General features: G+C 30.5%; 110 protein-coding genes, 1 pseudogene and 3 CRISPR repeat arrays (2 of these 114 cut by a window edge). Of the genes and pseudogenes, 80 read left to right on the forward strand and 31 right to left on the reverse strand.

The annotated features are described in order from the left end of the window. The 3 genes from alsB to GC105_RS17675 all read left to right on the forward strand — a co-directional run. On the forward strand, positions 1-289 hold the 3' portion of the coding sequence (alsB, locus tag GC105_RS01290; protein ID WP_152800897.1) for a D-allose transporter substrate-binding protein. Its footprint begins 671 nt before the window's first position; the window shows 289 of its 960 coding nt (coding positions 672-960); the start codon falls outside the window, past its left edge; it ends in the stop codon at positions 287-289. Between the two features lie 52 nt (positions 290-341). Then, positions 342-797: a ribose 5-phosphate isomerase B gene (rpiB, locus tag GC105_RS01295; RefSeq protein ID WP_152800899.1), complete on the forward strand. Its 456-nt coding sequence runs from the start codon at positions 342-344 to the stop codon at positions 795-797. A gap of 135 nt (positions 798-932) precedes the next feature. Next, positions 933-1241 (forward strand): ROK family protein, encoded by a 309-nt coding sequence (locus GC105_RS17675; RefSeq protein ID WP_425481509.1) that lies wholly within the window; start codon positions 933-935, stop codon positions 1239-1241. A 112-nt stretch (positions 1242-1353) separates the two neighbouring features. On the opposite strand, the gene GC105_RS01305 is transcribed toward GC105_RS17675, so the two are convergent. The 3 genes from GC105_RS01305 to GC105_RS01315 all read right to left on the reverse strand — a co-directional run bounded on the left by GC105_RS01305 (position 1354) and on the right by GC105_RS01315 (position 2741). Further along, positions 1354-1602 carry a DUF3243 domain-containing protein gene (locus GC105_RS01305; RefSeq protein WP_152800901.1) on the reverse strand — a complete coding sequence of 83 codons (249 nt, stop codon included), beginning with the start codon at positions 1600-1602 and terminating at the stop codon, positions 1354-1356. Between the two features lie 327 nt (positions 1603-1929). After that, positions 1930-2445 (reverse strand): DUF3231 family protein, encoded by a 516-nt coding sequence (locus tag GC105_RS01310; RefSeq protein WP_152800903.1) that lies wholly within the window; start codon positions 2443-2445, stop codon positions 1930-1932. 116 nt (positions 2446-2561) lie between these two features. Continuing rightward, a complete protein-coding gene (locus tag GC105_RS01315) occupies positions 2562-2741 on the reverse strand; it encodes a small acid-soluble spore protein H (RefSeq protein WP_343029922.1) in 180 nt (59 codons plus the stop codon). A 163-nt stretch (positions 2742-2904) separates the two neighbouring features. Between GC105_RS01315 and GC105_RS01320 the strand changes: the two genes are divergently transcribed. Beyond that, on the forward strand, positions 2905-3177 hold the full coding sequence (locus GC105_RS01320) for a hypothetical protein (protein ID WP_152800905.1): 273 nt from the start codon (positions 2905-2907) through the stop codon (positions 3175-3177). A 27-nt stretch (positions 3178-3204) separates the two neighbouring features. Next, entirely contained in the window at positions 3205-3354 is a 150-nt protein-coding gene (locus tag GC105_RS01325) for a lmo0937 family membrane protein (protein WP_152800907.1), read from the forward strand. A gap of 215 nt (positions 3355-3569) precedes the next feature. Here GC105_RS01325 and GC105_RS01330 read toward each other — a convergent pair whose 3' ends face one another. Continuing rightward, positions 3570-4256 (reverse strand): TetR/AcrR family transcriptional regulator, encoded by a 687-nt coding sequence (locus tag GC105_RS01330; RefSeq protein ID WP_152800909.1) that lies wholly within the window; start codon positions 4254-4256, stop codon positions 3570-3572. A 288-nt stretch (positions 4257-4544) separates the two neighbouring features. Here GC105_RS01330 and GC105_RS01335 point away from each other — a divergent pair, with 288 nt between their 5' ends. Then, positions 4545-5915, forward strand: a complete 1371-nt coding sequence (locus tag GC105_RS01335) for an MFS transporter (protein ID WP_152800911.1) — start codon at positions 4545-4547, stop codon at positions 5913-5915. Positions 5916-6020: 105 nt separating this feature from the next. On the opposite strand, the gene GC105_RS01340 is transcribed toward GC105_RS01335, so the two are convergent. The 3 genes from GC105_RS01340 to GC105_RS01350 form a co-directional block, all read right to left on the reverse strand. Then, positions 6021-6572: a DUF5698 domain-containing protein gene (locus GC105_RS01340; RefSeq protein WP_207706921.1), complete on the reverse strand. Its 552-nt coding sequence runs from the start codon at positions 6570-6572 to the stop codon at positions 6021-6023. Positions 6573-6933: 361 nt separating this feature from the next. Further along, a complete protein-coding gene (locus GC105_RS01345) occupies positions 6934-7791 on the reverse strand; it encodes an amidohydrolase family protein (RefSeq protein WP_152800913.1) in 858 nt (285 codons plus the stop codon). A 165-nt stretch (positions 7792-7956) separates the two neighbouring features. Then, a complete protein-coding gene (locus tag GC105_RS01350; protein ID WP_152800915.1) occupies positions 7957-8343 on the reverse strand; it encodes a DUF3887 domain-containing protein in 387 nt (128 codons plus the stop codon). A gap of 293 nt (positions 8344-8636) precedes the next feature. Between GC105_RS01350 and GC105_RS01355 the strand changes: the two genes are divergently transcribed. The 8 genes from GC105_RS01355 (at position 8637) to GC105_RS01390 (ending at position 17580) form a co-directional block, all read left to right on the forward strand. Then, positions 8637-10940 (forward strand): glycoside hydrolase family 65 protein, encoded by a 2304-nt coding sequence (locus GC105_RS01355; RefSeq protein ID WP_152800917.1) that lies wholly within the window; start codon positions 8637-8639, stop codon positions 10938-10940. Beyond that, positions 10941-11579, forward strand: coding sequence for a beta-phosphoglucomutase (gene pgmB / locus GC105_RS01360; RefSeq protein ID WP_152800919.1), 639 nt, complete (start codon positions 10941-10943; stop codon positions 11577-11579). A gap of 45 nt (positions 11580-11624) precedes the next feature. After that, entirely contained in the window at positions 11625-13838 is a 2214-nt protein-coding gene (locus GC105_RS01365; RefSeq protein ID WP_343029923.1) for a bifunctional alpha,alpha-trehalose-phosphate synthase (UDP-forming)/trehalose-phosphatase, read from the forward strand. A 113-nt stretch (positions 13839-13951) separates the two neighbouring features. Then, positions 13952-14587 (forward strand): cobalamin B12-binding domain-containing protein, encoded by a 636-nt coding sequence (locus GC105_RS01370; protein ID WP_152800921.1) that lies wholly within the window; start codon positions 13952-13954, stop codon positions 14585-14587. A 526-nt stretch (positions 14588-15113) separates the two neighbouring features. Next, positions 15114-15644 carry a thioredoxin family protein gene (locus GC105_RS01375; protein ID WP_152800923.1) on the forward strand — a complete coding sequence of 177 codons (531 nt, stop codon included), beginning with the start codon at positions 15114-15116 and terminating at the stop codon, positions 15642-15644. Next, positions 15641-16333 (forward strand): cytochrome c biogenesis protein CcdA, encoded by a 693-nt coding sequence (locus GC105_RS01380; protein WP_152800925.1) that lies wholly within the window; start codon positions 15641-15643, stop codon positions 16331-16333. Before GC105_RS01375 ends, GC105_RS01380 begins: the two co-directional genes overlap by 4 nt. Positions 16334-16564: 231 nt before the next feature. After that, the gene (locus GC105_RS01385) at positions 16565-17050 is read left to right on the forward strand and encodes a permease (RefSeq protein ID WP_152800927.1); all 486 of its coding nucleotides are present in this window, start codon (positions 16565-16567) and stop codon (positions 17048-17050) included. After that, the gene (locus tag GC105_RS01390; protein WP_152800929.1) at positions 17047-17580 is read left to right on the forward strand and encodes a permease; all 534 of its coding nucleotides are present in this window, start codon (positions 17047-17049) and stop codon (positions 17578-17580) included. Before GC105_RS01385 ends, GC105_RS01390 begins: the two co-directional genes overlap by 4 nt. 235 nt (positions 17581-17815) lie before the next feature. Here GC105_RS01390 and GC105_RS01395 read toward each other — a convergent pair whose 3' ends face one another. The 3 genes from GC105_RS01395 to modA are packed head-to-tail and all read right to left on the reverse strand — an operon-like array spanning position 17816 to position 20388. Then, on the reverse strand, positions 17816-18889 hold the full coding sequence (locus GC105_RS01395) for a sulfate/molybdate ABC transporter ATP-binding protein (protein WP_152800931.1): 1074 nt from the start codon (positions 18887-18889) through the stop codon (positions 17816-17818). Between the two features lie 4 nt (positions 18890-18893). Beyond that, positions 18894-19565, reverse strand: coding sequence for a molybdate ABC transporter permease subunit (gene modB, locus GC105_RS01400; protein ID WP_152800940.1), 672 nt, complete (start codon positions 19563-19565; stop codon positions 18894-18896). Positions 19566-19569: 4 nt separating this feature from the next. Continuing rightward, a complete protein-coding gene (gene modA / locus GC105_RS01405) occupies positions 19570-20388 on the reverse strand; it encodes a molybdate ABC transporter substrate-binding protein (RefSeq protein WP_152800941.1) in 819 nt (272 codons plus the stop codon). Positions 20389-20591: 203 nt separating this feature from the next. Between modA and GC105_RS01410 the strand changes: the two genes are divergently transcribed. Further along, positions 20592-21548 carry a substrate-binding domain-containing protein gene (locus GC105_RS01410; protein ID WP_152800942.1) on the forward strand — a complete coding sequence of 319 codons (957 nt, stop codon included), beginning with the start codon at positions 20592-20594 and terminating at the stop codon, positions 21546-21548. A gap of 135 nt (positions 21549-21683) precedes the next feature. Here GC105_RS01410 and GC105_RS01415 read toward each other — a convergent pair whose 3' ends face one another. Continuing rightward, positions 21684-22007 carry a rhodanese-like domain-containing protein gene (locus GC105_RS01415; protein ID WP_152800943.1) on the reverse strand — a complete coding sequence of 108 codons (324 nt, stop codon included), beginning with the start codon at positions 22005-22007 and terminating at the stop codon, positions 21684-21686. Positions 22008-22421: 414 nt separating this feature from the next. Between GC105_RS01415 and GC105_RS01420 the strand changes: the two genes are divergently transcribed. The 15 genes from GC105_RS01420 to GC105_RS16730 all read left to right on the forward strand — a co-directional run bounded on the left by GC105_RS01420 (position 22422) and on the right by GC105_RS16730 (position 38504). Further along, complete coding sequence (locus tag GC105_RS01420; protein ID WP_152800944.1) at positions 22422-24893, forward strand: heavy metal translocating P-type ATPase; 2472 nt, start codon at positions 22422-22424, stop codon at positions 24891-24893. Positions 24894-25188: 295 nt separating this feature from the next. Next, positions 25189-25320, forward strand: coding sequence for an LDCC motif putative metal-binding protein (locus GC105_RS17410; protein WP_281350051.1), 132 nt, complete (start codon positions 25189-25191; stop codon positions 25318-25320). Positions 25321-25424: 104 nt separating this feature from the next. Further along, entirely contained in the window at positions 25425-26117 is a 693-nt protein-coding gene (locus GC105_RS01425; protein WP_152800945.1) for a response regulator transcription factor, read from the forward strand. Beyond that, complete coding sequence (locus GC105_RS01430; protein ID WP_152800946.1) at positions 26114-27478, forward strand: sensor histidine kinase; 1365 nt, start codon at positions 26114-26116, stop codon at positions 27476-27478. The genes GC105_RS01425 and GC105_RS01430 overlap by 4 nt, the downstream gene beginning before the upstream one ends. Before the next feature lie 195 nt (positions 27479-27673). Further along, entirely contained in the window at positions 27674-28051 is a 378-nt protein-coding gene (locus tag GC105_RS01435) for a hypothetical protein (RefSeq protein WP_152800948.1), read from the forward strand. 139 nt (positions 28052-28190) lie between these two features. After that, positions 28191-28463 (forward strand): hypothetical protein, encoded by a 273-nt coding sequence (locus GC105_RS01440; RefSeq protein ID WP_152800950.1) that lies wholly within the window; start codon positions 28191-28193, stop codon positions 28461-28463. A 360-nt stretch (positions 28464-28823) separates the two neighbouring features. Then, the gene (locus tag GC105_RS01445; RefSeq protein WP_152800953.1) at positions 28824-29576 is read left to right on the forward strand and encodes an NYN domain-containing protein; all 753 of its coding nucleotides are present in this window, start codon (positions 28824-28826) and stop codon (positions 29574-29576) included. Between the two features lie 330 nt (positions 29577-29906). Further along, a complete protein-coding gene (locus GC105_RS01450; RefSeq protein ID WP_152800955.1) occupies positions 29907-30827 on the forward strand; it encodes an AraC family transcriptional regulator in 921 nt (306 codons plus the stop codon). A 259-nt stretch (positions 30828-31086) separates the two neighbouring features. Further along, the gene (locus GC105_RS01455; protein WP_152800957.1) at positions 31087-31956 is read left to right on the forward strand and encodes a 3-hydroxyacyl-CoA dehydrogenase family protein; all 870 of its coding nucleotides are present in this window, start codon (positions 31087-31089) and stop codon (positions 31954-31956) included. Then, positions 31953-33170: a thiolase family protein gene (locus tag GC105_RS01460; protein WP_152800959.1), complete on the forward strand. Its 1218-nt coding sequence runs from the start codon at positions 31953-31955 to the stop codon at positions 33168-33170. The genes GC105_RS01455 and GC105_RS01460 overlap by 4 nt, the downstream gene beginning before the upstream one ends. Before the next feature lie 45 nt (positions 33171-33215). Further along, positions 33216-34775 (forward strand): acyl CoA:acetate/3-ketoacid CoA transferase, encoded by a 1560-nt coding sequence (locus GC105_RS01465; protein WP_152800961.1) that lies wholly within the window; start codon positions 33216-33218, stop codon positions 34773-34775. Positions 34776-34843: 68 nt separating this feature from the next. Next, positions 34844-35584 (forward strand): 3-oxoacyl-ACP reductase FabG, encoded by a 741-nt coding sequence (gene fabG, locus GC105_RS01470; protein WP_343029924.1) that lies wholly within the window; start codon positions 34844-34846, stop codon positions 35582-35584. A 153-nt stretch (positions 35585-35737) separates the two neighbouring features. Beyond that, positions 35738-37129, forward strand: a complete 1392-nt coding sequence (locus GC105_RS01475) for an MFS transporter (protein WP_152800963.1) — start codon at positions 35738-35740, stop codon at positions 37127-37129. 45 nt (positions 37130-37174) lie between these two features. Further along, complete coding sequence (locus GC105_RS01480) at positions 37175-38338, forward strand: uroporphyrinogen decarboxylase family protein (protein WP_152800965.1); 1164 nt, start codon at positions 37175-37177, stop codon at positions 38336-38338. Positions 38339-38348: 10 nt separating this feature from the next. Further along, positions 38349-38504 carry a hypothetical protein gene (locus GC105_RS16730; protein ID WP_193708228.1) on the forward strand — a complete coding sequence of 52 codons (156 nt, stop codon included), beginning with the start codon at positions 38349-38351 and terminating at the stop codon, positions 38502-38504. Between the two features lie 107 nt (positions 38505-38611). Here the strand turns inward: GC105_RS16730 and GC105_RS01485 are convergent, their stop codons facing one another. Together GC105_RS01485 and GC105_RS01490 are read right to left on the reverse strand one after the other, a co-directional pair. Beyond that, positions 38612-39085, reverse strand: coding sequence for a cupin domain-containing protein (locus tag GC105_RS01485; RefSeq protein WP_152800967.1), 474 nt, complete (start codon positions 39083-39085; stop codon positions 38612-38614). Positions 39086-39201: 116 nt separating this feature from the next. Beyond that, positions 39202-39639 carry an OsmC family protein gene (locus tag GC105_RS01490; protein WP_246169656.1) on the reverse strand — a complete coding sequence of 146 codons (438 nt, stop codon included), beginning with the start codon at positions 39637-39639 and terminating at the stop codon, positions 39202-39204. Between the two features lie 335 nt (positions 39640-39974). Here GC105_RS01490 and GC105_RS01495 point away from each other — a divergent pair, with 335 nt between their 5' ends. Then, positions 39975-40406: a MarR family winged helix-turn-helix transcriptional regulator gene (locus GC105_RS01495; protein WP_152800969.1), complete on the forward strand. Its 432-nt coding sequence runs from the start codon at positions 39975-39977 to the stop codon at positions 40404-40406. A 232-nt stretch (positions 40407-40638) separates the two neighbouring features. Here the strand turns inward: GC105_RS01495 and GC105_RS01500 are convergent, their stop codons facing one another. Beyond that, complete coding sequence (locus GC105_RS01500) at positions 40639-42198, reverse strand: PucR family transcriptional regulator (RefSeq protein ID WP_152800971.1); 1560 nt, start codon at positions 42196-42198, stop codon at positions 40639-40641. Positions 42199-42677: 479 nt separating this feature from the next. On the opposite strand from GC105_RS01500, the gene GC105_RS17680 reads away from it, so the two are divergent. Both GC105_RS17680 and GC105_RS01510 read left to right on the forward strand, forming a co-directional pair. Beyond that, positions 42678-42734 (forward strand): hypothetical protein, encoded by a 57-nt coding sequence (locus GC105_RS17680; protein WP_425481510.1) that lies wholly within the window; start codon positions 42678-42680, stop codon positions 42732-42734. Positions 42735-42753: 19 nt separating this feature from the next. Further along, positions 42754-44217, forward strand: a complete 1464-nt coding sequence (locus GC105_RS01510; RefSeq protein ID WP_152800972.1) for an FAD-dependent oxidoreductase — start codon at positions 42754-42756, stop codon at positions 44215-44217. A gap of 239 nt (positions 44218-44456) precedes the next feature. Here GC105_RS01510 and GC105_RS01515 read toward each other — a convergent pair whose 3' ends face one another. After that, positions 44457-45035 (reverse strand): TetR/AcrR family transcriptional regulator, encoded by a 579-nt coding sequence (locus GC105_RS01515; protein ID WP_152800974.1) that lies wholly within the window; start codon positions 45033-45035, stop codon positions 44457-44459. Between the two features lie 430 nt (positions 45036-45465). Between GC105_RS01515 and GC105_RS01520 the strand changes: the two genes are divergently transcribed. From GC105_RS01520 to GC105_RS01535, 4 genes are all read left to right on the forward strand, one after another. Beyond that, on the forward strand, positions 45466-46104 hold the full coding sequence (locus GC105_RS01520; RefSeq protein WP_152800976.1) for a cobalamin B12-binding domain-containing protein: 639 nt from the start codon (positions 45466-45468) through the stop codon (positions 46102-46104). Positions 46105-46637: 533 nt separating this feature from the next. After that, positions 46638-46817 carry a hypothetical protein gene (locus tag GC105_RS01525; RefSeq protein WP_152800978.1) on the forward strand — a complete coding sequence of 60 codons (180 nt, stop codon included), beginning with the start codon at positions 46638-46640 and terminating at the stop codon, positions 46815-46817. A 131-nt stretch (positions 46818-46948) separates the two neighbouring features. Then, entirely contained in the window at positions 46949-47821 is an 873-nt protein-coding gene (locus GC105_RS01530) for an FUSC family protein (protein ID WP_152800980.1), read from the forward strand. A gap of 191 nt (positions 47822-48012) precedes the next feature. After that, positions 48013-49461, forward strand: a complete 1449-nt coding sequence (locus GC105_RS01535; RefSeq protein WP_152800982.1) for a DEAD/DEAH box helicase — start codon at positions 48013-48015, stop codon at positions 49459-49461. Positions 49462-49545: 84 nt separating this feature from the next. Here the strand turns inward: GC105_RS01535 and GC105_RS01540 are convergent, their stop codons facing one another. Then, positions 49546-51288, reverse strand: a complete 1743-nt coding sequence (locus GC105_RS01540) for a DUF4153 domain-containing protein (protein WP_152800984.1) — start codon at positions 51286-51288, stop codon at positions 49546-49548. A gap of 295 nt (positions 51289-51583) precedes the next feature. Between GC105_RS01540 and GC105_RS01545 the strand changes: the two genes are divergently transcribed. From GC105_RS01545 to GC105_RS01570, 6 genes are all read left to right on the forward strand, one after another. Next, entirely contained in the window at positions 51584-52492 is a 909-nt protein-coding gene (locus GC105_RS01545; RefSeq protein ID WP_152800986.1) for an ABC transporter ATP-binding protein, read from the forward strand. Position 52493: 1 nt separating this feature from the next. Continuing rightward, positions 52494-53717, forward strand: a complete 1224-nt coding sequence (locus tag GC105_RS01550) for an ABC transporter permease subunit (protein ID WP_152800988.1) — start codon at positions 52494-52496, stop codon at positions 53715-53717. Positions 53718-53911: 194 nt separating this feature from the next. Next, positions 53912-55264, forward strand: a complete 1353-nt coding sequence (locus GC105_RS01555) for a sodium-dependent transporter (RefSeq protein ID WP_152800990.1) — start codon at positions 53912-53914, stop codon at positions 55262-55264. Between the two features lie 141 nt (positions 55265-55405). After that, complete coding sequence (gene trkA, locus GC105_RS01560; protein WP_152800992.1) at positions 55406-56743, forward strand: Trk system potassium transporter TrkA; 1338 nt, start codon at positions 55406-55408, stop codon at positions 56741-56743. Further along, positions 56743-58194 (forward strand): TrkH family potassium uptake protein, encoded by a 1452-nt coding sequence (locus GC105_RS01565; RefSeq protein ID WP_152800995.1) that lies wholly within the window; start codon positions 56743-56745, stop codon positions 58192-58194. Before trkA ends, GC105_RS01565 begins: the two co-directional genes overlap by 1 nt. A gap of 32 nt (positions 58195-58226) precedes the next feature. Then, on the forward strand, positions 58227-58952 hold the full coding sequence (locus GC105_RS01570) for a class I SAM-dependent methyltransferase (RefSeq protein WP_152800997.1): 726 nt from the start codon (positions 58227-58229) through the stop codon (positions 58950-58952). A gap of 94 nt (positions 58953-59046) precedes the next feature. Here GC105_RS01570 and GC105_RS01575 read toward each other — a convergent pair whose 3' ends face one another. Together GC105_RS01575 and truA are read right to left on the reverse strand one after the other, a co-directional pair. After that, complete coding sequence (locus GC105_RS01575) at positions 59047-59499, reverse strand: ferritin family protein (RefSeq protein ID WP_193708229.1); 453 nt, start codon at positions 59497-59499, stop codon at positions 59047-59049. A gap of 125 nt (positions 59500-59624) precedes the next feature. Then, on the reverse strand, positions 59625-60365 hold the full coding sequence (truA, locus tag GC105_RS01580; protein ID WP_152801001.1) for a tRNA pseudouridine(38-40) synthase TruA: 741 nt from the start codon (positions 60363-60365) through the stop codon (positions 59625-59627). A 299-nt stretch (positions 60366-60664) separates the two neighbouring features. Between truA and GC105_RS01585 the strand changes: the two genes are divergently transcribed. Both GC105_RS01585 and GC105_RS01590 read left to right on the forward strand, forming a co-directional pair. After that, the gene (locus GC105_RS01585; RefSeq protein ID WP_152801003.1) at positions 60665-62569 is read left to right on the forward strand and encodes a YgiQ family radical SAM protein; all 1905 of its coding nucleotides are present in this window, start codon (positions 60665-60667) and stop codon (positions 62567-62569) included. Between the two features lie 87 nt (positions 62570-62656). After that, positions 62657-62836, forward strand: a complete 180-nt coding sequence (locus tag GC105_RS01590) for a hypothetical protein (protein ID WP_152801005.1) — start codon at positions 62657-62659, stop codon at positions 62834-62836. Between the two features lie 207 nt (positions 62837-63043). On the opposite strand, the gene GC105_RS01595 is transcribed toward GC105_RS01590, so the two are convergent. Beyond that, on the reverse strand, positions 63044-63772 hold the full coding sequence (locus GC105_RS01595; RefSeq protein WP_152801007.1) for a 3'-5' exonuclease: 729 nt from the start codon (positions 63770-63772) through the stop codon (positions 63044-63046). Between the two features lie 238 nt (positions 63773-64010). Here GC105_RS01595 and GC105_RS01600 point away from each other — a divergent pair, with 238 nt between their 5' ends. Then, entirely contained in the window at positions 64011-64808 is a 798-nt protein-coding gene (locus GC105_RS01600; protein ID WP_152801009.1) for a Cof-type HAD-IIB family hydrolase, read from the forward strand. 87 nt (positions 64809-64895) lie between these two features. Here the strand turns inward: GC105_RS01600 and GC105_RS01605 are convergent, their stop codons facing one another. Further along, entirely contained in the window at positions 64896-65465 is a 570-nt protein-coding gene (locus GC105_RS01605) for a hypothetical protein (protein WP_152801012.1), read from the reverse strand. A gap of 245 nt (positions 65466-65710) precedes the next feature. On the opposite strand from GC105_RS01605, the gene GC105_RS01610 reads away from it, so the two are divergent. The 4 genes from GC105_RS01610 to GC105_RS01625 all read left to right on the forward strand — a co-directional run bounded on the left by GC105_RS01610 (position 65711) and on the right by GC105_RS01625 (position 68659). After that, positions 65711-66697 carry a biotin--[acetyl-CoA-carboxylase] ligase gene (locus tag GC105_RS01610; RefSeq protein WP_152801014.1) on the forward strand — a complete coding sequence of 329 codons (987 nt, stop codon included), beginning with the start codon at positions 65711-65713 and terminating at the stop codon, positions 66695-66697. A gap of 72 nt (positions 66698-66769) precedes the next feature. Further along, on the forward strand, positions 66770-67297 hold the full coding sequence (locus tag GC105_RS01615; RefSeq protein WP_246169657.1) for a biotin transporter BioY: 528 nt from the start codon (positions 66770-66772) through the stop codon (positions 67295-67297). Between the two features lie 44 nt (positions 67298-67341). Then, on the forward strand, positions 67342-67806 hold the full coding sequence (locus GC105_RS01620; RefSeq protein ID WP_152801018.1) for a redoxin domain-containing protein: 465 nt from the start codon (positions 67342-67344) through the stop codon (positions 67804-67806). A 352-nt stretch (positions 67807-68158) separates the two neighbouring features. Further along, complete coding sequence (locus GC105_RS01625; protein WP_152801020.1) at positions 68159-68659, forward strand: hypothetical protein; 501 nt, start codon at positions 68159-68161, stop codon at positions 68657-68659. A gap of 162 nt (positions 68660-68821) precedes the next feature. Here the strand turns inward: GC105_RS01625 and ytvI are convergent, their stop codons facing one another. Continuing rightward, positions 68822-69895: a sporulation integral membrane protein YtvI gene (gene ytvI, locus GC105_RS01630; RefSeq protein ID WP_193708230.1), complete on the reverse strand. Its 1074-nt coding sequence runs from the start codon at positions 69893-69895 to the stop codon at positions 68822-68824. Between the two features lie 493 nt (positions 69896-70388). On the opposite strand from ytvI, the gene GC105_RS01635 reads away from it, so the two are divergent. Further along, entirely contained in the window at positions 70389-71927 is a 1539-nt protein-coding gene (locus GC105_RS01635; RefSeq protein ID WP_152801025.1) for a methylenetetrahydrofolate reductase C-terminal domain-containing protein, read from the forward strand. Between the two features lie 77 nt (positions 71928-72004). Here the strand turns inward: GC105_RS01635 and GC105_RS16735 are convergent, their stop codons facing one another. From GC105_RS16735 to GC105_RS01645, 3 genes are all read right to left on the reverse strand, one after another. After that, entirely contained in the window at positions 72005-72166 is a 162-nt protein-coding gene (locus GC105_RS16735) for a hypothetical protein (RefSeq protein WP_193708231.1), read from the reverse strand. Positions 72167-72252: 86 nt separating this feature from the next. After that, positions 72253-72507 (reverse strand): TIGR03905 family TSCPD domain-containing protein, encoded by a 255-nt coding sequence (locus tag GC105_RS01640; protein ID WP_152801027.1) that lies wholly within the window; start codon positions 72505-72507, stop codon positions 72253-72255. 19 nt (positions 72508-72526) lie between these two features. Then, the gene (locus GC105_RS01645; RefSeq protein ID WP_152801029.1) at positions 72527-73540 is read right to left on the reverse strand and encodes a calcium/sodium antiporter; all 1014 of its coding nucleotides are present in this window, start codon (positions 73538-73540) and stop codon (positions 72527-72529) included. A gap of 342 nt (positions 73541-73882) precedes the next feature. Between GC105_RS01645 and GC105_RS01650 the strand changes: the two genes are divergently transcribed. Continuing rightward, positions 73883-74593, forward strand: coding sequence for a M48 family metallopeptidase (locus tag GC105_RS01650; protein WP_152801031.1), 711 nt, complete (start codon positions 73883-73885; stop codon positions 74591-74593). Positions 74594-74699: 106 nt separating this feature from the next. Here GC105_RS01650 and GC105_RS01655 read toward each other — a convergent pair whose 3' ends face one another. Continuing rightward, positions 74700-75431, reverse strand: a complete 732-nt coding sequence (locus GC105_RS01655) for a VCBS repeat-containing protein (protein WP_152801033.1) — start codon at positions 75429-75431, stop codon at positions 74700-74702. A gap of 175 nt (positions 75432-75606) precedes the next feature. On the opposite strand from GC105_RS01655, the gene GC105_RS01660 reads away from it, so the two are divergent. Then, on the forward strand, positions 75607-77238 hold the full coding sequence (locus GC105_RS01660) for a putative manganese-dependent inorganic diphosphatase (RefSeq protein ID WP_152801034.1): 1632 nt from the start codon (positions 75607-75609) through the stop codon (positions 77236-77238). Between the two features lie 122 nt (positions 77239-77360). On the opposite strand, the gene ndk is transcribed toward GC105_RS01660, so the two are convergent. After that, complete coding sequence (gene ndk / locus GC105_RS01665) at positions 77361-77765, reverse strand: nucleoside-diphosphate kinase (protein ID WP_343029925.1); 405 nt, start codon at positions 77763-77765, stop codon at positions 77361-77363. 243 nt (positions 77766-78008) lie between these two features. On the opposite strand from ndk, the gene GC105_RS01670 reads away from it, so the two are divergent. The 16 genes and pseudogenes from GC105_RS01670 (at position 78009) to GC105_RS01745 (ending at position 99026) form a co-directional block, all read left to right on the forward strand. Continuing rightward, entirely contained in the window at positions 78009-78758 is a 750-nt protein-coding gene (locus GC105_RS01670; protein WP_152801038.1) for a GGDEF domain-containing protein, read from the forward strand. A 175-nt stretch (positions 78759-78933) separates the two neighbouring features. Further along, the gene (locus tag GC105_RS01675) at positions 78934-80205 is read left to right on the forward strand and encodes a M14 family metallopeptidase (protein WP_152801041.1); all 1272 of its coding nucleotides are present in this window, start codon (positions 78934-78936) and stop codon (positions 80203-80205) included. Between the two features lie 257 nt (positions 80206-80462). Next, positions 80463-81440, forward strand: coding sequence for a helix-turn-helix transcriptional regulator (locus tag GC105_RS01680; protein WP_152801043.1), 978 nt, complete (start codon positions 80463-80465; stop codon positions 81438-81440). Positions 81441-81535: 95 nt separating this feature from the next. After that, a complete protein-coding gene (gene cas6, locus GC105_RS01685; RefSeq protein ID WP_152801045.1) occupies positions 81536-82264 on the forward strand; it encodes a CRISPR-associated endoribonuclease Cas6 in 729 nt (242 codons plus the stop codon). 15 nt (positions 82265-82279) lie between these two features. Continuing rightward, complete coding sequence (gene cas8a1, locus GC105_RS01690; protein WP_343029926.1) at positions 82280-83956, forward strand: type I-B CRISPR-associated protein Cas8b1/Cst1; 1677 nt, start codon at positions 82280-82282, stop codon at positions 83954-83956. Between the two features lie 4 nt (positions 83957-83960). Then, positions 83961-84833, forward strand: a complete 873-nt coding sequence (gene cas7i / locus GC105_RS01695) for a type I-B CRISPR-associated protein Cas7/Cst2/DevR (protein ID WP_484476965.1) — start codon at positions 83961-83963, stop codon at positions 84831-84833. Continuing rightward, positions 84820-85569: a type I-B CRISPR-associated protein Cas5b gene (cas5b, locus tag GC105_RS01700; protein WP_152801049.1), complete on the forward strand. Its 750-nt coding sequence runs from the start codon at positions 84820-84822 to the stop codon at positions 85567-85569. Before cas7i ends, cas5b begins: the two co-directional genes overlap by 14 nt. A gap of 19 nt (positions 85570-85588) precedes the next feature. Next, entirely contained in the window at positions 85589-87835 is a 2247-nt protein-coding gene (gene cas3, locus GC105_RS01705; RefSeq protein ID WP_152801051.1) for a CRISPR-associated helicase Cas3', read from the forward strand. Between the two features lie 30 nt (positions 87836-87865). After that, complete coding sequence (locus GC105_RS01710; protein WP_343029929.1) at positions 87866-88336, forward strand: CRISPR-associated protein Cas4; 471 nt, start codon at positions 87866-87868, stop codon at positions 88334-88336. 9 nt (positions 88337-88345) lie between these two features. Further along, complete coding sequence (gene cas1b, locus GC105_RS01715; protein WP_152801056.1) at positions 88346-89338, forward strand: type I-B CRISPR-associated endonuclease Cas1b; 993 nt, start codon at positions 88346-88348, stop codon at positions 89336-89338. A gap of 6 nt (positions 89339-89344) precedes the next feature. Next, a complete protein-coding gene (gene cas2 / locus GC105_RS01720; protein WP_152801058.1) occupies positions 89345-89623 on the forward strand; it encodes a CRISPR-associated endonuclease Cas2 in 279 nt (92 codons plus the stop codon). Positions 89624-89809: 186 nt separating this feature from the next. After that, positions 89810-91630: a CRISPR direct-repeat array (repeat unit 30 nt; unit sequence CCTTTAATAGAACTACAGTAGAATGTAAAT). A 100-nt stretch (positions 91631-91730) separates the two neighbouring features. Continuing rightward, a CRISPR array of direct repeats spans positions 91731-94345; the repeat unit is 30 nt; unit sequence CCTTTAATAGAACTACAGTAGAATGTAAAT. A 106-nt stretch (positions 94346-94451) separates the two neighbouring features. Continuing rightward, positions 94452-95571: pseudogene (locus GC105_RS01725) on the forward strand (IS3 family transposase). Positions 95572-95589: 18 nt separating this feature from the next. Further along, positions 95590-96015: a CRISPR direct-repeat array (repeat unit 30 nt; unit sequence CCTTTAATAGAACTACAGTAGAATGTAAAT). 79 nt (positions 96016-96094) lie between these two features. Further along, positions 96095-96340, forward strand: coding sequence for a hypothetical protein (locus GC105_RS01730; protein ID WP_152801060.1), 246 nt, complete (start codon positions 96095-96097; stop codon positions 96338-96340). A 180-nt stretch (positions 96341-96520) separates the two neighbouring features. Then, the gene (locus GC105_RS17685) at positions 96521-96706 is read left to right on the forward strand and encodes an ATP-binding protein (RefSeq protein ID WP_425481511.1); all 186 of its coding nucleotides are present in this window, start codon (positions 96521-96523) and stop codon (positions 96704-96706) included. A gap of 676 nt (positions 96707-97382) precedes the next feature. After that, the gene (locus GC105_RS01740) at positions 97383-97694 is read left to right on the forward strand and encodes a PadR family transcriptional regulator (protein WP_152801062.1); all 312 of its coding nucleotides are present in this window, start codon (positions 97383-97385) and stop codon (positions 97692-97694) included. A 3-nt stretch (positions 97695-97697) separates the two neighbouring features. Then, entirely contained in the window at positions 97698-99026 is a 1329-nt protein-coding gene (locus GC105_RS01745) for a DUF2812 domain-containing protein (RefSeq protein WP_152801064.1), read from the forward strand. Positions 99027-99094: 68 nt separating this feature from the next. Here the strand turns inward: GC105_RS01745 and GC105_RS01750 are convergent, their stop codons facing one another. Continuing rightward, on the reverse strand, positions 99095-99460 hold the full coding sequence (locus tag GC105_RS01750; protein ID WP_152801066.1) for a cation transporter dimerization domain-containing protein: 366 nt from the start codon (positions 99458-99460) through the stop codon (positions 99095-99097). 476 nt (positions 99461-99936) lie between these two features. Between GC105_RS01750 and GC105_RS01755 the strand changes: the two genes are divergently transcribed. Both GC105_RS01755 and GC105_RS01760 read left to right on the forward strand, forming a co-directional pair. Beyond that, a complete protein-coding gene (locus GC105_RS01755) occupies positions 99937-100644 on the forward strand; it encodes a LytR/AlgR family response regulator transcription factor (protein WP_152801068.1) in 708 nt (235 codons plus the stop codon). Next, positions 100641-101879 carry a sensor histidine kinase gene (locus GC105_RS01760; protein ID WP_152801070.1) on the forward strand — a complete coding sequence of 413 codons (1239 nt, stop codon included), beginning with the start codon at positions 100641-100643 and terminating at the stop codon, positions 101877-101879. The genes GC105_RS01755 and GC105_RS01760 overlap by 4 nt, the downstream gene beginning before the upstream one ends. Positions 101880-101885: 6 nt before the next feature. On the opposite strand, the gene GC105_RS01765 is transcribed toward GC105_RS01760, so the two are convergent. Together GC105_RS01765 and GC105_RS01770 are read right to left on the reverse strand one after the other, a co-directional pair. Next, the gene (locus GC105_RS01765; protein WP_152801072.1) at positions 101886-102035 is read right to left on the reverse strand and encodes an AgrD family cyclic lactone autoinducer peptide; all 150 of its coding nucleotides are present in this window, start codon (positions 102033-102035) and stop codon (positions 101886-101888) included. Further along, the gene (locus tag GC105_RS01770; protein ID WP_152801074.1) at positions 102010-102594 is read right to left on the reverse strand and encodes an accessory gene regulator ArgB-like protein; all 585 of its coding nucleotides are present in this window, start codon (positions 102592-102594) and stop codon (positions 102010-102012) included. Before GC105_RS01770 ends, GC105_RS01765 begins: the two co-directional genes overlap by 26 nt. A 297-nt stretch (positions 102595-102891) precedes the next feature. On the opposite strand from GC105_RS01770, the gene GC105_RS01775 reads away from it, so the two are divergent. The 5 genes from GC105_RS01775 to GC105_RS01795 all read left to right on the forward strand — a co-directional run bounded on the left by GC105_RS01775 (position 102892) and on the right by GC105_RS01795 (position 109543). Beyond that, the gene (locus GC105_RS01775) at positions 102892-103452 is read left to right on the forward strand and encodes a hypothetical protein (RefSeq protein WP_152801076.1); all 561 of its coding nucleotides are present in this window, start codon (positions 102892-102894) and stop codon (positions 103450-103452) included. Between the two features lie 366 nt (positions 103453-103818). Then, a complete protein-coding gene (locus GC105_RS01780) occupies positions 103819-105225 on the forward strand; it encodes a hypothetical protein (protein ID WP_207706922.1) in 1407 nt (468 codons plus the stop codon). Between the two features lie 19 nt (positions 105226-105244). Beyond that, positions 105245-106645 carry a hypothetical protein gene (locus tag GC105_RS01785; RefSeq protein ID WP_152801080.1) on the forward strand — a complete coding sequence of 467 codons (1401 nt, stop codon included), beginning with the start codon at positions 105245-105247 and terminating at the stop codon, positions 106643-106645. Positions 106646-106662: 17 nt separating this feature from the next. Beyond that, complete coding sequence (locus GC105_RS01790) at positions 106663-107436, forward strand: ABC transporter ATP-binding protein (protein ID WP_152801082.1); 774 nt, start codon at positions 106663-106665, stop codon at positions 107434-107436. Further along, the gene (locus GC105_RS01795) at positions 107414-109543 is read left to right on the forward strand and encodes a hypothetical protein (protein WP_152801084.1); all 2130 of its coding nucleotides are present in this window, start codon (positions 107414-107416) and stop codon (positions 109541-109543) included. Before GC105_RS01790 ends, GC105_RS01795 begins: the two co-directional genes overlap by 23 nt. An 874-nt stretch (positions 109544-110417) precedes the next feature. Here the strand turns inward: GC105_RS01795 and GC105_RS01800 are convergent. Continuing rightward, positions 110418-111281, reverse strand: a complete 864-nt coding sequence (locus GC105_RS01800; protein WP_152801087.1) for a cation diffusion facilitator family transporter — start codon at positions 111279-111281, stop codon at positions 110418-110420. 399 nt (positions 111282-111680) lie between these two features. On the opposite strand from GC105_RS01800, the gene GC105_RS01805 reads away from it, so the two are divergent. Further along, a complete protein-coding gene (locus tag GC105_RS01805) occupies positions 111681-112268 on the forward strand; it encodes a DUF4878 domain-containing protein (protein WP_193708232.1) in 588 nt (195 codons plus the stop codon). 175 nt (positions 112269-112443) lie between these two features. On the opposite strand, the gene GC105_RS01810 is transcribed toward GC105_RS01805, so the two are convergent. After that, positions 112444-113076 carry a corrinoid protein gene (locus GC105_RS01810; protein ID WP_152801091.1) on the reverse strand — a complete coding sequence of 211 codons (633 nt, stop codon included), beginning with the start codon at positions 113074-113076 and terminating at the stop codon, positions 112444-112446. 757 nt (positions 113077-113833) lie between these two features. Between GC105_RS01810 and GC105_RS16740 the strand changes: the two genes are divergently transcribed. From GC105_RS16740 to hydE, 3 genes are all read left to right on the forward strand, one after another. After that, entirely contained in the window at positions 113834-114010 is a 177-nt protein-coding gene (locus GC105_RS16740) for a hypothetical protein (protein ID WP_193708233.1), read from the forward strand. A 396-nt stretch (positions 114011-114406) separates the two neighbouring features. Then, positions 114407-114670, forward strand: coding sequence for a TM1266 family iron-only hydrogenase system putative regulator (locus GC105_RS01815; protein ID WP_152801092.1), 264 nt, complete (start codon positions 114407-114409; stop codon positions 114668-114670). A gap of 15 nt (positions 114671-114685) precedes the next feature. Continuing rightward, positions 114686-115343, forward strand: the 5' portion of a protein-coding gene (hydE, locus tag GC105_RS01820; protein WP_152801094.1) for a [FeFe] hydrogenase H-cluster radical SAM maturase HydE. 383 nt of this gene lie beyond the right edge of the window; 658 of the gene's 1041 nt are visible here — the first part of the coding sequence; its start codon is at positions 114686-114688; its stop codon lies beyond the right edge, outside the window.

Raw genomic sequence — 115343 nt, forward strand, 5'->3', positions numbered from 1 at the left:
AAAAGGTATTTATGCTTGTAACGATACAATGGCATTAGGTGCACTTCAAGCTGTAATCAATGCAGGGAAACTTGGAGAAATTTTTGTAGTAGGAACTGATGGTGATATAGAGGCAAGGGAGTCTGTACAAGAAGGCATGTTAGCAGCTACAGTAGCTCAAGACCCAGCATCAATAGGAGCATTCTCGTTAGAAGCTATGGTTAATGCTGTGAAGAATAAAAAGCAGATTGATCCTAATATTGAACCAGAAATGATACCAATAGATTCAGAATTGATTATAAAAGAATAAATGTAAGGGCAGAATCTAAATTTAGATTCTGCCTATTTTAAGGAGGACAATTATGAAAATTGGTTTTGGTTGTGATCATGTTTCAATGACGCTTAAAAATATACTTATTTCACATTTAGAAAGTAGAGAAATTGAGTGTATAGACTATGGACCGTATACTTCTACTTCTAAAGTAAATTATCCAGAATATGGTTTAAAGGTTGCAGAAGCAATTATTGCTGGTGAGTGTGATAGAGGTGTTTTGGTATGTGGGACAGGTGTAGGTATATCTCTAGCTGCTAATAAAGTTCCTGGAATTCGCGCAGTTGTTTGTAGCGAGCCATACACTGCCAAGTTATCAAAGGAACATAATAACTCTAATATTCTTTCAATGGGTGAGCGAGTAGTTGGTGCTGAGTTAGCTAAAATGATTTTAGATTCGTGGATTGAGGCTGAATTTGAGGGAGGTAGGCACCAAGATAGGGTTAATATGATAGCCGATATTGAGAGGAAATATGGTGCTATATAATAAATTATGAAAACTTACATAGGTGTTGAAATAGGAGGTACAAATCAACAAATAGGCAATACTATTATTCCCGACTGGCGAGAAAAAAACTTGGAGCCTATACTAAATTAGAAAATATATGTTCTGGAAAAAAATATAGAAGCGAGACTACGTCAAAGTGATTATATTCCAATAAATTCAATCTTATATGAATTAGCAGAATTTTCTTTCTCTATTGCGAATTTTTTAGCCATTGCATCAACTGACACAGTTTGTATTGGAGGTGGTGTAGCTAAATTAAGTGATATATTATTTGAGCGAATTAAAGAATATACAGAGGAACTAGTTTTCATTGCTAATAAGTATAATTACAAAATAGTTAGAAGTTACTTTATAGATGAAGCAGTACTAGTAGGAGCTATTTTATTAGCAGCAGATAATATTATGGATGACTCCATTTTCTAACCTCCAAACATATAATTTGTTTGGAGGTTAAATTAATCATATAAGTTATTTTATTTAAAGTTATCAAGTGAATCCTATAAAGTATAAATAAAATCCCAATTCAAAATATTAGTTAGTTATTAATCATTTTTATTAAGACACTTGTCATAGTTTCCTTTTCATTGTTATTTGCAACGGACCACATTTCCTTTAGCAAACGCTGTTCTTCGTTTTCAGGTTCTACACTTTTAGCTAAAAAAGTACCAATAGAACTACCTACATTTGACATAGTTTCTTGAGTTAATCCAGCTTTATCTCCTAAGTTAATTGCAGCCTTCAAAGTATTCTTCCAATTATCCCAATTATCTAAAGAATTGCTCAAATATATTGCCTCCTTTAATATTATATGCCATTATTTTTCTCTGTTTTATCGATAATATTCAAATATAATTTTGTTAATGTGGGTTACCGGGCTTCTAGCTGGTCTTTCAGAAAAGTATTGGATTGATTGGATAAGTGACAGTATGGAAAAGATTTCTCAAAGCAGATATGGTAAGTAAAGGGGAATGGTGAATAAAGAGGATAGCAGTAATAGTATCCTCTTATGTTATTATCGCGAAGTAATGAGCCAAGTGGCTGCTTGCAGACATTAGGCGACTACCGCGTAACCGCGAGAAACTCCCAAAGCGTGATTCTTGTGGTTGTACAATTAATCTTGGTGACTACCAGAGTTATATAAAGGAGGTACAATGATCCAACCCTTATTCTTTAATAACTTTAGTATCATACCACCATATTTAGTCTTTTTAGTATGAAATTGACTGAACATAGTGGCAATATCTTCTCTAGTCGAAGATCCCATAATTGTACTACACGCTATTAGACCTGCTGTAATAAGATGTGCACGTGCATTTGCGATTTCTGGATCCATAAACCTAGCTCCAACTGGGATATCCTCTAAATTTGCATTTGCTCTATCTGGAGGAGCAGGTGGTAATGCAATACCATTTTTCTTTAATAATTCACTTAATTCTTTAATTTCTGGAACAAGCACATTAACATTATAATCTTCTAAAAATTTTCTTAAATCCTTATCACCTGAATGATTAACCATCACCTGGTTTTCTACAAATGCAGATTGAGCTGCTAAAAGGTAACTCCAAATACCATATACCTCGCCATAGTGCATAGGCTCGTTCTTTTGATTTCCGTCTAATATACCCAAAATTTTCCTCCTATGGTTATTTAGTTTAATTCTTGTACATAGTATAACCTTTGGGTAATTAAGTATGTAATATATTAACGATTAAAACCAACCCATTTAAAAGCGGTTGGCTTGTTTTAATGTTCTTCTAGATTATCTAAAGGTACTTCTTCATTGTTTTCAGGTCGATTAAGTGGATGTATATTTGCAGTTCCCTTATTATTATCGACATTTTCAATGTATACTGATTGGCCGTTGTAAGTTACATTTGCCATTACTGGGGAAGCGGCAATTTCATTAGCTCTTTGTTTTTTCACTGAATAACCTCCTATTATGACTTGTATTTATTATTCTCAATATAATTTAAAATATTATTTTATTAGTTAAATTAATGTCTTATATATTGAAATGTTTGTTTGCAAGTTATATTGGGTACTTATACAATAACAATAATTATCTTAAATAAGAAAGGGTGGTATCGTGAAATTACAAAAGAGGCTAGATTATATTATAAAAAAAATTAATAAAAATAAAAAGGAAAGTATTATAGGCTTATCTATAATTGGTGCTATAGTAGGCATAGTTTCCACTACAATATTAGTATTTAAGAAAACAAATAATAGCACAATTAATCAAACTAATAAAACGTTAAATGATACTTTAAAGCAGGATAATAAGGGTGAAAGTATTAAAGCTAAACTAAAAATTGTAGAGAAAAGATTGATAGAAGCGAAAGAAGCTTTATTAGATTAAAAGAACAAATACAGGGGAGGAATTATTATGGGATTTCTAAGATGGTTAGGTGGAATAGTAGTATTGTTTTGGATTTTAGGGTTTTTATTTAAATTTGCTGGAAATCTAATTCATTTATTGTTAGTTGTTGCAGTGATAGTATTTATAGCTGATTTTATTACTGGTAAATCCAGATGATAATTATAATATTTAAATACCAAAAGGGTTGAATTAAATAATTCAACCCTTTATCTTGCATTAAGGGTACTAAGACTATAAAGAAAACTTCCTACTGAATAAAGTTTTGCTTTATCTTTTTATAGATAGGTAAGTTCGACTAGATCCCTGAGGTTCAAATTTTACTATCTTACTTGAAACTCATCGAAGACGCTTTTATGTAGATAAAAAGTACATTAGGTTAAATTTACATCTAAACTTAACTCAAAATAATCTAAAAGTTTGATATTTATTTTGTTATAAATATTATTTGATACCTCTACAATATCGTCAATTTCATCTTCTTTCAATTTCAATAGACGATACATATTACGAATTTTATATTCGGATAGTTCATCTATAGTCATATCAAAATAATTTTCTACGTATTTTTGTATCAAGCCCATATTTAATGCAGCGCCTGATACACGGATTAGTTTTATTTCATTAGCACTAATATTTAAATTATAAGTATTAACGTGCAATTTATAAAAATATTCAAGAATCTTAGTATTTTCATCTACTAATAAATTTTCCTTGCATATTTCGTAGTAGAATATTTTATACCGGTTATCACCTAATAACAAACCATAAAATATCCAATGTTCAAGAGCAGTTGCATATTTCAGTTCATAATTATGTAGTTCTTCTGTCATGTATCTTTTCACCAGTTCTTTTACCTCTACAAGAAAATATGCATAAATGATAGATGCAATATTTTTTTTACTTTTATAATGATAGTGGATTAAACCTAAATTAACATCTGCTTCTTCACAAATCATTTTACAAGAAGTTTTGACATATCCATTATCTACAAACAGTTTTTTTGATACTTGTAAAATTTTATGTTTTGTATCCATTCCTTTTTTGTATTGTGCCAACATTAAAACCTCCTCACTCAAAAAAGTATAACATATTTTATATCAATACAAAAATAATTTTTTTAGAATAAAATACAGCTTTACAAAATTGGATTGATATAATATTATATATATATAATATTAAAAACATTAATGATTTTATAATGTTATTGATTATTATTTTTTAAAGAAGTATTAAAATAATAATATAAGAACATAAATTATATATTTGAAATGTTCTTATAATATTAAGTCTACAACATTATATATTACACTTATATATATGTAGAAATAAAATCTCAAGGAGGAAATATGGAAAAAGAAACTAAACAATTAAGTAAAGCAGTCATCAATTCGTATGGTTTACCATCATTTGGATTTCAAATGTTTGTAAACATGGAAGTGTTTTTTTTCGCGGCATTCTTAACGGATTTTGCTATGATTCCTGTAGCAATAGCAGGAACAGTTATGATGATCACTAGTATATTTGACATTTTATGGGTACCTACTGCAGGTGTTATACTAGAGAAAAGTAATTTTAAATTTGGTGGTAAGTACAGATCATGGCTATTAGTTGGACCACCATTTGCTGCACTATTCTTTATTCTTCAATTTAGTAAAATAGGCTCAGTAACTGTGAATGCCGTAATTATTACAATAGGATTTATTGTCAGTCACTTAATATGGAATGTTTTTTATGCAGCACATATTGCTATGAATAATTCCATGACAACAATTAGGGAAGAAAGAATTTCCATGGCTTCAAATAGAGGTATGTTCAATGCATTAGGAGCAATAGTATTTGCTTTCACTGGTATTAAGATAGCAACTTCAATTGGTACAAGTGTTGGTAATCCTGCTATGGGATTCACTTTAACAGTTGTTATTACTGGTGCTCTTATGATTTTAAGTAACTTGATTTTATACAGCATGACAAAACCATATGCTAATCATGGTGTTTCTACAAAAGTAGTTAGTAAAGAAGATAAAATGAAAATAGGAGAAATGTTGAAGCAAATAGTTGTTAACCCACCACTTATCGGACTTATGATGGCGGAATTAGGAAGATATTTAGGACGATTTGTTATTTTTGGTTTAGCATTTTATTACTTTAAATATGTTGTAGAAAATGTATTAGTCGTTGCAACATTTATGACTGGATTGAATGTTGTTTGTTTCTTCGGTGCTATGATTACTGCACCTCTTGCTAAGAAATTTGGAGAAAAAAATACATACATCTTATCTCTATGTATATTTATTATTGGTCTAATGACAGTATGGTTATTACCAATGAACTATGTATCCTTTATGGTAGTTATGTTTATCGCTTACTTAGGTTATGGTATGCCAGATGCATTAGGCGTAGCTATGTATTCAGCTACAGTTGATTATGGTGAATGGAAAACAGGGAAAAATGCTAGAGGATTTATTATGTCTCTAATAAGTTTGCCAATTAAGACAGCTATATTTGTTAGGAGTATTATTATCACTGCTGTATTAGTTTCCGCAAATTATATACCTGATATGGAAGCAACACCTGAGTTAATTCAAGGGCTTAAAAACGGAATAGCTTTAGTTCCATCAATCTTTATTGGTTTAGGATTAATAATCATTGTAGTATTATATAAAATAACTCCAGAAACACAAATTAAAATGCAAGAAGAAATTGCAGCTCGTAAATAATTTTATAATACTACTATTAAATAAGGCGGAGCACTGTAACGCCTTATTTTTTTACGTAAATTAGTGTAAAATGGAAGAACATATATGTAAATAACTACTTGGTATTTATTTACATTCGTTACCTCGATTTTTTCGCATCTTTTTCATAGAAGTTAGGAGATACCCACCTTTAAACCTTTTAGCTTCATAGCATATTATAAAAGCACGAGGTTCAAATTCTTCTATTATATGCATGAGTTCTTCTTCTCTACATCTTTTAGTAAGTATATCTAAGCGATATCTCTTACTGTCTCTACCTTCTCCTTCATAAACAGTTACACCGTAACCTTCATTTCTTAAATGATTTATCAGTTGTTCATTTTTCTCCATTAGATTAACTACTAAATTGTTATATCCTATTGCAAGCTTATTTTCAATAGCACCTCCAATTAGTATTCCAACACCAAATCCAACTGCGTACACTAACATTGCAATAACTCCAGTATTTTCACTAAGTACTAACGACAATGCGAATACATATATTAATGCCTCCATAAATCCAAGGAGAGATGCAAGGAGAGTCATATGTTTTACGAGAAACATTGTTCTAAGAGTAAAAATTGGTACATATATCAGTTGGACTAATATAATTAGAAAAATTTCATTAATATTAATCACTCCTTTGTAAACTAATTTTATTGGTACTTATAAAAACTATTATAATAGTTTAAGTCTAATATACGATATAGTTTCTAATCATAATAATAGTAAATTAAGTATGAACGACAAGAATTACGCATTGCTAGCTTCTAGTTACGCTGACAGTTACCAAAGGCATGTAATTAGCCGCTTATTCCTCTTCAAAAACCAAGAGAAACGTTCTTCAACAGTTTCTCTTGGTTTTAAATCTTCATATATAGAGTATCATGTTACTTTTTATCTTTAAATAATAATTTTAATAAAAACATATAAAAACATAGTTGTTTGATATAAAGAAAATAAAATTTTTAAGTAATCTAATTTAATTACCTAATATCATTCATAGCACTATTTTATTAAACACTGTAATTGCATTCGTATAGAATACAGCTTGGTGGTGTTTTGTTGGAATTAGCTCTTTAATCCATTTTATATATGTTTGATGGGGGACTAGTGGCCAATCTGATCCGAAAAGTAATTTGTCATAAGAGTTAGCATACTCTATAGCCATTTTGATATGGTCTTTAAATAATTTACTTTCTCCTCGTTCATTAATCACTTCTGTGCTCCCAATGATTAACCCTGAAAGGTCAGAATAAATATTACTACTGTTTGATATTATCGCTGCAGTATCCATTACCCATGGATCTCCTAAATGTGCAATAACAAATTTTATATTAGGATACTTAAGCGCTATTCTATCAACTATTAATGGATGAGATTCACTTAAATAACCTTTAACCGAATAAGTTTTTCCACAGTGAATAACTATTGGAACACTATAGGTGTTTGCTAGACTATATATTACTCTATAGATTGGATTATCTATAGGTATAGGGTAGTAACCAGGATATAATTTTATGCCAACAACATTATCTTCTTGTAGTTTTTTTTCAATATTATGTAGCTCATAGACAAGATTGTCTTTTAAAGTATATGGATTTATTCCGATACAATAACGTAAACACGAAGGTACCGTGTCAAGAAGATTTATGATCATTGGATTGTGCTGCTTATGATCTGGAAAAGATTTTTCTTCAGTTTCTTGTAAACCCATTCCTATACCACAAACAATTTTATTGTTTTTAAATTCATTGGTTAATCCTTCTAAATCGTAATCGACTTTAGATATTGACATTGCACAATTTCTAAATCTTTTAATGTCAGAAAAATGTAAATGAGCATCAATTATTTTCATAAAAACTCCTTAAGATCACTATATAAATAATATTTTAGTATATCTATTATCTCCATCTTTATACAATATAAGAAACAATTGTTTCTATTCTATGATTATAAACAAATCTAAAGTAGAGACAATTAACGTAGGTATCTTGAAAGAAGTATACACTATCCTAAAATTCTATTTCAGATAAAATCCAACTAGTTCCATTTCAGTGTTATAAGAAATTGTGTATTGGATATCTCTATTAGAGTATTTTGCTAATGCAATTACTGTAGCTATATTATCTTTCTCTTGAAATACCATTTTAGAGATAGAATCATATTCGCCTATATCATCAAAATTTGACCATGCTTCTTGTAGAACTTCTACTGTTAACTGATTTTTTAAATTTTCTTGGGTACGATCTACGATTGCTTCAAAATTTTCATTATTTAAATAAGAAATTATTTCTTCAGTAGACTCTTTTAAAACTTGTTCACTATATTTATCACTTAATTGAGAAGAACCACATCCTCCTAAAAACATAATAATTGATAATATTAAAATCACTGATAAATTTTTCAATTAAATTCATCTCCACTCTAATTTTTATAGTAGTTATTTTCTAAATATATTATATTTAACAACGTATATAAATGCAAACAATAAACGCACATTAGCTTTTGTAAATAATAGGTATATATTATATAATATTACTATAATTAATATATATAATATATACAAAGAATAGTGATACATTTGAGTTTAATATAAACTAAAAGATTAAATGTATTAAGATATGGGTATTAAATAAAATACAAGTTTTTTTTAGGACTAACGTCTATATTATATTTTGATATCATTTGAAAGGAGTTTCTATGCAAAATAAATATACCACTTATATTCTCAACGAACAGAAATTAGATAATTATAATTTATTATTAAATGAAACATTATTTCATAATGCAAACGGTTATATTGGAGTGCGTTCTGTTTTTGAAGAAGGTTATCCAGATGGTTTCGAATCTATACGAGGCCAATATATCAATGGATTTTATGATTTTTCTCAGATGAAACAGGCTGAAAATTTATATGGGTTAACACAAGAGAAGCAAACTATGCTAAATATAGCGGATACTCAATCTATTATATTACATCTAGAAGATGAAAAATTTAGTATGTTTGAAGGCAAAGTACTAGATAGTATTAGGTGGGTTGATATGGAAAAAGGTGTTACTGGAAGGTATGTACAGTGGCGTTCACCAAAGGGTAAGGAAATAGAATTAACTATTATACGAATGACATCTTTTCATCAATTAACCCTATTTACTACTTCTTACGAGGTAAAACCATTAAACTTTTCTGGTGAAATTACGATTGAGTCAAGTCATGATGGTAATGTTTTAAATTATACTGATTGCAATGATCCACGTGTTGCAGATGATGGAATTCGATACTTAACTCCTATTAGTTGTGAAATAAAAAAAGGTGCATCTTATATAACTTCTAAAACAACTAAATCAAATTGTACTATTACAAGTTGTGTCAAAAATATTTTACTACAAGATCATGAGCGTCAATTCACTATTGATAACAACAATGCTATATGTCAAATGACAACAGAAGCAAATCTAGGTGGAACTATAAAACTAATTAAATATGCTGTTTTTTGCGATTCTATTCGTTATGAAGATTGTAGAGAGCAAGCTGGGGTAGAACTTGAAAAGGCACTTTCTACGTCTTTAGAGTCTTTATATAAAAAACAAGAGGATTATCTAAGCGTATATTGGAATAATTGTGATGTAAAAATAGAAGGGGACGATGAATTAAGTCGAGCAATGCATTATAACTTATATCAATTAATTCAATCTGTCGGTAAGGACGAACATAGTAATATTGCACCAAAAGGATTAAGCGGGGAAGGATATGAGGGACATTATTTCTGGGACACTGAAATGTATATTGAACCTTTTTTTACTGTAACTAATCCTTCTATTACTAAAAATCTTATAAACTATAGATTCTCAATTTTAGAAATGGCAAAAGAAAATGCAAGAATTTTAGGACATAGTAAAGGTGCACTTTACCCATGGAGAACAATTATGGGTAAAGAATGTTCAGGTTATTTTCCTGCAGGTTCTGCACAATACCATATTAACGGTGATATAGCATATTCTATTATTGCTTATTATTTGGCGACAAAAGATTTATCCCTTCTAAAAGAAAAAGGAGGTGAAATTATCTTTGAAACTGCACGTTTGTGGATGGATACAGGAAATTTCCATAATGATATTTTTTATATAAACGACATAACTGGGCCAGATGAATATACATGTATTGTTAATAATAATTACTATACCAATGTTATAGCACAATACCACCTTAATTGGGCAGTAAAAGTATATGACCTATTAAAAAATACAGAAATATTTGATGAGCTTGTGAATAAAATAGACTTGAAATTTGAAGAAATAGAAGATTTCCATGCTGCAGCCGATGCAATGTATCTAGCATACGATTCAAAATTAAAGATAAATCCACAAGACGATTCTTTCCTTCAAAAAAGAAGATTAGATTTACAAAAGATACCAAAAGATAAATTTCCCTTACTTTTATATTACCACCCTCTGCATCTATATAGGCATCAAGTCTGTAAGCAACCTGATACTATAATGGCACATTTTATTATTGAGGATGTTCAGAGTCTAGAAACCATGCGCAATTCATATGATTATTATGAAGAGATTACAACTCATGATTCATCTTTATCAGATTGTATATTTGGCATAATGGCAGCAAAATTGGGAATGGAAGAAAAATCATTTGATTATTTTTGTCATTCAGCAAAGTTAGACTTAAAAGATAAACATAAAAATACTAAACACGGAATTCATACTGCCAATATGGGTGGTAATTATATGGCAATTGTTTATGGCTTTGGAGGATTTCGTCTAAAAGAAGAAGGGATATTTTTTGCTCCAATACTTCCTGTGAAATGGGTTAGTTACCAATTCAAAATTTCTTACGAAGATAGCAGGATTATTATTATTGTTAAAGAAGATATCTGTTGTTTTAGATTAGAACACGGGAGTGCCAAAACTATACACGTGTATGATAAGATATATCATTTGAAAGATATGCTTATTATTAATAGAAGATACAACAAAGAAGAGAGGTCTTAGATGCGATATCAAGCAGTAATATTTGATTTAGATGGAGTTCTTTGTCATACTGATCACTATCATTATTTAGCATGGAAAAAAGTAGCAAATGAATTAAATGTATATTTTGATGAAAAAATTAATAATCGTCTAAGAGGGATTAGTCGGATGGAAAGTCTAGAAATAGTTTTAGAACTTTATCCTAAGCAACTTTCTGAAGTAGAGAAGAATCATTACGCGCAAATGAAAAACGATTATTACCTTGAACTACTGCAATCTATGTCACCAGAGACGGTTACAGAAGATGTAACAAATACATTAAATGAAATAAAAAATAAGGATACTATTATGGCAATAGGTTCTTCTAGTAAAAATGCAAAATTTATTTTAAAGCGTATTGGTTTAATAGATTATTTCGCTGCCATATCTGATGGTAACAATATAATACACTCTAAACCACATCCTGAAGTATTTCTAAAAGCTAGCGAATATATAGGAGTCAAACCTAATAATTGTTTAGTAGTTGAAGACGCTAGTGCTGGAATTGAAGCAGCTATATCTGCAAAGATGGATTGTGCTGCCATAGGTGATGGCAAAAGTAATTTGAGTGCTACATACAAACTAAACTGTCTATCAGAGTTATTAGAAATTCTATACTAGAACTAAAATGCTACATAAATTTTAATAAGGAAAGAGGCGTGAAAAGTGAGTAAAATTATATTTGTATCAAATCGATTACCGGTTACTGTAAGTAAAAATCAAGATGAAATTACATATAACAAAAGTATTGGTGGACTCGCTACAGGTTTGAAAAGTTATCATGAAAAATCTGATAGTTTATGGGTAGGGTGGCCAGGGATTTCGAATGAAGAAATTAACGTTACTGAAACTCAAAATATAGAAAATAAGCTTATGAACGATTATAAGTGTCTTCCTGTTTTATTGTCAAATAAGGATATTGAGGAATACTATTTTGGATTTTGCAATAATACTATTTGGCCATTGTTCCATTATTTCACAAATAAGACAGAGTATGAATTTAGTACTTGGGAGACTTATCAGAAAGTCAATAAAATATTTTTCGATGCTGTTGATTCAATAATTGAAGAGGATGATACTATATGGATACATGATTATCAATTGATGTTATTACCTAAAATGATTAAAGAAAAATATCCAAATACTAAAATAGGATTTTTTCTTCACATTCCATTTCCATCATATGAAATATTTCGATTGCTAGTATGGAGAGAAGAAATAATACTCGGTATATTAGGAGCAGATTTAATTGGATTTCATACTTACGAATATGTAAGACATTTTTTAAGTTGCACTAGAAGGCTTATAGGGTTAGAACACAATCTAAATCAGATAACATATGAAGATCGTTATGTACAAGTAGATGCTTTTCCTATGGGTATAGATTATGATTTTTTTTCTAAGGATTATGATGATAATCAATTTCAAATTGAAGCTAAAGAAATAGTAGATAACATTAAAGGTACTGCCATGATTCTATCTATTGATCGGCTTGATTACACTAAGGGTATACCAGAGCGTATTAAAGCTTTTTCATATTTTCTACAGAAATATCCAGAATATATAGGGAAGGTTAGATTAAACTTGATTGTTGCACCTTCTAGGGTAGAAGTAGAATCATATGAGTTGCTAAGAAGAGAAATTACTGAATTAGTTAGTGAAATAAATGGTAAGTTTGGAACTTTTAGTTGGATGCCTATATGGTTTTTCTTCCAATCATTTACACAAGAAAGCCTGATTGCATTTTATAGGCATTCACAAGTTTTACTTGTGACGCCTCTACGCGATGGCATGAACCTGGTAGCTAAGGAATACATTGCTTCAAGAAATGACTATGATGGTATGGTAGTTATTAGTGAAACGGCAGGAGCAGCTAGTGAATTAGGAGAAGCGGTAATAGTAAACGTAAATGATTATGATGCTATCTCTTTGGGAATTAAAACAGCGTTAGAAATGCCACATGAAGAAAAAATTTCTAGAAACAAAATTATGCATACACGTTTAAAAAGATATAATGTGGAATTTTGGGCTAGTGAGTTTTTAAATACACTTGAAAGGACTGCAGAGGAGTCGCGACTTGTAATTGCCCAACGAAGTATTGAGCGAGATAGTAATATTATCGAACAAGACTATAAATCAGCACAAAAAAGAGTTCTTTTTTTAGATTATGATGGTACTTTAGTTGGATTTAAACCTAGACCTGAGCAAGCTAAACCAGATTTAGAACTTAGAGAACTATTGACTGATTTGACAAAAGACCCTAAAAACACGGTTGTAATCATATCAGGGAGAGATAGACATACCTTAGATGATTGGCTGGGTGATCTTAATTTACACTTTATAGCATCTCATGGTTTATGGCTTCGTCCTCCTAATGAAGATTGGACAATGAGCATTTCTCTAACAAATGATTGGAAAGATTCAGTTCGGCATTTACTAGAAATGTATACTGATCGCATGCCTGGTTCTTTAATCGAAGAAAAAGAATTTTCAATTGCATGGCATTATAGGCAATGTGAACCTGATATGGCTGCAGTTAAACTAAGCGAAGTTAGGGAAGCACTAATGTATATGACCGCTTCAATGAATTTAGGGCTACAAGAGGGAAATAAAGTTCTAGAAATAAAAGATAATAGGGTTAATAAGGGTTTTGCATCTTCATCATATATTCATAGTGAAGAATTCGACTTTATTCTAGGGGTAGGAGATGACTTTACTGATGAAGACTTATTTTTGTCATTGCCAGAAGATGCCTTTACAATAAAAATCGGATTAGGTAACACGAATGCTAAATATCATCTTAAATCATGGAAATCTATGAGGGCGCTACTAAAAAAATTGATTAATACTAATGAAAAGCAATTATCAAACTATAGGTAATAATTTATATTTAAAATCAAATGTATCAATTACCTTGACTTGTAATTAAGCTCTTGTTAAAATTAAGTAGACTTAAGTAATATAATTATTATCTTATTTTAGGAGGTATTTCAATGGATTTGAAAGTATTAACACAAACAATCGGAGATCTAGAAGAAGATAAAGTTATTGAAATAATAGATGATTTTATTTCAACAAACCCTTCAGAAGAAGAAGCAGCTAAGGTTGTTAATGCATGTCAAGAAGGAATGGCAATAGTAGGAGAATTATTTCAAAAGGGTGAATATTTTGTAGGAGATCTAATATTTGCTGGAGAATTATTGAGTGATACAATCGACATGTTGAAACCTGTTATTGGTAGAAGTACTGCTACTATAAAAGGAAAGATAGTTTTAGGCACTGTACATGGAGATCTGCATGATATTGGAAAAAATATATTCAGGAGTATGAGTGAAGCAGCTGGCTTTGAAGTTTATGATATAGGTATTGACCAAAGCGTAAATGCATTTGTAGAAAAGGTAAATGAGATAAAACCCGATATTGTTGGTATGAGTGGAGTGCTTACATTAGCATTAGAATCAATGAAAGATACTGTAGATGGTCTTAAACAAGCTGGTCTTAGAGATAGTATAAAAATAATCATAGGTGGCAATCCTGTCAATAAAAATGCTTCAAAATATATCGGAGCAGATGCATACACTACAAATGCTGCAGAAGGTGTAAAAATTGCACAAGGATGGGTGAAATAAATAGAAAAAAGGTATCACACAAATAATTTTTAAAGAAGGTTCACTGTTATTTAAATATATATATACATTTACCATTATCCTATAAAGCGATAATGGTTTTTTGTTATAGTAAAAAAGTTATTAAATTAAATTACCCATCCAATAAAAATGTCAGTTAAATTGCACAAGGATACTATTTTAGCAAACCAATTTCTGCATTTGAAATAGAATCGAGTTTCAAACAAAAATCATAATTTTTATTATTTAGAATATATAATTTTATATGAAGTATTTAAGAATAGTGAAATAATTAGAAAATAGAATTTTGAAATGGTATAATACATAGAAGGGTTTAGTGATAAAATTATAATGATTTAAAGTAAAATAAAAAATTCAAGGTAAGGTGAGAAAGGTTATGAATATAAGGAAATCTAAATTTGTAAGAGTAATTGCAATTGTTATAACAGTAATATTTGGACTGTCTTTTCTTTTAGTAGGTGCTATGCCTTTGTTTTTAAACTAGAATATGTTAGGAGTTAAGTTAGATATGGATAATAATAGAATGAAAGTTTTTAAAATAGTTATACCAATCTTTATCGTAATTGCAGTTGTTGGAATATATTTTGCGAAAAACATAGACAATTCTACTACTATAACAAAGGATAATCCTGATTTCGAACTTCATGTCACAGATGAGATTGATCTTGAGCATCTAAAATCATATGGATTGCCAATTATGATCGACTTTGGAGCAGATGAGTGTGCACCGTGTAAAGCTATGGCGCCTGTTTTAGAAAAGCTAAATAGTGATCTACAAGGAAAAGCAATTATTGTATTTGTAGATGTTTGGAAATACCCAGAATTTGCACAAGGCTATCCAGTTACTCTAATACCTACGCAGATATTTTTTGACAATGAAGGTAATCCCTATAAGCCAGAAAAAAATAATTTACTTGAACAACAGATGAAATTATATACTTCTAAAGATACCAACCAACATACATTTACTGTGCATGAGGGAGGTATGACAGAAGAGATGATTCTAGATGTACTGAAAAACATGGGGTTAAAAGAATGATTAATCAGTTTCTTGAGACTTTGGCGATATTTATATCAGAAAGTTTGTGGTTCGCACCTTTTTTTGCATTACTAGCAGGAATATTAACATCTGTCATGCCCTGTTCATTATCAAGTGTTCCTCTCGTAATAGGATATGTTGGTGGAACTAGTAACAATGATCCTAAGAAAGCTTTTAGATTATCAGTAACATTTGCATTGGGAATGGCTGTAACATTTACAATACTAGGTACAGTTGCAACTGTGTTAGGTAATCTTATGGGGACTTCTAATAAGCTATGGTATATTGGATTAGGAATTTTAATGGTACTCATGGCACTTCAAATATGGGATGTGTATCAATTTATTCCATCTACTTATCTGACAAGTAAATCCACAAAAAGAGGATATATAGGCGCGATTTTAGCAGGGATGCTAGGAGGAGTATTCTCATCACCCTGTTCAACACCTGTATTAATTGTATTATTAGGGATTGTAACCACAAGTGGCAATATAATATGGAGTATGTTGCTTTTACTCTTATATTCGATTGGTCACAGTGTCATAGTAATATTTGCAGGAACGTCAATTGGATTGGTTAACAATATAATTTCTAATGAAAAATACGGTGTATTTAGTAAGTACTTAAAATATGTAATGGGTGGAATAATATTATTTATAGCTTTTTACATGTTTTATTTAGGATTTTAGATATTTAAATACCATTATGAGAAATGTATAGAGAAGGAATATACGCAATAATGATATTCACATAGTTATAGCAGAGTAGTGATAATATTAATTGACATAAATAGATTATTAGAATAAAGTGCTTATATACCCACATGGGAATATAAGCACTGATAGGTTTAAAGGTTTGTTACCTTTCGAGGTCTATTAATAAATAGAAAATACTATTTAAATGCTCAAAGGAGGTAAATGATGAATAATTTCATTTTATACACATTAACTATATTTTTATTATTGTTTTCTTACTATAAAAATAAAAAGAAGACAAAAATGGCATTAGTAAAGGCGTGGAAATCTTTTGAAAACATTTTACCTGAATTTTTGGGGGTTATAATGTTGGTAGGAGTCTTATTAGCTATTCTAAACCCCAGAGTTATTTCAAGTTTTATAGGTAATAACTCTGGTTGGGTTGGTGTTGTTATTGCGGCGATAGTTGGATCTATAACATTGATTCCAGGATTTGTTGCTTTTCCTACTGCAGCAATGATTCTTCAAAATGGAGCAGGTATAATGCAAATCGCTGCTTTTGTTTCTTCTTTAATGATGGTAGGAGTAGTTACATTACCTATAGAAATAAAATACTTTAATAAAAAAATGGCTATTTTAAGAAATGTTTTTGGATTTATATTTACTTTTATAGTTGCACTTATAATAGGGAAGGTGTTGAATCAAATATGAAGCAAATAATACAAAGATATCGTTTTTTTATTGGTACTACAATAATTGTTGGAGTAATTACTCTTATTAATCATGATATTGGATTAAAATCATTTGCAAATGCAGGAAATAGTATTAAGGAAATGATACTTATTCTACCTGCAGTTTTTATTTTATTAGGATTATTAGATGTATGGGTTCCTAGAGAAATAATGATTAAATATATGGGAGAAGGTTCAGGGATAAAAGGAATTGTGTTATCATTTTTACTTGGGTCTGCAGCAGCAGGACCATTGTACGGAGCATTTCCAGTTGCTGCAGTATTTATGAAGAAAGGTGTAAAATTTATTAATGTTTTAATTTTTATCGGTGCATGGTCTACTACTAAAATACCTATGCTATTATTTGAAATTTCTGCATTAGGCAGCGACTTTGCCTTGACAAGATTATTAATTAATGTTCCGGGAATTATTATAATTGCATATATTATATCTTTACTTACTATACAAGAAGAAGTAGGAGAAATATACAAAAAAGCTGAAAATTTATAAGTACAGAGTATAGTATTTAAATCTTAATTCTGAATTGCTTCGTATTTCAAATATACATTACTCATGCTGAAGCTACACCTGTATATGAGGCATGAGATTATAAAAAGACTTAAGCGTGCAGGGATGTTTAGCAAATGTTGGGTAACTAACACTTTCTTTATCAAACAGGAACAACGAATGAATAGCCTCATATACATTGGAAATTAATATTATTAATCTTAAGTATAGATGTAATTCAATTATTGTTTTTTTCTACTAGAACAACATGTTCTGGAGGAATGTGTAGTTTTAGGTTATTGCTTCTTTGTGTTAATTCATAAGCAGGTGAAGATTTTGAAACTTCAATTTCTAGTATGCAACTTTTGCAATTAAGAACTAGTGTAGTAGAGAATAAACTATCTGTTATTTCTAAAATATTGCAATCAAAAGCATTGTCAACATTAGTTTCAATTGGCAAAAGATTTAGATGATGAGCTCGGATGCAAGCAATCATATTTTTAGAGCAATGCTGTTTTACTATTGCGGACTTAAATATTAGATCATTTGACTTTAATAAAAGAAATTCACTGTTTTCTTCTAAGACAGTTACGTCGAGGAAATTTTTACACCCTGTAATTCTAGCAGCAGTTACACTTGATGGAGATTGGATAATTTCTTCTTTTGTGCCAAATTGAATTTTTTGTCCAGAGTCCATAATCATGATTTGGTCACAAAGACGATAACACTCTTCTACATTGTGTGTGACGAGAAGAACAATCCCATTAAAATTATTCTTTATAATAGTAATTAGTTCCTTTTCAAGTAAGCTTTTAATATGACTATCAATGGCTGAAAAAGGCTCATCTAGCAATAATAAATTTGGTCTCTTAATTAAGGTCCTTGCGAGAGCAGTTCTTTGTTGTTGACCACCTGAAAGTTGAGAAGGGTAATTGTTTTCTAGGCCTAGAAGCTCCATCCGAGAGATCATTTCAGAAACCATTTTGTCACGTAAATTATGTTCGTAATCTTTAATGCCATACGCGATATTTTGAATTACAGTTAAATGTGGAAATAAAGCGTAGTTTTGAAAAACATATCCAATATTTCTTTTATGGGGTTGAACATTTATTTTTTGATTGTCGGAAAACAATGTGTTACCGTTTAGATTAATGTATCCACTATCTGGGTTATAAAGGCCGGAAAGACATTTAAGGGTCATGCTTTTACCACAACCAGAAGAGCCTAGAATACCTAATACCCCTTTTTGCACTTTGAAAGAAGACTGGAGTTTAAATTTTCCCATGGATTTTTCTATTGATACTTCTAGCATGATTTCATCCTTTCTTCATCTTTCGTTCAAGTATGTTGACAATAAATAATATGATAATTGCTATACTAGTCATAATAATGACAAGTAAATTAGCTAGTAAGTTGTTTCCACTTTGTAAAGCGTCATATATGGCAATAGGCATAGTCATGGTTCTATTAGGTATACTTCCAGAAACCATTAATGTTGTACCGAAATCTCCTAATGCTCTAACAAAAGATAAAGTAATACCAGCTGCAATCCCACGCCATGCAATAGGGATTACTATCGTAATAAAAACATTGAATTCACTTCGACCTAAGAGTCTAGCCGCATGCAGGTAATCTTCGTTTATTTCGAGAAAAGCAGTTTTTGATGATTTAATTAAATAGGGAATAGAAACAACTGTCGCTGCTATAATTGCACCAGTTGTTGTAAAAACAATCATAGTGCCAAAGACTTCTTCGAAAAAACTACCGATAGGTGATTGTCTACCTAGTAAAACTAGTAAATAGTAACCTAATACAGTAGGTGGTAGTACAATTGGTAGCGCAGTTAAGGTGTCTATAAAATCAACTATTTTACCACGTCCTTTACACAAAAAATAGGCTATTGGCAGGCCTATTACAAAGCTAATTAAGGTAGAAGTAAAAGCTACTCGAAAGGATAAAAAAAGAGGAAATAAGTTGATTTCGTTCATAATTCTATTCCTCCGGTGGTATAAAACCGTATTTTGACATGATAGCTTGTCCATCGGAACTATTTACATAATTAATGAATTCTCGAGCGAGATCTTGCTTATTTGATGCTTTTACAACTGCAATAGCTTGATTTAACGGATTATGCATATTTGAATCAATTATATTGAAGTTTAATATACTATCATCTTTTAGAGATAAAGCAATAAAGCCAGCGTCTGCATTACCTGTTGTTATAAAAGTCATGGCTTCAGAAATGTTTTTTCCATATACTATTTTAGGTTCTAATTTATCCCATAGCCCCGCACTTACTATAGCTTGTTTTGATGCAAGTCCATAAGGTGCATGATCAGGGTTTGCCATTGCAATTATCTTAATATCGGGATTTAACAAATCGTCTAGAGTGCTTGTTTCAAAGGAACTGTCTTTTAGAGTTGCGATTCCTATACGTCCTAAACCATAAAGTGATTTTGTGTCAGAAACAATAAAACCTTTTGTATCTAGATCATTTATAATGCTTTCATTTGCTGCTGCAAATACATCAAAGGGCGCTCCGTTAGCAATCTGTTCAGATAAGTTGCCAGTTGAACCGAAGGAAAATGTTATACTACTATTATGGGCTTTATCAAAGGCTATACCAATTTCAGTAAAAGCCTTTGTTAAATCTGAAGCAGCTGCAACAGTAAGTTCCTGCTTTGACGTGGCTAAGGTGGTATTATTATCTAAATTATTCTCGTTCATTGTTGTACAACCTATGAATACTAGAGATAAGATAGAGGAAAGTATAAGTATAATAAGTTTTTTGTAGTTTGTTATGTTAATCATAGTGTCTCCTTTTTATTAGTGTCAACGTGATGAATAGTGTTAAAACGCAGTGAAACAGTGTGAAAATCTGCTAGTACAATACGATACACATATTATATGAAGAAATATGATGAAAGTCAAGTGTGAAACGTGATAGAAATTGAATATAGAAATGAAACATGATATACTGTATCAAAATAAATATACTAATGGAGAATATAATTATGGAAAACAATACTGCTCTTACAGCACAAGATGTAGCAGACATTCTTAAAATTGCCAAAAATACAGTATATGAACTGATCAAACGTGGAGAACTCAATTCATATAAAGTTGGTAGAAAAGTTAGATTTACTATGAATGATGTTCAAGATTACATTGAAAATTCTAAAAGAATAAAACCTGTGAAAGTAGAATCAGTGGTTGAAAACATATTAGAAAGTCCTGATTTAGTAGCTACTAATAGATATAATTCCAGCGGATTTGTAATTTGTGGACAAGATATTATGCTAGACGTATTGTCAAATTATATTGAACAAAATACTAAAGGTGGAAAGGCTTTGCGTGCTTATATTGGCAGTTATAATAGTCTGATTTCTTTATATCGAGGAGATGTTCAAGTTGCTTCTGCACATCTTTGGGATGGAGATACAGGTCAATATAATATTCCCTACGTAAAGAGATTATTACCTGGAATTCCAGCAGTTATTATACATCTTGCATGTCGTATGCAAGGCTTTTATGTTGCAAAAGGTAATCCAAAGAATATCCTAACTTGGAATGATTTAAAACGATCAGATATAACTATGATTAATAGAGAAAAAGGTGCTGGCTCTCGTGTGCTGGTGGATGAACATTTGCGTATTTTGGGTGTTTATGGCAGTGAAATTGATGGGTATCAAAGAGAAGCTCAATCTCATCTCACTGCTGCTAGTACTGTTGCTCGAGGTGGTGCAGATGTGGCTATTGGTAATGAGAATAATGCAAGGCAAGTAAAGGATATAGATTTTATTCCTTTACAAAAAGAGCGTTATGAATTAGTTGTAAGAAAAGAAGATACTAGCTTACCACAAATTCAAGCTATATTTAAGATTCTTCGTTCTGATGAATTTAAATTAGAGTTTGAGGGAATAGGTGGGTACGATATAAAAGAAATGGGAAATATTGTGGCAGAGACTTAAAAACTATCTAAAATACATTTAAATAGATTCTATAATAACTATAATTGCAGAATTAACGAACACCTATACAAATGCTCAGATACAATGTGTGACGATTTAAATCAGAGAAATATGAAAATCATTTAATCTTGGTTTTTATACTATTTTGCCAGTCCAAGATACTATGCCTCCTATATTAGTAGTATTTATATAACCTAAGTCTCTATATATTTTACTTGCCTTATTACTTCTATTACCACTTTGGCAGTAAACGTATATCTTGCTATTTTTATCAACTACAATTGATTCTATATTAAAAGCTGTATCTAGAGGGATATTAATGCTATTTGGAATGTGACCTTGAATATATTCAGTAGGTGTTCTAACATCTATCAGATAAATAGATGTATCATTAGATAAGTTGTTTTTTGCCATTTCCATTGATATAGATGGAGCCTTTGAGTTGAAGTTATTAAACATAGTAATCCTCCTTGGTTTTATTAGTAATTACGGTATTATTCTAATTAATATTATTATACTCAAAAATGAATATTTAAGCTTCAACTTTATTTAATATATAAAATATTTATTAAGGTGTTGTTATTGAAAATTGACACAAAATCTGATATAGTGTAATTATTAAAAGGTATTATGATTTTTACTATCTTCATAAAATCTACATAATACTTTGATACTATAGTAATATAAAAGAATATTTTTTTTATTATATTACCACCCCCTATATGGGTAGGGGCTGTTTTTAAAAATGAATAATGGGTAAAAAAGGAGGTATGAAACTAAAAAAATAACTTACAGTCTTGTAAAGACTGTAAAGTCAACTTAGTTGGTATAATAGAAAATATAAAATGAGAAAAAAGAATTGGAGGTTTAGATATGGCTCAATCAAAGAGTATAGTAAAAGTAGGATTTAAAATTCAAGGTATGTCGTGCACTAGTTGCTCAAATAATCTAGAAAAGAAGTTAAAAGATACTAAAGGAGTTATAAACGCTAGTGTTAACTTTGCTGCAGAGAAGGCACTTGTCGAATACGATAAAGAGACTACTAATATAGAAGAATTAACTAAAGTTGCAGATAAACTTGGATTTAAGGCCATCCCTGAAGATAATGATAGTAAAACGGAGAAAATAACTTTAAAACTTAATGGTATGTCATGTACATCTTGTGCAAATAATGTAGAGAAAAATCTAAATAAAATAGATGGTGTTATTTCTGCTAATGTAAATTTTCCAGCAGAAAAAATTACGATTGAATACGATCCTAATAAAATTAGATTAATGGATATGCAAAAGAGTGTCTCTAAAATAGGATTTGAATTGGTGCTTGAAGATAGCGAAGATAATGGTATTGATGAAGATGAAATTAAAATTAGAAAAACTGCAAAAACCATGAAAATATCTATTTTATTTACAAGCGTTATAATGGGTCTTATGATGATTAACATGTTTATAACATCTATCCCTGGATATTTACCAATCACTATAGTACTTGGCTTTCCAATTATATTTGGAACTGGTTGGCATGTTCATGTTGGTAGTTGGAAAGCTCTTAAAAACAAAAGTCCAAATATGGATGTTCTAGTAACTCTGGGATCGCTACCACCGTATTTGATTGGATTTATGGGATTTTTCATTCCTGTACAGACTTTTATAGAGATGGCTACTACCATTATGACTTTTCATTTAATAGGAAAATACTTAGAGGTGAAAGCTAAAGGAAGAGCTTCACAGGCTATCAAGAAATTAATTCAAATGGGAGCTAAGACGGCGAAAATCATAGTAGATGGTGAGGAAATAGAGATTCCTATTAAAGATTTACATGTAGGAGATATTATGGTAGTACGACCAGGTGAAAAAATACCTACTGATGGTAAAGTAGTGGGTGGGAGTAGTTTAGTAGATGAGTCTATGGCTACAGGAGAATCAATGCCAGTAAAACGAGAAATAGGTCATGAAGTAATTGGAGCAACCATTAACAAACAAGGGCTACTAAAAATTGAGGTCACAAAAATTGGTAAAGATACGTTCTTATCTCAGGTAGTTAAAATGATGGAGGAATGTCAAGGGTCTAAAGTTCCTATACAGGAGTTTGCAGATCGTATTACAGGATATTTTGTTCCAGCAATAATTGTTATAACCATTGGCACATTTATTTCTTACAATATATTTCCTGGTTTTCATCTAGGTATTGTTCAATGGGGATCGACGTTTTTACCTTGGGTTAACCCAGATGTTACACCTCTGACATTAGCTTTTATTTCTGCAACAGCTGTTCTAGTTATATCTTGCCCATGTGCATTAGGACTGGGAACGCCTACAGCTTTAATGGTGGGTAGTGGTATGGGAGCTGAAAAGGGAATATTAATACGAAATGGTGAAGCCATACAAACATTTAAAGAAGTTAAGGCTATAGCATTTGATAAAACTGGAACTATTACTAAGGGAAAGCCAGAAGTAACGGACATAGTTCTAGTAAATGATGTAAAAGATCAAGATATTCTTTATTTCGCAGGTTCCATAGAGAATGGATCAGAACACCCTCTAGCTCATGCAATTGTTGAGAAAGCAAAAAATCAAAATATAAGATTTGGAGAAGTAGAACAGTTTAACGCTGTAGTTGGCATGGGAGTAGAGGGACGTGTTGATGGAGAAATAGTCTTAGTTGGAAACAGAAGATTAATGAAAGAAAAAAATATTCCTTACGAGGAATACGAAAATGAATTAATTAGATTAGAAGAAGAAGCTAAAACTGCAATGCTAATTGCAAGAGGAGAGCATTTATTAGGTATAATAGCAGTAGCAGACCCTATCAAGGAAGATTCCGCACGAGCGATTGCATTGTTAGAAAGCATGGGTATTAAAACAGCTATGATTACAGGCGATAATAAGAGAACAGCAGCAGCTATAGGCAAAATGGTAGGGATAACTCATGTAATTTCTGAAGTGCTACCTGATGGCAAAGTTGAAGAAGTGGAAAGGCTACAAAAGAAATATGGTACAGTAGCTATGGTAGGAGATGGAATTAATGATGCACCTGCACTTAAACAAGCTAATGTAGGTATAGCGATTGGAACAGGTACTGATATTGCAATCGAAGCAGCAGATGTTACATTAGTAAGAGGGGAATTAACAGGTATAATATCAGCTATTAAATTGTCTAGATCTATATTTACAAAAATCAAACAAAATTATTTTTGGGCATGGATATACAATGCATTGTTTATACCAATGGCTGTGATTGGATTATTGCACCCTATGATAGGTGCAGCTGCCATGGCTACCAGTTCATTAAATGTAGTTTATAACTCATTAAGATTAAAAAAAGTAAATATCGACCCAGGTCAATGATAGATACGAATTAATATAAAAAGTATTTAAAGAATAACTGTAAATGTCGTTTGAATAGTTCAAATTAATTTGCAGTTATTTGTTTATCAATAAAAAGTTAAACTATCGTATTTTGAAAACTTTAAGGCTATTCTTCTTGAATAAACCGTGACAAATTTTAAATCATTATCATATGGAAATAAAGAGTCAAATCCATAGATAAGATTTTGTAGGAATTATATTCATCTACATTAAATCTTCACAAGTATTATATATTATTAAAAGTACATGGAAAGACTATTTTTGGAGGGTAATTATGTTTAAATTTATTGATAAGTGGTTAAAAAATCTTGCAGAACAAAATAAAAAATCATTTGGTACCAGTAAACTAGATTGTTGTGAGCTAAACAAAACGAAGAAAACTAATAAAGTTAAAAATAAAAGTTAGCTAATAGTTTATTAGCGCATTGATATAGAATTTATTAACTCTGTATTTAGTCAAAAAAAGCTACTAAATATATTGTAAACAAATGATATAAGGGTGTGAGAGAAATGAATGAAAAAATACTTATCGTTGATGACGAAGTTAATCTTTTAAAAGTTGTTAAGGATTATCTAATACTTGAATCTTATGATGTTTATACTGCAGACCGAGGAAATACGGCTCTTGAATGTTTTCGTAGTATACATCCAGATTTTATTATATTAGATTTGATGCTTCCAGATATTTCAGGTGAGGAAATATGTAAAATTATAAGAAAAGAATCAGATATTCCAATATTAATGCTCACTGCTAAAAGTAGTGAGGATAATAAAGTTTCAGGTTTATATATTGGAGCAGATGATTATTTAACAAAACCATTTAGTCCAAGAGAGCTAGTGAGTAGAGTAAGAGCTATCTTAAGAAGGGCAAAAGGCAATATAGTAGTATCTGATATTTTAGAATACAATGGTAAGGACTTATATATAGATATTCCCAAACGTACTGTTCTAAAAAGCGGTGAAATTGTTAAAATGACGCCAAGTGAGTTTAAAGTGCTATTGATTCTTGCACAAAATCCCCAAAAGGTTTTTACGAGAAGTCATCTAGTAAGTCATGCTTTTGGTTATGATTTTGAAGGCTATGATAGAACAGTAGATACCTATATAAAAAACATAAGACAGAAAATTGAGGATAATATTAAGGAACCAAGATATATTGAAACAATATACGGCGTAGGATACAAGTTTGTAGGTAGCTTATGATCACATTAAGTAAACAATTTAGAAAGTACTTTGTAATCACAGCTATGGTATCCATTGCATTCATAACAATTATTACTAACATTGGCATCAATCTGTTTTTTACCGATTATATAAGAGAAACTAGAAGTAGAGACGATGAGAAAGTTGTTCAATATGTTGAGCAAGTTTATATTGATTACAATGGATTAAATTCTCAGTCATTTATGAGTATAATGCATTATGCATATAGTGACAATTTAACAATACGGATAAAAGATATTGACAATAGAGTCATATGGGATAGTAGTACCTCAGATAATATGCATTCCATGATGCAAAGAGATAAAAATAAGATAGATACAACAGTTGTTTATAATAATTATTCTTATAGTTATTTAGGAAAACAAATTGGAAGTATTGATGTGGGGCGACCTAAGAGTATAATATCTTCTATTGAAGATAAACAATTTCTAAGTACTATTAATGGAATATTCGCAATAGCTTTTATATTCACACTAGGTGTAGCAATATTAACTAGTTCAAATATTTCAAGAAAGTTTCTAAAACCTATCTATAAAATAAGAGAAAACGCTAATTATATTAAAAATGGACAATATAAAGATTTAAACGAAGTTATTACCAATACCTTTGAATTAAATGATTTGTCCATATCAATGAATGAGCTTGCTGATAGGCTGGATTATCAGGAACACTTAAGAAAAAGAATGACAACTGATATGGCACACGAGCTTAGAACTCCTATTGCCACGATACAAAGTCATATTGAAGCTTTTATAGATGGAGTTTGGGTTCCAAGTGTAGAAAAACTTTCTATAGTACATGATGAGGTAAATAGGCTTACAAAACTTATTAACGAACTATCAGATTTGTCCTTAATTGAAAGTGATGATATTAAACTAAATAAAAGTTCTGTCAATATGTCTTTACTACTTAATAATATATTAAAAACCTTTGAGCCTTTATTTATTAGTAAGAATATAAATATAAATAATGAAATCCCTAAAAATATTGAATTGTCGGGTGATGAAGAAATACTACAACGAGTTTTTATAAATATCCTTTCAAATGCTTTTAAGTATACAAATGAAAATGGTAATGTAAGAATTAATGTAGTACAGATAGGAGATGTAATAAATATTGTAATAGAAGACACAGGTATAGGCATCCCCAAAGAGGATATTAAACATATATTTGAAAGATTCTACAGAAGTGATATTTCTCGAAATCGAGTATCAGGAGGAACAGGAATTGGATTAACCATATCTAAGGCACTAATTCAAGCTCATGGTGGCAATATTAAAGTTGAAAGTGAAGAAGGTATAGGAACTAGGGTAATTATAACTTTAAATAAATCTGAATGATACTAAATTTATTGCTAATTGTTTATTTATTTTTTCATTTATATGTATTAAAGCATATGGAGAAACAAGAAAACAATTTCTATGATCTTTAACTTTTTTATTTCAGAACGACAATTAGATTATATAATAAATACCACAATTTCTCCACATTTAAGCACTATAATTAAGAAAAGATAATTGAGAGGAGAGAAATTAATGAAAAAAGTATTTACAATAATAATCATAGCTTCAATAATTATCGGAACAATAACTTCTGTATATGCGAGTGAAAATACTGGTTTTAGAGGTTTTAGCTTTGGCGGTTCAATGATGAGAAGAAGTAGTATAGATAATGATAACTACAAAAATATGATTGATATAATGAATGATTATGGTTTTGGAGATGCCGCTCAAGCAATGGCAAATAGGGACTTTGAATCTATGGATGAGTTTATGAATAGTTTGACAGATGAACAGTACAATCAAATGATTGAAATGATGTCACAAAATGGATACAAAAGCATGGCTAATATGATGAACTCAATAAGCAGACAAGATATGCAAAAAATGCATAATTCTATGATGAGAAGATAATGCTTCTAAATATACAAAAAGCTAGAAAACTTTAATCTAGCTAATCACTTTACATAATTTCTTCATGTTAATAAGATAAGCTATATATTAGTCAAAGAGATAAAGTTTTATTGATTAAAATGAATCGGAGGTTAAAAGTATGAAATATAGAAGTGATAATAGAGAAAATAAAGGTGAAAGCAATCATAGTCCAATAAAGCATATGTTTCATATGGTGCTTTGTTGTGGATTACCTATACTAATTATAGCATCTCTACCATTAGTAGCGAGGTTCAGTACATCTACTAGCTTAACATTAGCGGCAATAGCACCATTTATCTGTCCACTAATAATGATACCTATGATAATAATGATGTTTAAAGGTGATAAAAAGTCTTGTTGTAATGATAAAGAATCTATAAAAAACAAATAAATCAAGCTAACAATATTGTATTAATAATAATAGAGAAGTTATAAAAAATAAATATTTGGTTGTTTAATATATAAGAAAAGTAGACAGTGTAATCATTAAAAATTACACTGTCTACTTTTCTTATATTCATGTGAAGGAATGTATAACTTGTATTGTACTTTAAAAAAAAATTATAGTTTCTAATAGTAGTAATCTTTGGTAAGATATGAATATCGAACGTTATTCATGTGTTGTAAAAAAAACAAAAAACCTTTATACTAAAAATTAACAATACCGTTTTACCAGTATGCTAGTAAAGATTAAAATAAGTGTACTTGAATATTATAGATTACAAAATATTATTAATTTAAGGGGATTCTTATGGAAAATGATAAAAAGATTGCAGTTTTAATTGATGCGGACAATGTTTCGGATAAATATATCAAGTTTATATTTGATGAGATTTCAAATCATGGAACACCCACATATAAGAGGATTTATGGAGACTGGACAAAACCTCAACTAGGATCTTGGAAAACAGTATTACTTAAAAACTCTATTATGCCAATTCAGCAATACAGTTATACTTCGGGGAAAAATGCTACAGACTCAGCATTAATAATTGATGCAATGGATATTCTTTACTCTAATAATGTAGACGGTTTCTGTATTGTCTCTAGTGACAGTGATTTTACACGTTTAGCTGCTCGTCTAAGAGAAGCAGGAATGTATGTTGTAGGTATGGGGGAAAAGAAAACTCCGACGCCTTTTATATCTGCTTGTGAACAGTTTAAATATTTAGAAGTTTTAGCAACAATTCGAACAGATTCTATGGAAACAACTGAGAAACAAGGAAAACAAGGAACACAAAAAGAAGGTATGGAAGATAGAGATGAGCTAATAAAATCTTTGCAAATAATAATAACAGAGAGTTCAGATGAAGATGGTTGGGCATATCTTGGAGAGGTAGGAAAAAGATTAAATAAGAGACATCCGGATTTTGATACTAGAAATTATGGACATGCTAAGCTTACTCCACTTATCTTATCTTTACAGAGTTTTGAAATACAATCAAGGAAAACAAACAATCCTCACATAACTCATTATTATATTAAAAATAAACTGAAAAAATGACTATAAATAAATTCTCGAATAAGTCAGTTAAGATTAATTATCTCTTTAAGGCTAGGATGCGATGGGGAAAAATTAGCATATGATTTTTGAAGATAATATAGAGATTTGTGCTGAGTCACTATTACATAGTAGTGGCTCAGTATTTATTTTAATAAGGTTTGATAGGTAGCTAGGGTTCTAACTCTATTATATTGAATAAACATTCTAGGGGCTATATTGTAATATATCTTTATTATTACAATAATAAGCATAAAATACTATAGTTTTATGATAAAATTATAGTATTAAATTGATTATATAAGATTTTTAATTAAATTATGAGGTGATATAATGCCAAATTCATTCCAAGAACGGAAGTTGTACAATAAGTTAATGGGTACATGTATGACTATAACATTCGATTCTTATAGCATCATCGTACATAATGCTCACTTTATGAATGAGGAACATATCGAATTTATTCATAGTCATAATTTCCATGAACTTTATTTTATCCTCGATGGATCATTGACAATGCATTGTGATGGAAAGAACATAGAACTGAGTAAAAATAGTATATTTTATATTTCCCCAAATATAACACACCATGTTAATACAGACTCGCAGTATAAAAATGAACGGTTCTTAATTGCATTTGAAATAATTCAAAATCAGACAAGCAAACAAGAATTAACTGCATCTGAATACCAAATTCAAGAAATTTCAGAAATATTAAAACAACATGCGCCTTATTGGACAGGTGAGGATGCAAATAATGTATCCGTTCTTCTAGATTATATATGTGATGAAGTAATTCGCAGTATGCCTTTATACCATATAAAACTACAAAATCTTATTTCTTCTATTATTATAAGCTTATTACAAAATATGACAGAAAAAGAATCAGATAGCATTGATAAACATTTAGAGTTTTGTAATAGGGCAATACTTATGACACGATATATACATGACAATTTTAAACAAAGAATAACCTTAGAAATGGTTGCTAATCATTTTCACACGACACCACGTCATGTTAACCGCTTGTTTAAACAATATTTTAATACATCATTTAGTAAATCCTTGACTATCATTAGATTAGGTTATGCAAAGAAATATCTTAGGTATGGGTACTCGATAGAAAAAATAGCGGAGTTAACCGGGTTTGCATCTGTGCGGACACTTTATAAAGACTTTAAAGAGTATGAAGGTATGAGCATGTCGGACTATCGTAATACAAATTCAAATATAGAAGGTTATATAAAAACATAATTATTGTTTTTGTAATACAAAAGAAAACAACATAAATAAATTGTAGCAGAGGACGAGTTTATAAAAACTATGTCCTTTTTTTTCATTGTTCTATTAATTTATTGAATATATAATCAAAAACATAAGTGAAAAAGTTAAGGAAATAGCTTGTATGCACAGTGATAAATTATAACTATGCAACATAGAATCAATTATAGAATAAAGTAGAGTTAATTTTATGTGATTTTATTTAAACATTCAATAAATGGAGGGATGAACGATGATTAAGAGAGTTGGAGTCATTGGTGCTGGAGCAATGGGCACTGGCATAGCCCATATAATGGCACAGTGTGGATATGATGTGGTTTTAAATGATATTGATAATATATATCTAGATAAAGCTATTAAGAGTATTAATACAGTATTAGATAAAAAAATTGCAAAAGGTACATTTACTGAAGAAAATAAAGATGAATTAATTGGAAAGATAGAAACATCAACTAATTTAAATGATTTGAAAGATGTAGATTTAATTGTTGAAGCTATTATTGAAAATATTGATGTTAAACATGCTTTGTTTGCTCAATTGGAAGAAATTTGTAAACCTGAGACTATTTTTGCTTCTAATACGTCAACTATGTCTATTACTAAACTTGCTTCTGCTACAAAAAGACCTGAAAAAATGGCAGGTATGCACTTCTTTAATCCTGCACCAGTTATGAAGTTAGTTGAGATTATTAGAGGGTTTTATACATCAGATAATACCGTTACTATATTAAAAGAAGTTGTTCGGTCTCTAGGAAAAGATAGTATCGAAGTTAAAAAGGATTCCCCTGGATTTGTCGTTAATAGATTAATGTTAACTCAGTTTAGAGAAGCATTTCTAGTCCTTGAAGAGGGGATCGCATCTATCGAAGATATAGACAAAGCAATGACACTTGGCTTAAACCATCCAATGGGGCCATTTACACTTATGGATTTTACTGGTAATGATATTGCATACGACACATTAATGTATATGTATACAGAGATGGCGATGCCTAATTGGGCTCCTCCTGCAGCTCTAAAAAGAGTAGTAAATGCAGGTCGATTAGGAAACAAAATTGGTAAAGGCTGGTACGATTATGAAAAAGGAGATAAACGTAAATGAAAAGAGTTGTAATAACTAGTTTTGCAAGGACTCCAATTGGTGCTTATTTAGGTGGTTTAAAAGAAGTTCCCGTTGAGAAGCTTGCTAAAATAGCAATTGAAGAGGCAGTAAAAAGATCAAATATTGAGAAAAAAGAAATACAAGGAGTTATACTAGGGCATGTTATTTCTTCAGCTGATGTTGCAAACATAGGTAGGTATGCTGCCTTAGATGCAGGTTTTAATGAAGAATGTGTTGGGATGACTGTAAACAGAATTTGCGGATCAGGAATTCAAGCAATTATAAATGCGGCATTAGAAATTCAAACTGGTCATAGCGATGTAATGGTAGCTGGAGGTGCAGAAAGTTTATCAAGAGTACCTTACTATTTACCATTATCTTCAAGATATCAGGGCTTTAAAAATGGAAATAAAAGTATTCTTTGCTCTAATGAAGAATATTCCAGAAATACTGCACCAACCACCCGTTATCCTGTAATTGACAGCATGGGGATTACTGGAGAAAATATAGTAGATAAGTATAGTGTTTCAAGAGAAGATCAAGATATGTTTGCTTATCACAGTCAAATGAAGGCGAAAAAGGCTCAAGTTAGTGGAAGGCTTTCAAAAGAAATTATACCAGTAGAAGTAGTACATAGAAAAGGAAGTTCAATTATTAAAGAGGATGAGCACCCGAGACCAAATACTACACTTGAAATATTAGGCAAATTAAAACCAGTATTCAAAGAAAATGGAACGATCACAGCTGGAAATGCATCGGGAATGAATGATGCAGCAGCAGCTTGTGTACTAATGAGTGAAGAAAAATGTAAATCACTAGGGTTAATACCCATGGCTTATATTCAGGATTATGCCGTACATGGAGTTAATCCTGAATTGATGGGTTTAGGGCCAGTAGGTGCAATTAAAAAACTACTAAACAAAAATAATTTAATATTAGAAGATATTGGTTTACTTGAAATAAATGAAGCATTTGCAGGTCAAGTACTTGGATGTTGCAAAGAACTTGGTAATTATATAGATACACCTTTATATAAATATTTAAATGTCAATGGTGGTGCAGTAGCTTTTGGACATCCATTAGGAATGAGTGGAGCAAGATTAGTAGGTACTATAGCTTATGAGTTTGGCAGTACTGACACTAGGTATGCAATAGCTAGCGCATGTACTGGCGGTGGAATGGGTATAGGGATATTACTTAAAAAACCAGAATAATGATACAACGGTACTGTAATATTTAGTCGGAAGGAGAAATTCGTTATGAAACAAGTATCTAGTAGAGAAGCAGTTGATATGATTAAAGATGGTTCGACAGTTGCATGGACGACAGCGGGTTTATGCTGTTTTGCAGAAGAAGTTGCTATGGATCTAGAAAATAAATTTTTAGAAACAGGTAAACCAAACAAGATTACTGCTGTACATAGTTGCGGTTGTGGTGATGGAAAAACTCGAGGTATGAGCCATTTAGCCCATGAGGGACTAGTAAGTAGACTTATATCTGGTCACACTGGTCAATCAAAGAGTATGGGTCAACTTATTTCAGATAATAATATCGAAGCATATCTACTGCCACAAGGAGTTATGGCACATATGTGGAGGGAAATAGCTGGCAAAAAACCTGGTGTAATAACAAAAGTTGGACTAGGAACCTTTGTTGACCCCAGGATGCAGGGCGGAAAGGTATCAGAAAAAACTAAAGATGATTTAGTGAAACTAATAGAATTAGATGGTGAGGAATGGCTACACTATAAAACATTTCCTATCGATGTAGCTGTAATACGAGCTACTACAGCTGATGAAAATGGAAATCTTACAATGGATAGAGAAGGATTGCTTTTAGAAGCTCTACCCATGGCACAAGCAGCTAAAAATAGTGGTGGCATTGTCATTGCACAAGTTGAATATATTGCTAAATCGAATACACTTCATCCATTACAAGTTAAAGTGCCAGGCGTATTAGTAGATTATGTAGTAGTAGCAAAACCAGAGAATCATATGCAAACTATTGGAACTAAGTTTAATCCATCATTTTCTGGGGACTTGAAGATTCCAATTGATAGTATTAAACCCTTGCCACTTAATGAACGTAAAATTATTGCTAGAAGAGCAGCTATGGAATTAGAAGAGAATACTATAATTAATCTTGGGATTGGTGTACCTTCAGGTATAGCAAATGTAGCAACAGAAGAAGGTATTGCAGAGATGATAACCATGACAACAGAACTTGGTACATATGGTGGAACTCCTGGTGGAGGAGAGGACTTTGGTGTTGCATACAATCCAGATGCCATTATTGAACACGAAGCACAATTTGATTTTTACGATGGTGGTGGTTTAGATGCAACCTTCTTAGGACTTGCTCAAACAGATAAAGAAGGCAATTTAAATGTAAGTAAGTTTGGTTCAAGAGTAGTAGGTGCAGGCGGATTTATAAACATATCTCAGAACTCAAAAAAGGTTATATTTTGTGGCACATTTACAGCAGGCGCTAAATATAAAATTGAGAATGGAAAAATAAATATTATACAAGAGGGTACTACAAAGAAATTTGTCGATAAAGTAGAGCATGTTACATTTAGCGGACAGTATGCAAAAAAAATAAATCAGACTGTAATCTATATTACAGAGCGGGCTGTATTCAGACTAGAAGATGGAGTTATGACATTAACAGAAATAGCACCTGGTATAGACATTGAGACTGATATTATTGCAGCTATGGAATTTACACCTAAAATATCTCCAAATATAAAAGAAATGCCACAAGAGTTATTTGAGGAAAAATGGAATCAATTAGGCTTAATACTAAAAAATAAAAAGTGAAAATTATCTAACGAATAATAAAAAACCTAAAATTGTTAAACTAAAAAAGCAAACAAGAAGGTGATTTTGTGAGATTAAAAGACAAGGTAGCTATAGTAACGGGCTCTGCCCAAGGCTTAGGAAAGGCCATGATTTTAAGATTAGCTAGTGAAGGAGCAAAAGTTGTGGTAACAGATATTAACTATGATTCCTGCCTCATTGTAAAAAAAGAGATAGAGCAATCTGGAGCTGAGGCAATTGCTATAAAATGTAATGTCACTAATCGTGATGAAGTAAAGTCATTACTAGAACAAACAACTAGCAAATTTGGAAAAATAGATATCTTTGTTAATAATGCAGGGATAACTCAAGATGCTCAAATTACAAAAATGACTGATGAACAGTGGGATAGAGTTATAGATACAGATCTAAAATCTATGTTTATTTGCACTCAAGAAGTTATTAAATTTATGATACCTAATAATTATGGGAAAATTGTTAATATAACTTCTGTTGCTGGTCAAGAGGGTAATTTTGGTCAAACAAACTATTCAGCTGCTAAGTCAGGAGTAATAGGCCTGACAAAAACTCTGAGCAAAGAGTTGGGAAAAAGAGGAATTACTGTTAACGCAGTTGCTCCAGGTTTTATATTAACTGAAATGACAGAGGCAATACCAGATAAAATTAAAGAGCAGTTAATCGAAAGAATACCTTTAAAACGGGGTGGGCAACCAAAAGAAGTAGCAGATGCTGTACTTTTTTTAGTATCAAATGAATCTTCCTTTATTACAGGGCATACATTAAACGTCAATGGTGGGATGTACGTATAATAAAATAAAAAATATTTATATACTGATTAAAAAAATTAAAGCTTCAAAATTTTATATTTATTATTATATAAATCATATATTGGCACATAGTTGCAATATTATCAATAAAAGAAGGCTGATTATGAATGTGCCTAAGATATAGGGGGGATATTTGTGAAAAAAGGGTTGAATAAAACATTAACAAATTGGTTCGGTATTGGAGATTTTTTCTTTGATATTTGTAATAGTTATAAAACATATTTTTGGGTAATATTCTTAACAAGTGTTGCAAAACTTCCGTTGGCAACGATTGCATTAATTTCTGCAGTAGTTTCGACAACAGAAATTTTTTTATCACCGTTCTATGGTGTTGCACTAGATGTATTAAAACCTATGAGATGGGGAAGGTATCGTTCATATTTAATGATCTTACCACCAATTACTGCAATATTATTTGCTTCTCAGTGGTTTGCAGCAGGGATATCCAATGTAAGTATTGCTTCAGTTTCAGTTATCGTATTGTCACTTATGTTCGCATTATCATTTAACATGCAAAATACCGCAAATATGTCTTTGATTCCATTAGTAGCAGCAACTGAGTCTGAAAGAGCACATTTATCTTCTAGGCGTTGGGCATGGATGAATTTAGCTAAAGTTGTAATAGGGTCATTAGTAGCAGCTTTAATTGCTCTATATTCAGGTATATTTGGCAACGAAAGTGTTATGACATACGCTGTGATAGCCTGTACAGTAGCGGCGTTAACCATTATAGGTATGCAAATTCATTTCAGAATGACTAAAGGTTATGAAGGCGAGGGATCAGAAGTTTATAGTTCTTCCAAAGTCTCTAAAGCACAAAGAATTTCCATGAGTATACTTATAAGAACATTAACTAAAAATCCACCTCTTATTGCAATTTTTATAGCAAGTACATTTACCGCGATAACATCATTTACACTTGCTATGATGGCAGCACATTACTTTAACTATGTTGCGGAAGCACCTGCAATGTTAGCGATTTATTTAACGGTCACCAACTTAGGTGCTGTATGTGGTTCTTTGCTCGCAGGTGTATTTAGCAAAAAAATGGATATTAAGAGATTATCTATGATTGCCTTAATTTTTATGGTAGTTGGACTTGGATCTGCGAGACTCTTCGCATTTAGTGCATTAGGATTTACGATTAGCATTATTTTTGTACAATTTTTTGCATCCTTTAATTATCCATTATTTATAACCATGTACTCAAATTGTGCAGTTTATGGTGAATGGAAAACAGGCGTTAAAGCAGCAGGTGTTGTAATGGGTATTAGTAATGTACCGGTTAAAATTGCTGTAATGGTTGCTGGCATCTTAATTCCAGGGATCCTTGGAGCTGCAGGTTTTGTAGCAGATGGTGCAATTACTCAAACTGTAAAGGCCGGTATTGCCAATGGAATAACATTGGTACCAATGGCTAGTTATATGTGTGCATTTTTAACAATTACTTTTGGGTTTAAATTAACTAGAGAAAAGCTTAATGAATATCAATCAGAAATAGATGCAAGAAATGTAATTTCTGAATAAGTTTGATAGAAAATTAAATTGTTATCATTGAAAGGGGAAAACAATATGACAAAAGAAGTACTAAGTAGTGAGTATAAAAACAAGTTAATGTCAGATATCTATTCAGGAGAAAAGCCAGATAGAGTACCAGAAAAGGTTGGAGTAAACGCGTGTGCAGCTTTAGAATTAGCAGGATACGATTTGAGAACAGCTCAATATGGTGTAACCAAAGTTCTTGACGCTACTGATAAACTGAATGAAAGATTCGATACTTATAATCTTATTGGTACATGGCCAGGAACGCCTTGGTTATCAAAATTTACAGGGACTCGTACTAATGTAATGGGATCAGATGGTTTTATTCAACATCCAGATGTACACGGTATGGAAGATACAGAATATGATCAATTCTTAAGTGATCCATTAAAATTCATATGGGAGATAGTTATTCCGCGAATATTTACTGAATTTGATGCACCGCCGATGAAAGCAGCTTTAGCTATGGCTAAAACCATTAAGGCATCTGATGACATTAATGGAAAAATGGCAAGAGGAAATGCAGCATTAATTGCAAAACACAATAAAGCTACTACTCCTGCATTTGTAGGTATAAGTCGCGCGCCTTTTGATTACTTTGCAGACTATTTAAGATCTTTTACAGGTGCATTAGTAGATATGAGAAGAAAGCCAGAGCAAGTACTAGAAGCTGTAAACTTAATTACACCACTCATGATAAAATGTGGTTGTCCAAGACATGTAGAAAACCCTAGTAGAACGACACGTATATTTTTTGCATTACATATGCCAACATATATGAGTGAAAAATTCTTTGCAAAATTTTGGTGGCCATCTTTTAAAGAAACAGTATGGGCTATATATAATGCAGGGTTTGGAGTGAATATCTTTTGTGAAGAAAATTGGATGCACATTCTAGATTATCTAAATGAATTACCACCAGGATGTGAACTGCAATTTGAATATGGAGATCCAAAAATCATAAGAGATACAGTTGGAGAGAAACACATCATCTCAGGATTATATCCAGTCAACTTGCTGAAAAATGGTACTAAGCAAGAAGTTTGTGATAAAGCAAAAGAATACTTAGATATTCTAGCTATTGATGGTAAGTATATATTTAATTTTGATAAATCAATATTAAGAGCTGATCAAATCAACTGGGATAATTTTCAACCATTAATTGACACTATACACCAATATGGAAAACTTTAGGAGGTAAAGCATGGAAAAAAAAATTAAAAGTGAATATTATACAGAAATAGATGATACACTAGCAAAATACGATATTCCCATTGAAGCTAAAGAAGATGTATATGAAACAATGCAATATGTAGAAGATATGATATTGTATTTTACATTGACAACTCTAAGTAATTAAGCTAAAAGCTATCCTTTAAGTTCATTTATAGGATAGCTTTTACAAATACATTATTATTGAGTGGGAAAGTTATGCTTTACAGTATTTGTGATTGTATTTGACCTTATTTAATCAAAATATTTTTTAGGTACTTGGATATAATTAGCTATTTCTGGGTTCTTTTTAAGACTAAGAATTTCCTCTTGTGTAAGTAGATTGAATTTATCTCTTTTAGCATCTACTGTACAGAAAAACCCAAATGGTTCTTCTCCTGTATTAATTAGTTGATGGAAAGCATGGGGAGGAATTGTAATTAAATCCATTGGTTCAGCATCGTAAATTTTATCATTGACTATTACCTTGCCTTTACCTCTTGCAATCATAACCACATGTACGTGCTCGTGTTTCTCTAAAGTAGAAAATCCATCAATAGCACATTCAAAATAACGTAGATGAAAATCAGTATTTAGATTATTTTCAACTAAGTTTTGTCGAGTAGTTTCGTTAAAAGTTACAGGACCATCTCCTGATGGCTTATAGTCAATTTTACTTATACCATCCCATACAAAATCATTAAATTTATGAAATATATTATCAGTCATTAATTATCATCCTTTCTAAAAAAAAAAGTAGTATTAATACACAATATTAACGTTCTTAAAACAAATGCTTACGATATGTCTAATACTTAATGGAATGTAGAGAAAGTCATTTAATGTTATACTAATACTAATTTTACAGGTGTGTAGTTAGCAATATTATCGCTAACAGGGCATCTTGATTCAACAATCTCAATCCACTTTTCTAAGGTAGCCTTATCTGCATTAGAATCAGGTTTTATATTAACAGTTATTTCTTTAAAACCAGATCGTTCATTATCAGATTTACCCATGAATTTTGCAGGGTTCAAATTACCTTCCAACTCTATTTCTAAACCATTTAGTTCAAAACCTAATTCTTTTGCAACAATATGAGATACTACATTTAAGCACCCAGATAATGCTCCGAGTAGATATTCTACTGGATTTGCACCTTCATTTGTTCCACCTAAATTTTTAGGTTCGTCTATAGTCATAGTAAATCCATTAGTTTGAACTATAGTCTTTGTCCTATTTTCGCTCTTTGCTATTACTTTAAATTTTAAATCTGTCATCATAGTTAGCCTCCTAAGTATTCTTATAAGACAATATTACTATTCTAATTATTTACTATCAATACTTATATAAAAAAACGAACTAAAAAAGCATAGAATATGATCATATGCTCAAGTTAAGAAAATGCAATAAAACAAGTGTACTCTATTGGAAAGATATTTTATAATTAAGTATAATATGAGGAGATAGTAGGTTATATTAGATAATACTAGCGTTTTATTATAATAAAAACTGTAAAATAATTATTTGATCTAAGATACTACGGTATTAATTGCACTATTGTTTATTAGCATAATTATGCTATAATTATTTGAGTAATGTATAAGGAGATAAGTTCATGTTTGAATTAGAAGATTGTGTATCATATGTAGCGACAAACGCGAGTAAGGATTTAATAGACGGTTTTGATAGAAAACTAAAAAACCATGGAATAACTAGAGTACAGTGGACCGCTCTTTATTATATAGGAAAGTACCAACAAATTAATCAAAAACAGTTATCTACTTTGATGCGTATAAAGGAGTCATCTACAACTGGATTAGTAGATAGAATGGTTAAAGAGGGATTTATCAAAAAAAAGCTAAATCATTATAATAGAAGAGAAATGTTACTATTTTTAACTCAAAAAGGTGAAAAATTAAGGAGTGATAGTATACACTTAGGTCAAGAATATAGTGATTTTATTTCGCAAGGAATAAAATTAGAAGATTTAAGTACTTTTTTTATGGTTCTAGATAAAATGAAAGATAATGCAAATATGCAAGAGTGAAATAAAGTGAAACTTTATTCAGTAGGGGTTTTCTTCATCCGACGGGATCTTAGTGCCTGTTAACGCGGCATAAATTAATAGAGGAACTTAAAATGAATTGTTTAAATATAAAGAAGTTGAGTAATTTTTGTATATTTCTAAGACAAGTAGTTATAGTTCTGCAAATATACTACGATTCAAAACCACAGAGAAACCCGTTTTTATCGAGTTTATCTGTGGTTTTAAAATTAAGTTAAAAGAATTCCAATATTTTTAGTACTTTTGAAGATAAACATATATGGAAGATTGTCTCGCTATTTGAGAAATCGATATTGCTTATTTCTTCAATACGTTTTATTCGATATTTTACTGTGTTGTAATGCAAATGTAGGGTTTTAGAAGTTAAGGTTATATTTTGGTTATGGTTGATATAAGTCAATAAAGTGTTAAGGAAATCAGTTCCTTTTTTCTCATCCATTTCTTTTAATGTTTGAACAACCGGGTGAATTAGATTATGAATATTTGTTTCACCATGGAGATGCACAATCATATGAGGGATGATATAGTTGTCGTAATTTAAAATAGGTTGATCTATTTTAAATAAGTCTCCTAAATATAAACAACTCATAGATTGTTTATAATATTCAGGTAAATCGTACAAATGATAAAATATTTTACTAATCCCTGCTATACAATTGTTTTTATTAAGTAAATCTTGAAACACTGGTAATGTCTGATCAGTAAAGAGTTCTTTTGACATTGTATCGAAAATTACTACAATTTGACCATGATAAATAACAACAGTTTGTCGATTGAAATAATTTTGATATATTCGTTTTAAAAAATATAATTGGTCGTTTATAGGCCGATTTTCTGTTTTGATTGTAATCACAAATAGATTTTCATATAATTTTAGACCAAATAATCGTGTTCTTTCTTCAATAGCATCATGATCGTATAACTTTTCATTAAGAAGTGCAGTTAAGAAAGAGTCTACTAATGAATTTGATGACGGATTTGTTATATTAGGATCTTTCATCGTTAAAGCTAAAACATTACAAATCATTACTAGTATTTCTTCATCACACTCAGTAATCGGTTGGTTATATTCTAGTAATTTCAAGTAAGACATTGGTTTATTTCCATGAATCACTCGACCCACTAATTGTCGATGATGCATTAATTCATTGTTCCAGAAACTAAGTGGGATTTCTATAGAATCAGCATTGTTGTCTGTATAATTATCAAAATCGTAAACCATAATTGACTTAACATATTCTTCTGTAACATAACCTTTAGATAATGTCCATTCCCAAAGAGGTTCATCTTTAATTGTATTACCGCCAGAATGTGCTATAAAGCATAAAGAAATATCTACAAGTAAAAGTGGATTTTTTAACATTTCATAACCTAAGTCCAAAAGCTGTTGAGTATTATAACCTTGTTGACATGCTTTTAGAATTTTTATAGCGCAAGATCCTAATCTTTGTTTGTCTATAAACAAGCTTTGTATTTGATTAGAAATATGTTCAGCATCACAATCACTAATTAATAGAATAATATTAGAGAGGCTCTCCTCTAAATCTAATTCAGGTATATTACAGTCTTCGTAAAGAATTAGATTTGTATTTAAAGATGAAACAATATCACATACACTAGACAATTTTCCAATATATAAACAGTTTGATGAAAATTCAGTTTGGTTCATAGTAATATAATTCCATTTTAATATTTCGCATGGTTCTGTTATATAAAGTTTTGGCTTGTATTTATCAAGGATAGCTACTATTTTTAATAAATTAATTGTAGACATAAACAATCTCCTTTGTATTTGTTAAATATATAAACATATTTATATTATATCAAAGTAATATCACTTATCCCTAAGAAAATATTTTAAAATCATTGTTTACTTCCGACAAATATCATCTATTGTTTTGTAATATTTTATAAGTACATCTTGTCATTTTATGAATAAACACCCGTATAAACTTATCAAGTGCTGACAAAGACATAGAGTTTATATTATGCTAATATTATATGTGAATAGAGTAGCTTGTACAGATAAATATGCTTTAATATGTTAATTGAATCACAAATACATAATATAATTTTAGAAAATTACTGTATGGCCTAAATCTATCCGATATCAAAAAAAGCAACATAAATTGACTTAGAAGAGACTCTTGCTTTTATGTTGTTAGCTTGTGGAACTCAAAGCAATTGGAACGATGGTGAATATCAAGGGACAGCAGAAGGGAAGAAAATGTGGATACTATTAGTGGAGCAACAATGACTTCTACTGCGATTATCATCGCAGTAGAAGATGCATTAAATAAATCTAATTAAATTTAAAAGGGGGAAAATTATGTTTAAGAAAAAACGTAAGATCATTAGCGTAATATTAGTAATTTTTATGATTATAGGAGTTTTCGCTGGTTGTTCAAGCGATGCTGCTACTTCGGGAGAGGTAAAAGATTATGATGTAGTCGTTGTAGGTGCTGGTGCTGCCGGATTAGCTTCTGCAATAGAAGCCGCAGAGGCGGGAGCAAGTGTAGCAGTTTTAGAAAAAATGCCAATGGTAGGTGGAAGTACAATTTTATCAGCAGGTATTATATATGCTGCTAATTCTAAACTTACTGAGGCAGCAGGTGTAGAAGATAATGCTGAAGATCTAGTAGATTATTGGATGGATAGATCAGAAGGTAAGGCTGATGAAGAACTAGTAAGAATTGTTGCAGAAGAATCAGGTGCAACTATTGACTGGTTAACAGATGTTATAGGTGTTAAGTTTACTGAAGGAATGACTCCTATGCCTATGGGAATAAGCCCAGTACCTAGAGGACATTGGGCAGACGGTGGTGGAAATGGTATTATTAGCCCCATGAAAACCTACGCAGAAAGTAAAGGTGTAGAATTTTTTATGGAAACATCAGCAAAGAAACTAATAGCCGATGAAAATGGAGAAGTTACAGGTGTAAACGCTGTTAATGCAGAAGATGAGGAGATAATATTTAATGCAAAAGCGGTTATACTTGCTAGTGGTGGATTCGATAGAAATGAAGAACTTATGAGTCAATACATACCTGAAGCTGCAGGTCAAATGACTTTTGTAGCATCAGGTAATACAGGTGATGGTATGTTGATGGCACAAGAGTTAGGGGCTGATGTAGTTGGAAATGGCAGTGTTATAGGGTTTAAAGCAGTAGAAGGTGAAGTAAGTGATCACTCACCGATTGCTTCATTGGTATTTACTCCAGCATTGATTGTTAACTTAGAAGGTGAAAGATTTATTAATGAAGCCATCGATTATCCTATCGCTCACGAGGAAATGCTGAAACAAAAAGATATGAAATCTTTTATGATTTTTGATAAAAGTACTCCAGCAGAAACCAAAGAGGTATTAGATGATGCAGTTGAAAAAGGAATGGCATATGTATCGGATTCATTAGAAGAATTAGCGGAAAAAGCAGGAGTTAATAAAGAAACGTTTTTAGACACTGTAGAAAGTTATAATACAATGATTGATAATAATGATGATACACAGTATGGTAAAGACTTAACTAATAGTGCAAAAGTAGAAGAATCAAGTTTTTATGCTCTTAAGCTTAAGCCTGCTTCCATAGGCGTTATGGTTGGTATAAAGACTGATTTATATACTCATGTAATTAATGAAGATGGTAATATAATACCAAACCTATTTGCAGCAGGAGAAGTAGCCAATGGAAGTTTTTATTACAAAGTATATCCAGCTAGTGGAACTTCTATACAAATGTGTTTGACACTAGGCAGAATTGCAGGAGCTAACGCAGCAAGTAATCTATCAAAATAACAAAGTGACAAAAACTCGTATATAAATTATTATGGTACATAAAATTGCCTAAAAAGAATACTCTTTCTAAACAATAGTATATTGTTAGAAAGAGTATTTTTATTTATCGCGAAGTAATGAGCCAAGTGGCTGCTTGCAGACATTTGGCGACTACCGCGTAACCGCTAGAAACTCGCCAAAGCGTGTTTCTAGCGGTTGACAAGATAATAATCCTAAATGGTTTTTACTATTAACTTTCTTTAGGGTTTTAACAGAGGTAATAAAAATTTATTATAAAATTTATCTAACTCATCTGCCATATCTAAATTACCGTGATTTGCATTCCATAGGTAAGATAATCCTGAAATATAAGTATAAATAAAACTCGATATCTCTGTTGCATCTAACTCTTTTTTAAATATTTTATTTTCAATACCTTTATTAACAATGTTTTTTAATATCATTCTTTGAGTAATGCTTGTAATTGGATAGTTTTTATTGTAGTGTTCTAGTTGGGTTTTTGCAAAAGCATTAAATTTCTCGAAATCATCTGAAGAAAAATAAGAAATATACCAATCAAATATTGATCTCAACTGCTCCTGAGCAGGTAAATGAATACGATCGTTATAAAAATTCATTAAATTACCTTCGGAGTAGACCTGGCTTTTTAACAATATATCAGATTTAGATTTAAAATAGTGGTAAAATGCACCTTTAGTAAGACCTAACTCTTTACAAATTTGGTCTATTGTTACATTGTCGTAACCTCGCGTTTCAAATAAATCAAGTGCTTTTTTCTGAAGATTTTTTTTTGTCTTTTTATTTTGTTCATTTTTCATATTTATCAACCTTATTTTTAATATTTATTTTAGTCGTGTCACTCTTCTAATACTAGTATATCATAAATGAGAGGCAGGAAACTAGAAGCTAGAGATGAGAGACTTGTAGATTTTCACAAGCTAAAATATTTACTTTTGGCTTTAGCTAAAAGCTCGAATCTCACGTCTCGCCTCCTGAATCATGCTTTTCAATTTAGTATATCATAAGTTGTAGTGATAATACGTAGAGTCTACTTAAAAAGCTGCAGATTAACCACAATATTTGTGCTGTTTCATTTGGTATTAGTACATTAAAATCAATATGGACTCTACAAGCTAGTTTACTAAAAATGTAAAGACTATAATTTATATAAAATATTTGACATCCATACTCGGGTATGTTAATATTGCATTAAACATACTTCAGTATGTTATTTAGGAGGGATTAATAATGATCGATTTAAAAGTATTAACTCAAGCCGTAGGAGACTTGGAAGAAGATTCAGTAATGGAGATGCTAAATAGTTTTGTAGCTAGTAATCCATCAGAAGAAGACGGACAAAAGGCTGTAGCCGCATGTCAAGATGGTATGGCTGTAGTAGGAGATTTGTTTGAAAAAGGAGAGTACTTCGTTGGTGATCTTATCTTCGCTGGGGAATTACTTACAGAAGCTATTAATGTACTAAAACCTGTTATTGGTAGTGGTGCAACTGCAACAGTAGGAACTATAGTATTAGGAACTGTTCATGGAGACTTACATGACATTGGTAAAAATATATTTAAGAGTATGAGTGAGGCAGCTGGATTTGAAGTTGTTGATATAGGAATTGACCAACCTGTAAGTGCATTCGTAGAAAAAGTAAAAGAAGTAAAACCATTAATAGTTGGTATGAGTGGCGTACTTACTTTAGCACTAGAAGCTATGAAAGACACTGTTGATGGGCTTAAAGAGGCAGGACTTAGAGATAGTGTGAAAGTTATTATTGGTGGAAACCCAGTAACTAAGGAAGCTTGTTTACATATAGGAGCAGATGCCTTTACTACAAATGCAGCAGAGGGTGTTAAAATATCTCAAGGTTGGGCTAAATAATTCAACTACTTTTGATAGTTATTCGTTGTAAACGATGCCTTCGGGATTAGATAAATAAAACCTTTTTTTAAGAGTAAGCGTTTTATACAAGGGCGATTCATGATTCATGAATCGCCCTTGTATATTGTATTTTACTTATTCTATTAAACTGTTCACGTCAATTTTTTTCAATCTAAAGTACAATACTCAATTTATATATTTTCAGATATATGTTTTAAACAGGTAAGCTATTATAATTATCACTTTAATCCCGTATATAGACGATCTTCAATACAAAACCTAATAACTATATTTGTTTAATCATTACTACAATTTGGTATAAATATATTGTAAATTAAAATAAGCAAATTTCAAATAATACCAAGGAGGAGAGGAGTATTACAAATTCAGATGAAGTCGATAGTTGCGAACGAGAACAATGGTTTAGAGATAATGATAAGCTAATAAAAGTTCGAATTAACGATAAACATCGTGGGGTTATCATCGGTGTATTTAAAGACGATAATTCCGCTAGAGAGTTCATTGATATTCGTATGAATTATGAATTAAAGACTATGGTACTTATAGAAATGAGAGATTTATATTTATGTCAAAGAAGGGGTAGAAATAGATCGCTTAAGTTTATAAAAAGCATTTCGTATAGAGAAAAAAGTGGTGTAAAAGATACTGAAACGAATTTTTGGTTTGAAATTATCAACAGAGAAGATATATAAAATAGGAATTAATTTGTTAACTATTTATATATTTAATACAACTTAGGAATATGTAAAAGTTTATTACTAGAAATAGTTGTAATTAAGAAAGCAAACTATTACCATTTAAGTGAGCAATAGAGGAGTATAAAATGTCTTATAAGATTGGTATGAGAAATATAAAAACTGCATTATCTGTTTTTATTTGTATTGCTATTTATCAGATTTTTGATTTTAGATACCCATTATTTGCAGTAATTGCAGCTATTGTATCTATGGAAAGTTCGGTCATGCATTCTTTTAAAATTGGTCTTAATAGATTAATGGGTACTGCACTAGGGGCTGTATTTGGGTTGGCTTTTGCGCTTGTGCGTCCGAATGATGTATTTCTCGCCACAATAGGTATAGTAGTTGTTATCTATATATGTAATATATTAAACTGGAATAAGTCTATTACAATTGCAACTATTGTTTTTATTTCAATTTTATTTGATTTAGGTGAATCCCAGGTGTTGTTTTATAGCGTTGAGAGAATTTTCGATACTTTCGTTGGTATTTCTATTAGCCTGGTTGTGAATTTTTTAATTCATCCTTATAATTTCGAAAAAAGCATCAGACGACAAATGGATACTATAATTAAAGAGATTTATAAATTAGTAAATGAATCTGTTTGTACTGTTTGTTTTATGGAACTAGATAAATTGAATTTTGATTTAACTAATTTGTCAGACGAGTTAAAGCAATACGAATCGGAAGTAAAGTTAAAGAAATCTGGTCAGCAAAGAATAGGGTACGTTAAATCAACAGTTAGTATTTTAAAAGAAATATACACTCACTTAAGAGTAATAGCACCCATTATAGAAGGAAGGCATCTAACAGATGCTAATCTAAAAATCCTAGAAAATTTAAACTTTGATGTAAATAAAATTGATTTGGGAGAATTATCAAATAATTTAGATTACATTTATAATTACCATTTAGGAATAATATTAGAGAACCTACAATTATTAGATACTACTGAGTAGATCAGTATATCATTATATATAATAGATTTAATATAGATAAAATTTTATTTCATTATTACACTAGTAATGATGTATAATGGTTATCCACTAAAGAAAATATTCAAACTATATACTTTGCTAATAAAAGTAATAGAAAAGCAGTATTGTTATTAAAAAAATTATGATGATACTTAAATGAGAGGTAGTAGAAAATGAGTGAAGTTAACTTTAAAGATTTAGGAATAAGTAATGATATATTAAAAGCATTAGAAAAGCTTGAGTATTTTGTTCCTCTGGAAGTACAAAAACAGGTAATACCATTTATATTGAAAAATAAGGATCTAATTGTAAAATCTCAAACAGGGAGTGGAAAAACTGCTGCTTTCGCAATACCATTATGTGAGAAGATAGAAATAGAACATAAAAAACCTCAAGCTTTAATTTTAGCCCCTACAAGGGAGTTGGCATTACAGATAAAAGAAGATGTGTCTCATATTGGAAGGTTTAAAAAAGTCAGAGCAACTGCACTATATGGTAGACATCCTATAGACATGCAGAAAAGAGATTTAAAACAAAGAGTACATGTAATAGTTGGTACACCTGGTCGGACTATGGATCATATTGAACGAGGAAATTTAGATATAAATGAAATTAAGTATTTAATAATTGATGAAGCTGATGAAATGCTAAACATGGGATTCATTGATCAAGTAGAAGGTATTATTAAGAAATTACCAGATGATAGAGTTACACTTCTTTTTTCTGCAACTATGCCCGAAAGAATTGAAGAAATATGCAATGCTTACATGATTAATAGCAAAAGAATTGAAGTAAAGGCAAATATAGATACTACACAGAAAATACAACAGATATATTATTCAGTCGAAGAAGATGATAAATTTTCCACCGTTATGAAAATTATTACAAGAGATAAACCTGGAAGTTGTATTATGTTTTGTAATACCCGAGATAAGACAGAGTATCTATCTAAATTAATGAATGAAAAGAGGTTTTCGTGTGCTACACTACATGGAGGTATGACTCAAAGGGAAAGAATCCAAACTATTCATGGTTTTAAAAGAGGAGAAATACATTTTCTAATAGCGACTGATGTTGCGGCTAGAGGAATACACGTAGAAGATATCACTCATGTAATTAACTATGAAGTACCCCTAGAAAGAGAAAATTACGTTCATAGAATAGGTAGGACAGGTAGAGTAAGTAGTAAGGGAATTGCTATAACTTTAGTTTCTCACAGAGAACAAAGAAGATTAGATGAAATAGAGTCATATCTAGAGTTTGAAATACCTAGAGGTGATTTAAGTGATCTAGGTGATGATTTATTTGAAGATAAAAAAATGCCAAAAGAGCGTACTAGATTAAAATTAAAGATAAGCAAGACTAGCGAAATTAATAGGGAAATAACTCGTATTCGAATTAATGCCGGAAAAAAGAAAAAATTAAGACCAAGCGATGTTATGGGAGCACTTACTAATATTGAAGGAATAAGTGCAGACAATATAGGTATAATAGATATTCAAGAAACCTGTACTTATGTAGAAATTTTTGGCGGTCAAGGAAAGAAAGTACTAAAAGACTTAAAAGAGACAACTATTAAAGGGAGAAAATTTACTACTAAAGAAATACACAATAGAAATTAGATCTATATAGTACTAAATAAACCACAAATGCCTTTCGGTGATTGTGGTTTATCTTATTACCCATATTACATTGTAAATTAATTACTATTTGAGTTGTATTAGAAGAATGAACTCAACATCTTCAAGTGAAATGTTATCAGTATTGATACGCCCACTAATATTTGCAAATATAAATTTCGCTTTTATATTTGCGTTTTCTTCTTCAAATGACATACTTTCAATATCATTGAACATCTCTTTTCCAGAAGACATTTCTCCACTTAAGTATATTTCTTTTCCTTTTTCAATAATATTTGTATCTAATAATGTAAAATCTCCTTCTTTAACTATAATATCATGAGATTTTATATCATAATGAATATTTAGATTATCTATATCTATTCGTTGATTATTCCAAGTACTTATTTTTATAAAATAATCATAATCTGATATTAAAATCGGTGTGTTATAAATATCTAAGCCGTTATAAAAATATTCTTGGTAGTCCTCGTATTGAGGCGCATAGGCGAAACCAAGTAATGATACCATATCAGAAGTTTTAAAATCATCAGGTAAAACTTCTAAATCATTTAGATAATGAGTTGTCTCAAAGTAAAAAATAATATTACTCAATTCTTTTTTATCTTCGTTAGGTAACTCCTGATTACTAACTAACGCACCTTCTAAAATCATATTGTTTGCAGTTAATATATCATTAAACCTATTATTTTGACTTTTTATAGATAAGGAAGATCCGCTTAATGGACCAAATACGGCGATAAATATAGTAAATGCTAGGGTAATAGGTATAATTATATTCTTTGAACGCTTTATTAGTGAATAATAAATCATTATGCATGTAACCCATAAGCCAAGTAAGACTACAAAATATCTATTTTCTGTAATGCCATATTGATTAATCCTTAGTCCTATAGATACAAACATCATGCCTAAAATGGGAATAACTATTTTAGGAAACCATACTACAAAGAGTTTTCCTATTAGATTATCTTTGATAATAGGTCTGATTAAGAAGATGATACCAACGCTTATTGTTGAGTACCATAAAACTAGATGAGAAACTAAACCTTTTGGCCACTCTGCAGTAAAAAGAATCTTTGCAAAATAGGCATATAGAATTAAAGTATATGCAGTAATTAGAGGTACTACAATGTATAACAGAAGTACTCTTAGAGATTTAGAATATGGATAATCTTCAAGATTATCATCTTTCATAGGTATTTTAGATAAGAGTAATGGTACTGCAAATACAAGTGAAACAATTAGGAAAATATAATAATAAAATTTTGCATCCACATTGAGATCAAATAGAGTATTAGTAGTGAAAAGAATAGCAATTAAGCCTAAATATAACACAAGAGAATATATCCATGTAATTAAAATACATGAGAAGACTTTGATTACGTACATTTCGAATGATATCTTGCTTTTTAACCCAGGTATTGTGAAAAATCCAATAATTAAGATGATTGTTAGGCTAATATATTTTTGTAAATAGACGAAATCCAATGAGGGTAAAAAATTATAGTAATATATCACTAGTGCAATTATCCCAGTTGTATAAAGGATAATACGTTTGATTAGACTGGTAATATAAAATCTCTCTATAAATAATCCTATACATATAGACAGCAGTACACTTAATCCTATTGTCATATTAAATTTACTAAATATTTCTATTTGTTTATCATTCATATTTGACATAGATTCATTAAGTATAATTAAAAGTAGTAGTAGAAATCCAGAGAGTCCTATAGTTAGAGGAAATCTATATATACTCTTTTGAAGATTTAGTAAAGTTGATTTCATTTTACTTATTATATTCATAATATATTTGAGATACTCACTTATTACTATGAGAACTCATTAGTCACTCCTTCCGATAAATAGTTACTAACAATATTATACCATTAAGATTTTACAAAAAGTTATATTGATAAATTGTTTTATTAACTTTATATATAGGAGATTTATTCGTACATAATGAATAAATTTCCTATTTTAGAGATTTGGTTAATTAAGTATTAGATTGTAATCTTAAGAAAATTTTAATAATATTTTAATACAAGATTAGGAAAATATTGTTACAATAATCTCAAGTAATTGTAAAGGAGAGAAAAAAATGAATATACTTGAATTGACTAATGTGCACAAGAAGCTTGGAAAAATAGAAATTATTAGAGGTATTAATCTTTCTATTGGTGAGGGAGAAATCTTTGGTTTTTTAGGGCCAAATGGTGCTGGTAAAACGACTACTATTAAGATGATTGTCGGACTTATCCAACCTGATAGTGGATGTATAAATATTGCTGGGAAAAATACTGTCAAAGAAGGTAATGAAGCTAGGTCGGAAATAGGTGCAGTAGTAGAAAATCCTGAGATGTATAATTATTTATCAGGAATGGCAAATTTAAAACTGATAGCAGAAATTAGAAAGATTCCCATGAAAAACGTACACGAAGTAGTAGAAATAGTAAATCTTACAGAAAGAATAGGAGATAAGGTTGGAAAATACTCATTGGGTATGAAGCAAAGATTAGGATTAGCTTGTGCACTATTATCAAAGCCAAAATTACTTATCTTAGATGAGCCGACTAATGGATTGGATCCCTCTGGAATAATTGATTTTAGAAAAATCGTTAAAAATGCTGTAAAAGAGATGAATACATCTGTCTTTATTTCATCCCATATATTGAGTGAGGTGCAACAGCTTTGCGATACTGTTGCATTTATTAATTATGGTGAAATAAAGGCAATAGAAAGTATTACAAAGCAATCTATAAATAATGAAACAGAAACAGTATCTATTAATATTAGCCAAACACTTGAAGGATTAGATTTATTAAGAAAAATTGAAAGCGTTGAAAATGTGTCACAACAAGAATCATACTATATTGTAACAGCAAAGAAAGGCTCGTCAGCACAGATTATAAAAACACTAGTTGAAAATAATATTGATGTAAATGAAGTATTTATTAAGTACGATAGCTTAGAGCAAAGATATATGGAATTAGTAGAAGGGGGCAAATAAGGTGATTACATTAATTAGACAAGAATTATATAAATTATTTATGCGTAAGAAAACATTTGTTGTGCTTATAGGGTTAATTTTACTTACTGGATTTATTACTTATGGATTTAAATCAAATGCAGAAAATATGAAAAAGTATGATACCCCCGAATTTCAGATAGAAAATATAGAAAGTAATATTATATATTTGGAGACTGAAAAAAATAATATTCCACAAGATATTGAAAGTGATGAAGTAAAAACTAGTGAGTACCTTGAAGATCTAGATAGAGAAATAAATCAATTAGAATCAGAAAAGGCATTAATTATGAGTACTATAGGAGAAGATATAGATTGGAGAGATACCTTAGATCAAAAAATCAAACAACAAGAAAAGATGATACTAGAAGACGGAGCTAATGTAAATGCAAGCGAATTAGCACAAATGAATTTACAATTAGATGAATTACAATATTTAAGAGACAATCAAATTGAACCGCAAGAGTATCACGATTTCAATGGATTTATTTTTATAAATCAATTAATATCTACCCTAGGACAAGTATTCTTATTTATAGGAATTGCAGTATTTGCAGCAGATATGGTTTCAGGTGAATGTACACCACCAACTTTAAAATTACTATTAGCTCAACCGGTTTCAAGAGGAAAAGTGATTTTATCTAAATTTATTGCCATAGTAATAGCTTCTGTAAGTTTAATAATATTAGTTGAAATATTAGCATTTATTTTTGTTGGTATGATATATGGTTTTGGAGATAGTTCTTATCCGAGTATAGTGGGTACAGCATACCAATTTGATACTTCAATATTTCTAGAAAATGGAGGACATCCACTAACTATGGTGCCAAATAGCGGTGAAATAATTCCAGTATGGCAGTATACTATAAAATTATTCCTTATTCAAGGTCTATTTATTGTAACAATAACTTCATTTGTTTTTATGATTTCCACATTAGTAAAAAGCAGCATGGTATCAATGGGAACAAGTGTAGTTTCTTTAATAGCAGCTACTATTATTTTTCAGTTTTCAGCATTACAAAGATTAGGAAAGTATTTTTTTACAAGTTACTCATCATTAGATGGCCTGATTACTGGAAATATCGCGATGTATTATAATAATCCATCCATGACTGGTTCATTGGGAATAATTGTTAATGTAGGATGGATAATACTATGTTATCTAGTAGCACATACTTATTTTATCAAAAAAGACTTTTTAATTTAAACAGATTTCTTATATTACTGATAAGAAAAAGAGGGTAGCTTTTTATTTTTCAAAAGGCTACTCTCTTTATTATATCGACTACTCAAACCACTCAGTTTAGTTTTAAAAATTGGATTACCAAATAAAATGCCTTTCTCTGTTTGTCAAATGATGTTATAATATCTTTTGGCATAAAACACGAAGGGGGACATATTATGAATGAAAGAAGTGAGTTTTCAAATAAAATAGGGTTTGTCCTAGCTGCTGCTGGTTCAGCAGTAGGCTTAGGGAATATATGGCGGTTTCCATATCTTGCGGCAAAGTATGGAGGAGGATTGTTTGTACTAATCTACATATTCTTTGTATTAACATTTGGGTTCACAATAATGATGACTGAAATCGTCTTAGGTAGAAAGACAAGATTAAGCCCTATTGGTGCGTATAAGGCTATAAACAAAAAGTATAGTTTTATTGGGATTATAGCTGTTGTAGTGGCAGGTTTAATTTTACCTTATTATAGTGTAATTGGTGGTTGGGTTATTAAATATTTCGTTACATTTATTACAGGTGGTTATATCTCCGCGACAAATGATAATTTTTTTATTGATTTTATCTCAAGCCCTGTAGAGCCAATAATATGGCAAATAATATTTGTATTAATGACCGCTATAGTAGTTCTAAGAGGAGTAAAAGATGGTATTGAAAAAGCTAATAAAGTTTTAATGCCAACATTAATAATTCTAACACTAGGTGTTGGAATATACTCTATGTCATTGCCTGGTGCCATAGAAGGGTTGAAGTATTACTTAATACCAGATTTCTCAAGATTTTCAATTGAAGGCGTATTAGCTGCACTTGGTCAGATGTTTTATTCCCTATCACTATCTATGGGAATTATGATTACATATGGTTCATATTTAAAGCAAAATGATGATATAGAAAAATCAGTAAGACAAATAGAAATATTTGATTCAGGTATTGCAATACTGGCAGGTTTTATGATTGTTCCAGCAGTATTTGCATTCTCTGGTGGAAATGAACAAGCTTTAAGTGCCGGTCCAGGACTGATGTTTATTACGCTGCCTAAAGTTTTTCATAGCATGGGTCTAAGCACTATCGTAGGAAGCGCATTCTTCCTATTGGTACTTCTTGCAGCTGTTACATCAGCGATTTCTTTAATGGAAGCCGTAGTTTCATCTTTATGTGATAAGTATAAGATTGCACGAAATAAAGCAGTGGCATTGACAACTGTTTTTATGATTGTTATGGGAGTACCATCTTCGTTAGGAAATGGTATATGGAGTAACTTTAAAATATTGAATCTAAATTTCTTAGACTTAATGGATTTTATAACAAATGCTGTATTAATGCCTATAGGAGCTTTATTGACATGTATCTTTATCGGTTTTGTAGTTGGTACTAAAGTTATTTCAGACGAAGTCAAGCTGTCATCTGACTTTAAAAAAGAGAAAATGTTTAACATAATGATTAAATATATTGCACCAATTTTTATTATTGCAATACTTTTAAGCTCAATTTTATCAACATTTGGTATAATAGCTATTTAGTTATAATATAAAAGAATTAAATAGGTTCAAATACAAAGAAAATCTATAATATAATCAATATTAGAGCAAATTAATTGAATATTAATTTATTTGTAGTATAATAGTTGGATATGACGATATTGTATACTTAGGAGATGTGAGATGAAAGTATTAATAGTAGGTGCTGGCAAATTAGGATACAACATTGCTCAAACTCTAAGTAGCGCCGATGAAATTACTTTAGTAGATATAAATGGGGCAGTATTAGAAAAAATTAATGAACATTTAGATGTAATGACTATAAAAGGCAGCGGTGCAAATGTTGACGTACTTAAAGATCTTGGAATTTCTAATTTTGATTTAGTCATCGCAACTGCTACCTCTGATGAGCTTAATATTATAGTGTGCATGACAGCTAAAAAACTAGGCTGTAAAAAAGCTATTGCAAGAATACGTAATCCTGAATATACGGGACAGCTTAGTTTTATTAAGTCTACTATGGATATAGATTTCGTTGTTAACCCTGAGTTAGCTGTGGCTGATGAGATTACAAGATACATAGCACAAAAATATAATTTTTTTCATGGCAAGTACGCAGGTGGAAGTATATCAGTGCTAGATTGTAAGGCAAGTGAAATTGATTCTTTTATAGACAAGAAAATAAAAGATATTAGCCACGTAAATTATATTACCATAGTAGCTATCTTGAGAAATGGAGAGACTATCATTCCATATGGAGAGACAATTATTGAAAAAGAAGATACTGTTTTTATTGTTGGAAAGAGTAAGGATATTGATCACCTCTTAAAATCAAAAAAGACCTCGCAAAATGGACATCTAGTTAAAAAAGCAATGATTTTGGGTGGTGGAAAAGTTGGTTACTACTTAGCAAAGCGACTAAATAAGCTTGGTATAGATGTAAAACTCATAGAAGAAGATTATAATAGATGTATACAATTATCTGAACTACTAGAGGATGTGCTAATTATACATGGCAATGGCACAGATATAGATTTGTTAGAAGATGAAGATTTAGATAAGATGGATGCTTTTATTGGTGTAACAGGTCATGATGAGGATAATTTATTTATGTCTCTTAGAGCAAAGCAATTAAATGTTAAAAAAGTAATAGCTAAGGTTAGCAGACAAAGTCATAAGCACATATCTGAACGTTTGGGTATTGATATTGCCCTGAATCCCATAGAGATTACAGCTGCTGAGATTGTAAAATTTATTCAAGGTGGTCAAGTTGTTTCAGTATCATTCCTACTTGGTGGAAATGTTGAAGTTATAGAAATGATCGTAGATGATCAATTTAAATATATAGGTAAAACAATTAGTGAAATACCTTTTCCCAAAGGTGTAATTGTGGGAGCAATGATGCAAGATAAGAATGTTATTATTCCAAATGGAGATACACGTATAATATTAAAGGATAGATTGATTATTTTTAGTTTGATAGATCAATTCCCAAGTATTGAGAGGTTTTTTACTTTATAATGAATAGAGGAATAGTTAGAGCGGTTTTAGGGAAATTATTAATACTTTTAGGATTAACCATGGTTCCATCATTTTTCATTGCATTATTTTATAACGAAAAAGAGAGTACTAGTGCTTTTTTAATAACTATAGCATTAGTTGTTATTGTAGGTCTAATTATGACATTTAGACCTGCTATGACTAAAAAGATTAGAATTCAAGATGGATTAGTCATCGTGACTTTTGGATGGATTATAGCATCTGTATTTGGTGCATTGCCATTTTACTTTTCAGGAAATATACCTTCTTATACAGATGCCTTCTTTGAAACTATGTCAGGATTCACAACTACTGGGGCATCCCTTTTAACTAATGTAGAAGCACTAGATAATAGCATGCTTTTTTGGCGTTCTTTTACTCACTGGATTGGTGGTATGGGTATCCTAGTAGTAACAGTTGCTATTTTTCCAGCAATGGGGTCAGGTGGGTTTCAGATCTTTAGAGCAGAGAGTCCTGGACCAACATCGGAACGTATTGTCCCTCGGATAAAGGATACTGCAAAAATTCTATATATTACTTATACAGTGATTTCCATAGCAGAGTTTATATTGCTGCTACTTGGTGGAATGACTCCATTAGACTCTGCTATACATACATTTGGAACAGTTGGAACGGGTGGTTTTTCTTCTAAGTCTCTAAGTGTTGGCTATTACAATAGCACGTATATAAAAGTTGTAATAACTATTTTTATGGTATTATGCGGTGTGAATTTTTCTATTTATTACAACATAATTAAGAAAAAATTTAAAAACATATTTGATAATAGTGAATTAAAGTTATATATGGGTATAATCATAGTAGCATCAATTTTTATCTTTATTGATTTAGCGTATATTACAGATCATTCATTAGGTAATAATATTGTAGATTCTGTTTTTCAAGTTGTTTCAATTATTACAACTACAGGATTCTCAACTGTAGATTTTGATCTTTGGCCTACATTCACCAAGGTAATACTTTTTTTTCTAATGTTTATAGGAGGTACAGCTGGGTCAACTGCTGGATCGATTAAGGTAATACGGATACTTATATTAATAAAACAAATTAAGGTAGAATTGCAGAAAATTTTTCATCCTAGGGCTGTTATTAGTTTAAAGGTGGATGATAAAAGTATTACTCCAGGCATCTTAGGAAGTATTACAAGCTTTTTCGTTTTATATATATTAGTGTTTGTATTAGGCACTCTATTAATATCATTAGAAGGGTACGATTTAATAACTACAAGTAGTTCTGTAGCTGCTACTCTAGGAAACGTTGGTCCAGGTTTTGGTTTAGTTGGAGCAGCGAATAATTATAGTTTCTTTAGCGTTCCAAGTAAATGGCTCTTTTCGATACTAATGTTACTAGGTAGGCTAGAATTATTTACAGTAGTAGCATTATTTACGCCATCAATATGGAAGAGTGATCAGTAAGGTACTACAATAAAAAGCAGGATGTGGAGTATATGGGTTTTTATGAGGAAATAGCAAAGTATTATGATTATATATTTCCAATAGGAAATGATCAAATTGAATTCCTTGCAAAGGAAGCAGGGTTTACATCAAAAAATGTTTTAGATATTGCTTGTGGAACTGGTGGATATAGTATTGGTCTATCAAAGTTAGGTCATGATGTAACTGCTGTAGATTTAGACTATCAAATGGTTCAAGTATTAAACGAGAAGATTATAGATACAGATCTTAAAATAAATGCTATGGTTGGAAATATGTTAGAATTAGATCAGTTATTGAGTAATAATTATAACTTAGCTTTTTGTATTGGAAATTCAATTGTACATCTTGATAAAGAAAAAGCTATAGGACAATTCTTTGAAATTGCAAAAAGTTTATTGAATGATAAGGGTAAGTTAATAATTCAAATTATAAATTACGATAGAATAATAATGTACAATGTAAAGTCACTGCCAACTATTAAAAATGACGAAATTAAATTAAATTTTGAGCGTCTGTATCGGTATGAAAAGGAAGATAATGTAGTTTATTTCAAGACTATTTTAAAAGTAGATAATAAACAAATAGAAAATGAAATACCTTTATATCCGCTTCTTTCAGATGACTTATGTAAACTCTTAAAAAATGCAGGGTTTAAAGATATTCAATTATATGGAGATTTTAAGGGTAGTCCATATGACAAAAGCGATTCTTTTACTGTGGTAGCTGTAGCAATGTGATATTATCCAAATAGGGCAATCCAGATTCTTTTGCCCTATTCCCAGTTCGTATTTATTATTTATATAACTAATTACAAGATATATAAGCTGAAAACTATTTAACTCTATCACGTAAATCTTCTAATAAAATAGGAATTCTCATAGCATGTTGTGCTTCAATATCTCTGATACTAAAAAATAAATCTTGCAAATCATTTGTTGGTGCATCTAAATAGTGTTTTCCATACTTTTTATAATCTCTTGTTTCTACTTCAATTCGTTGTATTAGAGCTTGGGTAAAGTCATTTATTTGAACTGGAAGTAAAGGCTTGGGTGTATAAGATCTACCTTTAAGCTTACTATATATAGTTTGAAGACTTTCAGCATGAATTTTTTCATCATCGCTAAACTCTAACAATAACTCACTGGAAATACCAGTTGGAGCTATGGCAGATAGTTCTTCATAAAATGCACTATCTTGTAATTCACTTTGAATATACTCTTCTAAATCTAATATTAACTTTGGTAAGTAATTATTATTACAGGTAGTTGATTCATTGAAATTCAAAAATATTCCTCCATTCATATTACAGAACTAATATATTTTATGCATTATGAAATGGAAGGTGATTTTTAATTTAATTTGAGAAATAATTAATAATTTATCATGAATAATTCTATACTAGTATATTATTATTGATAATGTACTTCCTCTAGAAATAAACCATGTGGTGGGATTGTCATACCTGCATCTTCTCTATTTTTATTTGCGAGTATTTCTTCTATATGGGATACATCTCTCTTGTGAAGGCCTATGTCTATTAAACTACCCATAATAATTCTTATCATATTGTACAAAAACCCATTTCCGAGAATGTTAAAATTTAATAAGTGACCTTTTTTTTCAATACTAATTTCATAAATTGTACGAACTGTAGATTTTTTAACCTTCTTAAGTGAAGAAAAACCAATAAAATCATGAGTGCCTATTAGTTTTCTTGAGGCAGATTTCATAGCATCTATGTCTAATTCTGTAGGAAAATAATAACTATATTTTCTATCAAATGGAGATTGAATCCAATGATTCCATATAGCATAAACATATTTTTTGCTCTTGGCATTATATCTACTATGAAACCTGTGTGATACTTCTACTACTTCAGTTACTACAATATCTTGAGGTAAATATTGATTGATATAGCGGTGTATCTCATGTGTCGTTAAAGATGAATTAGTATGAAAATTTGCCACTTGTCCTCTTGCATGTACACCTGCATCAGTTCTACCTGATCCAATTATTTCTATTGGAGAACCAATCATTTCAGATATAACCTTTTCTAATTTTCCTTGGATAGTTAAATCACTATCATTTAATCTTTGCCAGCCTTGGTATCTACTACCATCGTATGCTATTATTAACTTAAAATTTCTCATAATTATCACTCCTAGAATTCTATAATAACATGTAATAACTTTACTTATAAAATAATTCTAATTAAATTAAAAAATTAGATACTACATAATTGCCACTATAACTATTTAAACGGTGTATGAGTTTATAATGATGGAGATAATATTTCACAGTAGGTATTTTTTATTAGAATATATTCTTATAAAAATATTCATGGACTTTATCGACTCATTTGATATACTTACACTCAACAATAGGTTATAATTTTAAAAGTTACGTATAAGCAGAAAAGTAATATGAAAATAATAAAGGATTGATAGTTATGACAAGCTTTTTACCTATAAATATAAATGATATGAAAGAAAGAGGATGGGAAAAACTCGATTTTATATTAGTATCTGGCGATGCTTATGTAGATCATCCATCTTTTGGCACAGCAGTGATTGGGCGAGTATTAGAAAGTAGAGGTTATAAAGTAGGCGTACTAGCTCAGCCAAAATGGGAAACAGACGAGGATTTTAAAAGGTTTGGCAAGCCTAAAATTGCATTTTTGGTAACTGGTGGTAATATGGACTCTATGGTAAATCATTATTCGGTTTCCAAAAAGAAAAGAAAAGATGATCTATATTCTCCCAGTGGAAAAGCAGGATTTAGACCAGATCGTGCTACTATCGTTTATTCTCAAAGGATTAAAGAATTATATAGTGATGTACCTATTATACTTGGAGGTATAGAAGCTAGTTTAAGGAGATTTGCCCATTATGACTATTGGTCTAATAAAGTAAGAAGGTCTATATTATTAGACGCAAAGGCAGATATAATAGTTTATGGTATGGGAGAACAACAAATAATTGAAATTGCTGAAGCTTTAGAAAGTGGAATTCCTATTTCAGAAATAACATTTGTTTCAGGGACAGTCTATAAAACTAAGGATAAAGAAAGAGCTTATGAGCCTATATTTTTGCCTCATTACGACGAAATAATTGAATCAAAGAGAGTATATGCTGATAGTTTTATGACTCAGTATAATAACATGGATTCTATAGTGGGAAAGCCGTTAATTGAGTCTTATAGAAATTATTTTGTAGTGCAAAATCCACCGCCTAAACCTATGAGCGAGCGGGACTTAGACTCTATATATGCACTCCCTTTTATGAGAGATTATCATCCCATATATGAGAAAGTTGGAGGAATACCTGCTATAAAAGAAGTGAAGTTTAGTTTGATTAGTAATAGAGGATGTTTTGGCGGTTGTAATTTCTGTGCTTTAACATTTCATCAAGGTAGAGTAGTACAAGCTAGAAGCCATAGTTCTATCGTCTCTGAGGCGGAAAAAATTGTTTGGGATCCTGAATTTAAGGGATATATACATGATGTTGGTGGTCCTACAGCTAATTTTAGACATAAAGCATGTAAGAAACAAGAAAAACATGGAGTATGCATGGATAAACATTGTTTAGGTCCTGAGCCGTGTAAACAACTAAAAATCGATCATAAAGATTACTTAAAATTACTTAGAAAGATTCGAGAGTTGCCGAATATCAAAAAAGTTTTTATTAGATCAGGTTTAAGATACGATTATCTTATTCACGATAATGATGATGAATTTTTTAAAGAATTATGTGAATATCATATTAGTGGTCAATTAAAAGTTGCACCAGAACATATTTCCGCTAAGGTACTCGATAAAATGGGAAAACCACATAAAGAAGTTTATGAAAAATTTTCTATAAAATACAATAAAATTAATCAAAAAATAGGGAAAAAGCAATTTTTAGTTCCATATTTAATGTCTAGTCACCCTGGAGCTAACTTAAAGGAAGCAATTGAATTAGCAGAATATTTAAGAGATTTAGGACATATGCCAGAACAAGTTCAAGATTTTTATCCAACACCAGGCACATTATCTACTTGCATGTTTTATACTGAATTAGATCCAAGAACGATGGAAAGTATATTTGTCCCAAAATCTTCCCATGATAAGGCCATGCAAAGGGCGTTAATACAATACCGTAAACCACAAAATTATGATTTAGTATATGAAGCATTGATGAAAGCCAATAGAAGAGACTTAATTGGTTATGGAAAAGAGTGTTTAATAAGACCACGAAAAAATGCTAATCCAAAAGATAAAAACATGAGAAATGCCAAACAATATATTAAAGAGAAACCAAATAGTAGAGGAAAATCAAATAATAAAAGTAGTTCTAAGAAAAATAAGAAATAAATCATATGATCTCAAATAAAATTTAATTACAACTTTAAAATATTGTGTATACTTTTTTTAGAAAATGTCATAATAAGAATATAAAGAGTGAAGAAGATTTCTGATATAGATTATAGAAGCATATATTTAAATCAAATGGTAAAGGGGAGGATTAAGTTGAAAGACTTTATTTACCACGAACCAGAGATTGAAAATATTCTTGGTGTACCAACAACTGATGTAGCTACTTTAATTGAGTGGCCAATGGTTATAAGGGCAGTAAGGTAGCTGTAATACTTGTTCAAATGTATCTCTTGCAATATAGATACAATTAAATAATAGAGATACTAAATTTTCATTAAGGAACATTTATCTAGATTTATGATCAATGAAAATAGGTAATGTTAGAAGATAAGATTTAAAGTCTTCTTCACACTTTTATGCAGGGAGAAATCCCTGCATTTTTTTGAAGGTAATGCTGATTGCAAACACGTCTTATTTTAGAAATTGACCTGTTTTACCCATTAAATATGCTAATTTAATCATAGATATTTCCTCTTGAGACATATCTCTGTTGAACATTTTTTCAAATTGATAGATGAGTTTAATAGTATCTACATGTTGCTTTTGTTTTTTAGTATGATTACGTATTTTATATGGTTGATACACTTGAGTAACCATATCAGGTCCATATAACTTTTGAAATATCATTGTAGTGTAAAGTGCATCGTAAAATGCATTGTGAAAATTATCTTGGTGTTTTATATCTAAAAAATTCATTGCATCACGTAAACTAACAGATATATTTTTGGGAAAGTTTAGATATCTTGTTACATAAGGTTGTACATTAATATAATTTTTAGGTAATATAGATGTTGATAATCTGTAATAATTTGCATTTCTAAACAGTTCTTTCATATCTGACATACCCCAGGTACAAAAAATTACTGTTCCTTTATTTATATAATCTAAGAAATCTTTATAGACATTGATAAAAGGGTCTTCATATTCTAATTTTTCAATAGTTAACCCAGTAAGAGTGCTTACAAAAGAATTAATATTATTATATATCATTGGTTTTACTAATCTATTGAATGAATCTATCTCTTGTAAAGAGCTATCAAGTGTAATAGCGCCAATTTGTATAATTTCAAAAGGACATTTTTTTTCTGGTTTACTATTATTAGCCTGATTGAATTCAAGGTCAAAAATCACAAAGTTCATAGAACTACTCTCCAAATCTTAATTTAATAGATAACTATATTATTATACCAGAAATATAAAATATACTTAGGCTTGCATACTCGATATTATAAAGAATTGTAGATCCACGAAACTAGTTACTATTTACTTCTTTATACAATACCATTGTTACGAGAGAATATGTTATCATAGTACTAAGTATAAAAAGATTTATTACATAGAACAATTCATATATAATGATGATAAGGAGAGTAGTTTTATGATTAAATTAGTTGGGTTAGATATAGATGGCACTATAATTAGTCAAGACGGCAAAATAAGTTCTCAAGTAAAGGATATTGTAAGACAAGTTAAAAAAGCAGGTGTACATGTCGCTTTGTTATCAGGAAGAAATTATAATGGTATGAAATATTATATCGATGAATTAGGTTTAAAAGGTATATCAGCGTCTTCAAATGGCGCAGAGATAGTAGCCATTGAAGATGAAGAAATAATATTACAAGAAGTGATACCCTATAAATTATCAAAAGAAGTAGTAGATGCAAGTATTAGACTCAATTTGGGAGTTATTAATTTTTCAAATTTAAGAGTATACACAGAAGGACTTGATAAACTGCCACATGAATATACTAAAATACTAAATCAGGAGTTTGATTACATAGATGATATCTTTGAAAATATCAAGATATTTCCTAGCGTAAAGCTAATGATGGTGGGAGTACAACAAGATCTAAAGGATTTGCAAAAATTAATAGAAGAAAAGTATAATGAAGCCTTAAATGCTGACTTTAGTACGGAATACTTATTAGAAGTTTATTCTAAAAAAGCCGATAAAGGAATTGCTTTCAATTATATACGAGAAAAGTTAGGTTTGCTTAAAGAAGAATCAATGTGTATTGGTGATTCAGAAAACGATATACCTATGTTTAGAAGTGCGGGATTGTCAGTAGCTATGGGGAACGCTATTAACGAAGTAAAAGAATGTGCTACGGATATAACAGATGATGTTAAAAATTATGGTGCTGCGAAAGCAATGAAAAAATACATATTAGACTAACTGCTTGGCTCATTGTCTTTGCCATAAAATAAAACAAGCTCAAATATTAGGAGCTTGTTTTATATACATTATACATTGTTTACAATATTATTCTTGAACTTCAGTTGTACCTGTTACGTTACCACCATCTGTAGTGGTAAATGTATCTTCAAATTCGTCACTTTGGAAATATACATTTCCTTGTACCTCTGCATCAATTATAGAAAAACCATTAGCTTCTACATAAACGTCACCGACAAAAGTCCCACCTTGGAGTCTAGTATTTTCACTTCTTACAGTAAGTCGTGGTGCTGTTAGAGTAAAAGAAGCTGTTTTATTTCTATCTTCATCTTGAGTATACAGTGCGATTTTACGATCATTTGCATCTTTATTAATAAATTCGCCTTCTAAAACTAATTCTTGGTCTGTTGTCATGTCCTCAGTAAATATAATAATCCATTCTCCGTCGGAACTCATAATTCTTTGAATAGAAGCTTCATCTGTTACTAAAGATGGCGTAGTAGCAGTGTCAGCATCATTTCCAGTACCATCATTTACTGTACCATCTTGAGTTTGATCTGTACCAGGAGTATCATCTGCTACATCATCTCTTGCACAACCTACAGTTAATGTGAATAATAATAACAATATTAAACATGAGCTTAACAATTTCTTCATTTTATAAAATCCTCCTCTAATGTGTTTAATAAATATTTTGACCAAATTTCTAGAAAATATTAATTTTATTTTTATAATTAATAAATGTTATTACTCTAAGTCAAAGGCTTCTTATCTTACTTTAATAAGCGTTGAAGAAGCAAATCATTAGTCCATGTGAACCTTTTGCATCTAAATAGCTTTTTAATATTTTTTATATTATACTTAAAGTGATAAAGATAAGGAAAATTGAAAGGGGCTTTAAAGTGAAGGAATCTATATTAGAGTATTTAAAAGAAAATGACGATAAGTATATATCTGGAGAATACCTAAGTAATATATTTAACGTATCTAGAGCAGCTATTTGGAAAGTTATGAAAAGACTTGAAGGAGAAGGTTATATTATAGAATCAAAAACAAAAGTAGGATATAAATTGATATCTCTACCAGATACATTACACCCATACGAGATAAAATCATCTTTAGATACGAAGCGCATAGGTAAAACCATACATTATTTTGAAGAAATTAGCTCAACTAACGACTATGCAAAGAAATTAGCACAAAATGCTTTTGAAGATGGAGAAGTAATAATAGCAGGAACTCAAAAATCTGGTAGAGGAAGGTTTTCCAGAGAGTGGATTTCTCCTCCTAATAAAGGTATTTATATATCATTATTATTGAAGCCACAGATTTCATTTGAAAATATTACACAGTTGACCTTGTTTACTGCTTTGGCAATATGTAATGCATTAGAAGAATACGTAGGTATAAATCTAGAGATCAAGTGGCCAAATGATATTCTGCTAAATAGTAAAAAAATTTGTGGAATTTTAACAGAGATAAGTGGAGAAGTAGATAAGATAAATCACGTAATAATAGGTTTTGGCATCAATGTAAATTTCGATAAAGTAGATTTTGACGATACGCTTAAGAATAAGGCTACTTCTTTAAAAATTGAGACTAGTAAAACGCAAGATAGAAAAAAAATAATTCAACATATATTAACTGTTTTTGATAAATATTATGAAGACTACTTAAATGGGGAAAATTTCGAAAATATTCTAAAACAGTATAAAAGTAAAATGACAATAATAGAAAAAAACATTGTCATTAGCATTCACAATAATACGCCAGCAAGCGGAACAGTAATAGATATTACTAATAGCGGCGCGTTAAAAATAAAGATGTCAGATGGTAGTGTTAAAGAATTTTTATCAGGAGAGATTAGTTTAAATCCAATACTAGATTGACAATCGTACCAAAATTAATTATAATCTTTGTAAACCTTTAATATAAAAATGGTTTACAAAGGAGAAGAGATAATGAAAATAGGAACGAAAGATTTAACATCAATTGCATTACTTGTAGCTGTAACAATTATACTGTCTCAGATAGTTATTCCACTACAACCAGTACCGATTAGTTTATCTATGATAGCAATATATCTTAGTGGTGGGTTATTAGGATGGAAAAAGGGTGCGATAACTCAAATTATTTACATAGGAATTGGAGCAATAGGCTTACCGGTATTTGCATCAGCAAAAGGGGGCATACCTGTATTATTTGGACCTACAGGAGGTTATATAGTTGGTTATTTGTTAGCAGCTATTATTACTGGATTTATTATAGAGAAAGTATCTAATTTAAATATTTTTACAATTATATTAGCCATGGTTGCAGGTATAATTAGTTGTTATATTTTAGGTACTGTGTGGTTGGGATTTATCACTGAAATAGGATTTTACAATGCATTATTTTTAGGAGTGATTCCATTTATATTAGGAGATATATTAAAAATTATTGTAGCAGCTATACTAGTTAAAAAAATAAAAACACTTAATTTAATATAAGTCTGGGTATCCTATTATTATAATACAGTATAGGAGGAGATTATATGAATGCTAGTATAGCAATAGGAAATGAAGTGCCTGATTTTACATTGAAAGACAATAATAATGTTGATGTATCATTAAGTCAATATAGAGGTAAAAAGGTGCTTATGTCATGGCATCCTTTAGCTTGGACTCCAGTATGTACAGACCAGATGCGAGCATTAGAAAGAAACCTACAACGATTTGTTAAAGAAAATACTATACCATTAGGATTTAGTGTAGATCCACAACCGTGTAAAGAAATATGGGCCAATGCGCTAAAAATAACAAATATAAAATTACTTGCTGATTTTTGGCCTCATGGTAAGGTGGCAATGGATTATGGCATATTTAACGATAGAGATGGAATATCACAGAGGGCAAATTTTATAGTCGATGAAAAGGGCATTCTTAAATGGTATAAGATATATCCATCTGCTGAATTGCCAGATATTGAGGAGATATTCGATATACTCAAAAGTATCTAAATGAGAAATAACTTCGATTAAATACCTTAGAAAATGAACCAAGTTACGCTTTAGATATTTCAATAAAATTTTTACTAATTTATAAAAGCTTCTTAGATATACTATTATATATCTATAGAAGCTTTTATATCGAGAATACAGTGAACTAGCGTCTGTTGGTAGCTGATATCCGATATTAAACCTATAAAAAAAATACAAAGCATATTTTTGATGATTGTTATATAATGTAAATATATAATAATGGGAAATATTATAGTATCTTCTATCAATAAAAGTACTTCTAAACAATTCTTAAATTTAATATAATAGAATAGCAGTTAATTAACGTCAAAAGTAAAAGGGGTATGTTTTGATGATAAAAGATAAAACAAATGAAATTGATAATGCTAATTATGAACAAACATCTATTAATACCAAGAGTTTAGATAAAATGTTTTATGATGTAGAAGAATATTGTGATAAATTCAATAATTTATTGAAAGAATTTGAAATAGAATTTGAACAGATTTCTATATTTAATCGCTCAAAGGCAAAAAAAGATTTCGAACAAGAAATTGGGCTCTCTATTTCGGAATTAGAAAAAGCCACATTGGAAATTAATCAAATATGGAAAGATATTAAAAGGTACATAGCTATTAAGAATTTTGATAGTTTAGATAAAGCTTTGCGCACATTTACATATAATGATCTTCAATTTAGAAGATGTTTATTATCATTTGAAAAATATGATTTATTAAGTAGAAAGTATATTAAAGATAAAGATAAAATCGTCAAACTAACTGATGACATTAGAAAAGTGACTAAAGAGCTTGATAAATATCTTACTCATATATTTTCTATTTTAGAACTATAATTATTTTTAAATTTCATATAATAGATTATAAAACATAGAAGTATTAAATTTACATCGATAAACCCAAATAGACTTAGGAAGGAAAGTTTCATGACAAATGAAATTTTAGAGAGGAACGATATCATGAAAGTGATTATTTCGTTCCTTTATTGTGGTTTCACTTTATTTATCTACAAATAATAATTCCTTTAAACTTTGACCTTTAAAAACAACAGTGAATATACTCCGAATAATTAAGAAGCTGATAGGACCAAAAATTAAACCTGTTGCACCAAAAACTTTTAAGCCAATATACATGGAAGCTAGAGTTAATAAAGGGTGAACTCCAATTTGTGTACCTATTATCTTAGGCTCAAGTACTTGTCGTACTACTAAGATTATTATATATAGTATGAATAAAGAGATACCTAATCTTAGATCACCTACAATTAAAGAATATATTGCCCAAGGGATTAGTACACCGCCTGTACCCAAAATAGGTAAGATATCTAAAATAGCAATAATTGCAGCTAATAGTAAGGCGTAGTTTACTCCAATAATGGTAAAGCCAAGTAGAAGTTCAGAAAAAGTAACAAACATTATCATCATATAAGCCCTAAAGAGTTTTAAGAAAGAACTTATAATATCAGTTTTTATATAGATGATTTTATTATACAAGTAAGAAGGTAACTGCCCCTTAATAATATGTATAAATTTATCTTTATCGCCTAAAAAGAAATACGTAGAAATTATTGTTATAATAAAAAATATTAACGCAGAGGGAATAGATACGGCAGTATTAAATACATACCTAACCATATCTTTAGTAAAATCTGTTAGATTAGACGTGATAACTTCAAGTTGTTCACTAATAAAGATTGTTACCCCTGGAGGGAATATTTGATTATTTGTGCTAAATTCCACTATACTTAGGTATACATCATTTAGTATATTAGGTAGAACCTGAAATAACTCTTTCGCTTCAGAAATTAATTTAGAAACTATGGAAGATACTACTAGTGACATAGTAAGTAAAACTAGGAGGACGCTTAGTATGGATGCTAATTTTCTAGGTATATTAAATTTATTTACTAATAGTTTAATAAAAGGTTCTAAAATTATAGAAAGAATAAAAGCTATCAAAAAAGGTGCCACATACCTTATAGATTTAAAAAATAAAAATACTCCTAAAAGAATCCCAATAAAGGATATTGAAAATTGTATTACTTTATTCTTATCTAGTACAAAATTTCTCATATTTTCTCCAATCATAAAAGTGTTAATTGTATAATAATAACATAATTGTTTAACTAAAATATATATTATAAGTAAACAATTTCTTAAGAGTTGCATATTTATGCTAAGTATCAATATAAGTTATTTTTTGCAATGAGCAAAAGAATATCGCATTGATATAATTATAACGATTGCAAATAATTAAATAATTAAATTTAATTATGAGGATTAAATTTTTACTTTGCAAATTATTTGAGTATACAAGTAATTAAGAATAAGATCTCTTAAAGAATAACTACTGATATAACTACTTTAGAACTTGTATATACGTGTATTGGTGTTAAAAAAAAAACAATACTACAAAAATAGGATTTAGATGTTATAATATTAATAGTGGATATATTTCTTTATCTACACAACCTGAAAACGAAATCATAAATAAATATATATAGGTTGATAGTTAAAGATTTAACTAAGTAACTAATTAACTAATTACTTTATAAGGAGGATAATTATGACCGTAGAAAAACATTCATTTAAAGATGCAGTCCTAGACAAAGATAAATTCTCAATTACTTGGGAATTAGTTCCAGGTAGAGGTTCAAATGAGGTAGATCAACAAAATGTTATAAAATTGGCACAGCAAGCTTCACTAGATCCAAGAATAAATGCAATTACTTTAACTGATAATCCTAGTGGTAAACCAGCTATACATCCCTTTGGATTAGCAGAAGAAGTGAAAAATTTAGGTGTAGAAACACTAATTCACTTTACATGCAAAGATAAAAATAGAAATGATATTGAATCTGAACTATATGCACTAGATAGGGCTGGGCTTCCTAATCTTTTAGTTATGACTGGAGATTACACAACTGAAGGATATAACGGCAGACCAAAACCAGTTTTTGACCTTGACTCAGTTCAAACTATTAAGTTTATAGAAGATATGAATAATGGTTTAGAAGTTAAAGCACATAAAAAAACTAAAACTTTCCCTAAAACTGATTTTTTTGAAGGTGCAGTAGTATCGCCTTTCAAAGCATTAGAGTCAGAAGTTATGACACAATACTATAAGATGCATCAGAAAGTCGATGTTGGTGCAAAGTACATAATAACCCAAGTAGGTTGGGATGCAAGAAAATTCGATGAACTTAGAAAATACGTAGATAAATATGAACTCAATACACCGTTAATTGGTAATATTTACGTATTGTCAATGCCTGTTGCTAGGATGATGAATAAAAGTATTATACCAGGTGCAGTTGTAACAGATAAACTCTTAAGTGACTTAGATGCTGAGAAGAAGGAATTTGATAATAATAAAGAAAGACAATTACTTCGCTCTGCGAAATTATTTGCTGTTTTAAAAGGTTTGAAATACGATGGAGTTACTATAGCAGGTCATGGACTAAAATACGAAGAGATTAAATTCATATTAGATAAGGGTGAAGAATTATACTCTAATTGGCAAGAATTGGTAAAAGAATTTGATTATCCTGAAGATAATGGATTTTACTACTTTGAAAAAGACGAAGCTACTGGTTTGAATACTACAACACCTGTAGATAGAAAAAATACAGGAAGTAAAAGTAATTCATTGTTTTACTGGAGTTTTGGGTTAGTACATAAATTTGCACTTAGCGAAGGTGCACCACTATATCCAATGATAAAATTCTTTGCAAAAGGAATTGACAAATCTGTTCTTAATAAACCTTTTACATATTTTGAATATTATACGAAAACTATTACTAATGAGTGTCGCTTCTGTGGTGATTGTGTAATGCATGAACTCGCATTTCAATGTCCCATGTCACAATGTGCAAAACACCAAAGAAATGGTGCATGTGGAGGTGGGAAAGACGGATGGTGTGAAGTCTACCCAGGAGAAAAGAGATGTATTTACGTTAATATGTATGAAAAATATAAACATTCCGGCAAAGAATACTCTATGAAGAATAGATATGCTCCTCCAGCCGACTGGAGTTTATATAAAACTTCATCATGGTTAAATTTCTTTAATGAAAGAGATTATAATTATAGAGATAAAGAGTAGTATATTATTATTTATATTAGAAATTTAAGTTTATAGAGATTAAAAATAAAAAAAGGAGTTAAACTCCTTTTTTATTTTTAATCATATACAATTGGATTTGCTTTTTCATTTCCTGCCTTGGCTTTACCTTGAATTTCAGGCACAGGTTTTTGTTTATTTTTCTTTTGGTGTAATTTCTTATTGTGTTCAGTTCCATGGGGTTCACTTGGTCCTGGTCTTCTCATTCCTGCTTTTGCCATCTTTTCACCTCTTTTTCATTTGTTATTATTATTTACATAATACAAAAATAAAATATAAGGTAAATAGTGGAGTGTTGCTTTTACTATTAACTAATTACTGATTCGAGGGCTTTAGTTAATTGATCAGGACAAGATGTATTTCTGTTACCACAGCTAACGCCTTTTAATTTTTTGATAACATCTGCTACTTTCATGCCTATAATTAATTTACTGATTCCTTGTGCATTTCCATTACAGCCACCAGTGAACTCTATTTTATCAATTATATCACCAGATAGTTTAATATGTATTTGGCTAGAGCAAACACCTTGCGTATTATAAGTAAATTCTTTTTTTGTCATTTATATACCACCTTGTTTTTTAACTATAGTTTAATACCAGATAAACACCATATAGAGATAATAAACAAAGGCCTTCCATTTTTGTTAAGGTCTTATGCTTGTTCCTTTTATTTTTAGCAAAGTATCCAATTATGAAAAGTACTATCAACATTGTTGGGTAGTGAACAGTATAATAAATTTGAGGTATTAATAAACCACCATGAGAGATAGCAGCAGCACTACCAATAACAAATAAAATATTTAGAATATTAGCGCCTATGATATTTCCAAAAGCTAATTCACCGTGATTTTTTCTTACTGCTGTTATAGCAGTGATTAGTTCTGGTAAGCTAGTTCCAAAAGCAACTAATGTTGAAGCAACAACGCTTTGTGGTATTCCGACTCTTAGAGCACCAACTTCTACTGCAGGGATAAGTAATGAAGAAGATAAAATAACAATTGAAATGCCTATAAAAAACTTCAATAACTGAATAACCAAAGAACTATCTTCTACTTCAATTAAAGTTTCTGATAAAAATTCATTTGATTTTTTTGCCGATTTAATCAGATACTGGATGTATAATAATAATAGTAGTAAAAATAACCATCCAATGTGTTGATATATCATGCCAGTAATACCATTGTAGAATACAGGTAAACTAATAAAAACTAATAATATGGAACATAAGAATAGTATACTACCTTGTTTGGATATAGTCTTCATATCGATTGGTAGCGTTCCTACTATAGCAGCTAACCCAAGAATAAAGCTTGTATTAGTAATAGTCGAACCTACAGCGTTTCCGAGAGCTAAGTCAGAGTTCCCATTTAGTGCTGCAATGATGCCCACTGATGCTTCGGGTAATGTTGTTCCTAAAGATACAATAGTCGCTCCTATAATTAGTTTTGGGATTCCCCATCGTATAGACAAGCTAACAGCTTCATCTACAAATAAATCTGCACCCTTGCTGAGAGTGAATAAGCTACCTATTATTACAAAAAGCAATAATAATGTATTGGTCTGCTCAAAAATACTGTAAATTAATTTATCCATGATAACTCCTTCCAAGCTGGGTTAGCCCACATATGTATCTTATAAGAAATAATAATAGTAAAAAATCGGTAATACATATAAATATGTTAAAATATATCAGTACGTATCAAACACATCTAGTTTACAACATATATACAGTAGTTGTCACTATAAAAAAAGAATATAAGTTTCATAAGAGAAAGTCTGAAATTCTTATTCAACTGCATGTAATATATATATGCAGTAATATTTAAGCTAATTCTTATTTATGTTTGTAAAAATTTAGTATTACATTTTCTTTTAGTAAGGTACTACTTTTAGCTAAATTACTACAAAGTATATTTATAAAATAGAGGAGAATATATGAGACTAAGTATAAGTTATAAAGAAATGTTAATAAGTTTTGATGTAGTATATAGAAATAGGAAGACTATGGAGATAAGAATTACACCTCCTAGTACAGTTACTGTGATCACACCCGAAAAACTGAAGCAAGAAGATATTATAAAAATGGTAAAAAAGAAAGAAAGCTGGATTTATAATAAATTAGAAAAATTTGAAAAAAATTCAGAAGAATACACAATGAAAGAGTATATAAAAGGCGAAGAATATTTGTATCTAGGTTACATTTATACATTAGATTTTAAAAATTCTGGTCATACTAAGATCAATATATATCTTGAATCAAATATAATTGTAGTAGATACAGCAGTGCAAGATAGAGATATAATAAAAACAGAGCTAGAGGAATGGTATAGGAAAAGGGCAATAAATGTAATTGAGCAGAGGGTATCTTTGTATCAATCTTATTTTTTTGAGATACCAAAACAAGTACGAGCAAAGTCCCAAAAGCAAAGATGGGGAAGTTGCACTTGGGATAATAAGCTCCTCTTTAATTGGAAAATTATTATGGCACCTCTAGAAATAATAGATTATATAGTTGTACATGAAATGTGTCATATGGTAGAAAAAAACCATTCATCAAAATATTGGGATTTAGTTTCTTCCATAATACCTGAGTATAAAAAATACAAAGAATGGCTAAAAGACAAAGGACATAAATTAACACTTTAGCCATAACAGGCCCTGTTTTTATTGATTGTAACTAATTAGGCTATACTTAACTGTCTAAAATTATATTGAATAAGTTGAAAACAAGAATATCAAATGTGGTACTGTGCTAAATAATTGCTGGTTGAATTACAATATTTACTCTTTCAATTTCCATATGTTCACCGTTCCAATTTAAATATGTTTCTACAGCTCCTAAATTATCTGAATTATCGATACCAATTATTCTTTGGTACACAACTAATTTAAAGAGACCATTGTATTCTTCTATTATAGGGAAAATTGCACCTAAAGCTAGCACTGAACCGGACGTTTCTTTAATTAGACTACCTTTATCGTCGTAGATGCCTTTTTTAATGTATTTAGTTTTACGATCTAGAGCATTAAGTATATATTTAATATTGTCATCTTTATTAATAACTTCAATGCGAAAACATTCTACAAAATTAACATCATAAATAGAGATACTTTCAAAACTCTCAGAATTCAATAATAGAGAGATATGGTCATTTTGCAAACTATATAAGTAAGCAAGAATATAACCGCCACTGCCGCCAGTATCTATTTTTACTAAAATATCAAGTTTCTTTATATTAGTAAAATTACCAAGAAACAATTTTGCATTGTAACCTGCAGCGTATTCCATAGCTATTTTTATAACATTATTAGTTCTACCATCATGGACAACAATTGATATGTTTTCTGAAAAAAGTTCTTGCGAAGATGATTTTTCGCCTACAAGGTATACCCTATCTACTACACCGTCACCAGTAACATCACCTAACTTATAATCAAGAAAATAGTATCTATATGAAACATTGTTATAAGTATCATACTGCATATTTATACCTCCTATTTCGTATAATACCATGTTATGCAATGTCATGCCCTTTGGTGTATAATAAGGTAGATAGTTTAGAGAATATCATGCTTGTTAAAAAGTTAATTCTTGACTTTATTTAATACAATTGCTATAAATATATAGATATAAATATAAAGATTAAAAGAGGTAGTACATGGATAATAAAATATTAATATTTGGACATAAAAATCCTGATACTGACAGTGTTTCAGCAGCTATATCATTGTCTTATTTGAAAAACAATTTAGGGGAAAATACTGAAGCATTTATTTTAGATGAAGTTAATCAGGAGACTGCTTTTGTACTAGAATATTTCAATACAGATGCACCAGAGATATTAAATAATGTTAGGATTCAGTTAAAAGACTTATCATACGATAAAAATGGTTTACCTTTTACATTTAGAGATTCCATATTAGACGCATATACATATATGAATCTAAATAAAATTAGAACATTGCCAATAGTATCCGATGAAAAAGTTTTACGTGGTCTAATTACAATGAAAGATATTGCTATGAGCCTAGTTCAAGAAGATCAGAGAAAATTACATACCTCATTTGATAATGTAATAAATGGATTAGAAGGAGAAGAAATATGTAAGTTTGATGACTGTATTGATGGAAATATAATTGTTATAGCTTTTCACCTAGATACTGTAGAAGAAATGCAACTTTTTCAAGAAGACAGTATAATTATTGTAGGCGATCGATTTGATATAATACGAGCTGCTTTAGAAAAGAAAGTAGAGTTAATTATTATTACAGGAAATGTTAATTTACCTGATGATTTATCTGAATTAGCAAAAGAAAATAAAGTAAATATTATACGTACAAACTACGATACCTATAGAACATCAAAAGTAATATATTTAACTAATTATGCATGTAATATTATGATAAGTGAAAATATACTTCAATTTAAAGAAGATGAATATTTAGATGAATGCAAAGAAGTGATTCAAGAATCACAACATTCTAAGTTTCCTATTATAAGCAAAGAAGGACAGTACTTAGGTATACTAGGCCGAGGTCATGTCATTAGTCCAGGTAAAAAGAAGGTCATTTTAGTTGATCATAATGAATACTCTCAAAGTGCACTGGGTATCGATCAGGCAGAGATACTAGAAGTAATAGATCACCATAAGATTGGAGATATTTCCACTAGTATACCCATAAACTTTAGAAATTCGCCAGTGGGTAGTACAAACACTATTATTTATCAGATGTATATGGAAAATGGTGTTGATATCCCTTATGAAATTGCAGGTTTAATGCTATCAGGAATTATTTCAGATACACTATTATTAAAATCTCCAACAACTACCTCTCTAGATACTTACGCAGTAGGAGAATTGACAAAAAAAATATCAATAGATCTTACAAAATACGCGATGGAAATGTTTCGAAGAGGTACAGATATATCAGGTAGAGATGTAGAAGATGTGTTTTACAGTGATTACAAGGAATTTAGTTTAGAAGGAACAAAAATCGGGATTTCTCAAGTTTTCACATTGAATATAGAAGCAATTAAAAAAAATATATATCAATATTTGAAATTAATAGAAGAAATAAATAGACAAAAAGATCAGTTTATTACCCTATTATTAGTTACTGATATTATTAAACAAGGCTCTTATGTTTTTTATAATGAAAGTAAAGACAGAGTGATAGAAAATGCTTTTAAAAGAGACATGGAACAAGGAACATTTATAGAAGATTGTGTTTCTAGAAAGAAACAGGTTATTCCCATGCTAATACAAGGAATACATCAATCGAAAAGTTAGTTGTAAATAATATTATAAAAGTAATCATGTAAGTAAGTTGGAAATTTTAGTTAAAAAAACCTAGAATAGCATGTTATTATTCTAGGTTTTCCTTATAAAGTAGAATTTTTCTAAATTAAAGTTTATTTAATAAAATAAGCTACTTCCCTTTTTGAACTTTCTATAGAATCAGAAGAGTGAATCAAGTTTTCGTTTTTTGTACTAGCATAAGTTCCACGAATGGTTCCTGCATCTGCCTCTAAAGGGTCTGTTGCGCCACATAATTTACGCATTCCCTTAATAACATTATCTCCTGAAACTACCATTATTACTACAGGTCCACTACTCATATAATCTAAAAGGTCAGGAAAGAAACCTTTACCTTTATGTTCATCATAGTGATATGTAAGGTCCTCTACACTTAGAGTCTTCATATTCATTGATTCAATAGTATAATTCTTTTCTTCTATCTTGCCAATGATTTTACCTACAAGGTTTCTTTTTATTGCATCGGGCTTTAAAATAATTAAAGTTTTTTCACATTGCACTCGTATACACCCCTTATATATTATCATCTTAAAAAGTATATCATTATAAGAAATAAAATGAAATCGTTTTACTGAGAAATGAAAAGTTAACTTTTTGTCATACAATCACATATTTTAAAAATATATATATTTACAATATAACAATAATAAAATCACTTTTACGCCATATTTCATCTTTAAATATAAAAAAATCATGATATAATGGTTATTCAATTAGTATACATGTAAAAGGGGTTTATCTAAATGAAAGAACATTCATTAGTTTTGTTAATAACGTCTATAATAATATTTATTTCAGGTGTAATAATGAGTATTTTTACTATTGTAATTTTAGATATTGATATATTAGAGGCATTTCGAGTATATCCAGTACTTAATTTTGTACTAACTATAGCGTTAATTGCTCTTATAGCTTTTTATATTACTATGTTTGTTAGACAATATAGAAATCTTTATAAAGAAAAGCAAATAAAAGAGCAAATGGAAATGGTTAGGCTTGATAATTTAACCCAACTTTATAATTTCGATTATTTTATTAATGTTATGAAAACCGTAGAAGCACCTTTTTGCTTGGTTATGCTAGATATTGATAATTTTAAAGAAATTAATGAAAAATTTGATTCTGTTATAGGCGATCTAGTTTTGAAAGTAATTGCAAAATCTATTAAAGAAAACATACGCCTTTCAGATATAGTAGCAAGATATCAAGGAGATGCTTTTGTGATTATTCTAAAAAATTGTCCTCCTAAAAATGCAATTACACTTATGGAATTAGTAAGAACATATATTAAAGAAAATGAGAGATTATCTGAGAAAGACATTAAGCTCTCAACATCAGTAGGAATACACTATGTAACAAAAAATGAACCTGAAGAAGTATTGTTTAGAAATATTGTAGAGGCTTTATGTGTTGCAAAGACAAATGACGAAGATCATAAGGTAGTACTGTATAGTAAAGCTCATAAAAAAGAAAAATTGATGAGAGTACAATAAAAACAAATAATTAAATAAACGTATTAAGACAAGGCAAAAAAATATATGAGCTTTGTCTTTTTTTATATTACTGAAGTTTTCTATTAAATTACTTTAATATACCTAAACCAGTAACAAATTTATAGTGAAACAGTATTATGAAAATAAAAGGGGAAGTGGAAGTGGTGGAATATAAATGGAAACTTTAAGAATAGGTTCAACAGGACCGAATGTAAAACTAATACAAAGTTTATTAAATAGGATAGGTTATCCCGCAGGACCTATAGATGGAGTTTTTGGAGAACAGACAAGAAGTGCTGTTATAGCATTTCAAAGAGATAATAGATTAACTGCAGATGGAATTGTAGGACCAGCAACTTGGAGTTTGTTTGAAAGATTCCTAGAAGGATATGATACTTATATAGTTCAGTCAGGAGATACTTTTTTTAATATTGCAAGAAGGTATTATACAACAGTTAATGCAATAATGACTGCAAATCCAACAGTAGACCCTATGAATTTAAGGATATCACAAGAACTCATAATACCATACGGAATAGATGTAGTATTTACTAATATCGATTATACTTATGAAATAATGCAAAGAGATATACAAGGGTTACAAGCACGTTATCCATTTATAGAAGTAGGTAGTATAGGTACGAGTGTACTGGGAAAAGATCTGACCTATATTAGATTAGGAACAGGACCAGTGGAAGTATCTTATAATGGGTCACACCACTCATTAGAGTGGATAACTACACCTCTACTAATGAAGTTTATTGAAAATTTCGCTAGAGCTTATGCAAGAGGCACAAGCATTAGAGGATACGATATAAGAGACATATGGAGTAGAAGCAGTATATATATAGTACCTATGGTTAATCCTGATGGTGTAGATTTGGTCCTAGAAGGACTACAACCAGATAACCCATATTATGATCAGCTATTAGAGTGGAACGATACAGGGCTGCCATTTTCACAAGTATGGCAAGCTAATATTAGAGGCGTAGATCTAAATAGAAATTACCCTGCAGGATGGGAAGAAGCCAAAGCGCAAGAACCAGCCTTTGGAATAGATGGACCTGGTCCAACAAGGTATGGAGGACCATCACCACTATCAGAACCAGAAACTCAAGCCATGGCAGAGTTTACTAGACAACGAAACTTTAAGCTAGTTCTAGCCTATCATTCGCAAGGAAGAGTAATCTTCTGGCAGTACCGAGATATGCTCCCACCCAGATCACGAGAGATAGGAGAAATATTTGCAGCAGCGAGTGGATATCTTTTGTCAGATGTACCTTATGAAGCTGCATATGCAGGCTACAAAGATTGGTTTATACAAGAATACAACCGCCCAGGATACACCATGGAAGTAGGACTAGGAAGAAATCCACTGCCAATAACCCAATTTGATACAATATATAACAATAATGAGGAAGTGTTGTTGTTAGCACCCATAGTTTAGGCAAAGTAAAGCATAGAAATTACTACTCTATAAATTTAATCAGTAATCATTAATATGACTCATAAGAGGGATAATGGTATGCTCCCCTTGTGGGTTATTTATATTATTAATACACAGAATATTGTAGATAAAAGAAGGAAAAAGGAGATTTGTGTAGAATATAATATTTATGGAATAAATATCTAATCGATAAAAATACTGTTATTACATCGAACAACTAAAATATTAGCTCAAGTAAATATGAGAGAAGGTTTTGTATGAGTGAAATCGGGAATGCTCTAAAAATGTTAACGATCTTAAAGAGCAGAGGGAAGAAGACGAAAAAAGAATTAGCACAAACGATAGAAGTATCAGAAAAACAAATTCAGAGATATAAGGACAAACTTGAACAAGCAGGTATTTATATTGAATCTGAAAATGGGAGATATGGAGGGTATTTTATAAATGACGATCAATTTTTATGGCAGTTAACCACGACGGAAGAAGAAATAACTATCCTTGAGATGATCAATAAGAAGTTAAAGAGTGAACAATATCCATTTATCAATGACTATTTATTTTTAATAGATAAGTTAAAAGCGACGAGAAAAAATACAAACAATGATTCTATTATGAACTCATACTTGGTTAAACAGCCAACTGCTTCTTATAAGAGTGAAGATGTTCGCAATAAGATGATAGATATTCAAGCTGCTATTTTATTAAAGCAGAAAATTAAGATGAAATATGTTTCTTTATCGTCAGGTTTGAAAGAAAGAGTCATACACCCTTATGGAATCTTTCAGTATGGAGGCGATACCTATTTTGTTGCACACTGTCAGTATAGAGATAAAATACTTGATTTCAAATTGAACAGGATAGCGGAATATCAAGTATTAGATGAATACTTTCAAAAAGATGATAATTTTACTTTTCAAAACTATTTAAAAGACAGCTTTGGAATTTTTAAAGATGATGAGATTAAATTAAAGCTAAAAATCACTAAGCCATTTTCACATATAGTTAAGGAAAAAATATATAGCCCAAACCAAAAGATAATGGATTTAGATCAAGATACAATTATATTCGAGGCAAAAATGAAAGGCAAAACTGAAATTATTAATTGGATTCTGAGCATGCGAGATTGTGTAACGGTACTTGAACCAGAAAATTTTAGAGAAGAAATTAAAGATGTAATTGAGGCGATGTTAGAGAAGTATAATGGTAATGTTGAGATAGAAAGTAATAATTGTTAAATATCTTCTAAATGGACAACATATGTCCTACTTAGGAATGTATAATAGGGATATTAAGGTAAATGTTGAGGTGAAAAAGTAGAGGAGGTGAAAAAATGAGGTTTTCTACAGAATTATTATTAGACAATGAGTTATTACCAAAAGATAAAAATAGAATAATTATTTCTGTTTTAAAAACGTGTTTTAGTTCATATAACAAAGACTATTTTGAGAATTTATATGAAATAAATCCAAATTTGACGAAAGATTTTACTTTTTCATTATATTTAGGACAATGCAAATTTCTCAGAGAAGATATCTTAATCCCTGAGAAGAAGATAATATTAAATTTTTCAGCATTTAATATTGAAGATGGAATTATGTTTTACAACTCTTTTTTATCAAATAAATCAAAACAAATACATATAAAAAATAATGTGTTGACCATTAATAAGATTAATTTAATTAAAGAGAAACTAATTTATAATGATACTGTTATATTGAAAACGTTAAGCCCAATTGTCGTTAGAGAGCATTGTGGTGATAATCAAAAGACCTGGTATCATTCTTTACGATCTGAAGAGGGACAAGTTATTTTTAGACAGAATTTAGAGTATCAGCTTAAAGATGCATTTGGTGAAAGAGTACAATATGATTGTGAAGGTTTAAAGGTTGAGTTTTCTGATTCTCTTAAAGAGGTTAAAGTCAAAAACTATGGAATAGAAGTATTATCAAATATCGGCAAAGTCAAAGTCACAGGGCAGACGTATATTTTAGATTACTTATATAAAGCAGGGATAGGTAGTAAAAGAGGCAGTGGCTTCGGTATGGTAGACATTGTATAGGAGGAGGTGAAAAAAGTGGGAGAGAAAATCAAGCTAGAGATGAATGATTGGTTATTTAATGCTGGTTTAGTAGGGTTGGTTAATATCTTACAGCATGCAGGTGATCCTATAGAAATTAAGGATCAGTATGTTGAATTCGATTCTGTTATATTAGAAGGTTTTGAAGAGAAATATTTTAAGTATTTGATTGACAAATATGAAATGTCACTTTCTTGGTATAAGATTGTATCCTATGAAAACACTATTAGTTATTTTGAAAACAGTAACTTCGAATCTTTTACAGTTGATCATCTAGAAAATTTAAATCATTACATAAAAGATATAGCAAAGTATTATTTTAATAGTGCTAGTTACAAAGCTGCATATGAGATTATTTATTCAAAGGTAGATGTTTTGAGTTTAGTCAAAAAAATTGAGACAATTAAACTAAAAAAGAATGAGAACGTAGATGATAAAATTGAAGAGATCAAAGAAAAATTTACACAATTAAAGGTGCTAATTCATTATTGCAAGGAATATGAAAGCAAAAAATATTTGGCAGGAAAAAATGTAATTTATACAATTGTCAAAAACGCATGGAATGGTGTCTCCTTTTTAAATTCACAAACAAAAGAAAAGGATATGTATGATGATTACAATAATTATTTTATTATCCCTATTAAATCATACATTGATAATAAGAAAGCAACCTACAAATATAATTGCTTTGTATGCAATAAAGGAATTACAGATTTAAAGAATGATCTAAGCTTCTTAAACAATACTGGATTTGATGTCAGTAGAAAATCATCTCATGTTTGGCATTTTAACAATGATGTTGCATTATGTCCAGTATGCAAATTAGTTTATTCCTGCATACCGGCTGGGATGACATATGTATCTAATAAAGGTATATACATCAATGAAGGATCTAGACTTCAATCTGCCATTAATATTAATAATAAAATTAAAACTGAGATGTTAAAAGAGACACAAGACAATAGAAGTATTACTTACAGAGGATTAGTATATGCCATTCATGAACAGTTTAATGATGGATCGAAATATGACTTAGCAGATATTCAGGTGGTTAAATATGAAGAAGAGAAGTACCGATTTAATATCTTATCTAAACAAATGTTAAGAATAATAAATTTATCAAAAGAAGACCTAAACAACATTATTAATTGTGGATTTACAGAATCAAAAATGTATTTTAATGTATATGAGCTTGTAATGGAACGTATTTTAAACAATCAGAATTTATTTACATTAATACATAAACTTTTAGTATGTAAGTTATCTAATCCCACAAATTGCAGATTTAGCATGAAACAAGTACAGAAAGTATTAACTATAAATTTAAGAATAATGGAGGGGTTGGGGTATATGGAAAAGTTAGAGAAAGATATCATAAAGCAAGCGAATACTTCAGGGTATTATCTCAGAGAAGAATATAGAGGTAAAGGTTCAAAGGATAAATTAAACGGTATATCCTATAGACTTCTGAATGCATTAAAGACAAGTAACAAAAATATGTTTATGGATACACTATTAAATTGTTATTTGTATGCACAAAAAACTGTACCCATGATATTTTTAGAGGCATTGAAGGATGATGAAAAATATAAAACAATTGGTTATGCTTTTGTTACTGGATTAATAGAAGGAAAAGAGACTAGCAATAAAAATGGAGGAGATAAAAATGATTAATAATATGAAACCAAAAGGACTTACGATATCAATGGTATTTGAAGCAGAAAGTGCAAACTATGGAGAATCAGTAGGGAATGTCGCATCACTGAAAAAAATGGCGCGTGGAAAAGGGGATCAATATACTTATATTTCAAGACAAGCAATTCGTTATAATATCGTTGAGCAATTAGGAGAAGCTTACGCAGAAGTAAAGGCAGAGGGGAGTGGTGATAAAAAGGTAATACAATTTGACCAAAATGCTACTATCAAAGATTATCCTGAAATAGATTTCTTTGGATATTTGAAAACTGAAAAAGGAAGTAATGGAAAAAAGCGGTCAGCCAAAGTTAGGCTTTCTAATGCAATATCCCTAGAAACTTTTAAAGGAGATTTAGATTTTTTGACAAATAAAGGATTGGCAGATCGATTGAAAGAAAATATGAATATAGCTCAAGCAGAAATACACAGGTCGTATTATCGATATACTTTGACAGCTGACCTAGATCAGATAGGAATCGATGAAGAGTATGAAATGGAAATTAATAATCAGGAGAAAAGGCGAAGGGTTAACAAATTGCTTGATACTGTCTCTTTGTTATATAGAGATATAAGAGGTAGAAGAGAAGACTTGAAACCACTATTTGCAATTGGAGGAGTTTATGATATTAAAAATCCAGTATTCCAAAATGTACTAGATGTAAAAGAGAATAGACTAGTAGTAGAGCAGATAGAAGGAGTTCTCTTTGATAATATAAAAAAAGATACTTATTGTGGTTTGATAGAGGGTAGATTTAATAATGACAACGAAATTAAAGTAAAATTAAATGCTACAGCCATTCCAGAGTTTTTTAATAGTCTTAAAGCAAAGGTAAGCGAGTACTATGAAGGCAATTAGATTGTTAATAAGCCAAGACATGGTTAACTATAAGAAACCAACAAGTTTTCAACTGAAAGAAACGTATCCTCTACCTCCATATTCTACGATAATTGGGATGGTACATAGCCTATGTGACTATAAAGACTATAAAGATATGGACATTAGTGTACAAGGCAAATATTATTCAAAGGTTAACGATTTATCTACAAGATATGAATTTAAAAACGGAATGAGATACGATGAAACTAGACATCAATTGAAAGCTTCGGAATTTGGTGTAAGCAGAGGAGTCTCGACGACAGAACTATTAGTTGATGTACAACTTTTAATTCATATCATCCCACGAAATCAAAAATTGATAGAGGAAATAAACAATGCATTTTTATTTCCGAGAGAATACCCATCGCTTGGAAGAAGAGAAGATTTAGTTACAATAGAAGAAGTTAAGGTAGTAGAAGTGTCTAAAGAAATATTAGAAAAAGATAGGTACCTAGATAAAGATCATACTGCGTATGTTCCAACAAGTATGTTTAGTAACGAATCTATTATCATCGAGGGCATTGGCACTGGTGGATTTTCAAGTAGTGGAACAAGATATATTCTGACAAAGGATTACACCTTAGAATCTCATGGTAAAGATAAAGTGTTCCGCAAATGGAATAAAGTAGATGTAGTATATACATCTAATATTATAGCTAGTGAATATGAAAGTATTCTCATGGATGAGGATGGAAATATTGTATTTGCTGCTTAAGAAAAGAAGGTAAAAGCCTATGAATAAATATTTAGCTAAGTCTAATCCCCAAGAAACAATTCAGGAGCATACCGATAATCTTTTGAGAAATTATGATATATTAAAATCCTTATATCCCAATTTAAATGTAAATTGGGATATTTTATACCAGGCGTGTTTATATCATGACTTTGGTAAAATGAATGTTAAATTTCAAGATAAGATTACAACAGGTAGAGTCCAAGAAAATGAAATACCTCATGGTATTCTAAGTTTAGCTTTTATTAATCCCATGAACTTAAAATCCCAAGGATTTAGCAATAGTGAAATAAAAATATTGGCTCATTCTATTGCATATCATCATGAAAGAGACTTTACATACGAGAATGAGATATTAGATCAAGAAATTCAGTTAATGGAAAAAGAAGTAAGTGATTTTGATTATGAATTAGTGGATCAAGAACTAACAGTAAGGAAATTAGGTGCCAAATATTTTTCAAAGAAAAGAATATATCAGATAGATGGTGAAGAAGTTTTTTTTAACTATATTCTAGTAAAAGGGTTATTAAATAGAATTGATTATGCTGCAAGTGGAGCCATTGAAGTGGAAAAAGGAAATGATTTTTTATTGATAAGTATGGAAAATTTGATGTCAGAATGGCAGAAAATAAATTCTAGTTCAGATTGGAATGATTTGCAGAGATATATGATCAACCATAGAGATGAAAATGTTATTGTTATAGCACAAACAGGAATGGGAAAAACGGAAGCTGGTCTCTTATGGATTGGAAATAATAAAGGTTTTTTTACTCTACCCCTAAAAACGGCTATCAACGCTATGTATGATAGAATAACGAAACAAATAGTGAAAGAAGATACAGATGATAAAGTAGGTCTCTTGCACTCAGATACTTACAGTGAGTATCTTAATAACGACCTAGATGAAGTCGATATTGATGAGTATTATAACAAAACGAAGCAGTTATCATTACCTATAACCGTTTGTACTTTAGATCAAATATTTGATTTTGTTTTTCGATATAGAGGTTTTGAATCTAAGCTAGCGACCTTATCTTTTGCTAAGGTAGTAATAGATGAAGTGCAAATGTACTCATCTGATTTATTAGCTTATTTAATATTAGGACTAACATATATCACTAATATAGGTGGGAAATTTGCTATTTTGACTGCAACCTTACCAAGTTTAGTTGAAGACTTGCTTAGAGATGAAGGAGTAAATTTTCTTCCACCAAAAACGTTTATAAATAACCAACGAATTCGCCACAGTATAAAGAGAGTACCCACAAAGATAAATATTGAAATGATTAAAACGTTATATAAGAATAATAAAGTTTTGATTATTTGTAACACGGTAAAAGAAGCACAGCGAATTTATAGAGAATTGGATATGATTTATGAGAAAGAAGATATTAATCTATTTCATAGTAATTTCATCAAACGAGATAGAAAACAAAAGGAAAAAAATATATTAAGATTTGGGCACAAAGACTCAAACGTATATGGAATATGGGTAACAACTCAGGTAGTAGAAGCCTCACTTGATATTGATTTTGATATATTGATTACTGAGCTATCTGATCTGAATGGCCTTTTTCAAAGAATGGGTAGATGCTATCGAAACAGAGAATTTGAAGGAGACTATAACTGCTATGTATTTGATGGAGGAGAAAAAGAATGTAGTGGAATTGGTTATGTTATAGATGAAGAAATTTTTGCTTTATCTAAAGATGCCCTAAAAAATATAGATGGAGTTATAGATGAAGAAGATAAAATGAAGATGGTCAGTAGCTTATACACTACAGAAAAATTGAAGAATACGAAGTACTATAAATTAATAAAGTGTAACTTGAATTATGTTAAAAGCATAGAAGATCACGAAAAAAGTAAAAGTGATATTAAAAAAATGTTTAGAAATATTGATTCAGCCACAGCGATACCAAAAGAGATATTTACAAAACACAAACTTGAAATAAAGGAATACGCTGAGATTTTATCAAAGGGATATGATAAATCTCTTAGTGTAGAGGAAAGGAAAGAGCTGAAATATAGAAAGACTAGAGCAAGAAATAGTTTGATGGACTTTACTTTAAATACTCCTCAGTTTAGAATTTATAGCAATACTTTTGATACTATAGTTTTGAATCAATATGAGTCTATCCCAATATTAGATTGTAAGTATTCAGAAGAGATAGGTATAGAATATATGAAAAAGGATGACTTGACTCAGAAAAATCAATCGTATGATTATAGTGAAAGATTTTTATAGGATGATAGTATGAAAAAAATAACTGGTGTCATGGTCTACTACAATTTTGTATGCAAAAGGAAACTCTGGTACTTTATTAAGGATGTCACGATGGAACACAACAGCGATTTGGTAAGTATGGGAAAACTAATTGATGAGACGTCTTATGAGAGAGAGAAGAAAAATATTTTAATTGATGAAACCATCAACATTGACTTTCTAAGAGAATGGAAAGTAATACATGAAGTAAAAAAATCGCGTAAGATAGAAGATGCCTCGATATGGCAATTAAAATATTATTTATGGGTACTAAAACAAAAGGGTATTGAGATAGAAAAGGGGATTATAGATTATCCCCTACTTCGAAAACGTGAAACTATCTATCCCAATGATATTAATGAAGATGAAATGAACGATGTTTTAGAGGAGATTCGTATGGTCATGGATATGAAATCACCTCCAGGAACATTACATAAAACACGTTGTAAAAAATGTGCTTATTATGAACTGTGCTTTATTTAGGAGGGAGATATGGGAGAAACATTTTATATTTTTAAAGACGGTGATCTGAGAAGGAAGGATGACAATGTAATCATTACTACCCTTGACGGTGATAAAAAGAATTTAAAGTCTGAAGTAACTGACGAAATCTATTTGTTTGGAGAAGTTTCAATGAATACAAAATTGCTGAATTTTCTATCCCAACAAAAGATCATCTTACATATATTCAATTATTATGGATTTTATAGTGGAAGTTTTTATCCAAGAGAAAGTAATATAAGTGGATATCTTTTAGTGAAACAGGTTAATAAGTACTCTGATAATAATAGTCGATTAAAAATAGCACAAGAAATACTAAAGGCTGCATCACATAATATCTATAGAAATTTAAGATATTATAATGGTAGGGGAGTAAATCTTGAAAATCCAATGAAGGATATTACTAGTTTAATGAATACTCTAGATAAGAGTTCATCTATAAATCAACTAATGGGCATAGAAGGTAATATTAGGAAAATATACTATAGTACATGGAATGATATTGTAAAGCAAGAAATTCAATTTGAAAAAAGGGTTAAGCGTCCTCCTGATAATATGATAAATTCATTATTGTCATTTACAAATAGTCTAATCTATACTACAGTCTTATCTGAAATTTACAAGACACAACTTAACCCTACTATTAGTTATCTACATGAGCCAGGGACTAAGAGATTTTCATTGTCTTTGGATATAGCAGAAATATTTAAACCTTTAATCGGTGAAAGAATGATATTTTCTCTATTAAATAAGAATCAGATTACAGAAAACGATTTTGATAAAGAATCAAACTTTCTATACTTAAAAGAATCAGCAAAAAAACAAATATTAATGGAATATGACAAGAGATTAAATAGAACGATACATCACAAAGATTTGGGAAGAGAAGTATCATACAGATATTTAATTAGGCTTGAATGTTATAAGCTAATTAAAGACCTTATTGGAGAAAAGGAGTACACAGGATTTAAAATTTGGTGGTGATTTGGTATGTATGTAATATTGATGTATGATATAATGATGGATGAGAAAAGTGCTAAAGTACAAAGACATACTTTTAAAACTTGCAAGCGATATCTAACGCATATACAAAAATCAGTCTTTGAAGGAAATCTTTCTGAACTCAATCTCATGAAATTAAAATCTGAACTTAAGAAATATATTAGGCACGATAAGGATTCATTATTAATATTTAAGAGCAGGGATGAAAAATGGTTAGAGAAGGAATCCTTGGGAATTGAAGATGATAAAACATCTAATTTTTTTTAAGAAGTAATTGTCTACCTGTAATAGTGTATAAAACATGGGGGATAGACAAGTCTTTTTATATCAATTGATAGACAATCATTTGAACTAATAATAAGGTAGTTTTTTAATTAGGTATTTTATTAATATTTAAACATCGACAGAAAGCTGGCTTAGAAACTATACTTAATAGTACTAAAAATGTTACGCCCTTTAATAGAACTACAGTAGAATGTAAATGTTTTACAAGAGTTAATGGGTCATGAGTCAATGGACCCTTTAATAGAACTACAGTAGAATGTAAATTTCTAAAGGTTGTTTTAAAAGAAGTAGATTTGAGACCTTTAATAGAACTACAGTAGAATGTAAATGGAATGAAAAGATAGCATTAGAAAATGAAGGTCTAGCCTTTAATAGAACTACAGTAGAATGTAAATAAAAACAGAAGAAGATATATTGTGGATAGAGCAAGCCCTTTAATAGAACTACAGTAGAATGTAAATAAAGAAATATCTATTGACTACAATAAAATCAAGCAAGCCTTTAATAGAACTACAGTAGAATGTAAATATAGCTGCAGCAGGAACAGCGGCTTTGAAGTTCTCTACCTTTAATAGAACTACAGTAGAATGTAAATCGAGGACCCAAGTACTACACAAATATATGCAGAACTCCTTTAATAGAACTACAGTAGAATGTAAATATAATATTCTAAAATGTACGCATTTAAACAGCTTGACCTTTAATAGAACTACAGTAGAATGTAAATTCACTTAGCAGTAATTACTATCATACATAGTATTGAAACCTTTAATAGAACTACAGTAGAATGTAAATTAAAGAATCATAAACGTCAGCGTATAAAGTATGACTCCTTTAATAGAACTACAGTAGAATGTAAATTAAAGAATCATAAACGTCAGCGTATAAAGTATGACCCTTTAATAGAACTACAGTAGAATGTAAATGATAAATACTAAATGTAACAAACAAATCTTTTCATCCTTTAATAGAACTACAGTAGAATGTAAATGCATCTGTATAAGTTTTTATTGTATTTTTTAACCATGCCTTTAATAGAACTACAGTAGAATGTAAATTCAAAATGTTGATGCGAATCTGTATCTCTAGCTATTCCTTTAATAGAACTACAGTAGAATGTAAATTTATAATATACCTATATACCATACTAATTTAGTAAGCCTTTAATAGAACTACAGTAGAATGTAAATGCCGTTGAAAGTATCATTATTTTTCATTAGTTTTGCCCTTTAATAGAACTACAGTAGAATGTAAATGTGGATTCACCCAACAATGACATTTCAAGAATTTTCCCTTTAATAGAACTACAGTAGAATGTAAATGTATTTGGCAAGTAGTAGGGGGTGCAATGATTATTACCCTTTAATAGAACTACAGTAGAATGTAAATGCAGATTTAGATGCAATAAGAGCAATAATAGTAGATACCTTTAATAGAACTACAGTAGAATGTAAATTTCGGTACCGTGCGAGTAAACCAAGTGCCTAAACCAACCTTTAATAGAACTACAGTAGAATGTAAATATAACTTTTCCCAGCCTTGAAGCAAGGTATACAATCCTTTAATAGAACTACAGTAGAATGTAAATAGATTACTTGGTAGATAGAAGATATTTAAAAAAAGACCTTTAATAGAACTACAGTAGAATGTAAATTAAACACTATTAAAATATGCGTTTCGTGTGCTATGCCACCTTTAATAGAACTACAGTAGAATGTAAATCAAACTAATTCTAATTCATAAGCTAGGCAATACTCGCCTTTAATAGAACTACAGTAGAATGTAAATAGTCAAGATAAGGTTGTGCAAAATCACATAACATTCCCCTTTAATAGAACTACAGTAGAATGTAAATGTATCTGTCGATGTATCTGGTGATGGATGAGGATTTCCTTTAATAGAACTACAGTAGAATGTAAATAAACTAATAGAAAACGTACCACGAATTATAAATGATTCCTTTAATAGAACTACAGTAGAATGTAAATATGTTCGCAATTTATGAAGTTGTTGCCCCGCTACATAAGCTTGAGGATATGAGTAGAATGTAAATATGTTCGCAATTTATTCATAATCCGTCACTACCTTCCCTTTAATAGAACTACAGTAGAATGTAAATTTTATAAAATTGTCTATATGCTTTTTGCATAGAATCCTTTAATAGAACTACAGTAGAATGTAAATGTAGTTTCTTCAACGGTTAACAATATATCCCTAATACCTTTAATAGAACTACAGTAGAATGTAAATAGATTAAACAATAGCGGTTGCAAAGACCCAACAGCACCTTTAATAGAACTACAGTAGAATGTAAATAGAGGTAAAATTTTATATAAAGGGAGTTGAAAGTTAACCTTTAATAGAACTACAGTAGAATGTAAATATGCAAGAGATCTATTACCTTAATCATAAAAATGACCTTTAATAGAACTACAGTAGAATGTAAATTTATTAAACTTATCAATTAACTTGTACTTAATACACGCCTTTAATAGAACTACAGTAGAATGTAAATAAAGAAGAATTATTAAAGTTAATTGAGATATTATAGTCCTTTAATAGAACTACAGTAGAATGTAAATATGACAGCACAATAGCAATATACAGTTGTATTGACAACCTTTAATAGAACTACAGTAGAATGTAAATACACTTGCCATGATTGGCTTTATCTAATACTTGCATCCCTTTAATAGAACTACAGTAGAATGTAAATAAGTAATTTTTTAAATTATAATTCTTCAAATTCAATCCTTTAATAGAACTACAGTAGAATGTAAATCCCACACACCATATAAATCATCTTTATATTTGAATCCTTTAATAGAACTACAGTAGAATGTAAATTAATTAGTATTTCTATACATAACATAATTAGAATCCCCTTTAATAGAACTACAGTAGAATGTAAATCAAACAGCATTTTTTGTCCATCCTAGAGATGTTAAATCCTTTAATAGAACTACAGTAGAATGTAAATCTTGATATGGTGCTGTAGGAAAATTAGTTGGGAAAGCCTTTAATAGAACTACAGTAGAATGTAAATTTAGAAGACCAAATTCTACTTATTCGCTCTGATATACCTTTAATAGAACTACAGTAGAATGTAAATTAATTAGTATTTCTATACATAACATAATTAGAATCCCACCTTTAATAGAACTACAGTAGAATGTAAATAAATCTGATTCCATTCTTTCCTTAACTTTCATTGCACCTTTAATAGAACTACAGTAGAATGTAAATGAACGATGTTATAAACAAGTAACATGGGAAAATTTCCCTTTAATAGAACTACAGTAGAATGTAAATTAAGAATAATCTTTTATATAAATTGGGAATATCTCCCTTTAATAGAACTACAGTAGAATGTAAATTTTGAACGTGAAAAAATAACAATCATTTAGTAAAACCTTTAATAGAACTACAGTAGAATGTAAATGGACTACCAAAAGATTTTGATAAATGGGTAATAAACCTTTAATAGAACTACAGTAGAATGTAAATGCAAGAGTTTGAGAAACTATATCCCAACTACACATTTCCTTTAATAGAACTACAGTAGAATGTAAATCCACAACGGCATCACTAGCATACACATTATTTTTAACCTTTAATAGAACTACAGTAGAATGTAAATATAAATAAACCACCTGTACCATAGTAAACAAGTCTTGCCTTTAATAGAACTACAGTAGAATGTAAATCCATTATATCAGAGCGAATAAGTAAAATTTGGTCTTCCCTTTAATAGAACTACAGTAGAATGTAAATAAATGTAGCATAACAATACACTATAATTTCATAGCACCTTTAATAGAACTACAGTAGAATGTAAATTATTATTACAACAAGGAAATAAAGAAGAGGTTGAAAGCCTTTAATAGAACTACAGTAGAATGTAAATAAATACTTTTGGGTGGTATAGCATCAGGACTAGCAAGCCTTTAATAGAACTACAGTAGAATGTAAATTAGGAGAAATCCAATTGTTATTCAAAAATCAACTAACCTTTAATAGAACTACAGTAGAATGTAAATCAAATTAACTCTAATTCATAAGCTAGGCAATATTCACCTTTAATAGAACTACAGTAGAATGTAAATTATAGATAGTCAGATAGCAAGAATAAATTATGAAATACCTTTAATAGAACTACAGTAGAATGTAAATCCAGGAGAAAAACTTTCCTCGGCTACAAAAATGCTCCCTTTAATAGAACTACAGTAGAATGTAAATAAAGCAAAGTATATTGCTGTTAAGAGTAAAAGTAAGCCTTTAATAGAACTACAGTAGAATGTAAATGATGAAACACAAGAGATTATAAATGGAATTGATACTACCTTTAATAGAACTACAGTAGAATGTAAATAAATCAAAGCAAGGTTAAAAATCGAAACTAACAAAACCTTTAATAGAACTACAGTAGAATGTAAATAATAATATTATTGATATTATCGATAAAACTCAAAATACCTTTAATAGAACTACAGTAGAATGTAAATATTAAGCGTTTTTACGTCTGTCTTTGGAGGCATATTTCCTTTAATAGAACTACAGTAGAATGTAAATACGACAGTCCCATGGGTGAGATTTTATTAAGAAAGTTCTTTAATAGAACTACAGTAGAATGTAAATAAAGACGTTTCAAGGTACGTTTGATTGATAATCTCCCTTTAATAGAACTACAGTAGAATGTAAATTATGGAGATTATTCATATAATAGCAGAAGATACTGGATAGGATACAATAAATTAGACAGAAAATACTCGAACGTGATAATATAAAATCACAAAATGGAGGAATTAAAATGTCTAAAAAAAGCAACCGTTATACAGATGAATTTAAGGAGCAAATAGTGAGCCTTGTAAACTCTGGCAAATCAATTAGTGAAGTTGCAATAGAATATAATATATCAAAATCTACGGTACATAAATGGACCCACAGTTATAATAATTCTAGTTCATTTAAAGCCAAAGATAACTTATCTGATGCTGAAAAGGAACTCATAAAAGCAAGAAAAGAAATACAGCACTTAAAGATGGAAAATGATATTTTAAAGCAAGCAGCACTGATAATGGGACGAAAATAGCCTTGATCAAGGCTAATCAAAATAATTACAGTATCAGTGCTATGAGCAAAATATTAAAAATACTAGAGCAAGCATCTACTATACACCAAAGAAAAAAACCTTTGATAGCGAACTAGAAAATCAAGTAATTCAAATATTTAAAGATAGCAAGAACAACTATGGCACTCGCAAAGTTAAAGCTGAATTGAAAAATAATGATATTCAGGTATCAAGGCGAAAAATCGGTCAGATCATGAGGAAATATGCTTTGGTTTCAAAGTACACAGTGAAACAATTTAAAGTGCATAGAAATAAATGTAATGAAGATAACATAAAAAATATTTTGGATCAAGACTTCCAGTCTCGTGATCACCTTGAAGTTGTAGTAAGTGATTTAACATATGTGAATGTCAATGGTAAGTGGCACTATATATGCGTATTAATAGATCTTTTTAATCGTGAGATAATTGGCTACTCAGCAGGTAAAAACAAGGATGTTAGCTTAATTACCAAGGCATTTTCTAGGATTCAATCACCACTTAATAAAATCAATATATTTCATACGGACAGGGGGAATGAGTTCAAAAACAAAGCAATAGACCAACTTCTAAGTGTTTTTGATATCTCCAGGTCATTAAGTAAAAAAAGATGTCCTTATGATAATGCAGTTGCAGAAGCAACCTATAAAATTATAAAAATTGAATTTGTGTTCAATAGGATATTTGAAAATCTTGATCAACTCAAATTAGAATTATTTGAATATGTAAATTGGTATAACAACAAGCGATTACATGGCTCATTGGGCTATTTTACGCCAGTTGGTTATAAAAATATATCGTTCGACAAAAAAATGTCTTAATTAGTGTTGACAATCCAGCCTTTAATAGAACTACAGTAGAATGTAAATGTTCAAGATACTAATTATAATATTGAAGAAGATGAACCTTTAATAGAACTACAGTAGAATGTAAATACTTAATGTGTTTAACTGTAGGGTCGATGGTATACACCTTTAATAGAACTACAGTAGAATGTAAAGGTTCAACCCCGGCTTACGCTCCTCAACAGCAAATTGCCTTTAATAGAACTACAGTAGAATGTAAATATACATTAATACCTTGTACAGAAGAGTCTTCAAGTCCCTTTAATAGAACTACAGTAGAATGTAAATCTAGAAGAGCAATTATCAATTCTTGGTATGCTACAAGCCTTTAATAGAACTACAGTAGAATGTAAATTAACCTCTAGATGTGATTTCTTTTCCGCATTCTTTCCTTTAATAGAACTACTGTTTATGGTAATTTAAAAGTGGTCCAGTAATTCGATTAATATTAATTGAATTATGGTCCACTATTTTATTATAATCTTTCATATCTGAGGATATGGGAGGTACTAAGGGCGTTATTAAGTTAATGGACAATCACACAATTATTAAATTAAATAAGGAAGGGTATTCTAACCGAAATATTTCTAAAATGTTTCCTATAAACAGAAAAACAGTTACAAAATATTGGAATGAATATGTGGAACAACAAACATTATTAGAAGTTGCACAACCATATGATGTAACTAATATACTAGAAAAAATATCCACCAGCCTATCACTCAGAAAATCGGTCATGGTGTAAATACTCAACGAAACTAGATGACTATATTGATGAAATATTAGAAGATATCAGTGCCAAATTTAATGATTGAATTAAAAGAGGCAATAGTCTGAATTAACTAAATAGTTATAAAAAGAAATTCGAAGAATACAATTTAGTAATACTAGATGAGTTGGGTTATGTTTCTTTTCAGGATGTGAAATACTATTTACTTTATTATCAAATAGAAATGATAAAGGCTCTATTATAATTACAACCAATCTAGCATTTGATCGTTGGGAGGAAATATTTATCGATCCAATTCTAACAGGCGCTATGGTAGATCGTCTTTCATATCATACAAGGTCATACTATGGATATATCAAGAGAAACAAGTCATCGTTATGAGGAAATAGTTGTATGGATAAATGGAAAGAAGTAGTGGACCGTTTTTGAATTAATATTTGGACCACTTTTCAGTTGACAAATACATTATAACCATATATTTAAATTAAGGTTATTCATAGTAATATCCGGCTAAACACTTGTTTTAATCAAAATATCTTGGGTATATATAAAATAACAAGGAAATGGTTATTTGAAAAGGAAACTTTAATCCTTATATAATCTAATTGATAGGATACTAATCGATAAAAGATGAAACCTGACGATTGTCCGTATAGGAATCGGAGGAAACAAACTAGTGATAAAAAAACTAGATTTGGAAGTAAGCGAATTGATCAAGAACCTATCATATGGAAAGATAAAAGTGATTATTGAACCTTACAATAAACCAAAATCTTTGAATAAATAGGAAAGGATGATGAAATGACAAGTGAATACAATACGTAAAGAACAAATTCTCATGAAACTATGATGAATTTGTTCTTTATTTTTTTTTGTTGAAAAACATTTTGTTATTCTGAGTAATGTAGTCAAAAATATTTACTTGTAAATAATTATTGTGTACTAAAAAAATTAGTACATGTTAATGTGGCAAAAACTAGTTGACATTATTTACAAATGAGAGTAGTATATTAATATCGATACACGATATCGAGTATAGATATTGTTGGAGGTTATAATGGCTAGAGAACAATTTCAAAATTTAACTGAACCTATGTACTACATTCTACTTGCCTTGACCAGGGAATGTTGCGGAGTGGATATTATGGATATGGTTTCTCAGATCTCTCATGGAAGGGTGAAGGTAGGTCCTGGAACCCTTTATACTTTACTTGCAAAGTTTGAGCTAGCTAAGATTATCAAACAAACCAAAGTTGAAGGTAGAAAGAGGTCCTATATCATAACTGAAAAAGGGATGGAATTGCTTCGAGATGAATATGAGCGATTACTGACCTTAGCAACTGAGGGAAAAACTTTTTTGGAGGATTGAGTGATGGCTAAAAAGGATTATATGAGAAAAATATTTGTATTCCAACCTTACGAATGTGCAGCAGTGGAAAAATATTTAATGAAAATGGCTTCCGAAGGCTGGATGATAGACAGCATTAAGGGGCGTGGCTCTACACCTTGTATATTTGTATTTTGTAGGATGAAACCTACACAACTAACATTTTCAGTAGATTATTTTCAGCAGGGCACTATCTTTGATGAACAGCCCTATATCCCTACTATGGAATACATAGAATACTGTAAACAAGAGGGATGGAATCATGTTTGCACAAAGGGCAAAATGCAGATTTTCTATACGGAACTAAAAGAGCCGCTACCTATTCAAACAGATGAAAAATTGAAATTCAAAGCTATAAATAATGCCTTTCTTATGCAAAATAGTTATATATGGCTTGTCATATTATCTATCAGTGTTTTATTTTATCTAATAAACTCAAATTTTGAAAAGCTTGTTACCCGATATAATTGGCTGATAAGTACATGTGTATACGTTCTTATGATAATAATTGCACTAATTATTCTTGCAGATTATATAAAATGGCGAATTTGTGCTAAGAAAAATTTAAAATCAACTGGCAAACTCAATCTTAAAACTAGAAGACAATGGATTACAGTCCTGCATTTAGATGCCCTGCTTATAAGTGTTTTTTTAATAATAATGTATACACTTTCTCCTAATAAGTTGATATTATTAACTATTCTCTTATATTTAGGAATCTTACAAACGTATTACTATTTCTATGAGGATAGAAATCATAGCACTAGAGTTAATAAACTCATTTTTGGGGGGAGGATATTAATTAATGTATGTGTAATTATTATGGTAAATGTAATCATTTTTTCATCTAACATGAATCAATGGTCAATTGATGAGACAAAACAACAGTTGATAGATCCATTACCAATCAATGAATCCAATGAAATAAGCTATATCGGTAATAGAATAGATAGCCAAGAAACCTTTTTAGCACAATTAAGTACCTATACCTATTATTACGAATGGAATAAAGTAGAAAATTCCCCGATAATAAGATTAAAAGTTTTTGAGAGCCCTTATAAGTGGATAACAAGTAAATATATAGATGGTAGAATCTCCGGTAAAAAATACGATTACTCATTCCATGAAGGTGATCCAGTCCCATGGGGAGCCGAAAAAATGTATAAAATAGAGGGGGAGTATCGCGGGTGGAAGAATACTATTATTCTGGTTTATAAAAACAGAGTACTAGTTTTAGATTCACAATCGGAAATCCCCTATACTAAGGAGAATATAGAGAAAATTAATAGTATTCTTGAAAAAGAATCGGATTAGTTTCTTCACCTTTTGATTAAGCAAAATAGTCACTATATAAAAGGTATGTCGGTATCGGGCATACCTACTCACAATAAAGGTTCTAAGTGTACTACTAATTGAACATTCTTTTCTAGATGCACTATTAATCTTTCTCCGATTGAATGAACCATATCATGGGATTGTTGTATACTCATGTTGGGAGCAGTTAAAATATACATATCAATGAAAACCTCATCTATCCTTCCTCGACTTCGAATTTTATGAAAACCTTGTACTTGAGAATATTGATACAGGATTTTTTTTACGATTTCTTCATCAACTGCACGTTTATCTACTAATACATCACAGTTATCTATAAATATCTCATAGGCTGCATGTAATATAATCACTGATATACCTAGTGATACTATTACATCAATTATTAGTGGAAAGCATAGTTTAATACATATCATAGTAAAATTAGTTAATGTTTAGAATTAACTAATTTATCTTTATATATCAAGGAATTATTATTTCTTAAAGTGCTGCTTTAATTCTAAAACACTGTATCCTATTTTTAGTAATAGAAAAATATTTTCAAACTCCTCCTACAATACACATGATTAGTGCTTAATCACCTTATTTTATTGTATCTGTGCTTGCATTAAATTTGTTACTATAAAAGTGTAATTTCGCAACAGATTGTAGAGTTTGTAACTAAACAAGTTAGTTGATAAATTTTGTAAATATAATAACTTTTTTGTAATGAATTATTGTATAATGATTACAATTATAATAATTTTATAACTAGATATACAAAGTAAACCGTATATATTTCAAAAAATAAAGTGATGAATGTGATTTGTTTCAAATTACATAATAGATTAACTAGAAAATTATATACTACTTAAAAAATAGCTATAAATAGATAAAAGGAGGCGATAAATTCATGAAATCAATTCTTGTAGTAGAGGATGAATTGATTGTCCAACAAGGAATAAAAAAAATATTACTATCTATTGATTCACAATTGAATATTATGACTGCTTCCTATGGGAGCAAGGCTTTGCAAATCGCTAAAGGCAATCAAATTCTAGCATTTCTTATTGATATTCAATTATTGGATTACAATGGCTTACTATTGGCAGAACAGATAAGAGAATTGGATAGATATAAATTTACGCCTATAGTATTTGTAACGGCAATACCTACGAAAGAAATAATAGCTTATAAACAGTTCCATTGTTATGATTATATTATTAAGCCATTTACAGAGGAAGAGATCAGACAAACTATGGACCCTATTATCAAACATTATATGGCACCTGTAGAAAGTGAAAAGGAGACTCTACAGTTAAAACAAGGAGAAATTATCTATAACTACAGACAACAAGATATCATCTATATAGAATCAATCAATAGAAAATTAAATATAACGACAACACGTGAAGTTGCTACCTTTTCGAAATATACATTGAATACCATTGAAAAAGAATTGAGTGACAATTTTATACGATGCCATAAAGGTATCATAATAAATACATATTATATTGAGAAAATCGATATGAAGAAGATGAATATCTATGTAAGAAATTTTGATCAGCCATTACCTTTGGGAAGAAAATATGTAGATGAGCTAAAAGGGGCGTATTTATGAACCTTATGCAGTCCATCTTATTTTCATGGTTTGATTTATTAGGATATGTTCTGATATCCTGTAAATTATTTAGGGTGAAGATCACTGGGAAAATGTATTTTTATATTTCTATATTTTCCATCATTACGGGAACCATTAGTTATTGGGCAGAAGGCAGCTATGCCGTAATTCTTATTGGAATACTTTTATTTGTTTTTCTTTTGGGGATATTTCGGAATAGTATTGTGAGAACGATTAATGTCTACATCATTAGTACAATACTACTCAGTATTTTACAACTTTTAATAATATTAATCACAAAAAATATTCAAGATTTCTTTGTTGTGGGAATCATTAGCCAATCGGTGTCTTTGATACTGGTATTGCTGATATACTTTAAAGTGCCTTTAGATATTTTTATGGACTTTGTACTAAGTAAAAATAAAACATTTTTGTATTTGCAGTTAAGCTTATTTTTTTTAACTTTTCTTTTACTTATTTTCTGGCATGTCAGTAAAGATCAATTCTTAAATAATATAGGCGTAATCGCTGTATTGTCTATAGCCATAATCATTATTAATTTTGTTATTTTAAATAGGGGACTGAATAATAAAATTCAAGAGGAAGAATTGCGCATTTATCAAATATATAATCCGATTGTAGAGGAACTGATCGACGAATTGAGAGCAAGGCAACATGAATTTGATAATCAACTGCAAGCAATGCATATGTTGATTACCACGGAAGATACAAAAAAAGATGTACGGGAATATTTAAACCAAATGAATGAAAGTACTGTATTAGGAGATTTGATTAAAATAGAAAATAAGCTTGTAGCAGGACTGCTATATAGCAAAAAGAAACAAGCTATTGATCAAGGGATAGAATTTGAGATTCGACAAAAGTTATACTATATTCATGGAAAAATGAAAGAGTTTGAGTTGGTAGAAATATTGGGAATCTTGTTGGACAATGCCTTTGAAACTAATGTAGATAACAATAAAGTAATATTGGAAATGAAAAAAGTGGAAGATAACAATGTAATTAAAGTGATGAATAAACATTCTTATCTTCCTAAAAAAGTAATGGAGGGGCTCTTTATAAAGGGAAACACCACAAAAGGCAAAGCAAGGGGATATGGATTATACCGCTTAAAATCTATTTGTAAGATGTGTGATGCTTCCTTATTGGTGGATAATGTAATGATTAAAGAAGAAAATTATGTAATGTTTGAAGTTTCCTTCTCAGCAATGTAGAATATCTTAAACATTTTGTTTTAATGATGCAGGGCAGTCTGGTTCCCCAAACCAAAGTATAGACGCAGAGCCACTAACAATCAGTGTAGCTAGTACAATCAATAATTTAATTATATTGAATATTGTTTTATCATATAAGCTTTTTTGTTTTTCCATGAATTTGAACTCCTTTCGCTAAAATGAGTTGAATTGATTGAAATAGCATAACCCATATCCCGATTGTAAAAAAATATAAGCCATTTGTTATTTGGAAGAGAATAAAATAGAAGGTGAGAATTACAATAGCTGTAACCTTAAATTTTGTTCTCTTTTCTTTTGTATAACTGGGGCGTTTCTCACAAGTTAATGGTGCTAAAAGGAGAACCGCTAAAAGTGCGACTACAAATGATAGAGTGTAAAAATTATAATTAATAGGGACAGTATTATGAAAGCAAATAATCGCCCCAAAGAATAATCCTGTGAAAATTAAACAAGCCCAATAAGTTTTAAAATGCAAACCACCTGAAAAAGGTCGAATGGTGCATAATGCAATCATAGAATAAAGGAGCTCCCATTGTTTATAGAAAAATGAGGAAATGAAAAATAGAATTACACATTTTGAAACTTCACCAATAATAACTTCTAGTGAGTATCTCAACTTCTCTTCTTCATACGGACCAAATTCGTAGTACTTGCCAAAATGCCCTTCAATTCGATTTACAAGTTGATTTATCATAGTCTCACCCCCATTTTGAAGTAGTTTATCATAAAAATTCAAAAAAAACTTCAATCATGTATAAACGACACCTATAGGTGTATAAAAAGTAGTGTCAGTGCATAAACAGCCTATATTGGTGCGCGAAAATCATTTTTCATGTTTTTAGACACCCATAGGTGCTGTTTACGCACAAGGGATTGTAATTGTGGATTTGTTTGATTAAGATAAGAGTAGTATACATATTAATGAACGGAAGTATAAGCTCGTAAAAATGATAATATATCATTTTATATATGAAATAGGAGCTGATTGTAAATGAAGAAAACATATAACAAAAAATTTATTTTATTGATGTTAATCACGTTGATAGCGACTGGTGGATGTACAGTTAATGATTACCCTATTTATCACTTTACTGAATCAGCATCTATTTGTGTACCGGGTTCAATTGGAGATAGTAGAACGTTAGGAGAGTCGTATCTCGAAAATAGGGGGGATCGTACCATTACTATTTTGGAAGTGACTTTAGTTAATCCGATAGATATGTCTATAATAGAATCTTCTATATTGAACGTAATAGACGAAGAAAATCCCAATGAAACTACTCTTGTAGGAGGAGTGTTTTGGCCTCTGGAAGAGCCTCCTTTACATTGGGATAGCCGTGTACCAGCAGAGGGAGCAGTCCTGAAACCAGGGGATGAGGGAAATTTGGTGCTGGCGGTAACTTCTCATGCTACCGAAACAGCTACCGCCGAAGCAATCCGCATTGTTTATAAAGACGAAACAGGGAAAAAATACAAACAAGATACGAATGTTAAATACTTTATTTCTTCTTTGGATTGCAGTGAAGCAATTAATCTAGATTCAAAAGAGTAATTGTAAAAAATTGTTTTTTCAATAGTCACTCTTAATAAAAAGTATATATGACACTAGAATATAAACAGACTGTTCTATAATCAATTATTGGTGTTGGAACAGTCTTTTATTATATGGAGGTGTCTAAAAAGTTGTGTCGGTGCATAAACAGCCTATATTGGTGCGCGAAAATCATTTTTCGTGTTTTTAGACACCCATAGATGCTGTTTGCGCACAAGGGATTGTAATTGTGGATTTGTTTGATTAAGATGTGAGTAGTAGAGGAAATAGATATCAATAATTTATTGTATTATATAAAATTTTCTACAATGCTATTATAATCGAAGCAAACTATGGGATCAAAGGAAAGTGTAGAATATGAGAAAGATGGGATTTAAAATTTTATACAGTCTTGTAATTTTACTGTTTGTATCTGCAAGCATGTCAGCTTGTAACTCACGACCTATATCAGAATCTTCTATTCAATTGAATTCATCTGTTTCGGAAGAGGTAGTATTGGGTGCCGGGTCGTTTGGGTTTACTTATAGTGTCGGTGAATACGGCCTATTTTATCATAAAAACAACAAACTGCAATATTATGATTTAGAAGCGAAGGAGTCCTATGTACTCTGCAGCAAAGCTAACTGCAGTCATTCAGATGCAAGTTGCGGTGCGTGGTACAAAAACATGGATGATGCAACAGGTCTTGCCATGTACGGTGAGAATGTATATGTTATAAAATTAAATCCCGATAGCAACACCTATGATCTCCTTAGCATGGATCCTACAGGGAGTAATCAGAAAGTAATTTACTCCTTAGATGTTGGAGAATATAAGCCTGGGTCATGGGTTGCAAATGATATTGGAGATGTTTATTATGCAGGTGGAATGGCCTGGTTTTCAGCGCAGTACCAATATATAGGAGAAGTAACTGAAGAAAGCAATGAATTTGATTATTTTGAAAGTACCATTGCCCTTGGCGTCAACCTCCAAGATGGAACAACGATTATGCTCAATGAGTTGCCTGAGGACAAGGTCATGTACGAGTCCGAGGACAATGCAAGATATGAGTTTGAGTTGGTATCAAAGGATTATGTACTGGTCAGCAAAAATTGGAATACAACAGAGCAATTGTCCCAGAAGGCTTTCTATGAAGCCTATGAGCAAGGTGAATTTGAGGAGTTTGGCAATGCCGCAGACCCACAGTATGAGTATTTGATGTGGTATCAAGATCACAAAGAGTCGATGTTTTTATACCTTTTATATGATGTGCAAAATGGAGAATGGACAGAATTTGAGAGTGGAAAACATAAAGCAGATTATGATGAAGATGGTCATGTATCGGGATATCATCTTCCATATATCTTTCTTGGCACATACGATGGTAAATTAATATATCAAATTCTAGACTACGAAGACCCAGATATTCCTGTGTATCTCTTAGATGTAAAGACAAATGAAAGGGAGCAGATTTTAGATATAAAAAACGGTGGAACTCTTGTTACCGCTAATTCCGGGAATGTCATTTCAAGTGTAATGGATGACGAAAAGATATTATACTGTCTTTTTACGGAAAATGAGAAAGCAGATATTTTCTATTACAACCTTAGGACAAAAGAACATGTTGAATTATTCCAAGATGATAGAAGGATAACCTTTCGCATGATTGGCGAAACAGCAGACAAATATATTGGTATTATATACAGTCCTGTTTCTTATAACCCTACGGTTTACATGATTGACAAAGAAGACTATTACAATGGAGATTTAAAGGCAGCAGAAAAATTATTCTGACCAAAGGAAAATGTAGAATATGAGAAAGATGGGATTTAAAACTTTATACAGTATTGTGGTTTTACTGTTTATTTCTACAGCAATATCAGCTTGTAACTCCCGACCCATATCGGAGTCTTCCATTCATTTGAATGCATCTGTTTCGGAAGAGTTAGTCTTTGGTGCAGGATCATTCGGGTTTACATACAGTGTCAGCGAATACGGCCTCTTTTATCATAAAAACAACAAACTGCAATATTATGATTTAGAAGCGAAGGAGTCTTACGTGCTCTGCAGCAAAGCTAACTGCAGTCATTCAGATGCAAGTTGCGGTGCGTGGTACAAAAACATGGATGATGCAACAGGTCTTGCCATGTACGGTGAGAATGTATATGTTATAAAATTAAATCCCGATAGCAACACCTATGATCTCCTTAGCATGGATCCTACAGGGAGTAATCAGAAAGTAATTTACTCCTTAGATGTTGGAGAATATAAGCCTGGGTCATGGGTTGCAAATGATATTGGAGATGTTTATTATGCAGGTGGAATGGCCTGGTTTTCAGCGCAGTACCAATATATAGGAGAAGTAACTGAAGAAAGCAATGAATTTGATTATTTTGAAAGTACCATTGCCCTTGGCGTCAACCTCCAAGATGTAACAACGATTATGCTCAATGAGTTGCCTGAGGACAAGGTCATGTATGAGTCTGAGGACAATGCAAGATATGAGTTTGAGTTGGTATCAAAGAATTATATAATGGTTAGCAAAAATTGGAATGGTATAGAACAATTGTCCCAGAAGGATTTCTATGAAGCTTATGAGCAAGGTGAATTTGAGGAGTTTGGCAATGCGACAGACCCACAGTATGAGTATTTCATGTGGTATCAAGATCACAGAGAACCAATGTTTTCTTACCTTTTATATGACGTGAAGACCGGAGAGTGGAAAGAGTTTGATAGTGGGAAATATGAACTCAATTTCGACGATGACGGTCATGTGGGAGGAGTTTATTCTAAATATATCTTTTCAGGTATATACGATGGTAAATTAATATATAAAATTCCAGACTACGAACAAGAAGATGTTTCTGTGTATCTTTTAGATGTAAAGACAAATGAAAGAGAGCAGATTTTAGATATAAAAAACGGAGGAACTCTCGGTACCGGTTATTCTGGTATATTTGATGATGAAAAAATATTATACTGTCTTTTTACGGAAAATGAGAAAGCAGATATTTTCTATTACAACATTAGGACAAAAGAACATGTTGAATTATTCCAAGATGATAGAAGGATAACCTTTCGCATGATTGGTGAAACAGCAGACAAATATATTGGTATCATATACAGTCCTGTTTCTTATAACCCTACGGTTTATATGATTGACAAAGAAGACTATTACAATGGAGATTTAAAGGCAGCAGAAAAATTATTCTGATCAAAGGAGTATAAAGGATGGAGCTCATTATAGAGAGTTTGCGAAAAAATTATGGACAGAAGGAAGCCTTGAAAGGGGTCAGCTTTGCTCTTCATCAAGGAGTTTATGGTCTTCTGGGACCCAATGGTTCAGGTAAAAGCACCTTGATGAACATCCTGACCGGAAACTTGCAAGGGACTTCTGGCAAGGTGTTGTGGAACGACCAAAACATCGTGCAGATGGGAAAAGACTATCGTAAGATTTTGGGATATGTACCCCAGCAACAGGCGTTATATCCCGATTTTACAGGGGTAAGGTTTTTATCCTATATAGCAGCACTTCAAGGATTGACATCAAGAGAGGCGAAAGAGAGAATTCACTATGCATTAGATGTGGTAGAGTTATCTGATGTATCAGGAAAGAAGATTCGAACCTATTCCGGAGGAATGAAACAACGATTGCTGATAGCTCAAGCAATATTAGCAGATCCCAAACTACTCATTATGGATGAGCCTACAGCCGGTCTAGATCCCAAGCAGCGTGCCTTAATGCGAAATCTGATTGTGGAGATTGCTTCCGACAAAATTGTGTTGATTGCTACACATGTAGTCTCTGATGTTGAATGGATTTCTAAGGAAATATTATTGTTAAAAGAAGGCGAGCTTATTCGTAAAGGCAGCAGAGATTGCCTAGTTGAGGAAGTAAAAGAAAACATGGATTCGGTCATGAAGAAAGACGCAAAAGAACTTGGGCTGGAAGATGTCTATCTATATTATTTTGGGGAGCAGTATGATGAAACTGATTTACTATGAAGCCTGTAAGATATTCCATAGAAAAATTGCCTGGGTGGTGATTATCGGCTTGATTCTTGCAAACGGCCTAATTATCCATTACCAGATTAATAGCGTAAATGAAGAGGGATATTCTATAAAAGATATTGCTCTCGTTTATGAAGAATTAGAGGGGAAAAATACTCAGGAGCAGAAAACATGGCTAGAAATCGAAACGGAGCGATATTTTCAGGGAATACAGGATGGAGATGAAACCTATTCTTATGGAATGGATCGTGTTTTTGGTCTGATTTATGAACAAATAGAAGCAGTTTCTACTTATGATCAATATCTTGCGGACATCGATGAGCAGGCGGAACGGATGATGAAGTCATCTCTTTTTGCAACGCCTGATACCTTCTCCTATAGGAGCTTACGATTGACTCCCCAAGCATATGCACATCTGAAAGGGATAGAGGTGACTGTAGAATTTTCCAATGGAGCACTCCTCGTAACAGACAATAGATTAACTGACGCCTTCCTCCTCTTGAGTTTGGTGATACTTGCCATGCACCTGCTGATTTCAGAAAGAGAAGAAGGTACACTGCCTCTAATCAAGGCGACAAAAAGGGGATGTGCAAGTACTATGTTGGCCAAGGCGGTAATTTTGATGTTATTTACCGCTTCTTTCACATTGATATTTTACGGAACCAATCTGATTATAGCTGCAAATGAAGTAGGTTTGGGGGACTTAGACCGAAACATTCAATCCCTTGAGGGTTATCTTTCCAGTCCCTTCAAGATTACAGTAAACCAATATATAGGATGGTTTTTTGCTGCTAAATTCCTCGGTGTATTTGCCGTACTTTGTATGTTCTTTTTGATTTGCATTATATGCAGAAACAATACATATTCCTGCCTTGGGGGCATCATTCTCTTTGGGGTGGAAGCTTTATTATCGATGAATATTGATATCCATTCGTGGCTTAGTCCTTTGAGCCGGTTTAATCTAGTGGCGTTGTTGGATACAGGTACTTATTTTTCTAACTATATAAATATCAACCTATTCGGTTATCCGGTAAACATAGTTACTTCAGGAATATTAACAGCCATTGCTGCGATGATTATTGGCATTGTAGTGGGAATAGATAGATTTGTCAAAGAGACCTCTTCTGATGTGAGGCGAAATTGGATAAGAGAAAAACTTGAAGGAAGAACCATACTGTTTAGAGGGAACCATTTTAATCTATTGCGTCATGAGACATACAAGCTCTTGATTATGAATAAAGGTCTTTTGATTTTACTAGTATTTATGGCGATACAATTCTTGTATTTCGACAATATGATGAACTTTATCGATCAAGAAGAATTCTATTACCAAAAGTATTCAACGTTTCTTGAAGGAAATCTGACAGAAGAAAAAAGTATATTTTTGCTTCAAGAACAGGAAAGATTCGAAACAGTAGAGAAAGAGCAGGAGCTCTTATCTACAATGTACGAGAATGGTGAAATCGACGAAAATTATCTGACTTACCGTCTTTCAGCTCTTGAAATCAATGGATTTGAAGAACGTGCTTTTGAAAGAGCGCAAAATCAATATTTTCAATTGAGCACTTTGCAGCAGAAGAATATCCCTGTGGCTTATGTTTACCAAACGGGATGGAATCAATTATTCGACCAGGAAGGAAACAGGCTCGATTTTATAGATTATGGAAAAACATTTTTCGTATTGATTTTATGTCTTTCCTCCTACGGAGCAATAGAAAAAATGACGGATATGAATAAAATCATAGCCGTTTCTAGCAAAGGAAGAAAAGGGGTAACAAGAAGGAAGGTATTCATATGCATTTGTTTTGCCATAGTCTCCACCGTCACTTCCTTCTTACCGAGGATTGTCTCGGTATTTCAAATCTATGGTGTACACGGATTAAGCGCTCCCGCTAAAAGCATTATGGAAATAGCATGGGCGCCCAATGGACTTTCTATTCTAAACTTTTTTATTTTGTATCAAACCATGCGTTTGATTATAGTAGGGCTGTCCAGTGTGTTTATCTTTGTCATATCTCATAAAACCGGGAATACGATAACAACAATGTTGATTTCGGCGGCAGTATTATTACTGCCTGTTGTTACAATGCTGTTAATATAAAAGAAAACTACAATATACTATTATAATAGGTGAATCAAAGATAGTAATATCCCTGTTATACATATGTTTCAATCAAAATATCTTGGGTATATATGTAATAACAAGGAAATGGTTATTTGAAAAGGAAGCAATATTCCTTAGTTAATCTGATTGATGGGATACTAATTGATAAAAGATGAAACCTGACGATTGTCCGTATAGGAATCGGAGGAAGACAAACTAGAATTAAAAAACTAGATTTGGAAGTAAGCGAAACGATTGATTAAGGATCTATCAAATAGAAAGATAAAAAATATTGTTAGCCTCAAAAAACCATACCTTTTATAATAAATGACAAAGGATGATGACATGACAAGTAAATACAGTACGTAAAGAACAAATTCTCATGAAATTATGATGAATTTGTTCTTTATTTTTTTGAGAAAAATTTGTTATCCTGATCGATAATATTTGCACGGTCCAGAAATTATACCTATTTATTACGAATTAAATGAATAAGTAAATACCCAGATAGTAAGAAAAAAAGTTTATAGTTATTACTTTATGATTAAGAAATATATACATGACAGAACATCCAGTACAAAATATGATTTCATATATTATGAAGGTGACCCAGCCTCTTGGGGAGTGAAAAATATGTATCAAATAGATGGGGAGTATCGTGGATGGAAGGATATTATTATTCTGGTTTATGAAGACAGGGTAGTAGTTTTGGAATCGCATTTGAAACTTCCCTTATACTAGGGTAATGTTGAAAAAAAAATTGAATAAGAATTTCAATAAAAAGAATCAGATTGATTCCTTCAACTATTAGGTAAATAGTTATAATTAAATTAGGTGAATATAATAGGGAAGTGGGACTTTTCTATTATATTCACAACAAAGGCTCTAAGTGCACTACTAATTGAACATTCTTTTCTAGATGAACTTTTAATCTTTCTTCGATTGAATGAACCATATCATGGGATTGTTTTATACTCATGTTGGGATCAGTTAAGATATGCATGTCAATGAAAACCTCATCTATTCTTCCTCGACTTCGAATTTTGTGGACACCTTCTACTTGAGAATATTGATGTAGAATGTTTTTTATTACATCTTCATCAACTGCACGTTTATCTACCAATACATCACAGTTATCTATAAATATCTCATAGGCTGCATGTAATATAATAACTGATATAGCTAGTGATACTATTACATCAATTATGGGAGGAAAACCTAGCTTAATAAAGATCATGGTGAGTAAAACACCAATAGATACGTAGACATCACTCTTGGTGTGGATTGCATCAGATTTTAGGATTTCACTTTTTAGTTTTACACCTTTACGGTACTCGTATTTTGTAATGAAAATATTAATGCCGATAGCAAGGATTAATAGTAGTAAATATTGAGTTGATATTTCTGGTGTAGCAGGGTTAATAAATCTATTTAATGATTCAGAAGCTACTTTTATGGATATCCATAGCAACATTCCAGCAATAACTAAAGTTGATAGAGTTTCGAATTTTTTATGTCCATAAGGATGATTGTCATCAACTGGTTTTGAGGCAAGCTTTATACCTATTAATCCTATAATATTTGAAAATCCGTCAGACATAGAATGGAAACCATCTGCTGTTAAACTAACGCTGTTAGTTATGCTTCCTAAAATTATTTTTAATATGGCTATAATAATATTTGCTATAAATATTATTATAAGGACTTTTGAGATACTTTTATATCTATTGTCCAAAATGACACCACCTTATTGAATTAGCTTTTAAGTAGTTGCGACTGCATCTATAAGTCAAGACTGATATTACATTATATGTATAACAGATATTTGTGATACATATTTATAAATTAATATTAATAAGTAATCTATGTAATTTACAGTAAAATATTAATCAATAATAAGTTTAGATTTAATGTTTGATATTAACTTAATTTCTTTATGTTTCAAGGTATTAATCCTTCTTAAAGTGCTACATTAATTGCTGAAATTACTTTGTTCTAATTTTATTTTGAGTAAGGTATTGTAAGGGATGTTTCACTGTATAGTAATATAATATATAAAAAAGAAGGTATAATAGAGATAAATATAGTAGTATATAAGTAAAGAAATATGATTTTCAAAGAAAGGTGGCAAATAATGAAATTGTTAAAAAAAATAATAGTAGTGGTACTATTCCTTACGTTAGTTGTAGGACTATCTGGATGTACAAACCAATCACCATCAGATTCTGTAGAATTGTATCTAGAACAAGTGATAAAAGGGGATAGCGGAGAACTAACAAAATTATTACCAGAATCATTTAATCAAGATGAATTTGAAATTGAAGACCTAAATTCATATGAATCTACTCAAAAATTTATGGATATACTGAAAGAAGTAACCTATACAATAAATTCTGAGTCAATTGAAGGTAATTCAGCCAAGGTAAATGTAACGATCAATGGACCTGATATGCTAGTAGTGATAGGTGAAGTATTTCAGAAAATAATGTCAAGTAGCATATCTCAAGCTATAGAAGGTATAGAGTATACAGAAGAAGAAATGACTAAGTTATATGATGGTTTAATATTTGAAAGTCTAGAAAATGTGAAGTATACAGAGAGAACAGGAGATATAACATTATTGCAAATAGATAACAAGTGGGAAGTAGAGGAAGATATTACATTGATTAATTTATTAACAAATATAGATGAATCCATATTTGACATTGATGAATTAAAGTAAATTAAGTTTTATATAAAAATGACAATTTCTTTTTAATATTAATTTATTTATAAGGAAGTATTGTAAAAATTAAATTTGCTAAATATTAAAGTGAGTAGGGGAGACTAGAGAAAAAATAATTAATGGTTGGATATAAAATTATTCCAACCATTAATTATTTTTTTTATATGGTTGTTTAAGCTGTTACTAATTCTTTAGATTTTACAGCAGCACTACCTGCATCAGGAGCATAACCATCTGCGCCAATTTCAGCTGCATATTCAGGAGTTACAGGTGCACCACCAACGATAACTTTAAATCCAGTTAATCCACTAGCTTTAATAGTTTCTACTGCTTCTTTAAGTGCTGGCATTGTTGTTGTAAGAAGACCAGAGCATGCAACTAAAGTTACATTGTCATTTGCTTTTATTGCATCAACAAATCCATTCGCTGGTACGTCAACTCCAAGGTCAACCATGTTAAATCCTGCACTTTCAATCATCATTGATACAAGATTTTTGCCTATATCATGTAAGTCTCCTGCAACTGTGCCTATAACGCATGTACCTAATGAAGACGCGCCATCACTAGCCATAAGAGGCTTAAGAACTTCAACACCTTTTGACATCGCTTTTGCTGCTATAAGCATTTCTGGTACGAAAATTTCACCCGTTGAGAATTTGTCTCCTACGACACCCATTGAGTCGACCATAGCTTGTAGTATATCTTCTGCAGCATTTCCTTGATCTAATGCTTCCTGTACCAAACCTGGAACTAGTTTAGTTTTACCTGCTTCTACCTTAGCTTTTACTTCTGCAATCTTTGACATTTATTACTTCCTCCTTTTATATATGTTAACTTTTAATTGGTGAGCAAATGTTTTTTAGACTATTTCATCCTATAGTCCCAATACCCAGTATTATTTATTAGCAAATTTTATAGGGATAAAAAATAGACTTCACATATCTTGGGGCATATCTTTCCAAAAGAATTATTGATTTGTTGATCTTTTATCGCTAACATTAATACTACCTACTATTAAAACCGATAATAAGAGATGTATTTTTTACATAACATAATAGATTACTATTTACTTTGGGTATTGTAATCAGACCATCTTGGTTGATTTAATCGTACATTATTTTCATATTTATGTCAAACATTAATTGAAAAATATTTTATAATTACAAATTACAAAATACTGCTTATTTTAAGGTGGGAAAGTTCGATTAGCTTGCTAAGGTCCAAATTTTCCTACCTTACTTGAAATGCATCGAAGACACTTTCTTGTAAAATAAAGTGAAATTTTATTCAGTAGGGGTTTTCTTCATCCCCTACTGAATATTAGTTGAACCAATCGGGCGTTTACAGGCACTTAACACCCACTTATCTTTTTTTCATTTTGAAATGTTGAAGTGGGGTCTTAGTGCCTGTTAATGCGGGATAAATCTTATAATTATGCTAGCAATATGAAAATATATTCAAGACTCCGAGTAGTATAAATTTGCATAGTATTCTATAAAGATGAATGATTAATAGATAAATGTAGATACTACTAATGATAATATTATCAAGGAGGTGTAAATATGCCACAAAATGCAAAACAATCTATCGATCAATGTATGTCAACACTACGATCTACTACTGAAAATTTAGAACAAGCACTAAACTCTGCAGAAAAGCAAGAGAATAAAAAGAAAATTCAACAAGCTATAAGCTCAATAAGCTCTGCACAGCAACAACTATCTGAATATCAAGATTAATATCAAAATTAAATACAACATTAAAAAACACTTTACTCTGATTATAAGAGAGAGTGTTTTTTAAATATATAAATAAAAATGTTAATTATTTAACTTGTTTTGAATAACTATTTGTGCTATACTACTTTTTAATAACAGGTAAGTTATATAGGATATTCACCTAATAACAAACCATATTTTAATTTATAAACAAAGTTATCGTTCTAATTACATGAGGGTTCGTCCCGAATGAGAAGGCGAGAGAATAGATATTACACGTAGTAGGTTTACCCTACTTATAATTGTAATCACATCTTTGTGCCTTTAAGGACAAAGATTTTTTTGAGTTTAGTTTACTGGAAATGTAAGGTTTTTAGTATGAATTGTTATTATATATTTATAAGAAAGGATATTATTATGGAGTCAAGAATCGCTTTGATAGGTATTATAGTTGAAAATGAGAGATCAGTAGAAAAGATAAATGCCATTTTGCATGAGCACAGAGAATACATTGTTGGGAGAATGGGAATTCCTTACCATAAACGTGGGGTGTCTGTTATTAGTGTTGTAATCGATGCTCATAGTGATGTTATAAGTTCTCTATCTGGTAAACTAGGTATGCTTGCTCACGTTAATATTAAAACGATTTATTCGAAAATATTCCAAAATGAAAATTTATAAAGGTGGAATTTATTTATGATAGATTTAATCGACAAATTACAGAAAACAAGAGATTTAAAAAGAGATGAATTATTCTATTTATTAAGTAATTTTAATCATAACACAAGTGAGTATATTCATGAAAAGGCAAGAGAAGTTGCTCAAAGATATTTTGGGAAAAAAATATATACCCGTGGATTAATAGAATTTACTAATTATTGCAAAAATGACTGTTTTTATTGTGGCATAAGATATAGTAATAAAAACGTAGATCGATATCGATTAAGCATTGACAGTATATTAGACTGTTGTGAAAGTGGATATCATTTAGGGTTTAGAACCTTTGTATTACAAGGAGGTGAGGACTTAGAATACACAGATAATGATATAGTTAATCTAGTAAGCACTATAAAGTCTAGGTTTCCAGATTGTGCAATTACCCTTTCAATTGGAGAGAAATCGTATGATTCCTATTTAGCATATTTTAAAAGTGGCGCAGATAGATTCTTGCTTAGACATGAAACTGCCACTGCACAACACTATAAAAAATTGCATCCCCATAATTTAACATTAGATAGACGAAAACAATGTCTTCAGGATCTTAAAAGTATTGGTTATCAAGTTGGAACAGGATTTATGGTGGGCTCACCTTATCAGACTATAGAAAATCTTGTTGAAGATTTACTGTTCATTA

It is taken from the genome of Alkalibaculum sporogenes (genome assembly GCF_009362815.1).
Classification (GTDB): Bacteria; Bacillota; Clostridia; order Eubacteriales; family Alkalibacteraceae; genus Alkalibaculum_A; species Alkalibaculum_A sporogenes.

Bases quoted from the DNA above. Each gene is read 5' to 3' on its own strand.
- rpiB (WP_152800899.1), top strand. From the start codon at position 342: ATGAAAATTGGTTTTGGTTGTGATCATGTTTCAATGACGCTTAAAAAT.
- GC105_RS01325 (WP_152800907.1), top strand. From the start codon at position 3,205: ATGGGATTTCTAAGATGGTTAGGTGGAATAGTAGTATTGTTTTGGATT.
- GC105_RS01330 (WP_152800909.1), bottom strand. From the start codon at position 4,256: ATGTTGGCACAATACAAAAAAGGAATGGATACAAAACATAAAATTTTA.
- GC105_RS01335 (WP_152800911.1), top strand. From the start codon at position 4,545: ATGGAAAAAGAAACTAAACAATTAAGTAAAGCAGTCATCAATTCGTAT.
- GC105_RS01345 (WP_152800913.1), bottom strand. From the start codon at position 7,791: ATGAAAATAATTGATGCTCATTTACATTTTTCTGACATTAAAAGATTT.
- GC105_RS01355 (WP_152800917.1), top strand. From the start codon at position 8,637: ATGCAAAATAAATATACCACTTATATTCTCAACGAACAGAAATTAGAT.
- pgmB (WP_152800919.1), top strand. From the start codon at position 10,941: ATGCGATATCAAGCAGTAATATTTGATTTAGATGGAGTTCTTTGTCAT.
- GC105_RS01370 (WP_152800921.1), top strand. From the start codon at position 13,952: ATGGATTTGAAAGTATTAACACAAACAATCGGAGATCTAGAAGAAGAT.
- GC105_RS01375 (WP_152800923.1), top strand. From the start codon at position 15,114: ATGGATAATAATAGAATGAAAGTTTTTAAAATAGTTATACCAATCTTT.
- GC105_RS01380 (WP_152800925.1), top strand. From the start codon at position 15,641: ATGATTAATCAGTTTCTTGAGACTTTGGCGATATTTATATCAGAAAGT.
- GC105_RS01385 (WP_152800927.1), top strand. From the start codon at position 16,565: ATGAATAATTTCATTTTATACACATTAACTATATTTTTATTATTGTTT.
- GC105_RS01390 (WP_152800929.1), top strand. From the start codon at position 17,047: ATGAAGCAAATAATACAAAGATATCGTTTTTTTATTGGTACTACAATA.
- GC105_RS01395 (WP_152800931.1), bottom strand. From the start codon at position 18,889: ATGCTAGAAGTATCAATAGAAAAATCCATGGGAAAATTTAAACTCCAG.
- modB (WP_152800940.1), bottom strand. From the start codon at position 19,565: ATGAACGAAATCAACTTATTTCCTCTTTTTTTATCCTTTCGAGTAGCT.
- modA (WP_152800941.1), bottom strand. From the start codon at position 20,388: ATGATTAACATAACAAACTACAAAAAACTTATTATACTTATACTTTCC.
- GC105_RS01410 (WP_152800942.1), top strand. From the start codon at position 20,592: ATGGAAAACAATACTGCTCTTACAGCACAAGATGTAGCAGACATTCTT.
- GC105_RS01415 (WP_152800943.1), bottom strand. From the start codon at position 22,007: ATGTTTAATAACTTCAACTCAAAGGCTCCATCTATATCAATGGAAATG.
- GC105_RS01420 (WP_152800944.1), top strand. From the start codon at position 22,422: ATGGCTCAATCAAAGAGTATAGTAAAAGTAGGATTTAAAATTCAAGGT.
- GC105_RS17410 (WP_281350051.1), top strand. From the start codon at position 25,189: ATGTTTAAATTTATTGATAAGTGGTTAAAAAATCTTGCAGAACAAAAT.
- GC105_RS01425 (WP_152800945.1), top strand. From the start codon at position 25,425: ATGAATGAAAAAATACTTATCGTTGATGACGAAGTTAATCTTTTAAAA.
- GC105_RS01430 (WP_152800946.1), top strand. From the start codon at position 26,114: ATGATCACATTAAGTAAACAATTTAGAAAGTACTTTGTAATCACAGCT.
- GC105_RS01435 (WP_152800948.1), top strand. From the start codon at position 27,674: ATGAAAAAAGTATTTACAATAATAATCATAGCTTCAATAATTATCGGA.
- GC105_RS01440 (WP_152800950.1), top strand. From the start codon at position 28,191: ATGAAATATAGAAGTGATAATAGAGAAAATAAAGGTGAAAGCAATCAT.
- GC105_RS01445 (WP_152800953.1), top strand. From the start codon at position 28,824: ATGGAAAATGATAAAAAGATTGCAGTTTTAATTGATGCGGACAATGTT.
- GC105_RS01450 (WP_152800955.1), top strand. From the start codon at position 29,907: ATGCCAAATTCATTCCAAGAACGGAAGTTGTACAATAAGTTAATGGGT.
- GC105_RS01455 (WP_152800957.1), top strand. From the start codon at position 31,087: ATGATTAAGAGAGTTGGAGTCATTGGTGCTGGAGCAATGGGCACTGGC.
- GC105_RS01460 (WP_152800959.1), top strand. From the start codon at position 31,953: ATGAAAAGAGTTGTAATAACTAGTTTTGCAAGGACTCCAATTGGTGCT.
- GC105_RS01465 (WP_152800961.1), top strand. From the start codon at position 33,216: ATGAAACAAGTATCTAGTAGAGAAGCAGTTGATATGATTAAAGATGGT.
- GC105_RS01480 (WP_152800965.1), top strand. From the start codon at position 37,175: ATGACAAAAGAAGTACTAAGTAGTGAGTATAAAAACAAGTTAATGTCA.
- GC105_RS16730 (WP_193708228.1), top strand. From the start codon at position 38,349: ATGGAAAAAAAAATTAAAAGTGAATATTATACAGAAATAGATGATACA.
- GC105_RS01485 (WP_152800967.1), bottom strand. From the start codon at position 39,085: ATGACTGATAATATATTTCATAAATTTAATGATTTTGTATGGGATGGT.
- GC105_RS01490 (WP_246169656.1), bottom strand. From the start codon at position 39,639: ATGATGACAGATTTAAAATTTAAAGTAATAGCAAAGAGCGAAAATAGG.
- GC105_RS01495 (WP_152800969.1), top strand. From the start codon at position 39,975: ATGTTTGAATTAGAAGATTGTGTATCATATGTAGCGACAAACGCGAGT.
- GC105_RS01500 (WP_152800971.1), bottom strand. From the start codon at position 42,198: ATGTCTACAATTAATTTATTAAAAATAGTAGCTATCCTTGATAAATAC.
- GC105_RS01510 (WP_152800972.1), top strand. From the start codon at position 42,754: ATGTTTAAGAAAAAACGTAAGATCATTAGCGTAATATTAGTAATTTTT.
- GC105_RS01515 (WP_152800974.1), bottom strand. From the start codon at position 45,035: ATGAAAAATGAACAAAATAAAAAGACAAAAAAAAATCTTCAGAAAAAA.
- GC105_RS01520 (WP_152800976.1), top strand. From the start codon at position 45,466: ATGATCGATTTAAAAGTATTAACTCAAGCCGTAGGAGACTTGGAAGAA.
- GC105_RS01525 (WP_152800978.1), top strand. From the start codon at position 46,638: ATGAATTATGAATTAAAGACTATGGTACTTATAGAAATGAGAGATTTA.
- GC105_RS01530 (WP_152800980.1), top strand. From the start codon at position 46,949: ATGTCTTATAAGATTGGTATGAGAAATATAAAAACTGCATTATCTGTT.
- GC105_RS01535 (WP_152800982.1), top strand. From the start codon at position 48,013: ATGAGTGAAGTTAACTTTAAAGATTTAGGAATAAGTAATGATATATTA.
- GC105_RS01540 (WP_152800984.1), bottom strand. From the start codon at position 51,288: ATGAATATAATAAGTAAAATGAAATCAACTTTACTAAATCTTCAAAAG.
- GC105_RS01545 (WP_152800986.1), top strand. From the start codon at position 51,584: ATGAATATACTTGAATTGACTAATGTGCACAAGAAGCTTGGAAAAATA.
- GC105_RS01555 (WP_152800990.1), top strand. From the start codon at position 53,912: ATGAATGAAAGAAGTGAGTTTTCAAATAAAATAGGGTTTGTCCTAGCT.
- trkA (WP_152800992.1), top strand. From the start codon at position 55,406: ATGAAAGTATTAATAGTAGGTGCTGGCAAATTAGGATACAACATTGCT.
- GC105_RS01565 (WP_152800995.1), top strand. From the start codon at position 56,743: ATGAATAGAGGAATAGTTAGAGCGGTTTTAGGGAAATTATTAATACTT.
- GC105_RS01570 (WP_152800997.1), top strand. From the start codon at position 58,227: ATGGGTTTTTATGAGGAAATAGCAAAGTATTATGATTATATATTTCCA.
- truA (WP_152801001.1), bottom strand. From the start codon at position 60,365: ATGAGAAATTTTAAGTTAATAATAGCATACGATGGTAGTAGATACCAA.
- GC105_RS01585 (WP_152801003.1), top strand. From the start codon at position 60,665: ATGACAAGCTTTTTACCTATAAATATAAATGATATGAAAGAAAGAGGA.
- GC105_RS01595 (WP_152801007.1), bottom strand. From the start codon at position 63,772: ATGAACTTTGTGATTTTTGACCTTGAATTCAATCAGGCTAATAATAGT.
- GC105_RS01600 (WP_152801009.1), top strand. From the start codon at position 64,011: ATGATTAAATTAGTTGGGTTAGATATAGATGGCACTATAATTAGTCAA.
- GC105_RS01605 (WP_152801012.1), bottom strand. From the start codon at position 65,465: ATGAAGAAATTGTTAAGCTCATGTTTAATATTGTTATTATTATTCACA.
- GC105_RS01615 (WP_246169657.1), top strand. From the start codon at position 66,770: ATGAAAATAGGAACGAAAGATTTAACATCAATTGCATTACTTGTAGCT.
- GC105_RS01620 (WP_152801018.1), top strand. From the start codon at position 67,342: ATGAATGCTAGTATAGCAATAGGAAATGAAGTGCCTGATTTTACATTG.
- GC105_RS01625 (WP_152801020.1), top strand. From the start codon at position 68,159: ATGATAAAAGATAAAACAAATGAAATTGATAATGCTAATTATGAACAA.
- ytvI (WP_193708230.1), bottom strand. From the start codon at position 69,895: ATGAGAAATTTTGTACTAGATAAGAATAAAGTAATACAATTTTCAATA.
- GC105_RS01635 (WP_152801025.1), top strand. From the start codon at position 70,389: ATGACCGTAGAAAAACATTCATTTAAAGATGCAGTCCTAGACAAAGAT.
- GC105_RS16735 (WP_193708231.1), bottom strand. From the start codon at position 72,166: ATGGCAAAAGCAGGAATGAGAAGACCAGGACCAAGTGAACCCCATGGA.
- GC105_RS01640 (WP_152801027.1), bottom strand. From the start codon at position 72,507: ATGACAAAAAAAGAATTTACTTATAATACGCAAGGTGTTTGCTCTAGC.
- GC105_RS01645 (WP_152801029.1), bottom strand. From the start codon at position 73,540: ATGGATAAATTAATTTACAGTATTTTTGAGCAGACCAATACATTATTA.
- GC105_RS01650 (WP_152801031.1), top strand. From the start codon at position 73,883: ATGAGACTAAGTATAAGTTATAAAGAAATGTTAATAAGTTTTGATGTA.
- GC105_RS01655 (WP_152801033.1), bottom strand. From the start codon at position 75,431: ATGCAGTATGATACTTATAACAATGTTTCATATAGATACTATTTTCTT.
- GC105_RS01660 (WP_152801034.1), top strand. From the start codon at position 75,607: ATGGATAATAAAATATTAATATTTGGACATAAAAATCCTGATACTGAC.
- GC105_RS01670 (WP_152801038.1), top strand. From the start codon at position 78,009: ATGAAAGAACATTCATTAGTTTTGTTAATAACGTCTATAATAATATTT.
- GC105_RS01675 (WP_152801041.1), top strand. From the start codon at position 78,934: ATGGAAACTTTAAGAATAGGTTCAACAGGACCGAATGTAAAACTAATA.
- GC105_RS01680 (WP_152801043.1), top strand. From the start codon at position 80,463: ATGAGTGAAATCGGGAATGCTCTAAAAATGTTAACGATCTTAAAGAGC.
- cas6 (WP_152801045.1), top strand. From the start codon at position 81,536: ATGAGGTTTTCTACAGAATTATTATTAGACAATGAGTTATTACCAAAA.
- cas7i (WP_484476965.1), top strand. From the start codon at position 83,961: ATGAAACCAAAAGGACTTACGATATCAATGGTATTTGAAGCAGAAAGT.
- cas5b (WP_152801049.1), top strand. From the start codon at position 84,820: ATGAAGGCAATTAGATTGTTAATAAGCCAAGACATGGTTAACTATAAG.
- cas3 (WP_152801051.1), top strand. From the start codon at position 85,589: ATGAATAAATATTTAGCTAAGTCTAATCCCCAAGAAACAATTCAGGAG.
- GC105_RS01710 (WP_343029929.1), top strand. From the start codon at position 87,866: ATGGTCTACTACAATTTTGTATGCAAAAGGAAACTCTGGTACTTTATT.
- cas1b (WP_152801056.1), top strand. From the start codon at position 88,346: ATGGGAGAAACATTTTATATTTTTAAAGACGGTGATCTGAGAAGGAAG.
- cas2 (WP_152801058.1), top strand. From the start codon at position 89,345: ATGTATGTAATATTGATGTATGATATAATGATGGATGAGAAAAGTGCT.
- GC105_RS01730 (WP_152801060.1), top strand. From the start codon at position 96,095: ATGGGAGGTACTAAGGGCGTTATTAAGTTAATGGACAATCACACAATT.
- GC105_RS01740 (WP_152801062.1), top strand. From the start codon at position 97,383: ATGGCTAGAGAACAATTTCAAAATTTAACTGAACCTATGTACTACATT.
- GC105_RS01745 (WP_152801064.1), top strand. From the start codon at position 97,698: ATGGCTAAAAAGGATTATATGAGAAAAATATTTGTATTCCAACCTTAC.
- GC105_RS01750 (WP_152801066.1), bottom strand. From the start codon at position 99,460: ATGATATGTATTAAACTATGCTTTCCACTAATAATTGATGTAATAGTA.
- GC105_RS01755 (WP_152801068.1), top strand. From the start codon at position 99,937: ATGAAATCAATTCTTGTAGTAGAGGATGAATTGATTGTCCAACAAGGA.
- GC105_RS01760 (WP_152801070.1), top strand. From the start codon at position 100,641: ATGAACCTTATGCAGTCCATCTTATTTTCATGGTTTGATTTATTAGGA.
- GC105_RS01765 (WP_152801072.1), bottom strand. From the start codon at position 102,035: ATGGAAAAACAAAAAAGCTTATATGATAAAACAATATTCAATATAATT.
- GC105_RS01770 (WP_152801074.1), bottom strand. From the start codon at position 102,594: ATGATAAATCAACTTGTAAATCGAATTGAAGGGCATTTTGGCAAGTAC.
- GC105_RS01775 (WP_152801076.1), top strand. From the start codon at position 102,892: ATGAAGAAAACATATAACAAAAAATTTATTTTATTGATGTTAATCACG.
- GC105_RS01780 (WP_207706922.1), top strand. From the start codon at position 103,819: ATGGGATTTAAAATTTTATACAGTCTTGTAATTTTACTGTTTGTATCT.
- GC105_RS01785 (WP_152801080.1), top strand. From the start codon at position 105,245: ATGAGAAAGATGGGATTTAAAACTTTATACAGTATTGTGGTTTTACTG.
- GC105_RS01790 (WP_152801082.1), top strand. From the start codon at position 106,663: ATGGAGCTCATTATAGAGAGTTTGCGAAAAAATTATGGACAGAAGGAA.
- GC105_RS01795 (WP_152801084.1), top strand. From the start codon at position 107,414: ATGATGAAACTGATTTACTATGAAGCCTGTAAGATATTCCATAGAAAA.
- GC105_RS01805 (WP_193708232.1), top strand. From the start codon at position 111,681: ATGAAATTGTTAAAAAAAATAATAGTAGTGGTACTATTCCTTACGTTA.
- GC105_RS01810 (WP_152801091.1), bottom strand. From the start codon at position 113,076: ATGTCAAAGATTGCAGAAGTAAAAGCTAAGGTAGAAGCAGGTAAAACT.
- GC105_RS16740 (WP_193708233.1), top strand. From the start codon at position 113,834: ATGCCACAAAATGCAAAACAATCTATCGATCAATGTATGTCAACACTA.
- GC105_RS01815 (WP_152801092.1), top strand. From the start codon at position 114,407: ATGGAGTCAAGAATCGCTTTGATAGGTATTATAGTTGAAAATGAGAGA.